This is a genomic window from Dyadobacter sp. CY323 (assembly GCF_021390245.1).
Classification (GTDB): Bacteria; Bacteroidota; Bacteroidia; order Cytophagales; family Spirosomataceae; genus Dyadobacter.
This window is the reverse complement of record NZ_JAJUXH010000019.1, coordinates 1-115343: the sequence shown is the minus strand read 5'-3', so window position 1 is coordinate 115343 and position 115343 is coordinate 1. Positions and strand designations below refer to the sequence as shown.

Annotated in this window: 102 protein-coding genes (1 of these 102 running past the window's edge); 55 read left to right on the top strand and 47 right to left on the bottom strand. The window is 46.4% G+C overall.

From position 1 onward, the window contains the following. Window positions 1-374, top strand: partial view of a SusC/RagA family TonB-linked outer membrane protein gene (locus LZG72_RS22885; protein ID WP_233877456.1) — the 3' portion only. Its footprint begins 2734 nt before the window's first position; 374 of the gene's 3108 nt are visible here — the last part of the coding sequence; the start codon falls outside the window, past its left edge; it ends in the stop codon at window positions 372-374. A gap of 33 nt (window positions 375-407) precedes the next feature. Further along, window positions 408-2318, top strand: a complete 1911-nt coding sequence (locus LZG72_RS22880) for a SusD/RagB family nutrient-binding outer membrane lipoprotein (protein WP_233877455.1) — start codon at window positions 408-410, stop codon at window positions 2316-2318. 101 nt (window positions 2319-2419) lie between these two features. On the opposite strand, the gene LZG72_RS22875 is transcribed toward LZG72_RS22880, so the two are convergent. From LZG72_RS22875 to LZG72_RS22865, 3 genes are all read right to left on the bottom strand, one after another. Next, window positions 2420-2740: a 2Fe-2S iron-sulfur cluster-binding protein gene (locus LZG72_RS22875; protein ID WP_233877454.1), complete on the bottom strand. Its 321-nt coding sequence runs from the start codon at window positions 2738-2740 to the stop codon at window positions 2420-2422. A 1-nt stretch (window position 2741) separates the two neighbouring features. Beyond that, window positions 2742-3746, bottom strand: a complete 1005-nt coding sequence (locus LZG72_RS22870; protein ID WP_233877453.1) for an NAD(P)/FAD-dependent oxidoreductase — start codon at window positions 3744-3746, stop codon at window positions 2742-2744. A 90-nt stretch (window positions 3747-3836) separates the two neighbouring features. Continuing rightward, window positions 3837-4745, bottom strand: a complete 909-nt coding sequence (locus LZG72_RS22865) for a LysR family transcriptional regulator (protein ID WP_233877452.1) — start codon at window positions 4743-4745, stop codon at window positions 3837-3839. A 164-nt stretch (window positions 4746-4909) separates the two neighbouring features. On the opposite strand from LZG72_RS22865, the gene LZG72_RS22860 reads away from it, so the two are divergent. Beyond that, window positions 4910-6169 carry an Hsp70 family protein gene (locus LZG72_RS22860; protein ID WP_233877451.1) on the top strand — a complete coding sequence of 420 codons (1260 nt, stop codon included), beginning with the start codon at window positions 4910-4912 and terminating at the stop codon, window positions 6167-6169. A 76-nt stretch (window positions 6170-6245) separates the two neighbouring features. Here LZG72_RS22860 and LZG72_RS22855 read toward each other — a convergent pair whose 3' ends face one another. The 3 genes from LZG72_RS22855 to LZG72_RS22845 all read right to left on the bottom strand — a co-directional run bounded on the left by LZG72_RS22855 (window position 6246) and on the right by LZG72_RS22845 (window position 10787). After that, on the bottom strand, window positions 6246-6824 hold the full coding sequence (locus LZG72_RS22855; protein ID WP_233877450.1) for a YdeI family protein: 579 nt from the start codon (window positions 6822-6824) through the stop codon (window positions 6246-6248). 219 nt (window positions 6825-7043) lie between these two features. Beyond that, window positions 7044-8180: a hypothetical protein gene (locus LZG72_RS22850; RefSeq protein WP_233877449.1), complete on the bottom strand. Its 1137-nt coding sequence runs from the start codon at window positions 8178-8180 to the stop codon at window positions 7044-7046. Between the two features lie 240 nt (window positions 8181-8420). Then, window positions 8421-10787: a glycosyl hydrolase family 95 catalytic domain-containing protein gene (locus tag LZG72_RS22845; protein WP_233877448.1), complete on the bottom strand. Its 2367-nt coding sequence runs from the start codon at window positions 10785-10787 to the stop codon at window positions 8421-8423. Window positions 10788-10897: 110 nt separating this feature from the next. Here LZG72_RS22845 and LZG72_RS22840 point away from each other — a divergent pair, with 110 nt between their 5' ends. Beyond that, window positions 10898-11239, top strand: coding sequence for a hypothetical protein (locus tag LZG72_RS22840; protein ID WP_233877447.1), 342 nt, complete (start codon window positions 10898-10900; stop codon window positions 11237-11239). 9 nt (window positions 11240-11248) lie between these two features. Here the strand turns inward: LZG72_RS22840 and LZG72_RS22835 are convergent, their stop codons facing one another. After that, window positions 11249-11992, bottom strand: a complete 744-nt coding sequence (locus tag LZG72_RS22835) for a LytTR family DNA-binding domain-containing protein (RefSeq protein ID WP_233877446.1) — start codon at window positions 11990-11992, stop codon at window positions 11249-11251. Further along, window positions 11992-13608, bottom strand: a complete 1617-nt coding sequence (locus LZG72_RS22830; RefSeq protein WP_233877445.1) for a sensor histidine kinase — start codon at window positions 13606-13608, stop codon at window positions 11992-11994. The genes LZG72_RS22835 and LZG72_RS22830 overlap by 1 nt, the downstream gene beginning before the upstream one ends. Window positions 13609-13756: 148 nt before the next feature. Between LZG72_RS22830 and LZG72_RS22825 the strand changes: the two genes are divergently transcribed. Continuing rightward, window positions 13757-14188, top strand: a complete 432-nt coding sequence (locus tag LZG72_RS22825) for a PH domain-containing protein (RefSeq protein ID WP_233877444.1) — start codon at window positions 13757-13759, stop codon at window positions 14186-14188. Between the two features lie 7 nt (window positions 14189-14195). On the opposite strand, the gene LZG72_RS22820 is transcribed toward LZG72_RS22825, so the two are convergent. From LZG72_RS22820 to LZG72_RS22805, 4 genes are all read right to left on the bottom strand, one after another. Then, a complete protein-coding gene (locus LZG72_RS22820; RefSeq protein ID WP_233877443.1) occupies window positions 14196-16484 on the bottom strand; it encodes an NADP-dependent malic enzyme in 2289 nt (762 codons plus the stop codon). A gap of 39 nt (window positions 16485-16523) precedes the next feature. Next, window positions 16524-17852, bottom strand: a complete 1329-nt coding sequence (locus LZG72_RS22815) for a GntP family permease (RefSeq protein WP_233877442.1) — start codon at window positions 17850-17852, stop codon at window positions 16524-16526. A 111-nt stretch (window positions 17853-17963) separates the two neighbouring features. Continuing rightward, window positions 17964-18431, bottom strand: a complete 468-nt coding sequence (locus LZG72_RS22810) for a hypothetical protein (RefSeq protein ID WP_233877441.1) — start codon at window positions 18429-18431, stop codon at window positions 17964-17966. A 173-nt stretch (window positions 18432-18604) separates the two neighbouring features. After that, a complete protein-coding gene (locus tag LZG72_RS22805) occupies window positions 18605-19297 on the bottom strand; it encodes a hypothetical protein (RefSeq protein ID WP_233877440.1) in 693 nt (230 codons plus the stop codon). 204 nt (window positions 19298-19501) lie between these two features. Here LZG72_RS22805 and LZG72_RS22800 point away from each other — a divergent pair, with 204 nt between their 5' ends. The 4 genes from LZG72_RS22800 (at window position 19502) to LZG72_RS22785 (ending at window position 26269) form a co-directional block, all read left to right on the top strand. Then, window positions 19502-20101 carry an RNA polymerase sigma factor gene (locus tag LZG72_RS22800; RefSeq protein ID WP_233877439.1) on the top strand — a complete coding sequence of 200 codons (600 nt, stop codon included), beginning with the start codon at window positions 19502-19504 and terminating at the stop codon, window positions 20099-20101. An 89-nt stretch (window positions 20102-20190) separates the two neighbouring features. Further along, window positions 20191-21300, top strand: coding sequence for a FecR family protein (locus tag LZG72_RS22795; RefSeq protein WP_233877438.1), 1110 nt, complete (start codon window positions 20191-20193; stop codon window positions 21298-21300). Between the two features lie 38 nt (window positions 21301-21338). Next, window positions 21339-24722, top strand: a complete 3384-nt coding sequence (locus LZG72_RS22790) for a TonB-dependent receptor (RefSeq protein ID WP_233877437.1) — start codon at window positions 21339-21341, stop codon at window positions 24720-24722. A 29-nt stretch (window positions 24723-24751) separates the two neighbouring features. Further along, window positions 24752-26269, top strand: coding sequence for a RagB/SusD family nutrient uptake outer membrane protein (locus tag LZG72_RS22785; protein WP_233877436.1), 1518 nt, complete (start codon window positions 24752-24754; stop codon window positions 26267-26269). A gap of 57 nt (window positions 26270-26326) precedes the next feature. Here LZG72_RS22785 and LZG72_RS22780 read toward each other — a convergent pair whose 3' ends face one another. Next, window positions 26327-27043, bottom strand: coding sequence for a DUF3891 family protein (locus LZG72_RS22780; RefSeq protein WP_233877435.1), 717 nt, complete (start codon window positions 27041-27043; stop codon window positions 26327-26329). A gap of 597 nt (window positions 27044-27640) precedes the next feature. Here LZG72_RS22780 and LZG72_RS22775 point away from each other — a divergent pair. The 5 genes from LZG72_RS22775 (at window position 27641) to LZG72_RS22755 (ending at window position 37009) form a co-directional block, all read left to right on the top strand. Continuing rightward, window positions 27641-29386, top strand: coding sequence for an ABC transporter ATP-binding protein (locus LZG72_RS22775; protein ID WP_233877434.1), 1746 nt, complete (start codon window positions 27641-27643; stop codon window positions 29384-29386). Window positions 29387-29494: 108 nt separating this feature from the next. Then, on the top strand, window positions 29495-31684 hold the full coding sequence (locus tag LZG72_RS22770) for an SIR2 family protein (RefSeq protein WP_233877433.1): 2190 nt from the start codon (window positions 29495-29497) through the stop codon (window positions 31682-31684). Window positions 31685-32148: 464 nt separating this feature from the next. Next, window positions 32149-34506 carry an ABC transporter permease gene (locus LZG72_RS22765; RefSeq protein WP_233877432.1) on the top strand — a complete coding sequence of 786 codons (2358 nt, stop codon included), beginning with the start codon at window positions 32149-32151 and terminating at the stop codon, window positions 34504-34506. Between the two features lie 75 nt (window positions 34507-34581). Further along, window positions 34582-36612 carry an ATP-binding protein gene (locus LZG72_RS22760; protein ID WP_233877431.1) on the top strand — a complete coding sequence of 677 codons (2031 nt, stop codon included), beginning with the start codon at window positions 34582-34584 and terminating at the stop codon, window positions 36610-36612. Between the two features lie 13 nt (window positions 36613-36625). Continuing rightward, the gene (locus LZG72_RS22755; RefSeq protein ID WP_233877430.1) at window positions 36626-37009 is read left to right on the top strand and encodes a response regulator; all 384 of its coding nucleotides are present in this window, start codon (window positions 36626-36628) and stop codon (window positions 37007-37009) included. 61 nt (window positions 37010-37070) lie between these two features. Here the strand turns inward: LZG72_RS22755 and LZG72_RS22750 are convergent, their stop codons facing one another. Beyond that, entirely contained in the window at window positions 37071-37262 is a 192-nt protein-coding gene (locus tag LZG72_RS22750; RefSeq protein ID WP_233877429.1) for a cold-shock protein, read from the bottom strand. Between the two features lie 203 nt (window positions 37263-37465). On the opposite strand from LZG72_RS22750, the gene LZG72_RS22745 reads away from it, so the two are divergent. The 5 genes from LZG72_RS22745 (at window position 37466) to LZG72_RS22725 (ending at window position 39689) form a co-directional block, all read left to right on the top strand. After that, window positions 37466-37936 carry a hypothetical protein gene (locus LZG72_RS22745; protein WP_233877428.1) on the top strand — a complete coding sequence of 157 codons (471 nt, stop codon included), beginning with the start codon at window positions 37466-37468 and terminating at the stop codon, window positions 37934-37936. 8 nt (window positions 37937-37944) lie between these two features. Next, window positions 37945-38364: a hypothetical protein gene (locus tag LZG72_RS22740; protein WP_233877427.1), complete on the top strand. Its 420-nt coding sequence runs from the start codon at window positions 37945-37947 to the stop codon at window positions 38362-38364. Then, window positions 38361-38717 carry a hypothetical protein gene (locus LZG72_RS22735; RefSeq protein ID WP_233877426.1) on the top strand — a complete coding sequence of 119 codons (357 nt, stop codon included), beginning with the start codon at window positions 38361-38363 and terminating at the stop codon, window positions 38715-38717. The genes LZG72_RS22740 and LZG72_RS22735 overlap by 4 nt, the downstream gene beginning before the upstream one ends. Before the next feature lie 113 nt (window positions 38718-38830). Beyond that, the gene (locus LZG72_RS22730) at window positions 38831-39265 is read left to right on the top strand and encodes a hypothetical protein (RefSeq protein WP_233877425.1); all 435 of its coding nucleotides are present in this window, start codon (window positions 38831-38833) and stop codon (window positions 39263-39265) included. A gap of 28 nt (window positions 39266-39293) precedes the next feature. Then, window positions 39294-39689, top strand: a complete 396-nt coding sequence (locus LZG72_RS22725; RefSeq protein ID WP_233877424.1) for a hypothetical protein — start codon at window positions 39294-39296, stop codon at window positions 39687-39689. A gap of 53 nt (window positions 39690-39742) precedes the next feature. Here the strand turns inward: LZG72_RS22725 and LZG72_RS22720 are convergent, their stop codons facing one another. Further along, a complete protein-coding gene (locus LZG72_RS22720; protein WP_233877423.1) occupies window positions 39743-40177 on the bottom strand; it encodes a hypothetical protein in 435 nt (144 codons plus the stop codon). On the opposite strand from LZG72_RS22720, the gene LZG72_RS22715 reads away from it, so the two are divergent. Both LZG72_RS22715 and LZG72_RS22710 read left to right on the top strand, forming a co-directional pair. Continuing rightward, window positions 40165-40713, top strand: a complete 549-nt coding sequence (locus tag LZG72_RS22715; RefSeq protein ID WP_233877422.1) for a hypothetical protein — start codon at window positions 40165-40167, stop codon at window positions 40711-40713. The genes LZG72_RS22720 and LZG72_RS22715 overlap by 13 nt on opposite strands. 617 nt (window positions 40714-41330) lie before the next feature. Further along, window positions 41331-42398 (top strand): sterol desaturase family protein, encoded by a 1068-nt coding sequence (locus LZG72_RS22710; RefSeq protein WP_233877421.1) that lies wholly within the window; start codon window positions 41331-41333, stop codon window positions 42396-42398. Window positions 42399-42417: 19 nt separating this feature from the next. Here LZG72_RS22710 and LZG72_RS22705 read toward each other — a convergent pair whose 3' ends face one another. The 5 genes from LZG72_RS22705 to LZG72_RS22685 all read right to left on the bottom strand — a co-directional run bounded on the left by LZG72_RS22705 (window position 42418) and on the right by LZG72_RS22685 (window position 48739). Next, window positions 42418-43053, bottom strand: a complete 636-nt coding sequence (locus LZG72_RS22705) for a response regulator transcription factor (RefSeq protein ID WP_233877420.1) — start codon at window positions 43051-43053, stop codon at window positions 42418-42420. A 2-nt stretch (window positions 43054-43055) separates the two neighbouring features. Then, window positions 43056-44912 (bottom strand): 7TM diverse intracellular signaling domain-containing protein, encoded by a 1857-nt coding sequence (locus LZG72_RS22700; protein WP_233877419.1) that lies wholly within the window; start codon window positions 44910-44912, stop codon window positions 43056-43058. A 33-nt stretch (window positions 44913-44945) separates the two neighbouring features. Then, window positions 44946-46265, bottom strand: coding sequence for a glycosyltransferase (locus LZG72_RS22695; RefSeq protein ID WP_233877418.1), 1320 nt, complete (start codon window positions 46263-46265; stop codon window positions 44946-44948). A gap of 39 nt (window positions 46266-46304) precedes the next feature. After that, a complete protein-coding gene (locus LZG72_RS22690; RefSeq protein WP_233877417.1) occupies window positions 46305-47546 on the bottom strand; it encodes a hypothetical protein in 1242 nt (413 codons plus the stop codon). A gap of 155 nt (window positions 47547-47701) precedes the next feature. After that, complete coding sequence (locus LZG72_RS22685) at window positions 47702-48739, bottom strand: LLM class flavin-dependent oxidoreductase (protein ID WP_233877416.1); 1038 nt, start codon at window positions 48737-48739, stop codon at window positions 47702-47704. A gap of 225 nt (window positions 48740-48964) precedes the next feature. Here LZG72_RS22685 and LZG72_RS22680 point away from each other — a divergent pair, with 225 nt between their 5' ends. The 6 genes from LZG72_RS22680 to LZG72_RS22655 all read left to right on the top strand — a co-directional run bounded on the left by LZG72_RS22680 (window position 48965) and on the right by LZG72_RS22655 (window position 54051). Then, window positions 48965-49474 (top strand): hypothetical protein, encoded by a 510-nt coding sequence (locus LZG72_RS22680; RefSeq protein ID WP_233877415.1) that lies wholly within the window; start codon window positions 48965-48967, stop codon window positions 49472-49474. Next, the gene (locus LZG72_RS22675; protein ID WP_233877414.1) at window positions 49471-49944 is read left to right on the top strand and encodes a hypothetical protein; all 474 of its coding nucleotides are present in this window, start codon (window positions 49471-49473) and stop codon (window positions 49942-49944) included. Before LZG72_RS22680 ends, LZG72_RS22675 begins: the two co-directional genes overlap by 4 nt. Then, a complete protein-coding gene (locus LZG72_RS22670; RefSeq protein ID WP_233877413.1) occupies window positions 49945-51033 on the top strand; it encodes a sensor histidine kinase in 1089 nt (362 codons plus the stop codon). Continuing rightward, complete coding sequence (locus LZG72_RS22665; protein ID WP_233877412.1) at window positions 51030-51761, top strand: LytTR family DNA-binding domain-containing protein; 732 nt, start codon at window positions 51030-51032, stop codon at window positions 51759-51761. The genes LZG72_RS22670 and LZG72_RS22665 overlap by 4 nt, the downstream gene beginning before the upstream one ends. Window positions 51762-51884: 123 nt before the next feature. Beyond that, window positions 51885-52667 carry a hypothetical protein gene (locus LZG72_RS22660; protein WP_233877411.1) on the top strand — a complete coding sequence of 261 codons (783 nt, stop codon included), beginning with the start codon at window positions 51885-51887 and terminating at the stop codon, window positions 52665-52667. Window positions 52668-52767: 100 nt separating this feature from the next. Further along, a complete protein-coding gene (locus tag LZG72_RS22655) occupies window positions 52768-54051 on the top strand; it encodes a Gfo/Idh/MocA family protein (protein ID WP_233877410.1) in 1284 nt (427 codons plus the stop codon). A 12-nt stretch (window positions 54052-54063) separates the two neighbouring features. Here the strand turns inward: LZG72_RS22655 and LZG72_RS22650 are convergent, their stop codons facing one another. Further along, window positions 54064-55518, bottom strand: a complete 1455-nt coding sequence (locus LZG72_RS22650; protein ID WP_233877409.1) for a TlpA disulfide reductase family protein — start codon at window positions 55516-55518, stop codon at window positions 54064-54066. 190 nt (window positions 55519-55708) lie between these two features. Here LZG72_RS22650 and LZG72_RS22645 point away from each other — a divergent pair, with 190 nt between their 5' ends. The 3 genes from LZG72_RS22645 (at window position 55709) to LZG72_RS22635 (ending at window position 59321) form a co-directional block, all read left to right on the top strand. After that, window positions 55709-57319 (top strand): MutS-related protein, encoded by a 1611-nt coding sequence (locus tag LZG72_RS22645; protein ID WP_233877408.1) that lies wholly within the window; start codon window positions 55709-55711, stop codon window positions 57317-57319. Window positions 57320-57384: 65 nt separating this feature from the next. Beyond that, the gene (locus LZG72_RS22640; RefSeq protein WP_233877407.1) at window positions 57385-58719 is read left to right on the top strand and encodes a WG repeat-containing protein; all 1335 of its coding nucleotides are present in this window, start codon (window positions 57385-57387) and stop codon (window positions 58717-58719) included. Window positions 58720-58823: 104 nt separating this feature from the next. Further along, window positions 58824-59321 carry a VOC family protein gene (locus LZG72_RS22635; protein ID WP_233877406.1) on the top strand — a complete coding sequence of 166 codons (498 nt, stop codon included), beginning with the start codon at window positions 58824-58826 and terminating at the stop codon, window positions 59319-59321. 7 nt (window positions 59322-59328) lie between these two features. On the opposite strand, the gene LZG72_RS22630 is transcribed toward LZG72_RS22635, so the two are convergent. The 5 genes from LZG72_RS22630 to LZG72_RS22610 all read right to left on the bottom strand — a co-directional run bounded on the left by LZG72_RS22630 (window position 59329) and on the right by LZG72_RS22610 (window position 64097). Further along, window positions 59329-60564, bottom strand: coding sequence for an RNA polymerase sigma factor (locus LZG72_RS22630; protein WP_233877405.1), 1236 nt, complete (start codon window positions 60562-60564; stop codon window positions 59329-59331). Window positions 60565-60579: 15 nt separating this feature from the next. Continuing rightward, window positions 60580-60933 carry a YciI family protein gene (locus LZG72_RS22625; protein WP_233877404.1) on the bottom strand — a complete coding sequence of 118 codons (354 nt, stop codon included), beginning with the start codon at window positions 60931-60933 and terminating at the stop codon, window positions 60580-60582. Window positions 60934-61001: 68 nt separating this feature from the next. Next, window positions 61002-61634, bottom strand: a complete 633-nt coding sequence (locus LZG72_RS22620) for a metallophosphoesterase (protein ID WP_233877403.1) — start codon at window positions 61632-61634, stop codon at window positions 61002-61004. A gap of 57 nt (window positions 61635-61691) precedes the next feature. After that, a complete protein-coding gene (locus tag LZG72_RS22615; RefSeq protein WP_233877402.1) occupies window positions 61692-62261 on the bottom strand; it encodes a dihydrofolate reductase family protein in 570 nt (189 codons plus the stop codon). A 99-nt stretch (window positions 62262-62360) separates the two neighbouring features. After that, the gene (locus LZG72_RS22610; RefSeq protein WP_233877401.1) at window positions 62361-64097 is read right to left on the bottom strand and encodes a gliding motility-associated C-terminal domain-containing protein; all 1737 of its coding nucleotides are present in this window, start codon (window positions 64095-64097) and stop codon (window positions 62361-62363) included. 273 nt (window positions 64098-64370) lie between these two features. Between LZG72_RS22610 and LZG72_RS22605 the strand changes: the two genes are divergently transcribed. Then, window positions 64371-64922 (top strand): HPP family protein, encoded by a 552-nt coding sequence (locus LZG72_RS22605; RefSeq protein WP_233877509.1) that lies wholly within the window; start codon window positions 64371-64373, stop codon window positions 64920-64922. Here the strand turns inward: LZG72_RS22605 and LZG72_RS22600 are convergent. After that, the gene (locus LZG72_RS22600) at window positions 64919-65683 is read right to left on the bottom strand and encodes an OmpA family protein (protein WP_233877400.1); all 765 of its coding nucleotides are present in this window, start codon (window positions 65681-65683) and stop codon (window positions 64919-64921) included. The genes LZG72_RS22605 and LZG72_RS22600 overlap by 4 nt on opposite strands. Window positions 65684-65818: 135 nt before the next feature. Beyond that, entirely contained in the window at window positions 65819-66211 is a 393-nt protein-coding gene (locus LZG72_RS22595; protein ID WP_233877399.1) for a hypothetical protein, read from the bottom strand. 653 nt (window positions 66212-66864) lie between these two features. Between LZG72_RS22595 and LZG72_RS22590 the strand changes: the two genes are divergently transcribed. Further along, a complete protein-coding gene (locus LZG72_RS22590) occupies window positions 66865-67125 on the top strand; it encodes a hypothetical protein (RefSeq protein WP_233877398.1) in 261 nt (86 codons plus the stop codon). A 17-nt stretch (window positions 67126-67142) separates the two neighbouring features. Here the strand turns inward: LZG72_RS22590 and LZG72_RS22585 are convergent, their stop codons facing one another. Next, window positions 67143-68717: a VCBS repeat-containing protein gene (locus LZG72_RS22585; RefSeq protein ID WP_233877397.1), complete on the bottom strand. Its 1575-nt coding sequence runs from the start codon at window positions 68715-68717 to the stop codon at window positions 67143-67145. Window positions 68718-69084: 367 nt separating this feature from the next. Between LZG72_RS22585 and LZG72_RS22580 the strand changes: the two genes are divergently transcribed. Together LZG72_RS22580 and LZG72_RS22575 are read left to right on the top strand one after the other, a co-directional pair. Beyond that, window positions 69085-69366, top strand: a complete 282-nt coding sequence (locus LZG72_RS22580; protein WP_233877396.1) for a hypothetical protein — start codon at window positions 69085-69087, stop codon at window positions 69364-69366. A 1-nt stretch (window position 69367) separates the two neighbouring features. Then, window positions 69368-69721 (top strand): hypothetical protein, encoded by a 354-nt coding sequence (locus LZG72_RS22575; protein WP_233877395.1) that lies wholly within the window; start codon window positions 69368-69370, stop codon window positions 69719-69721. Here the strand turns inward: LZG72_RS22575 and LZG72_RS22570 are convergent. Further along, window positions 69688-69975: a hypothetical protein gene (locus LZG72_RS22570; RefSeq protein WP_233877394.1), complete on the bottom strand. Its 288-nt coding sequence runs from the start codon at window positions 69973-69975 to the stop codon at window positions 69688-69690. The two genes, LZG72_RS22575 and LZG72_RS22570, sit on opposite strands and share 34 nt — an antisense overlap. A 180-nt stretch (window positions 69976-70155) precedes the next feature. On the opposite strand from LZG72_RS22570, the gene LZG72_RS22565 reads away from it, so the two are divergent. Further along, entirely contained in the window at window positions 70156-70485 is a 330-nt protein-coding gene (locus tag LZG72_RS22565) for an XRE family transcriptional regulator (protein WP_233877393.1), read from the top strand. A gap of 423 nt (window positions 70486-70908) precedes the next feature. Here the strand turns inward: LZG72_RS22565 and LZG72_RS22560 are convergent, their stop codons facing one another. Further along, window positions 70909-71382, bottom strand: coding sequence for a hypothetical protein (locus tag LZG72_RS22560; protein WP_233877392.1), 474 nt, complete (start codon window positions 71380-71382; stop codon window positions 70909-70911). Between the two features lie 167 nt (window positions 71383-71549). Here LZG72_RS22560 and LZG72_RS22555 point away from each other — a divergent pair, with 167 nt between their 5' ends. After that, window positions 71550-72137 carry a hypothetical protein gene (locus tag LZG72_RS22555; protein ID WP_233877391.1) on the top strand — a complete coding sequence of 196 codons (588 nt, stop codon included), beginning with the start codon at window positions 71550-71552 and terminating at the stop codon, window positions 72135-72137. A 68-nt stretch (window positions 72138-72205) separates the two neighbouring features. On the opposite strand, the gene dgoD is transcribed toward LZG72_RS22555, so the two are convergent. After that, on the bottom strand, window positions 72206-73354 hold the full coding sequence (dgoD, locus tag LZG72_RS22550; protein ID WP_233877390.1) for a galactonate dehydratase: 1149 nt from the start codon (window positions 73352-73354) through the stop codon (window positions 72206-72208). Between the two features lie 70 nt (window positions 73355-73424). Next, window positions 73425-74711: a YihY/virulence factor BrkB family protein gene (locus LZG72_RS22545; RefSeq protein ID WP_233877389.1), complete on the bottom strand. Its 1287-nt coding sequence runs from the start codon at window positions 74709-74711 to the stop codon at window positions 73425-73427. Window positions 74712-74846: 135 nt separating this feature from the next. On the opposite strand from LZG72_RS22545, the gene LZG72_RS22540 reads away from it, so the two are divergent. Continuing rightward, window positions 74847-75233: a response regulator gene (locus tag LZG72_RS22540; protein WP_233877388.1), complete on the top strand. Its 387-nt coding sequence runs from the start codon at window positions 74847-74849 to the stop codon at window positions 75231-75233. Between the two features lie 2 nt (window positions 75234-75235). On the opposite strand, the gene LZG72_RS22535 is transcribed toward LZG72_RS22540, so the two are convergent. Continuing rightward, window positions 75236-75403 (bottom strand): hypothetical protein, encoded by a 168-nt coding sequence (locus LZG72_RS22535; RefSeq protein WP_233877387.1) that lies wholly within the window; start codon window positions 75401-75403, stop codon window positions 75236-75238. 14 nt (window positions 75404-75417) lie between these two features. On the opposite strand from LZG72_RS22535, the gene LZG72_RS22530 reads away from it, so the two are divergent. From LZG72_RS22530 to LZG72_RS22520, 3 genes are all read left to right on the top strand, one after another. Further along, window positions 75418-77853 carry a PAS domain S-box protein gene (locus LZG72_RS22530; RefSeq protein ID WP_233877386.1) on the top strand — a complete coding sequence of 812 codons (2436 nt, stop codon included), beginning with the start codon at window positions 75418-75420 and terminating at the stop codon, window positions 77851-77853. Between the two features lie 153 nt (window positions 77854-78006). After that, window positions 78007-78498: an RNA polymerase sigma factor gene (locus LZG72_RS22525; RefSeq protein WP_233877385.1), complete on the top strand. Its 492-nt coding sequence runs from the start codon at window positions 78007-78009 to the stop codon at window positions 78496-78498. Window positions 78499-78508: 10 nt separating this feature from the next. Beyond that, entirely contained in the window at window positions 78509-79129 is a 621-nt protein-coding gene (locus LZG72_RS22520) for a hypothetical protein (protein ID WP_233877384.1), read from the top strand. 72 nt (window positions 79130-79201) lie between these two features. Here the strand turns inward: LZG72_RS22520 and LZG72_RS22515 are convergent, their stop codons facing one another. Together LZG72_RS22515 and LZG72_RS22510 are read right to left on the bottom strand one after the other, a co-directional pair. Then, on the bottom strand, window positions 79202-80338 hold the full coding sequence (locus LZG72_RS22515) for a DUF4932 domain-containing protein (RefSeq protein ID WP_233877382.1): 1137 nt from the start codon (window positions 80336-80338) through the stop codon (window positions 79202-79204). 145 nt (window positions 80339-80483) lie between these two features. Beyond that, window positions 80484-81572, bottom strand: coding sequence for an AraC family transcriptional regulator (locus LZG72_RS22510; protein WP_233877380.1), 1089 nt, complete (start codon window positions 81570-81572; stop codon window positions 80484-80486). A gap of 154 nt (window positions 81573-81726) precedes the next feature. Between LZG72_RS22510 and LZG72_RS22505 the strand changes: the two genes are divergently transcribed. Then, complete coding sequence (locus tag LZG72_RS22505; RefSeq protein WP_233877378.1) at window positions 81727-83970, top strand: excinuclease ABC subunit UvrA; 2244 nt, start codon at window positions 81727-81729, stop codon at window positions 83968-83970. Between the two features lie 115 nt (window positions 83971-84085). On the opposite strand, the gene LZG72_RS22500 is transcribed toward LZG72_RS22505, so the two are convergent. The 7 genes from LZG72_RS22500 to LZG72_RS22470 form a co-directional block, all read right to left on the bottom strand. Then, window positions 84086-84778 (bottom strand): hypothetical protein, encoded by a 693-nt coding sequence (locus LZG72_RS22500; protein WP_233877376.1) that lies wholly within the window; start codon window positions 84776-84778, stop codon window positions 84086-84088. Window positions 84779-84788: 10 nt separating this feature from the next. Next, complete coding sequence (locus LZG72_RS22495; RefSeq protein ID WP_233877374.1) at window positions 84789-86654, bottom strand: glycoside hydrolase family 2 protein; 1866 nt, start codon at window positions 86652-86654, stop codon at window positions 84789-84791. Between the two features lie 190 nt (window positions 86655-86844). Further along, entirely contained in the window at window positions 86845-87576 is a 732-nt protein-coding gene (locus tag LZG72_RS22490) for an energy transducer TonB (RefSeq protein WP_233877372.1), read from the bottom strand. A gap of 108 nt (window positions 87577-87684) precedes the next feature. After that, window positions 87685-88368 (bottom strand): LytTR family DNA-binding domain-containing protein, encoded by a 684-nt coding sequence (locus tag LZG72_RS22485; protein ID WP_233877370.1) that lies wholly within the window; start codon window positions 88366-88368, stop codon window positions 87685-87687. After that, the gene (locus LZG72_RS22480) at window positions 88365-89396 is read right to left on the bottom strand and encodes a sensor histidine kinase (RefSeq protein ID WP_233877368.1); all 1032 of its coding nucleotides are present in this window, start codon (window positions 89394-89396) and stop codon (window positions 88365-88367) included. Before LZG72_RS22480 ends, LZG72_RS22485 begins: the two co-directional genes overlap by 4 nt. A gap of 59 nt (window positions 89397-89455) precedes the next feature. Beyond that, entirely contained in the window at window positions 89456-90226 is a 771-nt protein-coding gene (locus tag LZG72_RS22475; protein ID WP_233877366.1) for an ABC transporter permease, read from the bottom strand. Continuing rightward, entirely contained in the window at window positions 90223-90942 is a 720-nt protein-coding gene (locus tag LZG72_RS22470) for an ABC transporter ATP-binding protein (protein ID WP_233877365.1), read from the bottom strand. Before LZG72_RS22470 ends, LZG72_RS22475 begins: the two co-directional genes overlap by 4 nt. A 218-nt stretch (window positions 90943-91160) precedes the next feature. Between LZG72_RS22470 and LZG72_RS22465 the strand changes: the two genes are divergently transcribed. Genes LZG72_RS22465 through LZG72_RS22455 form a run of 3 tightly spaced genes read left to right on the top strand, consistent with a single transcriptional unit; the run spans window position 91161 to window position 95341 of the window. After that, on the top strand, window positions 91161-92633 hold the full coding sequence (locus tag LZG72_RS22465; RefSeq protein ID WP_233877363.1) for an ankyrin repeat domain-containing protein: 1473 nt from the start codon (window positions 91161-91163) through the stop codon (window positions 92631-92633). Between the two features lie 5 nt (window positions 92634-92638). After that, window positions 92639-93127: a DUF2271 domain-containing protein gene (locus LZG72_RS22460; protein ID WP_233877361.1), complete on the top strand. Its 489-nt coding sequence runs from the start codon at window positions 92639-92641 to the stop codon at window positions 93125-93127. 18 nt (window positions 93128-93145) lie between these two features. Further along, entirely contained in the window at window positions 93146-95341 is a 2196-nt protein-coding gene (locus tag LZG72_RS22455; protein ID WP_233877359.1) for a PepSY domain-containing protein, read from the top strand. Here the strand turns inward: LZG72_RS22455 and LZG72_RS22450 are convergent. Beyond that, entirely contained in the window at window positions 95335-96324 is a 990-nt protein-coding gene (locus LZG72_RS22450) for an FAD:protein FMN transferase (RefSeq protein ID WP_233877357.1), read from the bottom strand. The two genes, LZG72_RS22455 and LZG72_RS22450, sit on opposite strands and share 7 nt — an antisense overlap. A 103-nt stretch (window positions 96325-96427) precedes the next feature. On the opposite strand from LZG72_RS22450, the gene LZG72_RS22445 reads away from it, so the two are divergent. Together LZG72_RS22445 and LZG72_RS22440 are read left to right on the top strand one after the other, a co-directional pair. Next, window positions 96428-98200, top strand: a complete 1773-nt coding sequence (locus LZG72_RS22445) for a 7TM diverse intracellular signaling domain-containing protein (RefSeq protein WP_233877355.1) — start codon at window positions 96428-96430, stop codon at window positions 98198-98200. A gap of 139 nt (window positions 98201-98339) precedes the next feature. Next, window positions 98340-98672: a hypothetical protein gene (locus LZG72_RS22440; RefSeq protein WP_233877353.1), complete on the top strand. Its 333-nt coding sequence runs from the start codon at window positions 98340-98342 to the stop codon at window positions 98670-98672. A gap of 9 nt (window positions 98673-98681) precedes the next feature. Here LZG72_RS22440 and LZG72_RS22435 read toward each other — a convergent pair whose 3' ends face one another. Continuing rightward, window positions 98682-99599, bottom strand: coding sequence for an AraC family transcriptional regulator (locus tag LZG72_RS22435; protein ID WP_233877351.1), 918 nt, complete (start codon window positions 99597-99599; stop codon window positions 98682-98684). Window positions 99600-100188: 589 nt separating this feature from the next. Between LZG72_RS22435 and LZG72_RS22430 the strand changes: the two genes are divergently transcribed. From LZG72_RS22430 to LZG72_RS22420, 3 genes are read left to right on the top strand one after another with little or no spacing between them, the layout of a single operon-like run. Further along, window positions 100189-101271, top strand: coding sequence for an efflux RND transporter periplasmic adaptor subunit (locus tag LZG72_RS22430; RefSeq protein WP_233877350.1), 1083 nt, complete (start codon window positions 100189-100191; stop codon window positions 101269-101271). Window positions 101272-101296: 25 nt separating this feature from the next. After that, window positions 101297-104503, top strand: coding sequence for an efflux RND transporter permease subunit (locus LZG72_RS22425; protein WP_233877348.1), 3207 nt, complete (start codon window positions 101297-101299; stop codon window positions 104501-104503). Beyond that, entirely contained in the window at window positions 104493-105932 is a 1440-nt protein-coding gene (locus LZG72_RS22420) for a TolC family protein (RefSeq protein WP_233877508.1), read from the top strand. The genes LZG72_RS22425 and LZG72_RS22420 overlap by 11 nt, the downstream gene beginning before the upstream one ends. Window positions 105933-105997: 65 nt before the next feature. Here the strand turns inward: LZG72_RS22420 and LZG72_RS22415 are convergent, their stop codons facing one another. Together LZG72_RS22415 and LZG72_RS22410 are read right to left on the bottom strand one after the other, a co-directional pair. Further along, window positions 105998-106189: a type II toxin-antitoxin system HicA family toxin gene (locus LZG72_RS22415; RefSeq protein ID WP_233877346.1), complete on the bottom strand. Its 192-nt coding sequence runs from the start codon at window positions 106187-106189 to the stop codon at window positions 105998-106000. Next, the gene (locus LZG72_RS22410; protein ID WP_233877344.1) at window positions 106189-106392 is read right to left on the bottom strand and encodes a type II toxin-antitoxin system HicB family antitoxin; all 204 of its coding nucleotides are present in this window, start codon (window positions 106390-106392) and stop codon (window positions 106189-106191) included. The genes LZG72_RS22415 and LZG72_RS22410 overlap by 1 nt, the downstream gene beginning before the upstream one ends. A 183-nt stretch (window positions 106393-106575) precedes the next feature. Here LZG72_RS22410 and LZG72_RS22405 point away from each other — a divergent pair, with 183 nt between their 5' ends. From LZG72_RS22405 to ccoG, 6 genes are all read left to right on the top strand, one after another. After that, window positions 106576-107592 carry a hypothetical protein gene (locus LZG72_RS22405; RefSeq protein ID WP_233877342.1) on the top strand — a complete coding sequence of 339 codons (1017 nt, stop codon included), beginning with the start codon at window positions 106576-106578 and terminating at the stop codon, window positions 107590-107592. A 183-nt stretch (window positions 107593-107775) separates the two neighbouring features. After that, window positions 107776-110238 carry a heavy metal translocating P-type ATPase metal-binding domain-containing protein gene (locus tag LZG72_RS22400; RefSeq protein WP_233877340.1) on the top strand — a complete coding sequence of 821 codons (2463 nt, stop codon included), beginning with the start codon at window positions 107776-107778 and terminating at the stop codon, window positions 110236-110238. Between the two features lie 79 nt (window positions 110239-110317). Further along, window positions 110318-110515: a cbb3-type cytochrome oxidase assembly protein CcoS gene (gene ccoS, locus LZG72_RS22395; RefSeq protein ID WP_310590569.1), complete on the top strand. Its 198-nt coding sequence runs from the start codon at window positions 110318-110320 to the stop codon at window positions 110513-110515. Window positions 110516-110529: 14 nt separating this feature from the next. Beyond that, the gene (gene ccoN / locus LZG72_RS22390; protein WP_233877337.1) at window positions 110530-112674 is read left to right on the top strand and encodes a cytochrome-c oxidase, cbb3-type subunit I; all 2145 of its coding nucleotides are present in this window, start codon (window positions 110530-110532) and stop codon (window positions 112672-112674) included. A gap of 32 nt (window positions 112675-112706) precedes the next feature. Then, complete coding sequence (locus tag LZG72_RS22385; protein WP_233877335.1) at window positions 112707-113735, top strand: cbb3-type cytochrome c oxidase N-terminal domain-containing protein; 1029 nt, start codon at window positions 112707-112709, stop codon at window positions 113733-113735. Next, window positions 113732-115135, top strand: coding sequence for a cytochrome c oxidase accessory protein CcoG (gene ccoG, locus LZG72_RS22380; RefSeq protein ID WP_233877333.1), 1404 nt, complete (start codon window positions 113732-113734; stop codon window positions 115133-115135). The genes LZG72_RS22385 and ccoG overlap by 4 nt, the downstream gene beginning before the upstream one ends. Window positions 115136-115343 lie beyond the last annotated feature (208 nt).

Sequence of the window (115343 nt, the reverse complement as noted above, 5' to 3'; positions counted from 1 at the left end):
TTGTGGATGGCGTTGTGTTAGGAGAAGGCGGTGCACCTGCACCAAATACCGAACCTGTTACCCAGCAGCAATACTGGAGCACGGTATCTACCCTGAACAACCTGGGTGTGGGGGAAGCGTATATTTTTGATGCTACCAACGTTCGTCTGAGAAATGTCATGGTGAGCTACAGTCTTCCAAAAAAACTTTTAGGCAAAACATTCCAGAAAGCTAAAATCAGCGCATCGGCCAACAATGTATGGATGATCAAAAGTCACCTGAATGGCATTGACCCGGAATCTGTTTTCGCAACCGGTACCAATGCCGTTGGTTTCGAAAACGGGGCATTCCCGACCATGCGCTCATTCCTTTTCTCACTTACCCTGGGATTCTAAATCATCAATCAGGTTAAAAAGACATTTAATACTATGAAAGCATTTTTAAAAAGGGCACTTATGCCCGCCGCGGCGCTGATGTTGTTCACAACAGCCTGCAACGATTTTGACGAGATAAACGCGGACCCCTACCTCGCTACCGAATCTCAGGTACAGGTGGAGTACTTCATCAACGGCTCCATTATCGGGAACCAAATGGACCCTCACATCGCCGAACGGATATTTGTATTATACTGGAAAACAGCGGGTCGCCAGCAAGCCGGCGGCGGGATCTCTACCGGCGGCTATAACGACGGCTGGTCCAGCGATTACTACGGAAGCGGTTACATAGGTGGGTGGCTGAACAGCATTTATGCAGCCGTTCAGGTGGCTGAAAAACAGATTGCTGCCGGTAACATCAAGCCATATACCGCCAACTTGCTACAGGTGGCGCGTATCTGGAGAGTGTATCTTCTGAGCGAACTGACCGACAACTTCGGCCCTATTCCCATTAATGGATTTGAGGGAACCAATCCGGAGTTTTCGGATGAGAAAACGGTGTATTATTACCTGCTCGATGAATTGAAGGATGCTTCCTCAAAACTAAACCTGGGAGTGACCAGTTCTGAGATATCAAAGTATGACCAGGCCTATGGTTTTAATTACGCGAAATGGCAGAAATACGCCAACTCGATGCGTCTGAGACTTGCTATGCGCCTTTCAGAAGTGGATCCGGCAAAAGCAAAAGCGGAGTTCGAAGCAGCCGCAAAACTTCCGTTACTTACTCTTGCGGATGAGACATTTCAGGTGGCAGAAAAAGAAGGGTGGGATGCATTGACTGGCGTCATGAGCCGCGAATGGAACTACTTCCCGATCTCGGCCACGATCAACAACCTGTATCTTGGACTGGGCGGCATCAAATCGGCTGATCAGGTGAAAGCAGCACTTCTTCCTTCTGTCAAACCACAGGATTATATGGGGCTTAAATTCGAAAACCATTTCACCACGATGACGAATGATCCGTCGGCAGGTTACTGGTTTGATGGTCTGCCAAATACGATAGACCCCCGCGCCTACAAAACTTACATTATTCCGGGTGAAGTGGACAACTCCGATTTCAACGCATATCCTTCCTGGGATAACACCGCGAAAACGACCGAACGCACATTGGTTGATGCCGCAGGTGCTACTGTTAAAACGCTTAATGCCAAGTATACCTGGAATGCTCCGGCCAATGGTGACTGGGGACCAAAAGGTGCTAAGAACAATATCTATAACTTCAATGGCGCCATTCCACGTCACGGCCAGCAGTTCCGTAACAGTAAAAGCAAGCGTATTTACTTCGCTCCATGGGAAACGTACTTCCTTTTAGCCGAAGGAGCTGTGAGAGGCTGGACAGTACCAATGAGCGGACAAGCTGCTTATGAAGCGGGTATCGACGCAAATTTTGCATACTGGGGCGTGAGCAGTTTCGCTACTCAGTACAAAGCCTCCACTGCCTACAACCGGGTTGGTACATCGGTTAGCTGGGCTCATGTCGCCGAACCACCTGCTACCTATGTCATGAAATACAAAGATGGCTATACAAATGTGGATGGTACCGTGACCAAAACGTATCCGGTAAACAACCTGTATAAGGCGGGTGCTGTGAAAAATGATTTGCTTACAAAAATCATCACACAGAAATTCATCGCACAAACACCGTGGTTGCCGTTGGAAGCGTGGAGCGATCACCGGAGATTGGGTCTGCCATTCTTTGAAAACCCGGCAGTCGAAAATCCGTTGGTAAACATGCCTGCACTTAACAGCAGCAATTACCTGACGTCCAATATCAAGTTCTTCCCGCAACGTCTGAAATACCCTTCAAGCCTGCCTGCGAGCAATGCAAGAGGTTATGACCAGGCGGTAGGCTTCCTTGGAAGTGCGGACGGTACGCTTACGCCGCTGTGGTGGGCGAAGCATTGATTTGAATAAAACCTTTGTTTAACAAAAATGCCGGGCACTAAAAATGTCCGGCATTTTACTTTCTGTACTTATCATTCCGTTTTTCAACAGACTTTTTAAACTCAATTTGCGTAGTTGGTCAACTGCAGCAGGACGCCATCGAGTTTGTAGTTCATTTTTAATTGGCAGGCCAAACGGCTGTTGTTCTGCGCGTCGGGTCTGGTTTCCAATGTCATTAATTCTTCATCCTGGGGATCACTGAGCTGGTCCTGGCCTTTGAGGATCAGGCAATGGCAGTCGGCGCAAAGTGCCAAACCGCCGCACGTGGCACGCATATCGTAATCGAAACCTTTCAGCGTTTCCATCAGGTTTTCATTCTCCGCTTCCGCCACTTCCAACTCCTTCTCGTGACCTTCCCGGTCGATTACAGTCAGTTGTATCATCTTAAAAAGCATTTACGCCATTTACAGTGGTGTATTTAAAACTAAGTTTCTGTTGCGGGTACACATATTTGAATGCGCTCTGGGCCATCAACGCAGCTTCATGAAACCCCGAAAGGATCAGTTTGAGCTTGCCCGTGTACGTGTTAATGTCCCCGATCGCATAAATGCCTGGTACCGAGGTCGCATAATCGTCTACATTCACCTCGATCGCCGATTTATCCAGCGCCAGGCCCCAGTTGGCGATAGGCCCAAGCTTGGGAGTGAGCCCGAATAATGGAATGAGATGGTCTGCCTCGAGCAGGAGATTACCCTGGTTTTTGGTAGAAACAGAAAGCGATTGCAAATGCCCATTCCCAGCCACATCGGTGATCTGCGATTCGAGCAAAAGCCGGATTTTCCCCTGGTGCGCCAGCTCAACCACCTTTTCAGCCGAGTCGGGTGCGCCCCTGAACGTTTCTCCGCGGTGCACGAGTGTCAGTTCCGAGGCTACCGGCGCGAGGAAAATAGCCCAGTCCAGGGCAGAGTCGCCCCCACCAGACAATACGACCCTGCGGTTACGAAATGCTTCCGGATTTTTCACAAAATAAGATACTCCCTTTCCTTCAAATGCTTCCAGGCCATTGATTGCCGGTTTGCGCGGCTCGAAACAACCGAGTCCGCCGGCAATGACAATTACTTTGGCCTGAATGCTCGTTTGTTCATGCGTTTGGACAATAAAATCACCATTTTCCATACGGTCAATATGCTCCACGCGCTCGCCGAGTGTGAAGCCTGGTTTGAATGGCGCGATCTGTTCCATCAGGTTATCAACCAGTTGCTGGGCCTGAATGGAAGGAAACCCCGGAATGTCGTATATCGGTTTTTGAGGATAAATTTCTGAGAGCTGGCCGCCTACCTGTGGCAATGCATCCACCAGATGGCAGCGCATTTTCAGTAGTCCGGCTTCAAAAACGGCAAAGAGCCCAACGGGCCCCGCCCCAATAATGCATATGTCTGTGTTAATCATGTCAGATGGCTAAATATGTCCTTTGTTTTCAAGTACAAAAGTGCAATATCCAGCGATCTTTCACCAATCATAAATAGTTATCTCATATAACTATATGTTATAATGATTTTTACAGAAACGCATGAAAAGCTCGCTGAGCGAAGTGCTTTTTCCATGAAGATGGATGAACTGGAAATCGCGGTATATTTCAAGACCTTTTACGTCAATAATGGTCAGCTCATTGTATTTCAATTCATTAACCACTGACTGCACGGATAAAAAAGCAGCGGTTTCCGAATGGAGAAGATACTCCTTGATCGCGATGCTGCTTTCCAGTTCTATCTCAACAGTCAGATCGCTGAAAGCCAGCCCTGCTTTTGAAATTGCCTTTCTGAGCACATCAAGCGTTCCTGAACCTGCCTCCCGCAAAACCAATGGAATCGTACTGAGCTGTTTCAGGCTGATCTCCTCCCATTTCGCATACATACCCCTCGACCGTGTCACCAGCACAAGTTCGTCTCTGGTAAAAGGTGCATAACTGATCTGCGGATCGTGTCCCGCCCCCTCCACGATCGCAATGTCGACCGTCTCGTCAAGTATATGTTTGGTTATAAGGTCGGTATTTCCCTGAACGAATGTAAATGACAGGTTCGGGTAGCTTTTTTTGAAAAGAGCCAGCAGTTTCGGAAGGATCGTCTGAGCGACGGTGGTACTCGCGCCGATGCGGATCGTACCGCCGTGAATGTGGTTCACCTGGGTAATTTCGGACTCCATTTCCCGCGAGAGCTGGATGATCTTCGCTGCATACTGCATAAACAAAGTCCCCTGGGCAGTCAGGCCGATCGAGTTTCCTTTTCTGCTGAAAAGCCGGCAGTCGAGCTGCTGTTCCATTTCTCGCACATGCTTGGTAACGGCCGGCTGCGTGATATTCAGTTCGAGCGCAGCTTTTGTAAAGCTTAGCTTCCTGGCGACCGTGTAGACGACAAACAGCCTGAAATCAATCGTTTTTAATGCATTCATAAGTAGATTTTAAGCAGCTGGTCCGCAGCGTAAATTGCCTGTCCCAGCGGGCTAAACTAAGAAAAAGTCAGGTAAGTTTGGGCAGGACCGGATCCGGGATATTCGCACATGCATTTGCAATGCCCGGCAAATAATCAGAAATTGCGCGCCCAATTTTCCAATGAATGAACAATCCAGTTTTTTGCGGCATCGATTTCGGCACATCCAATTCCAGTCTGGCCGTAGCGAATCAAGACAATGTGTTTTTAGTTCCGGTCGAAAACAATCATACGACTATTCCCAGCGCGATGTTTTTTGCCCGGAAAGACAACCATGCATTTTTTGGCCGCGAAGCGACGGAGCGTTTCCTGGCCAGACAACCGGGAAGATTAATGCGAAGCCTGAAACGCGTACTGGGAACTCCGGTGATGCGTCAGGGCACGATGGTCAATGGTGAATTCATGAAATTCGATCAGATCATTGCCGCTTTTCTGGATCAGATGAAACGCAAGGCGGAAGCCGACTGCGGGACGGAGCTGCGGCATGTGGTCATGGGAAGGCCGGTCCATTTTGTGGATAACGACCCGGCGGCCGATCAGCGGGCAGAGCATGAACTGATGCTGGTCGCTAAGAAACTGGGTTTTGAGCATGTCGGTTTTCAATTTGAGCCCATTGCCGCCGCATTCGCCCATGAGGCGAGGGTAACGGGAGAGAAACTGGCGATTGTAGTAGATCTCGGCGGAGGAACTTCTGACTTCACGATTATCCGGCTGTCCGGTGAGAATGCAAAAAAACAAGACCGGACCAGCGATATCCTCGCCAATACCGGTGTCCGCCTCGGTGGGAATGACTTCGATAAAGATCTGAGCCTTGCGGAGATGATGCCGGAACTGGGTTTTCGTTCCAGATATGGGGCCAAAAATCTCGAGGTACCCTCCTACCACTATTTTGATCTTTCCGAATGGAGCAAAGTGAACTTTCTTTACACCAATAAGATCCTGTTTCAAGCCAAACAATTGCTTCGTGAAACGCACGATCCATTAAAATATGGAAGATTAATCAGCGTCCTCGAACAAGAAAGAGGTCACGCGGTACTCGCCGAAACGGAAAAGATCAAGATCGGACTGGCGAGCAGCGACAACTACGCGGCCGCGCTCGATTTCATCGACGAAGACCTGGTGATCGATGTGGCACGTGAGGATTTTAATGCGGCGATTAATACGAAAACAGAACGCATCGTACATGCGGCGCGTGAATGTCTGCAGGCGGCAGGTATTGGCTCTGATGCAATCAGTCTGGTGATTATGACGGGCGGCTCGACCGAAATCCCGCTCATTCAGGAGCAGTTCAGGCGATTGTTTCCAGCCGCAGAATGGTCGGAAGAAAACAAGCTTTCGAGCGTCGGGCTGGGCCTGGCATTCGATGCCCGCAACCGGTTTTCCTGACACTAATATAAAGTGCTGCACGACTCATCAGGTCGAAACGGTTTTCTGATGCGTGCAACCAAAGCGCCTGCCACGGTTAAGGCCGATTGACTTCCGGCTTTTTATGATCGGGAAGTGCTAGGATTTCGGCAATGCGTTTCTGTCGGGTCTCCGGCCGTTTGGCGAATACAAGCTGTTGTAAATGAAGCCGTTTCATTGACCTGCTCAGACCTAAGAAATGACTTTTGGCTTCGGGATTTTTGTCAAATGCTTTTTCAAGATCGCCGGGTATGATCAACTCTTCTACCTCGTCAAGTATCGTCCATGAGCCATTTTGTTTTGCAGTTTCAATGCTATCGAGACCGGCTTGCCTCATCAATCCCTCGTCGATCAGCCTCTGGACTTTTTCTTTGTTAATGCGCGACCAGGCACTTTTGGGTTTTCTCCTGCCGAAAAACTGAAGATACCTGTCTTCATCCAGTGGCCTGGCGAGGCTGTCGATCCATCCGAAACAAAGCGCTTCATCGACGGAATCACTCCATGTCAGCCTGTCGGCATTCGCCTTTTTTTTGTAGTAAATCAGCCAGACGGACTGTTCCTTGTCATGGTTTTTTTCCAACCATTCTCGCCACTCCTGCTTATTAGCCGGACAAAACGTTTTTATCTCTTTTTCCATCTTATTTGCCTGTGAAACTTCTCTAAAAATAGCACATAACTGCAAAGCCGCCGCACTTTGCGAAATCAGATACCTGATTTTCAACGTATCTAGAATGCAGCCATTTCCAAAATAACAACAAAGAAAGCGGGCATCGTGACAACGGTATGTCACTAGAGATTGGGAGGTGATTGAAAATTCGCCATGCACCATTGCCATAGCTACTAGCGCAATGACTAATTAAAGCCAGCCCTTTTCCTGAACGTACTCTGCCAGGGCCGCGCCTATTTTGGCGTGGCCACGGGCATTGATGTGGTCATCGATGGTGAAGTAATCCTGCCGGCTTAACAATGGGTGCACATTGACGAAATGGAGCCCGTCGGCGGGATGCAGGGCTTGATAAGCCTGAAATTCCTTAACAATCGGGTGATTGTAAATGCCCAGGTCGAAAACGACAATCGGCCCTTTGTATTTCTTGCGGATCCGGCTGAGATAGGGAAAGAAAGCCTCGGCATGTTCCGGCTTGAACACCGCAGGGGCTGTAACCTGCCTGGCGGAAGCATTCGGAATTGGCTGAAAGGCACTTGTCACTCCCGAGGTGATTAGCCAGCGAACGCCTAGAAAAATACCTTTAAATGGAAAATACGTGGTGTTGATGGTATTTTGTTTCGCCGCAATCTCAAAGCCAAATGCATCAGTAGATGACTTTTGAGGCACTGGCAAATTGGTCTTGTTTTCTTCCAGATCGTTTTCACAATACTGGATAATGAGCAATTTACAGGAATCCAGATCGATTTGGTCGAGCAATTTCGTTTCACGATGCGTGCCATACGAGGTAATGGCCGTGTTCAGGACATTAACATGGAGCCGTTGTTCTACCGACTCTGAAAACCGCTCGTCTTTTTCCACACCCCACCCCATTCCGTGGGAATCGCCTAAAACAACAATGTGCGGATCTTTCAGGCTGGCTTCATCATCGCGTACACCAAGTGAATTTGTTTTCACTTCTACATCGAACTCAGGATTATCAAACCTGCCCGTAATATTCGGCCGAAAGCGATAGGTAAGTGAGGAATCGTAACGCGACAGGTCCTCATTAAAGTTGGTCGTGTTTTTGAAGTAGCCATACTGCCCCAGCACCCAGTAATAGTAATTTTCAGGCAGCGGCTTATAACGCTGATAACTAGCCATATACGCCACACTACCCACTAACCCCACCTCGATCACAATACAAATAATCAGTAGCACAGCAAAGCGGATCATGCGCTTATTGGAAACTGACCAGAGCAAGATAGTCAGGCCGATCGGGAACAGGCAAAAATAAAGCGGGAAAATGGTGGGGTGCCTCACAAAAAAATCCTGACGGAAAATAGGCATACATAGCAATAGTACTCCAGATAAAAAGGCAATCACATTCATAGTGGCGGTATTTTTAGCTTTGTAGCAGATCGTTCGTATTTACGGAACGATATTGCCGGTGACTTACTAAAAGTTCAGGACACAAAGAATGTAACTATCCGTTGCACTCATTGAATAAAAAAGTGATTATTCGGTTACATGATTGATTTGTCGGGCATGGCGGCAAGTATGCAGAACTGTTATCGCGCCAGACGCTCGTTAAAAATTACCTGGGAGAATCGTTTTCCGGACGTTGGCGGTCAGGCTGATCTCAGTAGTCTTGCCGCCGTATTTCAACGTCCTTTTCTGCGCCTGCGGAGAAATGAGTGAAACCGACTTCAGCATTCCATTTTCCCAGATTTCATCCACGGTGACGTTTCCTCTGGCTTTCAATCCTTTCACTTCGCCGGCCGGCCAGGCGTCGGGTAATGCAGGCAGCAATTCGATTACTCCGGTTTGAGACTGTAGCAGCATTTCGGCAACGCCCGCGGTGGAACCCATATTACCATCGAGCTGAAAAGGAGGATGGGCGCATAGCAGGTTGGCATAAGAGCCTCCCCCATCCGACATATTTGTACCCTGACTAGCCACGGGCCTCAAAACACTTTTAAATAGTTTGTGCGCACGGTTACCGTCTTGCAAACGTGCCCAAAAGTTGACCTTCCAGGCCAGCGACCATCCTGTCCCGTCATCGCCGCGCGCATTCAAGCTGATTTTTGCAGCTTCTGCCTCAGCCGGTGTTTTAGTAATGGAGATTTGCTTTCCCGGATGCAGTGCAAAAAGATGCGATACGTGCCGGTGGTGATTCGTAGAGTCGTCCACATCTTCCCGCCACTCCTGCAGCTGTTTCCACCTGCCGATCTGCAAAGGCAGGATCTTGTCGCGTGTTTTCGCAGCTTTTTGCGCAAAATCACGGTCTATACCCAGTACAGTCGCCGCTTCGGCAGTATTGTTCAGGATATCCCAGGCAATTTCGTGATCCATGGTCGCGCCGGTGGAAATGCCTCCGTGCTCGGGTGAGAACGACGGCGACGATACCAGATGCCCCGAGCCGTCGTCCGTGAGGTAATCCATCCAGAAAATGGCGGCTTCCTTCATGACGGGATACCCCGTGTTTTTTAGGAAAGTTTTATCATTGGTAAATGCATAATGCTCCCACAAATGCTGGGAGAGCCAGGCCGCACCGCCCGGAAAGAATCCCCAGGGCAAATCCCAGCCCGGCGAAGTGTAACCGTAGGCATTCAGCATCGTATTTACAACCCAGCCTTTTGCATTAAAAAATTCCTTTGCCGCCAGCTTGCCCGGCTCGACGACGGATTTGGTAAAATCCATTAACGGCAAATGGCATTCCGCCAGGTTGGTCACCTCGGCAGGCCAGTATAGCATTTGGATATTGATGTTGGTGTGATAATCGTTGGTCCATGGCGGGTTGGTACTGTCGTTCCATTTTCCTTGCAAGCTCATGGGCATCGTACCCGGGCGGGTCGAAGAGATCATCAGATAGCGGCCATATTGGAAATACAATTCTTCCAGTCCGGCGTCAGGCTGACCTTGTGAATACCGTTTTTGTCTTTCGTTCGTCGGCAGGTTCTTGACCGTTTCTTTACCCAGCCGGAGAGATACGCGGTCGAAAAGTGCGTGGTAATCCTTTTGCTGCTCGGCATAAAGTGCATCAAAACGCTTTCCAGCCACTTTCAGCATGGTCGCACGATTGGCCTTTTTGTAATCATTTCCTTTATATGTCGGGAATTGCATGACGTAGTCGGTAGCAATGGTATGAATGAGCACCACCGACCGTGCATTTGATATGGTCAGAATACCATCTTTAAATGTGGTTTTACCATCTGTATCAACGCGATACACCGTTTCAAATTCCTGGTGATTGTCTTTCAGGCTTCCCCCGAAGGTGTACTGGTTTTTCTCAAACTGCTCATAATCCTTTTTATGCGGAGATGTGAATCTCACCGAATAGGTTTCCGGAGTAGAGGATTTGAATTGATAGACCATGACTTTGGACGGATAATTGCCAAAGAACGTCCGCTCAAAATGACTGCCGCCTGCATCGTAGCTCACTTTTCCTACGGCATCGGAAATATTCAGCTCCCTTCTGTAATTCTGAATGGCACCGTTGTGCGATACGCGCACATACAGATCACCGGCTGGCTGCTGCGCCCCGAAATCACTGGAAGGTTCATGCTCTTTCTTTTCGTGAATGGCACCGGTCATTTCTTTTTTGGCGAGCTCAAATGCTTCATTCGTCTTGCCCGCAGCCAGCAGTTCCCGAACTTTTACAAGATGCCGCCCTGCACCTTTCTTCAATCCAAAATCATACGATGCATTTGCATTCTTGCCGCCGGCCCAAAGACTGCCTTCCGAGAATTGAAGCCGCTCTTCATCCACGCCGCCAAAAAACATGGTACCCACATGCCCGTTCCCAATCGGCAGGGCCTGGGTCATCCATTCCGTGGCTGGACTGTCGTACCATAAAACCAGTGGAGAAGAACCGTTTCCCGACTGCGCCAGGGTAGCGGCGGCAGGAAAAATCAGGAAGAAGCAGGAACACAAAGGGGCCAAAAGAGACTTCATACATGCATTTTTTGAAATAATGCTAAAAGTAGAGTCGAGTTCCGAATAAAAAAAGAAGCTTCCAACCTTATCTCGCAAAACAGGGTCAATGAAGTTTAAACCACCTTTTCATGCGTTATTTACTTTTAATAACCCTGATACTGTTCCTCGAAAGCTGCCGGGAGGACAAGATGGATCCCGTTGTTTCTACCTGTTATTCCTATGCCAATGTTCGCCGGGCGGAGACGGTAGTTGACGCACCTGTAACAGTACGACTTTCAGGAGGTCTCATTACCGGCAGTCAGCTCATGGCTTCCGGCACGATGGCCTGGGGCAGTTGCAATCTGGCAAGAGAATTTATGCAAGACAGTCTCGCTATTTATGTGACCGGTTACTTTTTGACCTCCCCGCAGCTGGAAGTAATGAATATTACTCCGGTACCCTTTGTCGTTACTTCAGCCAGGATCAGGTGATTGAGAAACCTACATGATCTTTTTCTTCAACTCATCCCTTTTACTTCTGGATATTGGCACTTCCGATCCATTTGTCAATAAAAGAAAGTCGCCGAATTCTTTTTTCCAGCTTTTGATAAACATTTTATTTACCAGATGAGATTGATGGCACCGCACAAAACCATAAGGTTCGAGCAACTCGTTATAGAAAAATATGGGTTTACAAATGATCAACACCTCCCCGTTCGTCAGGTAAAATGTCGTGTAATTGTTCGAAGATTCACACCTGACAATGTCTCCGATTTTAACAAAATGTGTTTCTTTCGCCGCCGGTAATGCAATTCGCTGCTCATCTCTTGCGGGACTTTCTTTTAAGGTTTGTATCAGATTCTGAAGCAGTTCATTCTGTTGTTTTAAAAGTCGCTGGCGATGCGCCCGCTCAACAGCGGCTTGTAATTCTCCGATGGCGACCGGCTTCAACAGGTAATCCACCGCCGAAAACCGCAGCGCCTGTATCGCATACTGATCGTACGCCGTCACAAAGATCACCTCAAAATGGCAGGCCGGCAGGCTGCGCAACCAGTCAAATCCATTTTGCTCAGGCATTTGAATATCTAAAAAGACCAGATCGGGTTGCAGGCTGTAAAGCAAACTTGTAGCAGCCACGGTATTCCGGGCCGTACCAACGATATCGACGAGCGGACAATAGGTTTCCAACAGGATCCGAAGGTTGTCCAGGTTGGGTTGCTCGTCGTCTATCAGCAGCGTTTTCATTAAAACCATTGATTAAAAGTGAGGGTAATCCGCGCCCCCGCTGGAATAACATCACTTATTTCCAGAGTGATCCGCCATTCCTGATGGAGTTGGTTCAGCAAGGCAATGCGATCGCGGGTTAGCTTCAATCCTAATCCCTGACTTGGTTTTTGTTCCCCAAAACCTTTGCCATTATCAGTTAAAATCACCACCATCGCATCCCCGGACCGACTGAATTCCAGGCCGATCCTACCCATTTCGCCCAGTGATCCGACACCGTGTTTCACAGCATTCTCAACCAACGGCTGTAAAAGCAATGCAGGTATGGCGGTCTCAAAGATGTTCATTTCAGGATCGACGGCAATGGTATATTCAAACCCGAACCGCAGTTTTTCAAGCCTTAAATAGGTGTCTAATGTCTGAATTTCTTCCTGCAAAGCAATTTCATTTTTCTGGCTGTGAAGAAGCGAATTCCTGGTCAGCCGTGCAAAATCCGACAAGTAATTATTAGCTCCCTGAATATCCTGTTTATTGATCAACGCCTGGATCGAGCTAAGCGCATTGAAGATAAAATGAGGGTTTAACTGGGCATAAACAACCTGCAGTTCGAGTTGAATGCGGGTTTTATCAATTTGTTCCTGCCGGGCTTTTCGACGTTGCCGGATCAATAACAGTGATAATCCCAGCAACATAGCCACCAGTATCCCCGCTGAAATGCGGAACAAACTGGTCTGGTACCAAAGGGGTTCGACATTAAACCGATATTCCGTTACATGGTGTGGCTGAGCGGAATATCGAATTTTAATGACATAATCACCTGGCGGGCAATCTTTGATCCATACGAAACTGTTGTCGTAATCATTATTTCGCCAGGCCGTGTAAACCCGTTCGTTTCGAATGAGCTCATACTGTATTTGTTTTTTATCAAATTGCCCATCTTCGAGTTTGAATACCAGGTTTGTGTTGCTTGACGGCACCGTGAAATCGGAGGAGAAACTTCCGGTGGATTGTTTGTCGGGCATCCACGTGGATTGCAGATTCCGAAAAAACGCATCCAAAGTAGCTGAGGTGTAAATACTGGTAATCACAGGCTTGACCGGCTCCCAGCCAACCATGGAAGTAGCAACAATCCGTTTGCTATCTGCTTTTCTGACATCCATGATCAGCGTGTAACCCAGCTTTGTTCGGTATCCGCCCAGATAGGCCATTAGTGGCATTCCGGATTGCTGGATCACCGTCGAATCGGTAAATGCATGAATCTCTCCCCAGGGTACCACGATCCGGTTGCCGGGATATTCAGTCACGTGAAACTGATATTCGCGGGCGTTTCGCTCATTTACACCATGCAGAAAAAAGTGGGCTTGCGCAGTATCGAACGTGACCCTTGCTACCATTTCAGACGGCCGCGACTTTCGGAAATCCGGATCTTTTGTCAGCGACACAAAATGCTCAATATCATTCTTTAACTTCCAAAATGCATTATTCTCTTTGCGAATGGCCAGAATCAGTCCGACAGCCGACGGCGACTCCTGGATTTCACCGGGAAAACTCTGAGAATAGTCACCCCAATTGATTTGGCCACTTGCCGAAGAAAAAGTTAATGCAAATGCCAGCATTAACAAGACTGGATTTTTCATGTTGTCTGAGTTTTAACAACAAAAAAACAGTATTTTAGAAATTCGAATGAGCAGCAATGTGAATCCCGCCAGGCTGACTGTGAATGCAGTCCCTTTCGACCTGTTAATGAAATACTGGCTGCACATGCGGGAAAACTAACATAATACCATGACCATTTATAAATCTAAGATCGGACGGGGATTACTCATTCCATTAGCCGTGCTGCTGATTGGCATCGGGAGTTTTATGGCATACAAAGGGGTTTGGGCCGGGACAGGCATCATTATCCTTCTCTGCATTTTTATCGGACACATGTTCCTGACCACTTATTACCAGATTGAAGGAAGTACTTTGAGAATTAAATCCGGCTTTCTCTTCAACATGACCCTGCCAATCGAAACCATCAGAAAAATCTCCGAAACCCAAAATCCCATAAGCTCTCCCGCACTTTCTCTTGACCGTATCGAACTCATTTACAATCGGTTCGATTCTGTCATTATCTCACCCAATAACAAAATGAGCTTTATAAAAGCACTTCTGGAAGTCAATCCCGACATTGAAGTCCGTTTAAAGAACAAGGAACATCAGGTGACTTTCTAGCTGTCAATCAATCCAGATCATCAAGCTGTTCTTTGCTGTCCACCACGGCTACCGCCACCATATTAAAGATCTCCCTGACCGTACTTCCCAGCTGCAATACGTGAATCGGTTTTTTCAACCCCATCAGTACCGGACCAATTTTTTCGATCTGCGCGATTTCTTTCAGCAGGTTATAAGCGATATTAGAAGCCGATAAGTTCGGGAAGATCAGCGTATTCGCTCCCGTTTTTCCGAGTGGTGAAAATGGGTAGGATTCTTTCAGCAAATTCAGATTGAATGGTAAATGCGCCTGCATTTCACCATCGACGATCAGGTCCGGCCGCTTTTCGCGGAGGATCTTTACAGCCTTCTGCATTTTGAGCGCGTCCTCTCCTTCCGCACTTCCAAATGTGGAGTAAGACAGAAATGCAATCTTCGGCTCCACATTCAGTTTCCTCACTTCCATCGCCGTCATCTCCGCAATCTCGACCAGTTCCTCGGCAGTCGGACTAAAATTGACGGTCGTATCGGCGAGGAAAATCGGACCAAAACGGCTCATCAGAATGTACATCCCCATGATCTTGTTAATCCCTTCCCGCCTGCCGATCACCTGTAATGCGGGGCGCAAAGTTTGGGGATAGTTGCGGGTCAGTCCCGAGATCAGTACATCTGCTTTTCCGAGTTCAACCATTACAGCGCCGTAATAATTGCGGTGCAGGATCAACCCTTTTGCATCAGAAAAGGTCAGCCCTTTCCGTTTACGTTTCTCATATAAAACTCCGGCATAGTCTTCCACATTTTTAGCCTGCTTGCTGGAACGAGGATCGATGATCGTTACCTTATCAATGGTAAGCTTGTGTTCCTTAATGATGCGGTTGATCTTAATTGCATTACCCAACAAAATAGGCACCGCGATTTTTTGTTCGAGCACTTCCTGAACAGCACGTAACACTGTTAGATTTTCTCCGTCCGTGAAAACAACGCGTTTCGGCTTATGCTTGGCCTGGTTGATAATCCCCCGGATCAATGAGTTATCCAGTCCGATGCGGCTCGTCAGCTTCAAATCGTATTCTTCCCAATTGGTAATGGAAGCTTTGGCTACACCACTATCCATCGCTGCTCTCGCAACGGCTGGCGCTACGGTTGTCAGTAAACGCGGGTCGGTGGGTTTTGGCAAAATGTATTTTCGCCCAAAAGCCAGATTTGTTTCCCCATAAGTCATATTAACAATTTCAGGGACTGTTTTCTTTGCTAACCCGGCCAGTGCTTTTACGGCTGCCAGCTTCATTGCCTCGTTGATGGTGGTGGCCCGCACGTCCAGTGCTCCACGGAAAATGTAAGGAAACCCCAACACATTATTCACCTGGTTCGGATAGTCAGACCGGCCGGTTGCCATAATGATATCCGGACGTACTTCCACGGCGTCCTCGTAGGTAATCTCGGGATTCGGATTGGCCATTGCGAATACAATGCAGTCGGCGGCCATCGACTTAACCATTTCCTTACTCACTACATTTCCGACCGACAAACCTAAAAACACATCCGCCCCGACGAGTGCATCAGCAAGCGTCCAATCCAGGGGAAGATCACCCTTTACATATTTATATTGGTTTGAAACCAAATTAACCCGTCCCGGATGCAGCAAGCCATCTTTGTCAAAAACGGTAATGTGATCTTTGCTAACCCCGAGCGCCACATAGAGGTCTATGCAGGCGATCGCAGCCGCGCCGGCCCCGTTCACAACGAGTTTTATCTTTTCAATATCCTTACCCGAAATGTCCAGTGCATTCAGCAAAGCCGCTGCGCTGGTAATGGCAGTACCATGCTGATCGTCGTGCATGACGGGAATCGATAACTCTTTCCGCAGCCTTTCCTCAATTTCAAAACAGGCAGGCGCAGCAATATCTTCCAGATTAACGGCCCCAAAAGTCGGTTGGAGAATTCGCACCGTCTGTACAAACTGGTCAATGTCTTTGGTATCGAGCTCAATGTCGAATGCGTCGATATCCGCGTAGATCTTGAATAACAGACACTTACCTTCCATGACCGGCTTCGAGGCCGAGGGTCCGATATCGCCCAAACCTAAAACGGCTGTCCCGTTTGTGATCACGGCAACCAGATTACCTTTCGTGGTATAATCGTATACTTTCTCGGGGTGTAAACCAATTTCCAGGCAAGGCTCGGCGACACCCGGAGAGTATGCGAGTGACAGATCGCGTTGATTCAATGTCTCTTTCGTGGGCTTTACTTCTATCTTGCCCGGACGTCCTTTTGCATGATAATGGAGCGCGTCTTCTTTTAATTTTTGCGTATTCATATCGGTAATTTGTTGATGGAGAGTTGTTTGAAAATATCGTTACATTAGGATTTTTGTCAAAATGTATACGACCAGAAATGACGTGGAACCCATTAAAACCGTGGAAATGGAATAAACACGCAACATGGTGTTCATATCCAATCCGGAGAACTTGGCGATCACCCAGAAGTACGCGTCATTGGCGTGAGAGATCATCATCGAACCGGCCCCCATCGACAAAATACAAAGCAATGGGCCGCTCCCGGTAGCCAGTCCGAGCGCTGGCAACAGCGGCTGAACAATGGACGAAGCAGTAATGATCGCCACCGTGGATGACCCCTGGGCCGTTTTTAAAACGGAGGTCAGTAAGAAAGGAAAAAAGATTCCCAGACTTCCGAGTGCCAGCGATGCGCTCAAATGGTCGCCGATCTTCGTTGCCGCCAGAACGGCCCCAAAAGCGCCGCCCGCGCCGATGATCACGAGAATGCCTCCCGCTTTTTCAGCGGCATCCTGCAACAAGGTACTCACTGCTTCACGCGTCCAGACTTTCCTGCCATTGAATGCGAGTAACACGCCGATCGACAAAGCGATCACGGGATCACCGACCGAAAGTATCATGCCCAGCCACCCCTCCGAAGGCGCATTTTCAACCAGTAAAAAGGATTTCAGGCCGATAAGAAGAATAGGAACGATAACGGGTAAAAACGATTTCAAAACCGACGGCTGATCCGCAATCTCGTTTTCTTCCACATGTTCCTCAATAATCACCGGATTTTTCTTCCCGGCATAGTTCGCCCACAGATAACCTACAATGGCCGCGGGAATTGCAACTACGATCCCAATGAGTATTAATTTACCAAAATCCACCCCGATAATGCCCGCCGCTGCTGCCGCGCCGGGATGCGGGGGAATGAGGCAATGCACCGAATACAAACCCGTAGCAAGTGAAACCGCCATTACCGCCACCGAAATACCTGTTCGCCGCGCCAGAGACTGGTTCAGCCCGCTCAAAACAATGTATCCCGAATCGCAAAAAATAGGCAAACCAATAATGAAACCGGTCACGCTCATGGCAATCGGCGCGCGTTTCTCGCCTACCTGTTTCAGAATGTAATTCGCCATTACCCGGGTACTGCCGGTATATTCCAGGATCACGCCCAATGTGGTACCAAGCACGATAAGCAGTCCCAACGATTTCATGATGTTCCCGAATCCGTCTTTCGTCGCCGTAATCACCTCATTAATGGGTAATTGCACGCCGAGACCCACAATAAAACAGGAAATGATCAGCGCAAAAAAGGCGTGGACTTTGTACCGGGCAGTCAGTAAAACGATGGCAGCTATGCCGATCAACAGACAAATGAGGAGGTAAAGAAATGAATGTTGCATGTATTAAATAAGCTAAATCCTGTTTAGGCAAGTTGTGAAGTAACAAAAAAAGAGGCTAACCTGATGTCGCCTCTCTTTGTTATTTATGTAAAAATGATTCGCCCGAATTCGTCAGAAGTCGACTGCACATTCGTTGATGGTCGCTTTTTTAGAACCTCCCCCGGTTTGGACCAGTTTAATGTTCGTCATCACAATTTTATTACCTGTCACGCTGACCACGTATTTGCCATCGGGATCAAATGTCAGACCGTCTACGCCTACTTCGACTTCACCTGCACTAACATTCAGTGAGGAGTCCCCTACCTTGAAACTACCGCCTTTTTCCGCTTCGGCTTTGCTATGAAAAGTCACCTGAAGCAATTTGAAAGGCTCATCCTGCTGGCAAATAATCGAGTAATTCCCATTTACGAATGTCTGAATCTCGGTTTTACCTTTGGAAGCCACGCCGTCTACTTTAAAAGTCCCTGCCTTTTCAGTCTCATCCGGGTTTACATCCGTACTATCTTTCGAACATGCGGACGACAGTGTGACCAACAAACTTAATGCGATAATGAACCTGACCGTGGTGATTGCTAACATGATTTCAAGTTTTGAAGTAAGTGATTGTTTTCAGTTTGATTCGCTCCCCGACTCAGAGGAACGAATCAAAAGTAGGACGGCAGGGATTGCACGGCAGAAAATAATCGATGAAAGGCACCTGAAAATCGATTAACGCAAAAAAGGCCATGAACCGGCCTTTTTACTTTTAATCCCTACTCTTCATCCGTGTCCGCATCGGCCGCATCGGCTGTCGCTTCGGCCTGATATGTATCTGCATATTTGATCTCATCCAGCCAGTAAGCTGAACTCACAATATCGAACGTTACCGAATTGCCTTCGGACGAAACTTTGTCCATTTTCCAAAGTATGTCTTTTGCTTCCTTGAATGGCGCCCCTTCCAGCTGACCGGAAAAAAGACGATTGATCAGGCTGCGATCCGACATACCGGCGGCCAGGATCCGCACAAGTGCTGACTCAGGGTTTTGATCAAAAACAGAAATGTCGCCGGTGATCTCAACCTGGAAATGGACTGCCTCGCCGCGGGGGAATTTCCCGTTATATGCTTGGTAAAGCAATTGCGTAGCGCGGAAGAAATCGGGGTGCAATGACAATTCCGGGTATTCTTCCCATAATTTTTCGGTGGTGATCTCATGCGAAAGATTCTCGATCTGGCCCTCGGTCAGCCGGCCATCGATCACATAGTCCAGAACAATGCGCGCAGATTCGTCCGGCTCATAGTCGGTCAGGGACATCATGCACATTTCTTTCAGTTCGGCATCCTTTATTTCTCCGGGGTTATCATAATCCATTGCATTCAGCAGGTTTACGTAATCCACATTGGTCCAGGATCCGGGTAATTCCTGAATATGTTCAAATGACAAAATCTTTATTTCAAACTGGCTCATGCTGATGGTTTAATGCGCGGGTATGCCCCGCATAGTTGATTAAAACTTGTTACGCAGTAAAAGCATGCCACAATGTTAATACCGTTTCCGGCAAATCTTCCTGAATTTTTCCATTTAAAACGAATGGAACAATTCAGGGTACTTTTTGTACGTTTGCTGTCTTTGGATAGTTAGCCTCCGGCTGAACGTGAAATGGGAACCCTGATGAGATATTCTACCGTTGACTTGCAGGAAAGTGAGATTAAGCAGCTTTGGCACCTGGCGCTGAATGGCGACCGCGACTCTTTTCAAAGACTTCTGGAAAAGACCTACGACCTCATGTTTCAATATGGCCATAAGTTTTCAAAGGATACCGAGTTGATCAAAGACAGCATTCAGGATGTTTTTCTTGAAATACTTGAAAAGAGAAATACACTTAACAAAGACATTCCCCCGAAACCTTATTTACTGGCATCGCTACGGCGCAGGCTGCACCGGCTTGGTCAGCGGCAGAAATGGTTCCTGCCCGAAGATCCATTCACAAACGCCGCCACCTTCGCCTTTGAGTTCAGTGCGGAGTATCATCTGATCCAGTCGGAAAGTACGCGCAGTGTCGCCGACCAAATGGCGTCTCTGATAAACGAGTTGCCAAAAAGGCAAAAAGAAGTACTGTACCTCCGGTTTTTCCAGGACCTCGACCGCGACGAGATCGCATTCATGATGAAGATCCAGCCGCAATCAGTTTCCAATCTTTTGCAGGAAGCTTTTAAATGGCTGAAAACACAATGGAAACCGGTTATTTCCCTGCTACCATTCTTTTTTTAGGCCTAATATTTTTTTGATAAAAAAAGTCAGAAAAATGCAGTATCCGTTGCCACCCCGTGTCTAATGGTGTTTGAAAGGTGCATTAAGACATGAAAAGTTATCATCATTTCTCGGTAGAAGATTTTTTCTGGGACGACGCATTCCGCAACTGGGTACTCCGGCCGACGCGGGAAGATCACCTGGTTTGGGAGCAATGGCTCGAAGAAAATCCTGAAAAGGCAAACCTGATCCTGCAGGCGCGTGAGCTCGTCGGTGCACTCGGACCGGCCGGGGTCGATCTGCCCGTTCCGGAAAAAAACGAGGCAATCGGTAAGATCATGGGACGATTTGATGCTTATGCCGTGAATGATGAGAGCCGGACGCACAAGCTGTTTTCATTAAGGTCGCGCTGGATGGCGGCGGCGTCCCTTGTTCTGCTCTTTGGGGCAGCCTGGCTTTTTATCAATTACAATGCACGCAAAACGATCAACTACGACCGGCTGATTTCCATGGCCACGGTGCAGCTTCACGAAGTACGCAATACAGGTAACAAACCCATGACTGTTTCATTGAGTGACGGAAGTTCGGTCACACTTGATCCCGGCAGCAAGATGAGTTACCCAACCCGGTTTTTGGATTCAAAAAGAGAAGTTTACTTGTCGGGCAGCGCGTTTTTTGACATTACAAAAAACCCTGAACGTCCCTTTTATGTGTACGCAGATGAGGTGGTGACCAAGGTACTAGGTACCCGTTTTCAGGTGCGTTCTTTCACCCATGAGCAGGAGGTTTCGGTAGCCGTAAAAACCGGCCGGGTATCCGTATTTACGAGAGAGGCGGAGCAGCCGGAGGAACTAGCTTCCGGGACTGAACTTTCGGGTATGCTGATCGAGCCGAACCAGCAGATCACCGTGGCGCGGAGAACCGCGAAGATGACCAAAACACTGGTACCGAATCCAGAACCCATTATCGCGGGAACTACGGGTCAAAACCTCGATTTCGACGATTTCCCCATTTCAGAAATTTTAAAAACCCTACAAAAAGCCTATGGTATAGAGATCATTTTCGATGAAAACAGTATGAAAGATTGTCCCGTCACCGCCCGGTTGTCAGATCTGTCGCTCTATGAAAAACTGGACCTGGTATGCAATGCCGTGGGTGCCAGCTATCAGGTCATAGATGGTCGGATCGTAGTGACCGGCAAGGGCTGCGCGGCCATGTAAACAACATTCCAAAAACTTACCTTAATTAATTTCCAACAATGAAAAAAACGGTTTATAACCGGCATCATTTGCTGCTCGTCATGCGAATGTGTCTAGTACAAATTGCGCTAACATTCTGTTTTGCAGGCGGTTCCCCGGTATACGCGTCGAGCGCCCAGGAACTCTTAAGCAGAAAAGTCACCGTGCACGTAAACGGCGTTGAGATCCGGCAGGTTCTGCAAAAAATAGAGCAGCAGGCAGACGTCCGTTTCGTATTCAGCTCGAAGCTGATCCAGGCGGGACGGAAAGTTTCATACACAGCCGAGGACATGCCGCTCGCGGAAGTTCTAAATGGCGTATTGACGCCACAAGGACTTATATATGAGGTGAAAGGAAAAAATATCGTGGTTAAACCAATGGAGAAACCGCGCGAAACCGGCCAGGTGTCTGAACCGGAACAGTTAGGCCAGGCTTCTACTGCGGAGATCAGTATCCGGGGAAAAATCATTGATGCGCAAACATCGGAGCCTCTTCCCGGGGTAAATGTGCTCCTAAAAGGAACTCAGGTAGGAACTTCGTCGGACGTCGATGGTAACTATTCGATCCAGGTGCCCGATGCGAATGCGACGCTGGTTTTCAGTTTCGTAGGTTATGTTTCTTTTGAAACGGTTGTTGGTAATCAAACCACGCTCAATGTAAATCTGAAAACCGACAACAAGTCGCTTGAAGAAGTGGTCGTGGTAGGTTACGGATCTGTGAAGAAAAGCGATGTTACCGGTTCGGTATCTTCCATTAAGGCCGAAGAAATTACGGCTTATCCTGCATTAGGTACGGTTCAGGCTTTGCAGGGACGTGCTGCCGGTGTCCAGATCCAGGCGAACAATGGTGAGCCGGGCTCAACTTTCAAAGTGAGGATCAGAGGTGCAAGTTCGATCAATGCGAGCAGTGATCCCATTTACGTAGTGGATGGTTTTGTCGGTGGCGCAATGCCCCCGCCGGAGGATATTGCTTCCATTGAAATTCTGAAAGATGCGTCTGCAACAGCCATTTACGGTTCACGTGGAGCAAATGGGGTGATTATGGTCACTACCAAAAAAGGTGTTTCAGGGAAACCAAGAATCGAATTCAACAGCTCCTTTTCTTCTCAGGAAGAGATTAACCGGCTCGATCTGCTGAATGCTGATCAGTTTCTGGACTACGTGCAGGAAGCGCGGCCAAACATCGTTTCAGCCGGCGGGAATACTGACTGGCAGGACCAGATTTTCAGAAAAGGCGGCATTCAAAATTATCAGCTGTCTTTGGCAGGAGGTAATGACGCGGTGAAATACTACGTTTCCGGCGCACTTTATGATCATAAGGGCATCATCATCAATTCGGGTTATAACCGGTTTTCGGTGACCAGTAATATCGACATTCAGGCTTCCAAAAACCTCAAATTCGGTCTGAATCTTTTTGCGCAGCGCGTATCGAGGGATCAGTCCAAAACGCAGGAAGGTTCGTCAGGACTGACACCGGGAGTTGTAGCTTCGGCATTCAAATTTGAACCGGACCAGCCAATCAGGGACGCAAATGGGCGATTTACGGTAGCCCGACTGAACGACCCGCTCGACAACCCCTATGCGATTGCGACACAACTCGAAAACCAGTCACTTACGGATCGCATTCAGGGTAACCTTTTTGCAGAATACAGTTTTTGGGACGATCTGAAATTGCGGGTTACATTAGGTGCAACCACAAACAGCGGCCGTGCCGGAACCTACCTGCCGAGTACATTAAACGACGGACGTAACATTGGCGGCCGGGCTTCGGTGATAGGTACAAAAAGTACATTGCTGCTGAATGAGAACTATTTGATATACAATAAAAAGATCGGCACAAACAGCGACCTGTCCGTTATGGCGGGATATTCTTACCAGACTTCGTCGAGTGAGAGATGGGGCGGAACGGGCCAGAACTTTATCACTGACGCGGTTTCGTTCTGGAACCTGGGCGGATCATCTGTGTGGCAGGCACCGGAGTCGGGCCTCACTGAATGGCAGCTTGCTTCGGTTTACGGCCGGGTGACTTATTCGCTGGCGGACCGTTACTTGTTTACTGCGAACATCCGTCGCGACGGTTCGTCCAATTTCAGCAAAAACCATAAGTGGGCAACATTCCCATCCGGTGCATTTGCGTGGAAAATGTCGAGCGAGCCATTTATGCAGAATATGCATGCGATCAGCCAGTGGAAATGGCGCGCAAGCTACGGGTTGACAGGAAACCAGGCAATCGGACCGTATCAGACCATGGCACGTTTCTCTAATGTGTACACCGTCATCAACGGACTGGCAGTGAATGCGGTACGCCCGACTACGGTAGCCAACGAAGACCTTACCTGGGAAACCACCAAGCAATTTGACATCGGAATGGACGTAAGCCTTTTCAACAACCGCCTGAACCTGGTTTTGGATTACTACAGAAGGGTGACCAACGATCTGCTTTTCAGTGTGCCGCTTCCTCAATATTCGGGGTATACCGACCAGCTGCAAAATATCGGATCGGTTGAAAACAAAGGCTTTGAAATCACATTGAACACGAGGAACCTGACGGGGGAGTTTAAATGGAGCACCGACCTGAATTTCTCCATTAACCGGAACAAGGTGTTGGAACTGCCGAATGGTACCGACATTTTCTACAACTCGGCTCCGGGGCATATGGTAGGTTTGGGACAAACGCAGGTACTTCGTGAAGGTCAACCCGTGGGAAGCTTTTACGGCTGGCTTTATGACGGTGTGTATCAGCAAAACGACAATTTCATTCCGGGCGGCGGATTTGAGGTTACCGCAGGTGGCGAAAAATACAGGGATATCAATGGTAAAAAAGACGCCAGCGGAAAGCTCACCGGCGAACCTGACGGCATGCTCAACAGCGACGACCGTACGATTATCGGCAACCCGCACCCGAAATTCACCTGGGGACTTAACAATGATTTCAGTTACAAAGGGTTTGATCTCAATGCATTTTTCCAGGCTTCTCAGGGTAATGATCTGCTGAGCTACACCTTAATGGAGCTGAACCTGCTGTCGGGAATCAACAACGCAACTACCGAGGCGCTGAACCGCTGGACACCGGAAAACACAAATACCAATGTGCCGAAAGCGGCTGTGGGACGCACGCGCCGGGTTTCCACGCGCTGGATCTACGACGGAAGTTTCATTCGTCTGAAAAATCTTGCATTGGGATACAACCTGCCCCGCCCTGCCCTGGAAAAACTGCATTTGAACAAGCTTCGCATCTATGTGAGCGCGCAGAACATCCTGACATTCACGAAGTATAAAGGATATGATCCGGAGGTGAATTATTCGTCGGAGGGTGACACAGAAGGCAACCGTAACCTTGGTCTGGACTATGCCAGCTACCCGAATGCAAAATCCTACACAGTAGGCCTCAACATTGGTTTCTAATATTCACAATTGCATTAAAAAAGAAGACAATGAATATACATATTAAAAGATGCTTTATTTTTCTGCTTCCCGCATTGCTGCTAAGCTGCGCGGACCTGACAGAAAAACCGGTGGGTTTGCTGGCGCCGGAAGCCATGTTCAAATCGGCAAAAGATGTTGAAACCGCCATTTTTGGAGCGTATGGCTGGATCGCCTCGGAACGGTTATATGGCCGGCAATTTGTTTCTGCGCTCATGCTTCGCGACGATATGTCCGACATCGGTGACCGTGGTACTCCCGCGGAACGGCAACAGATGAACGATTTCAATATGGACGATAATAACAATATGGTCAATCAGTTCTGGCCATACTGGTATCAGGTGATCAGCGCGACCAATGCGGCTATCGCAGGCGCCAATCAGCTGGGATTACCTGAGGCTGAGATCAATCCGCTGATTGCAGAAGCCAGGTTTGTGAGGGCATTTGCTTACTTCCATCTGGTACGGGTTTTCGGTGATGTGCCTTATATCGACTTTTTCATAACCAATCCTGAGTCTGTAAAACAGCTCGGCCGCACCCCGGCGGCAACCGTTTACGCAGCTGTGATCGCGGATCTTGAATTTGCAAAACAATGGTTGCCGGACAAGCAGCCCGCTGATGTAAGAAGCCGCCCGACGAAGGGTACTGCGGCTTCTTATTTGTCGGTCGCTCATCTTACGTTGCAGGATTACGCCAAAGCGTATGCCGAAGCGAAATATGTGATTGATAATAAAGACAAGTTTGGCTACGGGCTGGAAGCTGACTTTCAGACTTTGTTCCGCGCACCTCAGGCCAACAATCTGAAAGAACATATTTTCGCGATCGACTTCCTTGGACTTCAATCCGGCGCAGGCGGTGCCAATGACGACATTATGGCTCCCATGACGGGTGTCCGTGGCGGCGATGCACCTAGAAGCGGCTGGAGTGTGGTTGTTCCGTCTCAAAAAGTGTACGATACCTGGGATGCACGCGACTACAGAAAAGTGGTAAGTATGGATACGGCGATCCTGATCGGCGGCAAACTAACCCGCTACAATCAGTTCCCGAATACGCCGAGACCTCACATTGCGAAGTATGCGCGTTTTGCGGGAAGTTCAAATGCAGAGGGACGTTATTCCGATCACAACTATGCAGCAATGCGTTATGCGGAGATCCTGCTGGTGGCGGCCGAAGCATCCGCCGAAGTAAATGGACCAACCGCTGAGGCAATCGGTTATGTAAACGAAGTGCGTGCAAGAGCAAGGAATTGGGCAGGAACTGTCACCACTTTCCCTGCAAATGTGCCAACTGGTTTAACGAAACAGGCATTTATCGATCTGATCCTGGAAGAAAGGAGGCTCGAACTTGCATTTGAATACAAACGCTGGTACGACATTCAGCGCAGAAAATTGGGGGATATCGTTTTCAAAGGACCGAATTCGCTGGAACCACACCCGACTTTCAATGCAGCCCGCGACTACCTGATGCCGATCCCGAGAACGGAATTGCAGATCAATCCAAACCTGGCGCCTCAGAACCCGGGTTATTAATATTGGTTAAATAAAAAAAGAAAGAGACTGTCCGCTTCAAACCGGGCAGTCTCTTTTCTATTTACGGGATATCTGTCGGGACAGGAGCTGCACGTCGGCCGATTTCAGCAACTTAGTGAATTCTGCATTACTTTTAAATGAGAGTTGGCTGAGGTTCCGTGTTTCGTAATTAATGGTAAACGAATCTACTTCAAATGGCCACGGAGAAACGATGAGTCTTTGATCTTCACCTTCCCGGAGTTCGTAATGCGTACCATCGGGACCCGTACTGATCTCCATTCTACGATGCTCGGGCTGCACCATATTCTGGCAAATGAGTAACGACATCGCATCACAAAATTCAAGCAACTCATAACTTGCCGATACCTGCTCCGGACTCGTTTCCGCCTGTTTGATCCATTGTTTTTCCTTTTGCTTCAATGTCATACAATATGCATCTGCCCGGGGTTCCTGCTGGTAAAGAAACTGGATATGCCGGGAGATTAATAATGCGACATACATCCCTTTTTCGGTAGCCTTTGCCAGTAAATTGTCGCAATCAGTCGCATTAAACTGAGCGGTTTTAAAATTCTTTGGGCCGCCGTTCTCATTCAGCAGATCTGTACCTTCCAGCTCGTTACTCACATCATCATGCTCCGTAGTTGCAATCAAGGTTTCGACCCACCGGACCGGCTGATCACTTTTTTTCCAATGTCCGCAAATCTGCCCCGCAAGCAATCCATGAGAACGCTGCAAAACAATAGACCAGCCTTCTTCTTTGTAATTGACAATCATGTGGAGGTGGTGGTTTGGTTTGAAGTATGTTGAAATCAGGTTTCGGTGGGCTGAAAAAATTGTACCATTTGGCCAAGTACCCCCGACCCTTAAAGGGAGACGTCTGTTTTTCAAGGGCCCCCGACTCATGAAGGGGAGACGTTTGTTTTTCAAGGCCCCCGACCCTTAAAGGGGAGACGTTTGTTTTCAAAGGGCCCCCGCCTCTTGAAGGGGAGACGTCTGTTTTCAAAGGGCCCCCGACCCCTAAAGGGGAGACGTTTTTACATAAGAAACGCAAAAGTCCCCTTGAGGGGATTTAGGGGAGACCTCTGTTTTTCAAGGCCCCCCGACCCCTAAGGGGGAGACGTCTGTTTTAGAAGGCCCCCCCGACTCATGAAGGGGAGACGTTTTTACATAAGAAAACGCAAAAGTCCCCTTGAGGGGATTTAGGGGAGACGTCTGTTTTAAAAGGCCCCCCTACCCTTAAAGGAGAGACGTTTTATATAAGAAAATGTAAAAGTCCCCTTCAGGGGATTTAGGGGGAGAACCGCGAACAGATTTAGGGGAGAAACTTGGTACAATTTTATTCACAAGAAGCATTTCCCTACCCATGCCGATATGCAACTACTTTTGAAGTATCTCAAACCCCATTACAAACTTGTTTTTCTCGCATTACTATTAGCCGGGGCCGCCCAACTTCTGACGCTGATCGACCCGGTTATTTTTGGCAAGATCATCGATCAATATGGCACGAACAAGCAACAACTTCCTGAAAATGAACTGATAAGAGGTGTTACCAAATGGCTTTTGCTTGCACTGGGAATTGCGGCAGTGGCGAGGCTGTGCAAAGCAGGACAGGATTATATTACACGAAAAGCAGTGGCCCGTTTTGGAATGAATATCTTTAATGACGGCCTGAAACAAACCCTGAGGCTTTCGTTCCAGGAATTTGAGGAAAGCCGCAGCGGCACCACACTTTCTGTTTTGCAAAAAGTAAAAACAGACGCCGAGCGGTTTATAAACTCTTTTATCAATGTACTTTTCACTTCGCTCGTCGGGGTTGGATTTCTGATCTGGTACAGTGTCAACCGCAACTGGCTTCTGGTACCTGTTTTTTTCATCGGCGTACTTCTTCTTGGTGCATTGACCGGACTGGTTTCGAAACGGATCAAAGGCATTCAGAAATCCATTAACCGGCAAACGGACCGGCAGGCTGGCGTCATCACGGAAAGTCTGCGCAATATTGAGCTTGTCAAAAGTCTGGGACTCACATTCGCGGAGATCCGGAGGCTTAATACGCTAACATTGAGCATCTTCGAGCTGGAAATGCAAAAAGCCCGAAAAGTAAGTGTGCTGGCTTTTTTGCAGGGTAATATGCTCAACCTGCTCAAACAGTCGATCCTTTTTATTTTGCTCTGGCTGATATTCCGGAAAGTGCTGAGTACCGGCGAGCTCATCGCAATGCAGTTCATTTCCACGGCTATCTTCACCCCATTGCAGGAATTGGGTAATATGATCATTCTGTACCGGGAGGCCGACGCATCGCTAAAAACCTTCGATCTGTTAATGCAAAAACCGGTGGAAAAACGTCCTGAAAACTCCATCGAACTGGGGAAACTCGAAAACCTCCGTTTCCAAAACGTCGTTTTCCGGCACAAAACAGCAGGTTATAATGCGATTGACGCGATTTCCTTCGAAGTAAAACTTGGCCAGACGATTGCATTTGTAGGACCGTCGGGTTCGGGAAAATCTACTTTAGTGAAATTGCTGGTCGGACTTTACACACCGGTCAGCGGAGAAATTTATTTCAATGAAATTGCGTCCACAACCATCCGATACAATCCATTGAGAAGGCAAATCGGCTTTGTAACCCAGGACACGCAGCTTTATGCAGGCAGTATTCGGGATAACCTTTTGCTTGTAAAACCCGCCGCGACCGACGAGGAGATGAATGAAGCTTTGCGAAAGGCGTCCGCCACAAAACTGGTCGCAAAAGCATCAAACGGTTTGAACACCATACTCGGAGAAAACGGGATGAAGTTGTCCGGCGGGGAAAAACAACGTTTATCCATTGCCCGTGCATTGTTGAGAGACCCCCAGCTTTTGATTTTCGATGAAGCAACCTCCGCCCTGGATTCACTCACAGAAGAAGAAATCACGGCAACCATCCGGTCCATATCCAGCGACAGAAGGCAAATGACAATCCTGATCGCACACCGGCTATCCACCGTCATGCACGCCGACGTCATATATGTATTGGAAAAAGGAAAAGTCTCAGAATCAGGCTCACACGATGAATTGATCGAGCAAAAAGGACTATACTATTCAATGTGGCGCCAGCAGGTTGGCGAGCGGCGGGGGTGATAATTGCGGAAAGAGTCTAATGTTACGCATAGCTTATGGTAAAAATCAACTTTTTTTATCTTATTGCTGCTAGAACACGTAACATCCCCATCCGCGAAATTTACTTTAATGACGTCCTCAGCATCAGATCCGCTTGCAAACTGTCAAAATATATCGCATTTAAACACGCTGGCAAGAGACCTCGCCTTTAATATGGTCGATATTGCAACGGAGGAAAATGAATTAAAAAGTGCAATAGATCTGCTACTTGATCCGTCCACGCTGCAGGGGACTAACGAATCACGGCGTGTTAGAAATATTCTTATAGTAGGAGCCGGTGCAACACGTAATGCAAATGAGAGTATACCCACCGCCTGGGGTGTTGTCGAATCGCTTTATGACCATCACGGCAAGGATAATCCTGCTTTCAAAATTAGTCTTCAAAAAATTGAGGACGATATTAAGAACAATTATCCCGGAGCAGTTACTGACAGTTTCGAAGCAAAATTAAGGGAACTTGAAAAAGTGATCGGCGGCCCGAGTCTTCGGGCGGAACTCCGTCAGCAGCTGGGTTATAAGCATGTTACCAGCCAATTCTATGAGATTGTCGGACATATGTTTAAACACCGGCTGATAGATGTTATCATTAATTTCAATTTCGATGAAATACTGGATAATGTCATCGATGACGAAATGGGTGCGGGGGAATATTATAAAATATTGCTGAATGGACATTGCCCCGATGACTTTAATGACTTGTACATGGAATATAAGCTGGCTCTGCCCATTTATATTAAGCCTCATGGAACGGTCAGTCACGCCGGAAGTCTAAAATTCACGTACAACCAATATAATGAAGGAAACATCTCGATCAAATCCCTTATTGCTGATTTATTGTCACGCAATCACGAACGAGGTACCGAAATTTCCAAGAATATCATTGCGGTTGGTTACTCTTTTAAGGATGTAGATCTGCACAGCATTCTCAAAAATGCCGCACTTGAAAACAAAGACAAATTCTCATACTATATTTTTGACAGTAAAGAAGAAACGGAATATCTGGACAATACCTTTTTTCAGCAAAACAGTTCGCTGATTAGCCCCGTCTATTTTCAGACAGATAAAACTCCACTCGGTGATTTATTTAAAAAACTCTGGGAATTAGCGACCAACTGTTTTAAATCAGAATTCAGGGATAAATATTTAAAAGGAATTGAGAGGCATGAGATCATTGCTTCCTTATTTCATAAAACAAACGCCACGCCCATTAAGTCACTATTAAAAAAAGAAGATCCCAATTATACCGATAATAAAAAAAGATTACTCGACTTCCTTGAAAAACGGATTTACGTAGAAATAGCAATTGTACTGGCTAAATCCAAAGGTCTCGTACACATCAATCAATTTAAGGAGAGCCGGCTAAAAAAATACATCAGCCTTTTTTATGAGCAATCAAAAGGACATCCCAGGGTACTCAGTTTGGCGGAATTCATAAATCACTTCGATGATGTTGAAACTTACATGGAAGTCATGAAAGACACGTACGTGCTGACCGAAAACATGAAACCATCCCTGGATAGCGAGGTTAACATCGAGGAATTAACAAAATCTCTTGCAAAAGCAACGCGGTTTTCAGTGAACACACCTTATTTCAGAGAGCTGTTTACCAAGGTTTCGCAAAACAAACTTTGCATTGTCAATTCCGACATAAGAGAGTATTATTTATCACCATTTACTCAATTATCCCGCCGAAACCTTCTCTATTCAGATACAAGGTGGCTCTGGAAATTCAGGAGTAAGTTTGTTGAAACGAACTGGAATATCGTCCTATCGATTTCGGAAAGTGGTGAGATATTAAATGATCCATTTTATTACGATCTTCTGGCAAAGCGCAAATCGGTTGTATGGACAATTCTTGCTGACTATCGGATAGATAGAAGTAAGGCTGATCCCGAGCAAAAGGGTGCCAAAAGTTATCCCGATGTGAATTGTAAAGTTGAGTACTTACCCTGGGAAACGCATAACAAACACATGTACATTTTTTTAAATGTAAATGACCGGGGAAAAATTAAATTAAGGTATGGGATTTACTATACAAGAAGGCTGCTATCAGACGTCGTGAATCCGATTTACCTTGATACCGAACCGAATCTCGAAATTCTATTCGATTATTTCTGCTCCTATTGGCTGAGGGCGAAATCTTACTCCGAAGAACAACCTGATCTGAAAAGAACAGCGGAAGATTTCAGGATAAATAAAGAAGCGATTAAGAAACAACTGGTTGAAGAAATTACATCTCTCCCGAAAAAGGGAGGTTGAGCAGCCAAGCCCGCATTTTATCGGATAACCCGTCTACGGTTTTCCATGCTGCCATTTTTTAGGTCCGGTAATGGCTTCATCGCTGGTTGCAAACACGGTATTTGTTGCCGGATTTGGATAGACGTGAAGATCAGATGCCGCCGCAATATTTCCGGCAAAAAAGGCAGATACATTTCCCCCATATTATAAATATTAAAAGCCCCCCACCTCACATCTCACCTCTCACCTCTCACCTCTCACCTCTCACATCTCACATCTCACCCCTCACATCTCACATTTTACATCTCACCTCTCACATCTCACATTCTACATTTACATCCCCCTGTTATCCCAAACCGAACATCCCCGTTCAAAATCGTACATTCACAATCCTGCAAATCGGCCTGAATGAGCCAAGATGCATCTTTTGTTTGCTGGTATAAAGTTTTAAATTTCAAAAACACAGTTTGGACAAACTCATTTCTATGTTACAAAACTACTTCAAGATCGCGATCAGGAATATCTGGAAACACCGGCTCTTTTCGTTGATCAATATTTTCGGTCTGGCTTCGGGATTAATGGTGTGTTTTCTGGCCATTGCGCATATCAAAGGAGCATTCGATTACGACAATTTTCATAAAAAGCGCGACCGCATCCACCGCATTCTGACTGATGTGGTTACAAAAAATCATGATAAGGCCGCATTCGCGACGTCACCATTGCCTCTGGCGGAAACATTGAAAAAAGATTATGGTTTTGTAGAAAATTCCGCACGAATCGTCCGTACCTATGGAGAGGTGTTGGGAAATACGAAACGGCTGAATTTTATGACCTTTGTCGTCGACCCATCGTTTTATGATCTGTTCGATTTTCCAGTTGTGTCGGGACAAAATGCCAATACGCCTGCCACAGCCGTGATTACGCAGAAAACGGCCGAAAAGCTGTTTGGCAAAATGAACCCGATTGGTCAGGTACTGGAACAGGATGGTATTGAACCTTCGGTCGTTACTGGCGTTATCGCCGACACCACGCTCCGCTCCCATTTGCGTTTCGACATCTTATTTACATTGCCGTCCGACAAAATGTCCCGGTTCGGCGCCGGTAAAAACTGGAGGGAATTTTCCACCGCCTATACGTATGTTCTTTTAAAGCCCGGGACCGCGGAGGTTCAGCTTGAAAAAGTGTTACCGGCGATTGCAAACCGCCAGACAGCAGGTTTGAAACTGGATGACATCAAAGAATATCAGTTTCGTTCACAGGGCCTTACAAAAATTTCCGCGTCTCTGGAAGAATTGGTGAACAGTACCTGGGAGCCCCAGATCAGCGGCTTACTGGCTGAAATGGGAGTCGGGTTGGTTACCTTATTAATGGCGGCTTTCAATTACATAAATCTTACACTGGCGCGTTCCATGAGCCGCGCCAGGGAGGTGGGTATCCGTAAAACGTCAGGCGCATTGCGCTGGCAACTATTGGGACAGTTCATGGCAGAGTCTGTGATACTTTCACTGCTCGCACTGGGACTTGGCTACATCATGCTCGAACTGGTAAAACCAATGGCATTTGTACAGCAATGGCTCATTGGCGGCGTTGTGTGGGACTGGAAGTTAGGAGTTGCTTTTGTCTCATTCAGTATCATTACCGGATTACTCGCCGGTTTGCTTCCAGCAAAAGTCCTCTCCGGATTTCAACCTGCGGAGGTGCTTAGAAGTCAAAATGGACTGAAAGTGATCCGTGGGATCTCATTACGGAAAACGCTGATCGTGTTACAATTCAGCATTTCCATGATCGCGATGATCGCATTGGTGACCATGATGCGCCAGCAAAATTACATGGCCACGGGCGATTACGGGTTTCGAAGCAAAAATGTACTGAACATTCCATTGAACAGCATTCCATACGAGCGACTCGCCAACGAAATCACCAAGCTGGCAGGGGTTGAACATGTTTCCGGGATATCGGAACCATTTGGCCATCACGGTGCTACGGAGCGGATCAAAGCTAAAAGAGACGATCCTAATCCCGTTATGTCTTTTACATTCGACATCGCTCCTGACTTCATTCCAACACTTGGTTTGTCACTGGTCGCCGGCAACGATTTACCCCATGGATCAGCCTCGGGAAACCTGGTATTAATCAATGAAGAGGCGGTAAGGAAATTCAATTTAGGCAATAGTCGGTCTGCGGTTGGGAAAGCCTTGTGGGTGAATGACAGTACCGAGGTTCAGATCGCCGGGGTTGTAAAGGATTTTCGGTTCACCAGTTTCAACTGGGAGATCATGCCGCTCGTTTTGCGGCAACAGACACCAGGATTACGTTATTTGCAGGTAGCTGTCGCGGCAGGTTCGGAAAACACGGTTTTAACCGAAATTAAAACGGCCTGGGCCAAATTGAAACCTTACGAACCTTTCGACGGAAAATGGTTTGACGACTTCCTGTACGAGCGCCACGCCCACATGGAAGACATCCGGTTTATGGGATTACTGCTCGCCATTTCCTTTTCAATAGCCTGCCTCGGCTTGCTCGGAATGGTGACCTATACCACTCAAACACGCATTAAAGAAGTGGGTATCCGCAAAGTGATGGGGGCCGAAGTGGCGCAGATCATTTGGCTTTTGTCACACGATTTCGTAAAGCTGCTGACGATTGCCGCCACTATCGCACTTCCGCTCGGATATATGGCCGGTTACGCATTTCTGTTCAGTTTTGCCTACCACGTGTCCATTGGTTTCGAAACGCTGGGATTATGTTTTGGGGTATTATTAATACTTGGGGGAGTGATCATTAGCACCAGAACTTATAAAGCTGCAACGGGCAATCCCGTGGATGCATTGGCAAATGAGTGAAAATGGCTTACGAATTAGTTCCTATTCTGTTATATTTCGGGAACATTCATCATTCAGTAAGCAGCTAACTCTTGCATGAGTTCCTCCTCGAAATACATTAATCCGGCATTAGCCAAACTCACAGCAGGTGGCGGCGAAATGGGCGAGATCATCCGGTCGTACAATTGGGCTACATCGCCGATTGGCCCCGTTGACAGCTGGCCACAAAGCCTGAAAACCTCGTTGAGCATCATTCTGCATTCCAAATTTCCCATGTTCCTTTTCTGGGGCAAGCGTTTGATCTGCTTTTACAATGATGCGTACCGACCGAGTTTGGGTAACGACGGAAAACACCCCTCTGCACTCGGCATGCCCGGCGAGGAAGTGTGGCCGGAGATCTGGCCGGACATTAAACCGATGATCGATCAGGTTTTAAGCGGAGGTGAAGCAACATGGAGCGAAGACCAGCTGCTACCCATCTACCGCAACGGGCAAATGGAAGACGTGTACTGGACGTTCAGTTACAGTCCGGTTATAGATGAGACGGGCAAGGCCTGCGCCGTATTTGTCACATGCAGCGAAACGACCGCCAAGGTACAGACACTGGAGGCTTTAAGTGAAAGCAAAGATCTGTTCGAATTTGCCATCGAAGCGACCGAATTGGGAGTTTGGGATTTCAATCCGCAGACCAACAAGTTTACCGGAAACGAAAGGTTAAAAGAATGGTTCGGCCTGCCCCCAAGTTCCGAAATTGACTTGTCGGATGCCATCGCTGTCATGGCAGAACGCGATCAGGAACGGGTGCAAAAAGCCATTCAGGATTCGTTGGTATATGGTTCCAGCGGCCGTTATGACATTGAATACAGCATTATAAACCCATTGACCGGTGTAGAACGCGTGGTTCGCGCGAAAGGGAAAGCATGGTTTGGGCCGGATGAGACGGCCTACCGTTTCAACGGTACGTTACAGGATGTAACCCAGCAGGTTGCATCAAAAAAAGAGTTGGAAACCGTCGCAGAACGGTTGCAGCTCGCCATTGATGCGGGCAATTTAGGCAGCTACGAATTTATATTGTCTACCGGTGAAATCGTCGCGACTCCTCAATGCAAATTGCAGCTTGGATTGAACGCGGACGATGAACTCTCTTTCAGCAAACTCATTTCACTGATCCCGGCGGAAGACCGAAGCATGAACGAAAGTTCGGTCAGGAATGCCATTCTGAACAACACGACGTACCACGCCGATTACCGCATAAAAGCAAACGACGGTTCGACCAGATGGGTCCGGACATCGGGTAACCCGGTGTATAATGAGCTGGGAGAGGCTTTCAAAATCGTGGGCATCACGCTTGATATCACCGAGCAAAAGGAGTTTTCCGACGAGCTCAGCCGACAGGTAGCCGGGCAGACCACCGAACTTCAAAGGTCCAACGAAGATCTTTTGCAATTCGCCCACGTTACCAGCCACGACCTCAAAGAACCGATCAGAAAGATCCGCATTTTCGCTAACAGGATCCAGGAAGAACTGGGAGACGATCTGCCCGAAAAAGGGATCCGCTATCTTGAGAAGATACAGAATGCTTCCTCGCGGGTTATGTCCATGATCGAAAGCGTGCTGGAGTACTCACAACTGAATGCCAGCCAGCCACACGTTGAAAGCATTGACCTGAACAAAATCATTCTGGACGTTGAATCTGATCTCGAAGTACTTATCCAGGAAAAGAAAGCTATCCTATATAAAGATCCTTTGCCATCGATCGAGGGTTACAGCGTGTTGATTTACCAGTTGTTTTACAACATTTTGAATAATGCACTGAAATTCTCCAAAGCTAGTGTGGTACCCGAAATCCGGATTACACATCAACTCATTGAACAGCCGGTACCGGGCATTGTGGTGACGATCGAAGACAATGGGATCGGGTTTGACAACGAGTACCAGTCCCGCATATTCACTACTTTTGCGCGGCTCAATTCGAAAGACGATTATCCCGGTACCGGACTCGGGCTGGCACTGTGTAAGAAAATCGTCGAGCGGCACCATGGATCTTTGTCCGCAACCGGAGAAGTGGACCGAGGGGCGATTTTTACCATCACGTTACCGATAAGACAGCAAAAAAGCATCATCTGAATGTCTGCAGGCTATGACAGTGAGAAAGGTTTTATTGGTTGATGACGATGTCGATGATATTGAATTGTTCCTGGAAGCACTTCTGGAACTGGATGCGGGCATTACCTGCACCCATGCGAAAAATGGGGTCGACGCACTTCAAACGCTTACAAAGACGAGTTTGCCGGACCTGATTTTCATGGACATTAATATGCCGAAAATGAATGGCTGGGATTGTCTGAAAGCCTTAAAAAATGATCCTCACCTGAAACACATTCCAATCGTCATGTATTCGACCTCCGCGCACGATACGGAAGTCGCCCGGGCACTTTCACTGGGGGCAAAATGCCTGTTCCGCAAACCGCACTCATTCAATGAGTTAAAAAACACATTGCAGAAAGTCATCGGACTGACTTAGCGGCCATAAAAAAAACCTCCCTTTTGGGGAGGTTTTTTGCGTAATGACTATATGAAAAAAATCAGATCAAGTTCACGTTGACTGCATTTAGTCCTTTCCGACCATTTTCCACTTCGTAAGTGACATTGTCGTTTTCCTGGATGTTAGTATTCAAACCAGATGAATGTACAAAAATGTCGTCTCCACCATTTGACGGAGAAATGAAACCAAAACCTTTAGTTTCATTGAAAAATTTAACTGTTCCTTCTTGCATTATTTTATATTAGATTAGATTCCAAAGGTAGAACAAAATTCTAAGGAATCCGCACAAATGTAAAAATTTCAGTATTTTATTCTAACCCGCTCGGGCACCATCCCCGTTAAATCAGTTACCGCACCGCCAAATCACTAGGCAAGCACCCGCAACTATTTTGAGAGTAGACTTGGGAGTATTTGTCACCTAATTTTTCTAAATCTATGAGAACAACTTTCAAATGCATTGGCTTTTTGATTGGATTGGGTTGCCTGTCTTCGTGCAACAAACCAGACATCTCGCAGGCCTCGGCTGCATCTGCCCAAGTTGTAAAAGACACTATCGAATTTCGAGGGGAAACCGTGGCAGTTTCGCGTGTTTTCCCGAAGAAATATTTTAATCAATCAACAGAAGATTTTGTGGAATACTATAACCAGCAAAATCAGCAGGCCAATCTCAGAACAAATACCGGGGAAGATTTTATTACAGGCGACGAAATGCTGGCCATTCTACAACCACTCGCTAAAAAGTATCCGGACCTGAGTTGGGAAAAGGAAATCTCAGAACCAGACCTACGACGGATTTATGCCGATTTCAAAACCATCACAACTCCTGAGGAAGTGCGAGAAAAGTCGGACGCTCTATACGGAGCCGGAACCGGCAACTTTCAACATTTGATGTATTACATTAATTAAGCAAAGCCATGAGACTAAGCCTATTATTAATTCTGTTGTTAACATCCTGCAAGCTCTCACCCGAATTCGGAGATTCTGAACCCGATCGTGTCAGCTTCAATATTTATAGTCAGGAGAATGACACTTTCAAGGAAATTCGCATTTATGGGAAAGAAGTGAAAAACGGTATTCTTGTCCCGTTTGACTCGACGATCTTCAATGCACGTAACAGGGATGGAACTGACGAGACATTTGATAAGAATGAACCGTTTGGCTTAGCTTTTTTTGCCGATAGCCTTTTAGAAATTCAAAATGGCTCATTTGAAGCTGTGGCTGTAACAAAAAGTGATTCGCTTATCAAAAAAAACTTCGGGCAAATCACGGCTGGAAAAGCAAAACCCGCTTTTAGGATCACGCTGACTCCTGCCGGCATTAAAGTTGATGAATGATGAAACAATTAAATCCAAATATACTTTTCTTTCTGGCACCGCTCTTACTCATGCTTTCATGCATTGAAATCGGCCCTGACTACCTGGATGAAGAGGCCAATCTTGTTGATTTCGTCATTGAGGCCCAAGTTGGAGATCTTTATAAGGAAATACGTATCTACTCAAAAGAACTAAAAGACGGTGTTCTTATAAATGCTGATTCCACCATATTTAATGCATTAAACAAGGATGGGAAGAACATCACTTTCCCCAAGGCGAAAGGTTTGTTTTGGGGATTGAGGCAGATAGCATTGGCCTCATTAATAGTGGTTCTTTTGAAGCCGTCGCTGTCAAAAAGGATAATGATCTCATGAGAACAGATTTCGGGCAAATTGTAAACGGCCTATCTAACTCACAATTCGAAGTTACTCTGACCTCCGCTGGAATTGTCGTAAAGTAATAATCAATTAAAACTAGGTCAAGCAACATGAAATTTGTAATCTGTTTGACACTCATATTAATCTTTAATTCCTGCGATTTTTTAGAATCAATGAAGGATTGGGATCCGCAGCCCAGCATGATTACTTTCAATGTCTACAGCCAGGACAATGACGCGTTTAGAGAGATCCGTATTTATGGAAAGGAATTGAAGAACGGAACCATAACGCCTTTTGACTCTACCATCTTCAACGCTATAAACTGGAATGGGACGGAAGAAACGTTTCCGAAAGGCAGAGGCTATGGGTTGGCCTTTTTTGCCGATAGTCTAATAGAAATTCAGAATGGCTCATTTGAAGCGGTTGCAGTTAGGAAAGACTTTTCGCTCGTCCGGACAGATTTCGGCCGGATTACAGCAGGAAAGACACATGAAGATTTTAGGATTGTCCTAACGACCAATGGGATTTTAGTAGAGGAAATATGACGCTTTTTTAAACGCAAACATCACCCTTATGATTCATGACATCTTGCCTCACTTTACAAACGACATCGTTGCTACAGAACCGGAATTGATTACTTTCAGCGTTTGTACGGAAGAAAATGACACCTTTCGGGAAATCAGAATTTATATAAGGGAATTGCAGAACGGAGTTTATGTGTGTTTCGATTCTCTGATTTTCAATACATGGAGCAGAAATGATGACGAGAAAACCTTCTTAGCCAACAAGCCATTTCAGCTGAGCTATTTCTTAGAAAATATTTTACATGTTGAAAATGGCTCTTTTGAGGCGATAGCCATTAAAAAAGATCATTCCGTAATTAGAAAGGAATTCGGTCAGATTGTTGACGGCGCCACAACAGCAAATTTTGAAATAATGCTGACAGCTGCCGACATTATTATCAGTTAAAAGCAAAGACCGGGGTGGAAACTTCCCCGGTCAAATACCAACCCACAAAACCTTTATCGCGTCGCGGTAAGCTTGAAATCAACTCCGGCTTCGTCGGTTCCATTGACGATGATCTTTTTGCCTTTGATCTGTGCGACTCTTTCTCCTTCGTAAACCAGGTCGATCGTACCCGATTCGTCCGAAATGTCGATATCGGTTACGTCATAGACCATAAAGTCGGCCCCGGAAGACTTCGAGGTAATGTCCAGCGAGACATCGATCGTATTCGCGGTATTTTTCTTGATCCGGATATCTCCTTCCAGGTCACTTTCGATCGCCGGGACGGTTTTACCCTGGAAGGAAAGCTCAGAGAAAACATACCTTCCCGAAACGCTTGTTGCCAGGTCGGCAGCCGGTGCGGGCGTTTCGTCATCCTCATGGCACGCGCTTGCTACAAGCAGCAGAATAAGTAATGTAAAAATGTGTTTGAAATTGAATGCATTTTTCATGGCTATGCTCTTTTAGATGGTTTGATAGCTCAAAAATATTAACCAGTCGCCACGACCGAAATCTCCCCGGTTACAGACTGCGTCTTTCGTTTCATCAACTGACAAGAACGGCGGGTGAATTGTGGGAAATCAACTCACATCCGCCGATTTTCCAGCCATTTCTGCCGTTTAAAAAGTTCAAAATGTTTGTTCCTGAATTTTGGGCATTTTTGAATTATCAATCACACAAAAAGAACAAAATGTTAAGCCACGAAAAATTCGCAACGTTCTCGATCTACCTGAAAGCAGTAATCGGATGGACAGCTCAAAAAAGATTTAATTGGACTCGTTTCTTTGTCATTGCAGCCATTACTCTCTCAGTCAAAGTCTTCTTAAACATTAAAATAACATACTCAATAGCCATGAAAAATCTCTTTTTATCATCCAACATTACTGCGATGGCCGCTGCTTTCGGCGCAATTATCCTTATCGCAATGACCACTTGGGGCATTTGGCTCTACCTTTCCCTGCATGGTCATTCGCAAGAGAAAGCCTAACACACACCTTTCCCGTTCGACAGAACGGTTTATATAAGCCTCCAATCACCCGGTTGGGGGCTTTCTTTTTTTCAAGCCAAAACTTCTTTTCCAAAAATTCCGAACTTCTTATTTGGTAATTACGGATCAATAAATTTACTTTGTCTATATAATTAATAGACTATGGCATTGAACCACCTGAATGCCGTATTTAAACAGAAATCATTCGCATATGAAGGCGATTATTTTACCCGATGCAAACCTGGAATCTCAACCAGGTCAGGTGGCAATTTCTATCCGGTCTTTCCCGCGGCGGCGTTGTCATAGCCGAATCTATTTTACCTGGTTTTATTTCGGACATCCGGAAATATCCTGGCTAGCAGCCATGCCGTTCACAAGCAGGTTTTCGGTGGTTGTTAATTTGTAGCCGGACGGCATGCTGCCCGGGATATTTCCGGATTATATCAATCAAATCCGCCGTCAACATGTCAACCGCTGATATAGTCTTACTGGTCAAAAAGATTGCCGTCGGGATTTTGCTGACGCTTGTCCCATTTCTGGTAATCGCCGGCGGGATCTGGCTTGCGTATACACTTCTGAGTTAGCCTGTTTTTCCATCGACTTTTATCATTGCTTCTATGCAAACCGACAAAGAAATCCCACAGAAACTAAAACGAGATGCTGCGATCAGCGTGCTTTTGTACCTGACACCGATTATCCTTATGTCCGTCGCATTCTATTTTACCGGTTTCAAACCGTGGCATGGCAGCAGCGACCTTCCGTTCAGAGTACCCCCGTTTCTTGAAACGGTATTTGAAAATCTCAATACCTGGGGCTTACCTGTGATCGTACTTGTAATTGGTGTGATCGAATTCGCTGTTGGTTTATATGAAAACAAATGGACGAAAAACGAAAGTCTGGTTGATATCGCCTCGTTCGTAGTTCCAAAAATCATCGTCAAGCCGGTTGTTACCTACTACAGTCTGCAACTTTTGCCGCAATTACTGCCTGCCGGAAAAGACATTTTTTCCTGGGTACCATTTTGGTGGGCATTCGCAATTATCGCCGTTGCCGACGATCTGACGCAATACTGGTACCACCGTTTGCATCATCAATTACCCTGGCTGTGGCGTTTTCACCGAACCCATCACAGTGCACCTTATATGGGAATGGCCATGGCAAGCCGCCAGAATATCATCTATATCATCTTTTTTTCCCAAACTTATCTGACGGCCGCATTGACTTATCTGGGGCTGGGTTACGCGGCGTTGTTCGTGAAGGTTATCAAATCGCTGATCACAACCGGCGCGCATTCAAGCATTAAATGGGACAAACCTTTTTATGAGATCAAATTTTTAAAACCAATTGGTTGGGTAATGGAAAGACTAATTTCTACGCCCGCAACGCATCATGCCCACCATGCAGATACTACGGACGACGGCGTAGGGTATTACAAGGGAAACTTTGGTAACATGTTCTTTATCTGGGACATTATCTTTGGTACAGGCATCATCACTCGGAAATACCCGACATCTTACGGCATCAAACATTACATGGAAGAAGAATGGTACGCGCAATTTTTGTGGCCGATCTTCAAATCCAAGAAAGAAGGCAGCGAATTATCCGCTGACGGCCCGATGGTCGGCGATGAAGTAAGAGAAGCTATCATTGAGCCATTGCCTCTGGAAACACGGGTTGCAAGCTAAAAATCAGCTCCGACTACATTCACCAATGGTCAAGCGCGAAACGTAATAAACTGTTTTTACCAGTCAGGTTCAGCTTTTTCGAAATATTCATACGGTGGTTAAAGACGGTCTTTTCACTGATAAAAAGTTCGTCTGCAATTTCCTTGCTCGTTTTATATTCCGCGATCAATTTCACGATCTGCGTTTCCGACGGAGTTAGCAGATCCTTCAAATCGCTTTTCGTGTGTTTATTTAAGGCAATGGACTTTTTGAGCAGGTATGACGAAATTTCCGGGCTCAGGTAGGAATCACCTCCTGCCACTTTATAAATGGCGTGAACGATATCAGAAACTGCGTTTTCTTTCAAAACATACCCCATTACCCCTATTTCCAGCGACTTCATGAATGGCGCTTTTTCCTTGTGCATGGTGAGGATAATGATCGGAAGGTCACTCCTGATTTTCAGCATTTTTTCAGCCGCTTCCAGGCCTGTCAAAAGTGGCATATCAATGTCCAGTACGACCAGATCCACATTTTGAAGCTGAAAGTTCAGCAATGCCTCCTGCCCGTTCTTAGCGCTGAACACTACTTTTAAGTCCGGATCTGTCTCAATCACCTCAGCAAGTCCTTTCAAAAATATCGGATGATCGTCTGCAATGAGAAGTTTGATCTGCATGGTTATAGCCTGATTTGAATGTTCATAATAGTACCGCGTGGCTCATTTTCAAGAATTTCGAGATTTCCGTTCAGGATATTCAGACGCTCGCGGATTCCGAGCAGCCCGAAACCCGTTTTGCCTTCTGTTTTTAATGTCATTCCCACTCCATTATCCGCAATACGGATAGCAATAAACGTTCCGTCGGTGCGGATGGTAATTTCGGCGCGGGTGGCGTGCGAATGTTTGATGATGTTGTTAAAACATTCCTGCACGATCCTGAAAACATTGATCTCGTTCGGTTTTGACAATAGATCGTCAATCAGTTGAATGTCGGTTTTCACCACTATCAACCCCGATTCTGCAATATCTTCCAGCAAGCTTCTGATGGATTGGGTAATGCCGAGCAGTTCCAGGTGCAACGGTCTGAGGTTGTATGAAATGTTACGGACTTCCTGGATCGTTTCGGTAACCAGTACTTCGAGGTCGTTGATCTGTTTTTCGCGGATCTGCGGCTTATCCACGTCCCTTTTGATCATTAACACCTTGTTTTTCACCATCCCCAGGCTTTGTCCCAAACTATCGTGTAACTCAGCCGCAACCCGTTTCCTTTCACCTTCCTGTGATCCGATCAGCTGCTGCGAAAACTGGGTTGCCTGTGCGAGCGCATGTGCCTGCGTGAGCTCTTTTTCTTTTTTGAATGTATTCAGCTTGTTGGCGAGCGCGAAGGAAAGAATGATCGCTTCCAGCCCGGAGCCGATCTGGTAGGCTCCGTCTGTGAACCAGTTTTCTTCGATCAGCGCGATGTCTTTAAACATGAAAATGATGATTCCCGCAACCAGAATACTGAATCCCATCAGGTAATATTTAGCCGGAACAAACCCTTTTGCCATCACGGTAAAGCCGATTACATTGGAATAAACGAGGAAGGAAAAAACCGTAATCCAGTTGACATAAAAACCCAGTAACAGTTCACCAGCCAAACTCACAATAAACGTGAATGCACAGGAGGCATAGATCAGCCAGCCCAATCTTCTCAGTTTGGGGCAATAATAACGGGTATTAAGGAAAGAATCCGTGAACAAAATGGCAAAAGTGAATGCAATTGCGCCGGAAAAATTGGAATGATTCGCCGCAGGAAAGTTCGGTACTATAAATTGCAGAAAATAGCCTTTGATGTACCCAATATTAAATGCGACAAAAAGAACATAAACGACATAATACAGATAAGTCCGTTCGCGGATCGAGATAAAAACAAACAGGTTATAGATGATGAGCGCGGCGATCAGACCGAAGTAAAAGCCGCTTACCACGTCAGCAACCTGGTTTTGCTCGTAAATATGCTGCATTGAAGCGATTTCCAGCGGTACTCTGATAATGGAATTACTTCTCACCCGCAGGTAACAGGCTGCGGTATCACCCGCATTCAAGCGCAGTGGGAAAATCAGCTGGTTCGTTTTGATATTTCGCTCGCTGAATGGCCGGGCGGAACTTTCAAATGCCTTTTTATAATGACCGGTTTTTGTCTGCTGAAAAAGTTCTGCTTCCTTCATAAATGGCGTTCCCACATGCAGGAACCATTCTCTGGAAGTGCGGTTTTCAACCCGGAAATAGATCCAGTAGGTGGAACGGGTCGGCCCGACATTGAGGATATCCTGGTCGACAGGTCGAAAACGCATTTTCCTTTCCAGAATCTCTGAAAAGGAAAGTGCATTGGTCTTATCTTCCAGGATCAACATTTTCCTCCCCACCAGAAATCCGGAACTTTCGGCATTCAAAACGATGGCCTGCGGCTCGGGCTCGGAACCTGTTGTCAAACCCGGTGTCAGCACAAGGGTAATGAGCAAAAGCCATTGAGCGGAATTTGGAAATCCTGGCATGTTAGGCGCTGATACAGAGAGGTGATTAATGATTTAAAGATATTCAAATTTTACTTCCATTCGCTCGTTCCCTATCTCCAGAACTTCATTGACATACTTCTCACAAAGACGAATTGTGTCGTATTCTTTGAGTTCCCGGCTAAGCTTTTTCACATTGGATTTGTATTCACTATCCGTCAAAATCGTCTCGATGTTTTTCAGGATCTGTCCGGGATTTGGGAATTCGGTTTTCAGATCTATACCAATTTTAAAATAGCCAACGCGCGCATTGATCTCGTTTTTACCCTCATGAATACCTGCTACCAGCATTGGAAGCTCGTTTTCAATGCCCAGCATCACCCCGCCATAACCTCCATTGGTAATGTACACATCGCTATGCGGCATGATGTCATTGAATGGAATAAAATCTTCGACGATGATATTTTTGTATGGAAACCGTTTCCGCAACTCTTCGGTCCGGGAGCCGCCCGTGGTTGCGATTACCATGTATTTACTGTCTTTGAAAGCTTCTAATGTGGGGATAATGATCTTTTCCGGATCTTTTTCCAAAGTCCCCTGCGTGACCAGAATTACCTTTTCATATCCTTTTAATTTATCGCCCGGCTCAAATGCTTTTTGAGTCCCTGACGAGAAGGGAAGCAATGCACCTACAAACCGGATATTTTCACTCAGGTCGCTGCGTTTGTATTCGAAACCGGGACTCCCGCTTTGCAACAGCAGATTCGATTTTTGTCCCAGAATGTCAAAAGGATTTCCATTCGCCGGCTTAATACCGTATTCCTGAAACATCTTCCGGAATAATACCGCCGACTCCCGAAAGATAACCTGATCGGCAACAAACCGCAGAATATCCTGCTTTCTTCTCCCCCAAAAAGTTTCAGATGGAAGCATGGCCAGGCCGGCAGGCGGCAGGTCCCTGGAATTTTCGGTCAATGGAAATACGCCGATCGAAATCACTTTTTTGTTGAGCAGTTCTTTCACAAAAGGAAGTCCGGTAAATGCTATATCACTGATCATCAAGTCAAAACACCACGATTCGTTAATTTCCCGAATGTCTTCATAAAATTCCGTAGACCTTAGTACAAAGGATGTTTTCAGATCATATTTCAACTTTTTGAGCTGACTTCCCAGCTTTACCCGTTCCGGAAAGATTTCATTTACATTGTGCTGATTGAAATCGAGCGCTTTTTTGAAGGGATAAAACGGTATGCCCAACTTTTCTGCTTTGGGCTGATAATAGCTTCCTGAATACCAGCGGACATCGTGTCCCAGCGATTTAAGGTGCATGGCGATACCGGTCAGCGGATTGAAATGGCCGTCGTACGGCATGTTTGCAAAAAGTATTTTTTTCATGGCTAATACTGAGAATGGATTTATTTGAAAGATTTGATTTTAGTTAACTCGTTTTACCCGAAAAACTCCTTTGACACTCGAAATGCCGAGCTCCGGGTTTCCTTTGCGGACATCGACATATCCCGCGGGAAGTACTGTAAACATCCCCGTCACCCAGGTTTTGTCTGTGTTATCGACCATCAGTGAACCTCCGCTTACAGACGCGGCGGTTCCATATATATGCTGGTAAATCAGTTTAGGTTTATTAAGATTGAATGTGACGTCAGTTCCTTTCGTCCAGTGAAATGTCCCGGTGGGTGCGCCTTTCCAGGTTACTGTGGCGAATTCCGCTCCATCTCTGCCCTGGATAATGTTCTGCGTTCCGTTAATGTTCGCACCGCCTGCATAGGTATGCCAGTCGCCATCATCGAGCTGTACCGAAAGTCCTTCCGGAGCCACAAACTGATTGGATACCAAACGAATATCATTAAACGTCGTGCCATTGTTGTTGACTGATATCTTAAGGAAGACACTTACTGCTGCCGGATTTGTCGCCGGGATCCAGTCAGGGGCGAGATAGTCGCCAATGGATTCCTCGTACGTCAGTACCCCTTCCCCATTCAATGCCCATTTGTCAATCTGTTTGTCAGGAACTCGCTCGGGGCCATAGATAGGTCCGGTCCAATCTCCTTCCCCAATTTTAATAACTTGTAAGGCTCGCAGTCTGACATTTTCACCAGGACTCAGAATAGAGCTGTTCGGGTAAATGCACATGGTTTGAAACAGCGCCCAGTCGCTGAAATGCGTGGTTTCCACTACAGCCTGGTGTGTTGCCGTATCAAGTGTTTTTAGCGGCTGTGATTGCCAGATCCCTTTTTCATCCTGATACGCAATTCGCATCAGTTCAGGCGCGGATCCGTTGATGTCTTCGCGATCATAATGGAATGTAATGGAAGCGGGTTTGGAAAATGTAATGTCATGAGGCATCAACCGAAAAGCCGCTCCTTTTCCCATGGGGCACTGATTTGTGAGGGATTGTATCGAAATCGTTTGTTCGGCTGATAGCGCACCGGCAGGAATCGAGACCCTGATCCGCTGGTCTGTTGAACTGATGATCCCTCCGGCGGGGCCAATTTTTGCGGTTACAGCTTCGCCATAGACGGCCCCAACCGGCGTAACGGCGCCGGATACGGTGCCGGGAATTTCCTGGGGATCCGGGATAATGGAATCCTTCGGCGGGTCACAGCTAAAAATATGGGCGGCGAGTGTCACGCCCATCACTACATGCATTGCTTTTTTCATGGCTACTTAGTTTTGTGGTTTTTCAAAAGACTTGGTCATCTTTTTTACACCACAAAACTAGTAGTCACTACTGCCCCGGAAAATGGATACTACTACCCATTTATATGGGTACTACTGCTCATATTCAACGGGATTTGTCAAGTTGTATGAGATAATTAGGAGTGATTCAGTGCTTTGCGAACTGCCGGGGCCACTTTATCACCTAAAAGCTCGATGGATTTCATGAGGTCGGCATGAGCAGGCCCGCCTACATCGGTATGTAAAAGGAAACGGGTCAGTCCGAACATTTCCTGGTTTTGCAGGATCTTCTCTGTCACCTGGTTGGGGTCGCCTACAAACAATGCACCGTCGATGGTGCGACCACCCTCGAACTGTTGTCTGCTATATGGCGCCCATCCCCTGCTGCGGCCTACCCGGTCCATTTGGGAGGCGTAGCTAGGGAAATAGGAGTCAGCGAGCGCAGCTCCGTTTTCTCCCACCAATCCATGTGAATGAGTGGCCAGCTGCATGGTTGCGGGGTCGTGGCCGGCTTTGATATACTCGGTTTTATATAGTTCAAAAAACGGCTGGAATTGTGCAGGTTGTCCGCCAATAATGGCGATAATCAGAGGGAAACCAAGTTTGGCTGCCCGGACAACGGACTGCGGCGTCCCTCCTACTGCGATCCAGATATCCAGCTTTCCATGGGCTGGTCTCGGTAATACTTCCTGGCTATCCAATGCCGCCCTGAATTTTCCTTTCCAACTGATGGTCTGGGTTTCGTTGATTTGTTTTAATAATTCCAGCTTCTCCGTAAAAAGTCCGTTATAATCGTCGAGATTATATCCGAACAATGGAAATGACTCGATGAAGCTGCCCCGGCCGACGGTAATTTCAGCGCGCCCGTTTGACAGTAAATCGATGGTTGAAAAATTCTGATAGACCCTCACCGGATCATTTGAACTTAACACAGTTACCGAGCTCGTCAATTTGATTCGTTTGGTAACCGAAGCGGCAGCCGCCAGAATGATCTCCGGAGCTGATACGGCATATTCCGACCGATGATGCTCACCAATTCCGAATACATCCAGCCCAACCTCGTCGGCGAGCTTTATTTCTTCCAGCATATCCTGTAACCGCCGCTGAGGGGACTGAAATGAACTGGTTGCCTTGTCAAACGACAAATCGCCGAACATACTGATTCCTATTTCCATGATTGCAATGATCCGATTTAAAACGCACGTGTAACTCTTTAAATAGAAAAGGTGTTCCGCGCGGAAGAAAGTTCAATTTCCATGCAGGATGCGGCTTAAAAAATCCGGTTAGCGAAAATTACAAATCGGGATTTTTTCGAGAGAGAAAATCTTGCAACTTTGAAAAAAAATGGATTGAAGATTATACAAATCGTATAATTTTGCGTACCTTCACATACTATATTTATGCACGTCACGAGAAACAGCGATGGCCAGTTTGTTGATTGCAGTATCATCCCGGCGTCAGGCCATATTTTGCCTTCATTTACCGATGGCTGGCGGTTTAATTTCCGAAAGCATTCTCAAAAACCACATTACCAAACATTCATACTTATTTGTGAGGACACGCCGGATGTGATAGAAGGCTGTTTGATATTTCAAGTCAAAGGTGCAGGCGAACCTTATATGGCCTACATTGAAATTGCTCCTCATAACAAAGGAGATAGTAAAGTTTTTGATCGCGTAGCCGGGTGTCTTATTGCTTATGCCTGTCGGCTGAGTTTTATTCACGGAAAAGACCATTTCAAAGGCTGGCTTGCATTTGATGTGATGGAAGCACATAAGGAGGATGAGATAAAATTGATGACGATTTATTGCATGAAGTATGGTGCATTAAGGTATGGAGAAACGACGATGGTCATTTCTCCGGAAAAAGGGGAAGCTCTGATTGATAAATATTTGAACCAACTGTTATGACAAAGAACAACGAAATTCAGCCTGAGGAAATCTGGAACGATGAAAAAAAGGCAGGCCTCAAAGACTTTGTCCTTTCACACTCCAAAAAGCAGTCCAAAGACCGGAAGCTGCGGAATGAGCTGCTGGCAATCCAATACCAGATTGAAGATTACATCGAAAATGAAAATTATGATGATAAACTGCGGATTCTGGACTTTGTTAAAATGTATTTGAACACCTTGAATATCAGCTTAAAAAAGCTTGCGGAGCTGTTTGAAATGAAGGATAGCAATCTGCATAAATATCTGACGGGCGAACGAAAACTGAATGCGAACATCGTTTTGAAACTGAGCTCTTTTTCACATATAAAACCGGAATACTGGTTGCGGATAGAAGTTAAAAACGAGTTGATCGAGGTTTACAAGGAGAAGGACAAAACCCAGGACTACCAGAAATACGACTATCGGAACCTGCTTGCTAACTCACATTAAATGCGGCGTTATAATTTTGGTCGGAAATGGCTGCTAGGTTTCGCTCTGGCGCTCATTTACATCCCATTACGGACTTACATAAACGTTGCGCCGGGCCATTTCGACTATATTTCGAACAGGCTCCCGCTTTTCGGGATAGAGATCGCGATCAGCACGGTTTTCTATACCAGCTGGATTTATCTGGTCGACTGGTGTTTACAAAAGGTTGCTGCGTTCACGGGGAGTAACAATTCGGTTGAATTCAAACTTTCCAACCAGCTGATTGCATTGGTACCAGCCATTTTACTGGCTATTTTGTTTAACTTTTTACTTGTAATGGCGTGGGGAGTGATGGACCATATCTGGAGCAGTATGCCGCGTCCATTTCTCCGCGACCCAAACTGGCAGGCTATCAGACCGATCCGGCAACGGGCCAATGAGGCGCTGACAATTCTGGCTTTGATCGCAGCCTATTATTTGTGTGTAAATAATCAGGTGCAGGAAAAGCTGAAGAAGCTGCTGGTGGATTCTGAAAAGCTCGAAAAAGAGAATATGAGTGCACGTTTCCTAGCATTAAAGAATCAGATCAGCCCGCATTTTTTGTTTAATAACCTGAGCGTGCTTTCGTCGCTGGTGGAGTCGAAACCGGAGAAGTCGAGCGAATTTATCCAGCAGCTGTCACTGGCCTACCGTTACATTCTGGAACAGGCTGAGTTGCATCAGATCAGTCTAGAAGAGGAGATCAAATTTCTTGAAACCTACATTTACCTGCTCCGCACCCGGTTCACCGACAAGGTCATTATGGACGTAAAACTGACCAGGGAAGATCTGGAACAGTATTCGGTCATTCCACTCACGTTACAGCTTTTGATTGAAAACGCTGTAAAACACAATACCATGTCCGTTACCAATCCATTAACGATCAGCATTTCTATTGACGAGAAAATGCTCGTCGTAAGCAATCCGTTACAGCTCCGCAAATTGGCCGAACCGACTACGGGGCTTGGACTGAAAAACATCGTCAACCGGTATAAATTGCTTTTGAACAAAGATGTTCTTATTGACAAAACGAAGGATCATTTTATCGTAAAAATTCCGCTGATTTCATGAATGTGCTGATCGTTGAAGATGAAGAACTGAGCGCGGAACGCCTGCAAAAACTGATACTGGCCATTGATCCTACCATTCGGGTACTAGGGATGTTTCCTTCGGCCTTTGAAACAATCGCATATCTGAATAACGCCGTAAACACGCAGCCAGACCTGATTTTCCTGGATCTTCACCTCGAAGACGACAACGGCTTCCGGATCGTTGAGAGCCTGGACCTGATGATCCCGATCATTTTCACGACTGCATTTGACGACTACATGCAGAAGGCCTTCAAAACGCATACTATTGATTACCTTTTGAAACCGGTTAACCCGCTCGAATTACAAGGTTCGCTTGCCAAATTCAAGAAAATCGTTGAAGCAGAATCGACCGCTCCCCGGTTACCGAAATACAAAGACCGTTTTCTGGTAACGGCGGGCTCGCGGATTTTCACATTTAAAACTTCTGAGATAGCCTATTTCACCATCGAAGAACGGGCTACTTTTCTGCGGTTGTTCGATGGGCGGCATTTTGCGGTGGAGTACAGTTTGGAAAAACTTTCTCAATTGCTCGATCCGGTGAATTTCTTTCGCATTAACCGCACGCTGCTTATTTCCGTCGAGGCGATTCGTGATATCCATTCCATTTCTGCCGGCAAGCTCAAAATCGACCTCCATCCGGTCTCATCCCAGGAAGTTTTTGTCAGCTCTGAGCGCATTACTGAATTTAAAAACTGGCTGGGCCGGTAATACTGATTTAGCTCTGCATGGTAAAATGGCGGCTTACACTGCGAAAAAAGGCATTTAGAGATTTTAAATTTCGATTGATCGTGTGATTTTTAAAATTGGGTTTGTAGAAATCCGGTTTGTGATATGTCAGTGATCAAGTTTAGCGCTCATAAAAAATTCCATTTACTTCAAATTAAAACACGCACCTGGGAAACCAGCCCCGATCAATTGCAGCATTACCGGATCATTTTCATCCTTTCCGGTCAGGGACAGTTTGTATTGGAAGGCGTGATCCATTCTTATACAAAGTCCGGCCTCATTTACCTGAAACCCGACCAGCATCCTGTATTCCAGGAAGACAATAACACGGAGATTTTGATCATGGCATTCGATACCTATCTGGCAGATGATTTTCAGAGTAAAAAGGCGTTCAGTCCGGATTTTGCAGACACTTATAAGCAAGCCGAAAATCTATGTAAAGACATTTTGCTACCTCAGGGTAAACCACTTGCAAACGAACGTGACAGCCAAACTGTCAACTATCTAATTAATCAGATTTCGTTTGAAATAACACAAAAACCGTCTTCTCACTTAAAGTTGATAAAAGGAAGCATTGAACTGATTGTGACTGTGTTAGCACGGAACAATTTTGCGGGCAAGAAGTCGGAGGAAAAAATTTCCCAGCAAGTTCTGACCGAGCACCTCGTGGAGTATGTGCGCCAGGAACTTCATCATAACCGGTCGATCCGCATTCCTGAACTGCTTTTGCGGTTCAATATATCCGAAGAAGTGGCCAATCTTCATGTGATGAACCGCACCGGCATGTCGCTGCGCAATTTTATTTTCAAATACAAAGCCGACCTTTTTAAAAGCCGGCTTCTGAAAGTAGATGTGATGGAGTTATCTCCATATCTGCGCCCGCGTTGAAATCCCGTTGTCAGGGAATTTTTCAGACGGTTCTCATCTGTCTTAGTAATTTTTGTGCTTAATTGGGTTTTAAATAGATATTCCTAAAAATCCTGACCTAATGAGCGTTCATACCAATCGCAGAGATTTTGTTAAAATGGCCGGCCTCGGCGCACTTGGCTTCTCAATATTACCATCGCTTTACGGCAAAGTAGCTGCCAGCGACCGTCTGCGGATAGCGCATATTGGTCTTGGCGGAATGGGCAACAACCACATGAAATGGTTCGCTGCCCTTCCCGAAGTTGAGATCGTAGCGCTTTGTGATGTGGACGAACTGCATTTGGGCCAAACAAAAGAAAAGCTTCTCACCATGCAGCCCAATGCAAAACCGGAACTGTACGGCGATTTCCGTAAGATACTCGAACGCAAAGACATAGATGCCATAACCGTCGCCACGCCGGACCACTGGCACGCGCAGATCGCAACTCTCGCATTCCAGGCTGGAAAAGATGTATATGGTGAAAAACCGCTTTCATATAGCTTGAAAGAAGGTCAGATGATGTTGAAACACATGGAAAAGCACGACCGCATTTTTCAAATGGGAAACCAGATCCATGCGGGCGATAACTTTCACCGGGTAGTCGAGATCATTAAATCCGGGGCGATCGGAAATGTACATACTGTTCGTTTATGGAAAACCGCTAATACAAAAGAACTCGGGTCGCCCACTGTGCAGGCTGTCCCCAAAACGCTGAACTGGGATATGTGGCTAGGGCCCGCCCCTTTTACCGAATACATTCCTGAAAAATGTCACTTTACGTACCGGTATTTCCTGGATTACTCGGGAGGTGAGTTTGCAGATTTCTGGTGTCACATTGCCGATGTCGTGTATTCTTCCATTTCACCAAAAGGATTGAAAAAGATCAATGCGCGGGGAGTGGGTTACACGGGAATCGCTGATGCACCGAAGACGCTCGATGTGGATTACGAATTCGACGGGTTGAAAATTCTTTGGACGATGGCGCCGCCAAATGTTCCCGGAGCTGCCGAAAAAGGAATCGGGGCACATTTTGAGGGAGATAAAGGCACATTAACCTGTGATTATAACACCAGATCGATCACGATCAATGGAGAAACCGTCAACGATATTCCAACCATCCCCATTACCAATCCAAGATCGCCAGGCCACCAGCAAAATTTCGTCGACTCCGTCAAATCGAGAAAACAACCGGAGTCAAACCTGCGGTATGCGCGCGAAATGACCATTCCAATGCATTTGGGATTGATCTCTTACCGTCTGAAAAGAGAGCTTACCTGGAATGCGGAGAAAGAAAAATTTGTCGGCGATAAAGAAGCAAACCGGCTGCTTTCCCGCAAGCCGCGAAAAGGTTGGGATTTGGTCTGAGTATGAACAAATTTAGATTTTAATTTTTTCGCGCAACAGCTTGCCTACTTCCCCGGACGACGGCCGCGGTGCGTGCGCCATGATCATTTTCCCTTCCTGATCGATCAGAATGTATCTTGGGATGCCCCAAAGGTGATAATTCTCCCAGATCGCGTCGGGTTGTCTGTCTTGTTTCTGGTGCATGTGAATGCCTTTCGGAATGCTTTTGTCGGGCAGTAATTTCTTCCATTCATCCCGGTCCGAGTCGGTCGATAAAAACAGGAAGGCGATTTTGTCATTTCCCTCAAATTCCTTCATAAGTTTTTTTGAATGTGGAAATTCCGCCCTGCATGGCCCGCACCACGTCGCCCAAACATCGACGTAAACCACTTTTCCCTTCAGACTGCTCAATGAAATGCTTTTGCCATCGGGAGTAGTACCTGTAAAATCCGGAGCAGGTTTGCCCGGTTCCAGAGATTCCCATTTTGCAAAACTTTTGTTTAATGCAGCCGTATATAAGGTTGTCTTCGCGTCTTTCAGAAAGTTCGTCCGAAGCATTTTAAGCTCAGGCGACAATCCATCCATTCTGACCGAATAGTCGATGTTCGCCGCGCGAAAATGCTCCTTAAGAGCCGGAGATATCGGGCGGCTTTCGATTTCTTTTTCTACAATGCCCGGGAGATCGCGATCTGAATACTTCGTTTTTGCGCTATTCAGTTTCTTCCATACATCTGCAAAAATCCGTGATTGAAGATAAAAAGTCAAAACGAGCCGGTATTCGTACATTTGAGTTTGCAAAGCGATCGAATCATCGGGCAATTCTCTTAAAAAATCGGCCATCACGGCCGGCATTTCCACATTTCCACTCTCTGCATCGAAATTCGATCTCGCATAATTCTGCTGATAAAAGTATAAGTTCATTTTATTCTTAACCGCAAGGATACTCAGCGCTTCTTTGCTCACGTCCCCATTTTTAGAGAGCGCGTCATAATACCGGGCATAACCCTTTTTCAATGAATCGAGCCGGACAAGGTAATCTTCCAGCTTTGCCTCTATTGACCAAACTCCGTCTACATTCTCGTATTTCTGCTGCAAATTGCTTGTGGCCTTCAAATACTTTTGTACGCTCGCACCATCGCCGGTATACCTGACGCCATCACCCGTTTTGCTCGTGTCCGGCTCCACTTTTAACTCATCTCCCGGAGTAAGGTAAAGCTGGTAATACTGATCGGCGCATTGAATTGTGGTAAAAATCGGCTTCTCGAGTGCGAACTCGATGATGCCGGAACCAGTACTATCAAGCGTAGACGTGGCAAGCAAAATGGAGTCGCCATTGAGCATATTATTGCTGACGATATCAATCCGGGCATTTTTCGCTTTGTTAAGCTGAACCGTCAATTTTACATGCTTCGGGTCCTTTTTTTCACAGGCTGATAGCGCTGAGAATATGAATAAAGTCAGGCAGATTTGTTTTAAATAACGAAGCATGAGGTTGAGTTTAGAGTAAGTAATGGACAGTTACTTTCACAGTACTGCAATTAAGGTTCTTTTGATGCATTTATCCTTGCGGCAACTATAATGAGGTTCAGGTTCTTTGGATGAATGGATTAACGATCAACGAATGCAGTAAAACCGCGGAAAATAACCATTTTCACAACGGATACTCTAATTCATCAACATGCCCGAATCCAAAAAGAAACAGCTTGCCAGGCTTAAAGAACATGCTCATAAAATAAAACAAGAAACGATCGACTTTTTTAATGTCGAACGTTTCTTCCATTTAACTGATAAAAAACGCTTTCACCAGGTAATTTCAGACCGGACGTTTCAGGATCTGGATATGGAAGAAGTGTTTATGTTCATCGATCGCACGGTTTCAAAAGTGGGACAACAGTTTCTTTATCATACACTGCGGACCATTCCTGATGATACTCTCCGCACAGAGCGGTTTGAGAAAAAGGTAAAAATTTTCAAGGATAAACCGGAATTAAAAGATGCGGTTCTGCTTGAACTCGGAACGCTGCAAAGCACAAATGCCTACTACATAGTGTCCTTGTTTTTGAGGGAGCACATACAAAAGCCGGGCTGGTTTTGGATTATCCCACTTTTGTCATTGGCTTCCGTGAGTTCCGTATTGCTTTTGTTTGTTTTCCCGCAAGCGTTTATTGCGCTGGTTGTGTTACTGGCGGTCAATTTCGGTTTTCATTATTGGAACAAAAATAATCTGTACCAATACGCGAACTCTATTCCGCAACTGTCGAGGATGACCTGGGCAGCTAAGAAAATCTCGGAGCTTGAAGGCATGGGGGACGATCACCCTGAAATCCGGAAATCCATTGCAGCCATTGAAAGCCTGGGCGTTCCGATGTCTATTTTCAGATTGGAAGCGAAGCTGCAAAGTGAAATCGGACTTTTGGTCGAACATATTCTGGAATTGATAAAAGCCCTTTTCCTGATCGAACCACTGGCACTTTATCATGTTCTGAATCAACTCGATAAGAAAAGGACCGAGATCCAGGAAATTTACACCTACATCGGAGAGACCGACGTAGCCATGTCGATCAGTTTTCTGCGCGACGAATTGCCATCTTTCTGCATTCCGTCGATTGATAAAAACAAAAAAAGACTGACTGCGGTCGATATTTATCATCCTCTCATCTATCAATCCGTCGCCAATTCCATTGACATTACTGGTAAATCGGCTTTGCTGACCGGCTCTAATATGTCCGGCAAAACGACATTCATCCGGACCATTGGCATTAATGCGATCCTTGCCCAGACTATCAACACTTGCTTTGCCCGGGAATTCCGGATCCCCATGCTGAAAGTGAATTCTGCGATACGGATTTCCGATGATTTGTTGAATGAAAAAAGTTACTATTTCGAAGAAGTGCTGGCCGTGAAAGCGTTGCTGGAAGAAAGTCGATCCGGCTTTCAAAATCTCTTTTTACTGGATGAAATGTTCAAAGGTACCAATACTGTTGAGCGTGTAGCCTCCGGAAAAGCGGTACTGGAGTATCTGACCAAACATGACAACCTCGTCTTCGCAGCTACCCACGATCTTCAACTGGCCGATCTATTGACAGACACTTTCAAGACTTTCCATTTTACAGAAACCGTTGAGAGCGACCAGCTTATATTCGACTACAAGATTAAGACCGGTGTACTCACGGACACAAATGCAATCCGCATTCTGGAATTAAACCTTTATCCCAGCGAAGTTACCGACGAAGCCAAGCAGCTGGCAACCCGGATGTTTAATAATAAAGTAACCAGGAATCAACTTTGAAAGGCCCGGTTTTTTATATTAGCCATTCTTTTCATAATCAGATCTGATCAAATAACACGTCCTGGATGTTTCTTTCGGCTTTTCGTTTATTCCTATTCCTGCTAACCCTGCTTCAAACCCAGTATCTGTTTGCCCAGTCCGGTACCTCTGCGGGGAAGGCGTGGATCAAAGAGTACAATGAATATCGCGAGTATAATGGCGTATATGTAGCAAAAAAAGTAGCAATTCCTTGCCGGTCGTACGAAACCTTTCTTCTCGACGCGGATGGAAAAAGAATAAGTCCCGCATTTCGGGATATTGGTGAATTTTCGGAAGGCCTGGCCGAATTTGTTCCGATGACACCGGATTCGAATGGCGTGTTCCAACATGGTTTTATTAATAAACAAGGCAAGGTGGTGATAGAACCAGCTTACATTTCTACTGACAAATTTCGCGACGGAAAAACCTGGGTTATTTACCCGGAAGGAAAACAGTACGGCTTGTCTTACATTGATAATGAGGGAAATACCATTTATAAGATTCCCATTCACTACTTTAAAAACGACTTTCTGATTTCGAAGGCCGAAGTAGAATTCTTATGCAGCCACGATTGCAAAGAAGATGTGATCTGGTGGAAAAAGAAGGATCTTTTTATCCTGAACTGGAATTTCAGCCCATTCATCGAAAAAGAGATTAAAGAATCGAAATACATTTACCACTTCCTTTATAATGGTAAATACGGCATCATCGATAAAAATATGATCCTGAAAGTGCCGGTTTCGCTCGACGATATTGACCCGACCTACGAATTTTCCGGTCAGGGTATGGAACGTGTGCAGTACGGTAACAAGTTTGGGTATATCAATGTCTTCACCGGCGACATCATCGTTCCGTTTTTGTATACCGATACGCGGAAACCTACTGCAGGTTTGTTTTGGGTAAAAAAAGATAACAAATGGGGCTGCATTGACAAAACCGGCAAAACACGGATCGACTTTTTGTACGACGAGGCCACGGGCTTCACCGAAGAAGACCGTTCGGCAGTCGCTATCAATGGAAAATTTGGACATATCGACAAAAAGGGAAAGATCAGAACCCCACTAAAATATGATTTCGCCTCCTACTATAATCACGGCATTTCGATGGTCCGGATGAATGGTAAATACGGCTATATGGATACTACCGGCCGTTTTATAACCGAAATCGTTTACGACGAAGCCATGCCATTTGACAAGGTAACGACGAGCGCCGAACGCTCGTGGCTCCGTTTCGAACTTACGCTGGACGGAAAGGAAAAATTTGTCGGGTTTTCTTATAAGCTCAATGCGGTTTTGATCCTCATTGGACTTTTCATCTTCATTCGCGTCAACAGTTATTTCTTCGATCGTTTCCGCAAAGCCAGAGCAGCCAAAGGAAAGTAAACGCTGGCGTGATTGCCCCTCTTTTTTGTCGGTTTTACACAGTAGCCAGGATGTAGGCTGACGTTAATTTTGTTCAACAAATTCATCAGAAAACATTCAAAGACATGGCATTACAAAAAATCACACCAAATCTCTGGTTCGCGGACCAGGCCGAGGAAGCTGCGAAGTTTTACACTTCCATTTTCAAAAATTCGAAAATAACGAAGACAACCTATTACAGTAGTGTAGGCCAGGAAATCCATGGCCAGGAAGCCGGACAGGTGATGACCGTCGAATTCGAGCTTGACGGTCAGACATTTGTAAACCTGAATGGCGGCCCGGTATTCACATTCAATGAGGCGATCTCGTTCATTGTCGATTGTAAAACCCAGGAAGAAATCGATTATTACTGGGAAAAGCTCGGCGAAGGCGGCGATCCTAATGCGCAGCAATGCGGCTGGCTGAAAGACAAATATGGCGTTTCATGGCAGGTGGTTCCGACAATGTTGGAAGAAATGGGTTCAAATCCGGACGACCCGGGCTATCAGCGCGCCTTTGCAGCCATGATGGAAATGAAAAAGATGGATCTTGCTGCTTTGGAGAAGGCGTATCGGGGAGCGTAGCAGACGGTTAGTGCAAATGGGAAATCGTCGCGATCTTTTTCCGGATCGCTTGAGTTTCGGTTTCTGTTTTCGCCAATGCGAATGCTTTTTCCAGGTTTTCCAAAGCCTGTTTTGGATCAATTTCTTTATACAATTCCCCCAGCAACAGATAGTAAAAATGGTTTTCCGTGAGGCCAAGCCTTTCCGCCTCACGGATCGCCGTTTCATTTCCATATACTTTGGACAATGCATACGTGCGGTTCAATGCCGCGACGGGCGAATACCTGATTTGAAGGAGCAGATCATAATTCTGCAAAATGCCTTTCCATTTTTCCGCTGAATCTGCCTTTTGAGTGTGCCAGTAAGCAATTCCAGCTTCAAGATGATACCTTGAAAGCGTATTTCCACTGGCCGAGCGCTGCAAAAAGTAGCCGCCTTTACTGATCAGATCGACGTTCCATAAGGCGGTATCCTGCTCTTCATAAATCACCAGCTCATCCTGCTCGTTCATTCGCGCGTCAAACCGGGACGCATGAAAACACATCAACGAAAGCAATGCATTCACCTGTGGCTTGTTGGTCGGCTCGTTTTCTATCAGCATCGTGCAAAGCCTCATTGCCTCCAAACAAAGCTCTTTTCGCAGGTTTTTATTTTTACTAATTGAATAATATCCCTCGTTAAACAGCAAATAGATGGTAGTCAAAACTGGCTCCAGCCTGGCTTCGATTTCCGTGGTAGCGGGCAGCTCAATGGCAATTTTTTTTGCACGGAGCTTCTCCTTCGCGCGCAGAAGCCGTTTATTGATCGTATCCTTGTTAGTCTGGAATGCGTCCGCGATTTCTTCAATCCCAAACCCGCAGAGAATGCGGAGAGCAAGACCTATCTGAGACTCCGTAGAAACAGCCGGGTGACAAACCGCAAACATCATTTGCAGCTGACTATCACTAATATTTTGCGGCGACAGATCAATTTCATTTTCGTCCGAATGCATTTCAGATTTAATTTCCGGAAGGATTTTTTCTTCCAAAATGGCATGTCGGTGCAGGTGATTTTTAGCCTTATTTTTGGCAACCTGGTACAGCCAGCCAGCCGGGTTCGGCGGAGTTCCTTCGATCCCCCACGATTGTACAGCCGTAAGAAACGTGTCACTGGCAATGTCTTCCGTAACCTCAATTTTCTGAAATCCGAACCGGCGGCATAGTACCGAGACGATCTTCCGATATTCTGTCCTGAACAGGTGCGGAATAAGCTCTGCTGAATGCATGAACCAGCCAAAAAGTTAGTTGGGATGAACCTGAGAGATCTTCCTGACCTCGACACTATTTCCCGGACCTTTCAGAATCGGACAAGCGCTGGCGAGCTCCGTTGCTTCTTCCAGACTTTCGGCTTTTATTATAATAAAACCCGCAATGGATTCTTTCAGCTCGACAAATGGTCCATCCGTCACCACATCGCCATAAGTCACCACTTTACCTTCTGTCGACAATCCTTTCCCTCCCGCGAACTTATTCAGCGCCGCAATCCCTCCTACCCAATCCTGGTACTGTTTCATATAGACCTGCATCTGCTCAGGCGAAGGCTGCGCATCTTTGGTAATGAGGTCCAGGCGCATGAAAACGATGTATTCTTCCATATTATGGTTCAAATGGGATGTTAGAGTTATAGATAATGATGCACCGGATCAGTTATTATCTGATAAGGTTAACTCGTGAATTCGTTATGGTGTGATTCTAAAAACGCCGGCTTCTTCTGGCAAATACTGTAAGCCTCCTGCAAAGAAATTGGCGTATACCTCTGTTTCAACTTATAAATATTGTCAATTCCTACATCTAACGATTTACCTACGTTCTCGTACGAACCATGTACGTGTCCGTAAAACAAGGGTACATCATGATGTGATTGATGCCAGATCGCCATGGGATAATGGGCGCACACAAATTTCAATGACTCAACCTGAAAAAAACCGATCTGGTGAAAAGCGAGAAAGTCATGGGTGAATTCCAGGAATTCCGGGGACACATGATGATCGTGATTTCCCTGAATTAAGATCACATTGTCGCAAACGATCCTTTCCCGGAAAATCGAAATATTTTCCTTACCTCCAAATGACCAGTCGCCGCAATGGATTAACAAATCCGTCTTTCGTACCACTGCGTTAATCCCATTCACAATCGCATCGTTCATTTCTGGTATACTACTGAAAATCCGGCAGTTAGCTGCATTCTCTGCTTCCCAGGATGTAGTAGCCGAACAAATATTCTTGTGCCCATAATGGGTATCCGACGTCAAGTAAACCTGGTTGATCTTGAATGGTAATTTTGTAAATGGTATCATATTGCCTTTACATAACAAGTGTAAAATCTCACATCGGTATCTTCACTGGGTCAGTCTTCACAAACTTCTCTCCAAAGGGATGTAATTAACCAGGATAACGCCACTATTAAAAGTCTGCGTATCGACCAATTTCAGATCCAGCTTGGTTTTCATGCCTGAAAACAATGCAGTTCCTTCGCCGATCGCGACGGGATCGATCATTATGGCATAGTGATCGATGAGTCCGGCATCTGCCAGCTGCGCTACCAGACTTCCGCTTCCCAGGATCGTCAATTGCACATTGGGATCGGCTTTCAGCTTTTTGATTTCCTCGATCAAATTGCCTCTGATCAGTGTGGTGTTCTCCCAATCGGCAGATTCCATTGTGGTGGAAAAAACAATTTTGGACGATTCGTTCATGCCTTTTGCCACGTCAGGCATCGTTTCCAGGGCCGCCGGAGTAGGCCACCAGCTCGACATACTCTCATATGTAACGCGTCCAAAAACCAGAATTGATTTTCTCCCTTCCATTTGTTCAGAAGCAAAACTACTTTCGTCACCGCCGTGGCGGTGCCAGCTGATATCCTCATCAACGCCTTTGTAGAATCCGTTTAATGTCAGAAAATTGAATGTGCTTAACGTTCCCATTTTTGTCTCTTTTTTAGTGATCAAGTATCTTTTCAACCTCACTACAAATGAGAATGACGCAATAAGACATGAACCTGAAAAAAAACGAAAAAATCGTACTTAACGCAAAAGGTGCACCGAACCATCCTGATCGATCACCGATCCATCGTTCAGCTCAACTTTTACTTTATAGGGATAAATGCCCGCCTCGGTGAGCTGACCATGATAAGTACCATCCCAGCCCGAGGCCGGATCAGATGCCGGGAAATTAGCTTTTTGAAAAACAACTTGTCCCCAGCGGTTGAATATGGCCATTTCCCGAATCATTTTAACGCATCTATTCCCATACACAAAGAACACCTCATTCATTTCATCGTGATTCGGTGAAAATGCCTCCGGCGCATAAACGCCGCACGGTTTTACATATACCTGAACCCGGGCCGTTTTGTTACAAACCTCATCCGGGTCTGTCACCTGCAATTTGAAAAGTGTCGAAACCTGTGGCGAAACCCACGGATCGGGGCAATCGGAACAAGACAAACCCGGCTGATCCCAGCGATACCGGTATTCGCCCGTCGGCGTGGCGAGTGCCTCCACCTGAATGCTGTCACCCTGCGTGATGGATAATGTAGGAGATACCGAAAGGTCAATGCTAATTACTTCCAGAATGGTGGTGACAATGCTGTCGCAACCCGTGACCTGCGGGATATTTTTAAAATATGTGCCGGCCGTTGTGTAGCTGGTATCCCCTACTGTCAGCTTTTCACCTTCGCAAATGCGGATGTTCTGCGTGTAGTGACTCACCGGATTGACTTTCAAATTCAACGTGACGGTACTGTCGCAAACATTGCTTTTACTCACATTCCTGACATAAATGCCGCTGGTCCGCAACACGGTATCGCCGAGCGCAACAGATTCTCCCTCACAAATCGTTTCCGAGACCGTCGCCTCGCTTTTTTTAAATGTAAGTGTATAATCCAGGCTTAATGCGCAGGATTCGTCCAGGCTTCCCAATGGGCTAAGTTTAACGGAGTATTTATCACCCAAATTTGCTTTAACCTGCACATTTTGAGTGGTTGCACCATTGCTCCACTGATATTTACCAAAACCCTGCGGGGCCATTAAGGTTAAAAAACCGTTTTCATCCGGACAATTTGATGCCACTTTAATTTCCGATTTCAAACATTCTGCGTCAATGTATGCATAGCCAAAATGCCTCTGTCTTGTACAGCCGTGGGCGGTAACGACGATCGTGATGGTTTTTCCAATGACACTGCGGAGGTCAATCGCGCCGGTGGTCCAGTTGCGGTATTGAATGTCTCCGTAAGACTGGAAACCATCGACCGTGTTAACTCCCTGTAATTGAATGTTGTAGCTGCTGCATGGCAATTCCTCGCCATTGCTGTCAAAAATAAGAATGTTAAAACCGGGCTTCTGATAGGGTTCGTGGTTCGCACGCCCATCGGCACCGGTATTCTGCAATACGACAGCAAATTTGTATTGAAATAAGGTATTTTCGGCGGTGACGGTATATTCGGAGTGGATTCTTGCAAAATGGCTTCCTTCAACCACATTCCCGATTCGGATCGAATGCGTACTGCCTGGCGCGACCATTGGAATGGAAGATATTTTGGGATCATTTCCATCGCTAACGCTGGTCACATAATGCTGGTTATTTTGAGTGCCATTCGTTTCGTTCAGAAAGACCGTTTTCTGATTCTGTTCACCTACATTCCCGTAAGTCAGGACCCACCCATTTGCGTTCCCTTGCTCAAACCCCACATTATTACAGTCGACTTGTGCGAATGCAGAATTTGATAGAAGGCATAAAAGTAAAAGGCGTAAAGTTTCTCTCATAGATCAGCGGGTTTGCAGAATTAATTACGCATTGGGGGATACGCCTGTTGCAACTCAATTTAGGTAAAAAGAAGATTCACACCATTCACTGAATAAGGCTTTTGTAAATGTTTTATATTTTACTCAAAGTGCGGGTTACTGTTTTCATTAAATTTGCCAAGAACAATGTCATTTAACCTCCAATACCTCTCGATCCCGACACCGACAACAGTTTTCGCGAAGTAGAAAAAGCATTCATTTACATTGAGAAAAAGATTTAGAAAACACATGCGCATGGCCCGCTATGTGATTTATAAAGAAACATTAGTTGATTTCAAGGACCATTTCTGGACATTTCTCGGATCGTTTGCGGGCATTGCATTAATCGGTTTTTTGAATAACAACCAGTTTTCCGAAACGGACAGTGTTTTTCTGATCGGTTCATTCGGCGCATCTTCGGTATTGATTTATGGCATTGTAAACAGTCCGCTCGCCCAGCCCAGAAATCTGATCGGCGGCCATTTAATCTGCGCGATTGTTGGGGTAACAGTTCATAAAATTTTTCCAGGTGAAATCTGGCTGGCATCCGCATTTGCGGTTTCATTGTCGATTGTATTTATGCAGATTACCAAAACCCTGCATCCACCAGGCGGGGCCACAGCGCTGATTGCCAACATCGGTTCTGAAAAAATCACCAGTCTGGGTTACCTATATGTGATTTCTCCCGTGCTGACCGGCGTACTCATTTTGCTTGTTGTGGCGCTCGTAGTTAATAATATGTCGAAAAACCGGCATTATCCTAAAAATAAGAACTGGTACAAAGTCTGGGCGCGCAGATACCGTTAAAGCGTGGGCACGAGCCGCATTTCCACCCGCCGGTTAAGCTTTCTATTTTGTTCACAATCGTTGGGCGCGGCAGGTACTTTGCTGCCATAAGCCTTGCTTTTGATCCTGGCCGTGGAAACTTCATTTGCAACCAGAAACTGCCTTACCATCTCCGCCCGCTCGCCGGAAAGCCGGAAGTTCTTAGCCGGATCACCCTTACTGTCGGTGTGCCCAGCCAGTTCGACCTGATAGGTTTGATGGTATTTCAAAAAGTCGAGTATGCGTTCCAGTTCCTGTTTGGACTTCGTTACCATTACAGTTTTACTTTGGTTAAAATAAACCACCGAAGTAATTTCCTCTTTAAAAACTGGCTTGACTTCGGATGCATTAACTCCCGGATTCACTTCTGAGCGGGTATTATCAATTGATTTTTTAGTAAGATAAAAAACTTCTGTCGGCCTCAATTCATTCGCAGAAATAGACTCGTTCAACGTTTCGTACCCGTCCGCATAAATCGTGATGTTACTCGTATCATTTGCCGGGATCCGGAATTTATAGACCTTATCCTCGAATTTCGGAACAATTTGTCTGCCCGGCCGTTGATCAACTACAATGATGTTCGCGTAAACCGGCTGCAGCGTATGTTTGTCGAGCACCCGCACCGTCACCCTGGATCTCGAAACCGGTGGAAGCTTTGTGGTAACCGCATTTGCCAGATCCTGCCCCCGAACAGCAAAACCCATCTCCAAGAGGACAAATACGATTCCTAACCATCTCTTCATGATAATCTCACAAGTTTTATCCGGTTTATTACAATATCGTAAAATTCTGAATCTTATGAAATAGGGAGACTTACTAAAAACAAAACGCCTCCCGCCCGATATGAGCAGAAGGCGTTTTGTTTGTTTGAATCGCGGTTATCCCAAAGAAACGACACGTTGCGTTTCAGCGGTCTGCGTATTCAACTCGATGTCTTTTACTTCTTTGTGACGGCCGTCGTTCAGGATCACTTTGTAAGATCCGTCGGGAAGCTGGCTCAGATCAAATCTTGTGCGGGTGGCGGATGCATCTTTATCGATGGTTTTCGACGCCAGCGTGTGTCCCAGCTGATCGACAACACTTAGCGAAACCTCTTTGTCTGACTTAATGACATTTACGTCGATCTTCCCATTGATGGAAGTAACAACCCAGAATTTGGTTTCGACACCTTCCGAAACGGAGGTTGAATTTCCATTGTCGGCTTTCGCAAATCCTGTTGAAGAGAGAGCAAGTGAACATGTCAAAAATACGGATGCAATGATCGTTTTCATGGTAGCTTTATGTTTAAAAGTGATTGGTTAAAATTCGCGAAGAGCACCATTGCTCCCGACTTCTGATACAATGTTAACCGCCCTTTTCCGCCCCACAAAGCAAACTCGACAGAGAGGCACAGAACAACGACCAACCAGCTGAATGTCGTCACAAATGGCTAAAAATGAGGTATTTGTAAATGTAAATGCGGATTAATAGATCAGAAAGAGGAATTCGTGGAGTAGCTTAATGGTTTCATTGAGTTTGGCAGGATTTGGTTACAAAAATGAGCTGGGAGATGCCAGAATATTTCGTATTTTCGACCATAAATTTCAACACACGCTTTAATACGATGGTAAAAACACTTGTTGATCCAAAGACCAAGACTGCAATGGAATATAGCGAGATAGAATATAGAGGCGAGCGGTACATTCTGAAATTCCCAGAGTCATTTGTAGTATCCCAAGAAGGTAACGGTACTCTTTTACAGAACGAACAACTTGATCTTTATGCCTCCGGAAAAACAATTCGGGAAGCAACCGAAGATTTATTTTTCCAGTTTTCCCACTCCTATCACCGATTCGTAGATATAGATGACTCGAAACTATCCAAGCGGTTATTAGCAGTTAAGAAGTATTATCAGTTTTTGGTTAAATCAGTCGAAATAATTTAAATGGCGTCAATTAAAACGGCAAAAGTTGAAAAGAGTTTATTAAAAAAAGGCTTTGTTCAATCTGACACACACCATCATTATTTTGAATTTCATCATGAGGGCGTATTGATGTCCCGAACGTACACCAGTCATAGCGGCAAGGACATTGATGATTATCTCATTACACAAATGGCAAAGCAATGCTTAATGAAGCGTCCCTTTTTTATTGAGTTTGTGGAGTGCACTAAATCCAAGGAAGATTATCTGACCACTTTACAGTAAGTTTTACCGAACAACAACTACCGTACCGTATTCTCTAAAACAATAACCGAAGGCCCGTCCGACAACCACTTTTTCCCAAGTCCTGTGGTATCACCTTGCGGTAGAAAATAAACGAAAGATCCCAAAACAAGATCGATATCTCCATCGGCATCCATATCACCGGCATCCATCACCACCCAGCGGCCCTTTGTCGCTTCGCGGAAGGAGTAATCTTCAAACTTCATTTTCCCTTTATTTTCCAGATAAATAAAACTCTCCTCAGGATAACGCTGATAATCCGGGAAGAAGGAGATGGCAGCAATATCAAGGTCACCATCCAAATCATAATCGCGCACCATGGCTTTGTATGCGCCATTCAAATGATAGAAATACGATTGTTTAAAATTGGATTTTCCGTCATTAAGGAAAATGTAAACCCCATGGTACTCTTTTAAAACCGGCGTTTTATCTGCATTGTCGCCACATACATAGATGATGTCATCAAATCCGTCTTTGTTAAAATCTGCCAGTTCAATGTATTGCGAACCATTAAGTGGCAAAAAAGACAGCAGCCGCTTTTCCAGAAATTTACCCGACCCCTGGTTTTCATATAAAAAAACACCTTCATCCGCCTGCGCCATCAGCACATAAACATCCGGTAAACCATCTTGATTGGCATCTTTGATAATCGCCGTGATCGCTCCGGGTTTATCACGCAAAACCTGTTTCTCGTACCCACCTTTTCCATTGTTTTGGTACCAGACCAATTGACCGGTTTCATTGCCAAATTCACAGGCAACCGCATCTTCAAACCCATCTTTATTCAAATCTCTGAATGCCATTGAAACCGGCCGGCGCAAATTTGAAATAGGGATATCTGCCGGTTTGTATGCCGGCTCCGATCCATTCTTTACAAATCGTTGCATTGCCCCATCAGGCGCATCCGTCGGGAAAACACCTTTTCCAATCGTTGTTAGTAGTAATTCATTTGCATTTTCATAAAAATGAATGGGCGTTGCTGCTAATGGAATGCTGTAATTTTCTTTCAGGTCCGGAGTCAGGAATGTCAATACATTTCGTCTGTTTTTTGAGTCACTAAATGCGATCCCGCGTTTATCCGGTAGGATTTTAACCATGCTCGTAAATGCAGGCCTGTGATTAAATGAAGATTCTTTGTATTTGAAATGCTTCAGTCCCATCCGGATTTTGCTTTTCCGAACGGGGTCAGGAATGGTATCCGGCGCATTATCCAGATAATGCTTCACGATTTTGACCCAATCCTCTTTTGCCAGAACCGGCGTTTCCGGGAAGATACCTGCATTACGCACAATTTCCCCGCTCACACCGGCATCAAACAAACTATCCGGCCTGAACCCACCACTATATACGCCCATTCGATGCCCCATTGCCGGAAGAACATCTTTCCAAACGCTTTTAGTCAATAATTCCGGTTTCACAAATCCGTGGCAGCGGCTGCAATGGGCGATTGAGAGTTCCTTTCCGGAAATTCCCGATGCAGTAGGTTCTTTGAATTCAGTTTTTCCGGATTGCTTTTTGGAGGTGCAGGAGATAATGAGGGTTAGTAAAATGTAAAATGTGAAAAGTGTTCTCATATACAAAGAAACCAAAATTAACTTTTTCGCTGCAGTCTATTGATAATTTCATCTGGCATCGTCATTTCACCAGTGCTTCTTCCCATCATCTACCTTTAAATACTCCATCCACTCCGAACAATAATTCCCTGTATCTCCTATACTTTTTACTTAAGTAAATTCCGTGGCGTTCAACTTCTCACCAAAACAAAAACGTTAATTACCTGTAAGTTTCATCACAAACTAAATTCAATTTAACCCTTCTATGAACAATAATTATCTCAGAAGACATGAGGAGAGCCTTAAATCTTCAGAGTTACTCATCTCCAATCATGCGCATTACAGCAACAGCATCCATTGCTCTTATTACGCTGTATTTCAGTACTTAATGCATTTTCATAAAGTCAGAGGCTCGCGAATAGCCAGGGATAGAGATAAATTGGCAGGCACTGGATCTCATGAATTGATCATTAGTGCTACCTTTGACATTCTGTTTACAATAGATCGTCAGAAAGCGGGTTATTTCTATAAAGAAATGGTCAGATTGAAAGCAGAGCGAGTGATTGCAGATTACAAGGAGCAGCACATCGATTACGCAAGGAGCAGCGTGGCATACGAAATGGCGAAAAAGCTCACTACGGTTCTTTCAGAAATTATAAACACCAAATAACATGAAAAAGGAAAACAAACTAATTATCAAACTTCTGAATGCGCTTGCTGCAAAGCACAACAACATGTCCTTTTTATATGGTTTTGACGTATGTGCAAATCAGCATGTGATAGAAGTAGCGCCAACTGAAAGTTATGAAGATGAACGATATCAAATGGACGAGGTTGATGCCGTTGCAGAGTTTTTGTCCAATTTCCCTTATCAGAGTATATTGTTTCTAAGTAATGACCCATATCTAAAAGTCGAGAACCCAATTTATGACACTGCGGCAACTATCCGTAAAGTGAAGCCAACCAGGCGGTCGGCTTCCTCTTCAATTTTTCAGCGGAATTCCATCAAAGGTTTAGTCAAATAGCCAACCCGAATCCCGTCCTCCTCAATACATTGTCCCAAAAACTCCTTTGCCGACCTTTCCGAGTAATCATCTACAAAAAGTCGGGCAGTTCCGGCATCCCTAAATTCAGCCACCCTTTCTACCATTAACTCAACCCCGGATGAGTTGATCACAAATGCTGATATCCGGACAATTTCTTTGCCATTTTCGCTACAATCACGATGGAGGCATACTTCGGTTTGTGTTTCTGACAGGGTAATGATTTTGAAGTTCATAATGTGTTTTGGATTAATGTGAGATGTGAAATGTGAGAAGTGAAATGTCTATCACGGTAGTTTGTTATATTTACCGATATGACACGAACACGTAGTTATCTTCAAATATAGTTAACTTTTGGTAATTTTTATAAGTAATAGTTAATTATTTTTAATTTTAGTTAATAGTTTGTTGGTTTGATGACTGATAGAATAATTGCTGTCTTTAAAGCAAAAAATCTAAATCAAAAGGCGGCTAGTCAGCTCCTAAAAGTTTCCGGTGCGAAAATGAGCAAGGTAATGTCCGGTGAACAAACATTATCCGGCGAAGCGTTTGGCACCCTTATTAATGAATTCGACATTCACCCGAACTGGCTTTTTGGATATATCGGAACTGCAGATGAGGTTATCTATATGAAGGAATTAGTCCCCAAAAGCGAACTGGAAAAGCGCGATCAGCTGATTCAGGAATTGAAAAATGAATTGGGGGAAGTTTACAAGCAACTGGCAGAGGAACGCCGGAATAAATAAAAATAAACCAACGAGCTCATTGATTTGAGCTCGTTGGCGTGAAATTCAATTTTCCGTTTGTAACTGAGAGCTCGAACAAATCATTGTTTTCAATGGCTTCATCGGTTTCATCAAAGATTATTTTTTGGAAAGGCTTATTTAATGAGGTTTTCCCCTGTGGTCCCGTTTTCGGATAGATGTAACTGAGATAAATCTTGTTATCCATTACATATGCATAGAAGTAAGCACGAAATCCGCCTCTGTCGCCGAGTCTCTTCTTAATTATGTTGAAACGGTTGCTGCCAGAAATTGTAGAGCCATGGCGAATTTGTTCATCTGAACAATTGAAGAAGTTGTCGATAACTTCCCGCTCGAGTAGTTTATACGAATTATACTTGATCAGCTTTTTAAATACTGACTTGAAACGTTCGGTGCAATAAACGATCATTGCAACCCCAATAATTTGTTTACGGATGCCATAAAGTCTTTGTCTTTTCGAAGATCAAAAAAAATACTTTCGGCATCATCAACGACTTCGGTCAGGTCATCGAGCTTGTACAAAAACAAATCGTAATACTCTCTGGAAATACTGCTTTTAAGTTCGGACCCCCTGGTCTTTACGCTTTCAATGACGTTACGAAGAGACGAAATAATGCTGTTGACTTTGGGAAGCTCTTCGTCGTTAACCTGAAATGCAGTAAGCTTTTCAACTGCATACGTGAGCACATCCACAGCGTCCATCAAATGCTCTGCGATATCGACCGGTTTATATTCCGGAGGTGTTGTTTCCGAAGGATCGCCGTGAAAAATGCTGCGGATGTTGTAACTTATTTCATCCAGGTACTTTCTGGTCCCGTCCAGATCGGTCGTGGCCAGTTCCTCTTGTGCTGTTAACATGCTCATTGGTTTGATTTTCATAAGGTTGCAAATTTCATCCAATGGAACGTGAGGTATTGAGACACAATTTAGGTAAAAGCATCGCGAAATTCAACCAGTCACCTTTTTTGAGTTTGTTTAAACTTCTTATTGTATCATTGTAAAAACCATTTCTCAATCCAAAATCCCATTATCTAATCCCGACACCTATGCTCTTCACAATGAAGCATTTAAATGATATAAAATCCGGTAAGATCTCTCTCGCATTTCGCAAATGGAAAAAGCCGGGTGCCAAAAGTGGCAGCCGCATTCAGACAGGTATCGGACTGGTGGAAATTACTTCGTTTGCTGAATGTGGCCGGGAAACAATAACTGAGCAGGATGCTGTTCAGGCTGGTTTTAGGGATTTGAAATCGCTTTTGGCGGTACTTGATAAGGTGGCGGAAGGTACCATATATAAGATCGGCGTGAAGTATTTCAGCGAAGATCCGAGAATTGATTTACGACAAAAAATGGAGATAACGGACGAAGAATTTGAGGCATTAAAAGAAAAGCTGGACCATCTCGACAAAGGTAGCAAGCTGGGTAGCTGGACGATTAAAACCTTGAAAGCGATCCAGGAAAATCCGATGTTGCGTGCGGCCGATCTGGCAGTAAAGGCCCGAAAGGAAAAAGAATGGCTGAAACTGAATATCCGCAAACTCAAAAACCTCGGCCTGACCGTTAGCCACGAACCGGGCTATACGCTTTCGCCACTGGGTGAATCTGTTCTGGAAAGATTAACTCAATCAAAATAAATTCGTGCATCATTCGTGCATCCGTGGCAAAAACAGTTAATGCCACGGATGCACGAATGAAACACGAATTACCATTCGGCGGCGCTGCCGTCCTCGTGCTGCCAAAGCGGATTTTTCCAATTGTGGCCTACTTCCGACATTTTGCGCACCTGCGCCTCATCTACCTGAATGCCCAATCCCGGCCCGGATGGAATCTTCACAAATCCATTCTCGTAGCTGAAAACCGATTTATCTTCCAGGTAATCCATCAGATCATTTCCCTGATTATAATGGATTCCCAAACTTTGCTCCTGAATAAATGCATTGTGGCAAGTCGCGTCAACTTGCAAACATGCTGCCAACGCAATCGGTCCGAGCGGGCAATGCGGGGCTGCCGCCACGTCGAACGCTTCGGCCATGGAAAGGATCTTTTTGCATTCGGTAATGCCTCCTGCATGTGATAAATCCGGCTGGATAATATCTGCATATCCATCCGTTAACAGGTTTTTAAACTGCCAGCGGCTGAACATTCGTTCGCCGGTCGCAATAGGAATGCAGGTATGGTTCGCGATTTCACGCAGCGCCTCATTATTTTCAGGCAAAACCGGCTCTTCAATAAACATCGGGCGGAACGGTTCCAATTCTTTCGCAAGTACTTTCGCCATAGGCTTATGCAACCGCCCATGAAAATCCACGCCAATATCCAGTCCATAACCCACTGCCTCACGGATCGAAGCTACTCGTAACAGTACCAGATCAATCTTCTCATACGAATCGATGTACTGCATTTCATCGGTCGCATTCATTTTAATGGCTTTAAAACCACTGTCCATAGATAGTTTCGCTGCATTCGCGACATCGGCCGGACGATCACCGCCGATCCAGGAATATACTTTTATTTTATCCCTGCATTTACCACCAAGAAGCTGATAAACAGGCGCATTATAAAATTTTCCTTTTATGTCCCACAAGGCTTGATCGATCCCGGCGATCGCGCTCATCAGGATCGGCCCGCCGCGGTAAAAACCGCCCCGGTACATCGTATTCCAGTGGCCTTCAATGTCCATCGGATCTTTGCCGATCAAAGTTTCCATGAGTTCGATGACCGCCGCTTTTACAGTCGCAGCCTTACCTTCAATGACCGGTTCGCCCCAGCCGATGATGCCTTCGTCTGTTTCAATTTTTAAAAATAACCACCTCGGAGGTACCTGGAACAGTTCGTAACTTCTGATTTTCATTTTGCTGTTTTGGGTTTATAATGCCAATCGGCTTGAAAATTACGAAGTTTATGTCTGGTATCATCGCCCGTTATTCCTTGTTGAACCGCATCAAAATATTTTTCAGCGTCCGCTGCAGATTCTCGCGGTAAAAAAGAGTTAATGCGAGGATGATCAGCGTTGTTCCGATCAGGATCACGTAGCCCAGATAATAACTGTCGAGCGCACGGTTGAGCAATTGCCCCAAAATGAGCACGATCGTGATCGCGATACAAAATGCGATCAGGGCAACAATCCCATAATACGTGGCCGGGGATGCGAATTTTGCGACAAATGCATTGAATTCCGCCCGGATCTGATCCAGTTTATCATCGATAAATTGTGTTACATGGGAAAATATTCCGTTTTTAACCTCGCTTGTTACCTTTTCGGTCGCAGCATCTGCGCCCGCGACAGCTGCTGCTGCGGCGGCTGGTGTCGTTTCCAATTCTCTCCTTGATATCAATACTGCATGCTCATTCGGGGAAATGGCTATACCGTCCGACCGCGCGTAAACCTTGGTAAATTCCGCCCCGAAATAGAGTATGATGGAGGAATAATAGATCCAGGTAAGCAGGATCACGATCGATGCGGAAGTCCCGTAAGCCGCGCCAAGATCCGACTGCCCCAGGTAAAAACTGATCGCAAACTTTCCGATCGCAAACATAATGGACGTAAATGAAGCCCCGACCAGGCATTCTTTCCAGCGCACATGACCGTCGGGTAACACTTTGAAGATCACAGTAAAAAGCGCCGCGATGATTACCAGCACCAGCCCGACATTTAATACAGAAAAAATAACCACCGAAACCTCGGAAAAGTATCTTTCCAATCTGTTGCTCAGTACGTCAACCAATGCATTTACCCCCAGTGACACAATAAGAAGAAAGCCTAATGTGATGATGATCGAGAAAGATAAAAGACGGTTTTTGAGATATTGCAGCCAGCTATGCTGAGGTTTGGACTTAATGGACCAGATGTAATTGATCGAATCCTGAATTTCCGCGAACACCCCGGTTGCACCGATGAGAAGCGTTACGCCTCCGATCGCCGCGGCCATGTTTGACTTGTTGGTGATCGCCGCGTTTTTAATCAGCTCCTGAACCTGCGCAGCAGCCTGTTTCCCGACAAGTCCGCTGATCTGTGCAAACAATTCCCCCTGAAACGCCTCTTTACCATAAAAAATGCTGACGATCGAAATGATCAGCAGCAGCATGGGGGCGATAGAAAAAATGGTATAGTACGAGAGTGCCGCAGAAAGTTTGAGCACGTTATCGTCTGAAAACTCGGAAAAACTCTCTTTAAGCAGCGAGATAATGAATTTGACACGTCGCATCATGGATTAAGGAGTTATCATGAAAATGCCATTCTCACTAAAAAACTTTGCCAGCGAAACATCAAACCGATTATTATCTTTGCAGCCAGTAAAACAGTTATGTAAAGCAGATATCTGCTTTGGAATTCACCCCCCTTGATGAGTAGTTACAAAACGATATACCTCGCAGACGATGATCCGGACGATCGCTTTCTGATTATGGAAGCGATCAGAGAAACAAATAAGAAGGTTAATGTGGTGGAGGTGACGAACGGGCTGGAACTTTTAAATACGATCCAGCAACTCACGGACCCTTCTCAGGCGTTGATCCTGCTGGACATGAATATGCCGCTCATGAATGGACTGGAAGCCATTGTGGCGATCAGGACCAACCCCATTTTTTCCGACATCCATGCCACCATGATGTCTACCTCCTCGGATCCCTCGCTCGCCGAACGGGCGTTTAAAGCGGGTGTCAACAGCTATTTTACCAAACCTGATACTTTTGAAGGGTTCGTTTCCATGGCTCAACAACTGGTGGTTTAACATCATTTATCTTCATTTCTTTCCCGAAGCGGATGCATCTGCTTGGTCATTAGTAAGTTTTCCCGGAGTCCGGGAACAACTTTTGCTTTGGTCACATCAAGCGTAGTAACCGCAGTATAATTATCCCAATGCGGAAAGTTGTACTCATTACGGACCGCTATCACACGCAAAAGACCTTTAATTAATGACTGAAAGTGACTATTCCTATCCAGATCAACCCCTCAATGGGCGGGTTGATATAAATCTTGCTTTGAAAGCGGCCGGCCTGGGGGTCTGGCAGCTTGATATTAAAACAAATACCATCAGTTGGGACGATCAGTGCCGACAGCTCTTTGGTCTGGCGGAAGGTAATAGCCTGCCTTACGAAAAGGCGATCAGCTATATCCATTCAGACGACATTGCCGGAGTAGAAGATGCATTGGGCCAGGCATTGAATGCGACCGGTAACGGTTACTACGACCATACCTTTCGCACAACAGGCGCGGACGATGGAATACTGAGATGGGTACGGTTTCGGGGCCAGATCTATTTCGACGATCATGGCGCACCGCACCTTTGTGCGGGACTGGCACAGGATGTCACCAGCGAAGTGGTTGCCAGGAAGAAATCGGAGAAAAGTCAGGCACAACTTGCAGCAGTGGTTGAAAGCGCGCCGGCAGCCATCGGCTTGTTTGTGGGGCGCGACCTGATCGTGGAAATGCCTAATCAGGCGTTTATAGATATTGTGGGAAAAGGCCCGGATATCGTCGGAAAACCACTCCGTGAAGTCATGCCCGAACTGGAAAATCAGACTTTTCTTCAGATACTGGATGATGTTTATACTACCGGTATCATGTACCAAAGCTTTGGGATCCAGGTGGATATCGTGCAGCACGGTGTGATGACCCACAATTTTTACAACATTACATACACCCCTTTACGCGATGCGCAGGGAGAGGTATACGCCATTCTTGATATCGCAATTGACGTAACCGAAAAGATACAGGAGCAAAAAAAGATTGAAGAGAGCCGCATGGCCCTCCTCTCCCTTTTCGAGCAGTCACCCATAGCCATTGCGATGATCCGCAAAGAAGATCTCGCTTTTACCATGGCTAATCCATTTTATGGACAGCTGGTGGGTCGCAGTCCGGAAGAATTGGTGGGAAAAACGCTTTTGGAAGCAATGCCGGAGCTCGCCGGCCAGGGATTCGACACCCTTCTAAGAAATGTTACCGACACGGGCATTCCGTTCATTTCGCATGAGCAACCCGTTGATATCATGCGTAACGGTCAGATAGAGACCATTTATGTGGATCTCACCTATCAGTCACAAAAAGAGTTGGACGGTACCACAAGCGGCATTCTGGTAATCGCCACAGATGTGACCCAGCAGGTGAAGACACGCAAGTCGATCGAAGAGGCGGAGGCTGTTTTGCGCGGTGCAGTCGACCTGGCGGACCTGGGTACCTGGGAGATAGACCTCAAAACCGGCGCGTTGAATTTCTCCAACAGATTAAGAACGTGGTTTGGCTTTGAACCTCACGAGATGATTACGGAGAAAAGGACCTTTGAATGCATTCGCGCCGAAGATCATGCACAGATCAGAGAGTCGATCACACACGCAATTAAACCTGGGACAGACGGGTTATATAATGCCGAATATACGATCGAGGTACCCAGGACCGGGAAGCAGCGGATCATCAAAGCGCAGGGAAAGGCAATGTTCAATGATCAGGGCGAAGCATATAAGGTGATCGGTAGCGCCCATGATGTAACCCAGATCCGGAAAACCCAGCTTGCACTTGAAGAAAAAGTACAGGAACGGACGGAGGAACTGGCGGCCGCAAATGAGGAACTGGCCGCGATAAATGAGGAATATTATGCGATTAATGAAGAGTTATCGGAGTCAAACAGTCTGTTGGTCAAATCAAATGAAAACCTTCAGAAATTTGCTTATATCGCTTCCCATGACTTGCAGGAGCCACTGAGAAAGATCCAGGCATTTTCAGATCTGGTGATCCGGCGCCATGCCGATGCACTCGGCGACGGTGCCAGTCACCTGCTGCGGATACAGGCCGCTGGCAAAAGAATGTCAAACCTCATCAAAGACTTGCTTTCGTTTTCACGCATTTCCCTGCATCAGGAAGAAGCCGTCCCGGTTTCGCTTTCATGGGTTGTAAACACCGTTATATCAGACCTCGAAATTGCAATCCAGGAAGCTGGTGCGACCATTACTGTGGATTCGTTGCCGATCATCCGTGGTGACGAATCACAACTTGGGCAATTATTCCAGAACCTGATCAGTAATTCGCTCAAATTCAGAAGGCCAGACCAGAAATGCGAAATCCACATAACCTCTAAAATCACCCCATCGGTGGATTTACCGGCGACGGTCATCCCTACGCGCGGGTCATCAAATTACTACTGCGTGGAAGTGGGTGACAATGGTGTCGGGTTTAGTGAGCAATATGCCCACCGTATTTTTGAAGTATTTCAAAGGCTCCATACCAAAGAAGAATACGAAGGTACGGGCATCGGACTGGCGATTTGCGAGCGTGTGGTCGCCAATCATGGCGGAGCGATCGCAGCGAACAGCCAACCCGGAGAAGGAGCTGTTTTCAGCATCTATTTTCCGTGTTAATGCACCCAAAACTGTTTCAGATAAAGATATAAACAGTAAGTACACCCTCACCAAAACTGGCAACGTCACCCAGAATCACTGCGGGTTTTAAAGAAACATGTAATTTTTCCCCTCCTCCTGCGACTAATGTATTAAACTGTACTTTAGTCCCACATGGAAAAACAATTCGTAGTCCTTCTCAATCAACACCGCGGGATTGTTTTCAAGATCTGCAAAATGTATTGTCACGACGCAGAAGATCGCCGCGATCTGTTTCAGGAGATCGTATTTCAGCTTTGGAGAGCATTCCCCACGTTCCGGCAGGAATCCAATGTAAGTACCTGGATTTACCGCATTGGGATGAATACCGCTATTTCCAATTTTCGAAAAGAAACACGCAGGCAATCCCCTATCGCATTTTCAAAAATGGAATTCCATATCCCCGATTTATTCGAAGAAGACGACGGTTCCCCGGAAACTGCATTGCTTTATCAGGCCATCGAACAGCTTGGCATCGTCGAAAAAGCCATCGTGCTGCTCTATCTCGATGACAAAAGTTATGAAGAAATGGCCTCGATACTGGGAATAAGCAAATCCAACGTAGGTGTAAAACTCAGCCGCATTAAATCAAAACTTGAAAACCTGGTAAAATCTCTAACTCTTTAAACTAGAAAACATGAACCTTGACAATTTAAAAACAAGTTGGAATGCACTCGAGGAAAAAATCCAAGCTTCAACCGCATTGAGCGAACAAGTAGTATTGACGATGATCCGTAATCAATCACAAAGCACCATTTCCAGATCACAACGTAAGTTCAAAAACCTCGCATTTTTCTTCTCGGGATTGTTGCTGCTTTTCGTCGCGATCGTATCCGGCAATCCGTTCGACTATGTACGCTGGTATGAATTCGTACCGGCCGTGTTATATGCGATAGTGATTGGAATTGCATTAAAAATCATCATTTCCGAAAACCTGGAAATAAGCCGCATTACATTGACCAAAAGTAACTTACGGGAAAGCCTGCATAAAGTGATCTTCATTCAGGAACGGTGTCAGGTGGCGATGTTGCGCATTTGGAAAGTGAGTATGGTTGCTGGTTTCCTGCTGGGGATTTCGTTGCTGGTTCGTCATTTCGAAGCGTATGGTTTAATGAAATCGGTTCTGATCATCGCCGCAAATGCATTAACTATCATTACGATGTACCTGCTTGCGAAAAACTTTTTCAAACAACTGCCTGATGTAAATCTTACAAACTTGAAGATGTATTTGAAAGAACTTGACGATCTCGGAGCCTGACCGGTATGATTTCCCCGGCCGGCTACTTCCAAACGAATACGATGGATTTCAAAAATTTTCCCTTTTGGGAGATTAATCGCGCGAATTCTCCCTCAATCGTTTCATTGCACTTTCAACGGCTTGTTTGTACGTACTTTTTTGAATGGACTGATAGGCTTCGAGTTCGGGAAGTATGAGCGGCAGATAGATGAATTTCCGGTCATGTTCGTAATGCTCGCGCAATCGCCGGGCATCTGCGGCATGACCGAGGCTTTGGGCTATGACGATCTCGCCGGCCCGCACGAAGTGTTCATATAAACATGCCTTCCAGGCTACATATCCCTGATTTGACATCACATCTTTAACCGGATCAAAAAGCCTCTGCGTTTCGGCAATCCATTCAGCTGGCAACTGGTCAATTACCTGATTCACAAATGAATGACCGAATTCGTGCGTGCTGAGTTCAAGCAAATGCTTTTTATCATTAAAACCCATATCCAGATTTGAGGCATCATTAAAACTAGGAATTGCAAAGGATCCGAACACATGAAAAGCGTTTGTTTTTTGATCCGAACCATACTTCACCCCAAAACCCATTCCGGGCGGAATGGTAAGACTCGGCACCAGATTATAGGTATCCAGTCGTCCCTGATAGAACTTTTCCATCGCCGGGATGAACGAACCGTCAGGCAGCCCGCCTTTCACCTGCATCAGCGCATTCTCGTATTTGTTCCGGTTTTGACTGAGGTAGGTATCAAAATCAACTTCGCGATAAAGTCGGTTCATTGCTTCTAAAAACGCCGAAGCATTTTTGCGGGCCTCAGCCTCGTCTCTTTTCGGGGAGAACCTCAGATAATATCGGCTTTCCATTTTCTCATTCAGCTTTGCATTTGGAAAATCTTCCAGCTGGATTAGTAAATTAATAAAATAGTCCAGCCAGATATCTTGCGCAAAGCCGACGGCGACAGCCAGATTTTCACTATTCTCGTGCCTTTTATATTGCTCGTACAAGTCCAGGCCATATGCGTACCGGGCTTTGGTTTTAACCGAATAATCGGCCGTTTTAGATTGCACACCCTCATAGCCCAAGAAATAGACGAACCCCAGCAGCTCCACATTTTTATTGATCTGAACCACGAACCGGCGATCATCGGGATCCGCACTAACCTGGTTACCAAAAGAAAAAGTTGCCCAGACCAGGGCGGTGAAAAGCAGTAGTCGAACGTACATGGTTGCTTGTGGAAATGGTTTGATTGAATGTCAAAACAAGCCATTGAACCAATAACCCGCGCTCACTATCGCCATTCAGGACGTCCGGGATCATGTTTCAGGACATATGAAGGAGGTATTCCCGGACCTTTGACCCGAGAAACCGCTACTTCTGAACCAGCAGATACTGGGAAGGCGATTTGCCGGTATGCTGCCTGAAAACCTGATTAAATGTGGATTTGGAATTAAAACCCGCCTCAAATGCCAGTGCCAAGACCGTCTTATGTCGTTCTTTCGGATCGCCCAGTTTGCGTATTACTTCTTCAACCCGGAAGCCATTTACGAAACTGTTGAAATTGGATGCGCAATGCGTATTTATCAGATATGACACATAGCGGGAAGGCAAACGCAACTTTGCAGCCACATCCTCGAGAGTAAGTTTGGATTGCGTATGCAGAGCATCCTGGTGAAATGCAGCGTGCAGGCGTTTCAGTTCAACCAGATCGTCGTATTGCGCGAACTCCGGTTTTTCCGCATTTTTTGGTTTGGTTAAAACAGGTAACGTGAAAAAATCAGGATCCAGATAACCGATGTAGCCCAATGCAAAAAGCCACAACGTCAACAAAACCTCGACTCCCCCAAAAACAGGCCATTCCAACACGACACCGGCGGCCCATAAGACAGTGAGGATCAGCGAAAAACCAAACAAACCGTACAATCTGAGATATTTTCTGATACCCAGTCGCGGAGACTGTTTTTCCCACGCGAACTGAAACCTGAACAGCTTCCCGGCATATACCCACAAGACATAAGACATTCCGATAATCGGCAGCAACTCGGTAAGAAAAAACCAGATCGGATTTTCTAATAAAGATGGTAAATCCTGGTTAAAATGGCGCCGGTAGTACTGCCAGCCACTTCGGATCATCACTTCGGCGACGATAGGCAAATAGAAAAGCCAGTATCGTTTTTTGAAAGTATAGTCAGGAGTTGTGGTAAATCGGGCGAAAAACCAGAGAGATAGGGGAAGCAGCAAGTAACTCTGAAAATTCCAGAAAGGAATGGCGTCCGGCGATTGGTGATACCGCACCTGCATCCCCCACGCATTCAATAACTCCTGAGCCAGAACATACAGGATCAACCCTAAAAATAAACTGGCTCTTTGTCCATTAAAACCTCTCACTACCAGCGACATGCAAAGAATAATCCCCTGGCCGGACGCTAAAAGAAATGCAACTTCTTTCCAGTTTTCCATATATCTGTGAAAAGGCAGTTTGGGATTTGGAGACGGTTCAATAGAAAAGTTACAAGTAAGGAAAGACTTTTGAACGGTTTTCCATATCCTGAAATATTTTTTCAACTTGCGTCTTACGAATCGGAATGCTACCAGAATAACTTCGAAAAAACCTATGGCGCAGGAATACATAGAAATCCGCGGGGCACGCGAAAACAATCTCAAAAATGTGTCGCTGAGAATCCCAAAACGCAAGATCACCATTTTCACCGGAGTGTCGGGTTCCGGAAAATCTTCCATTGTTTTCGACACGATTGCGACCGAAGCCCAGCGGCAGCTCAATGAAAATTTCAGCATGTTTATCCGGAATTTCCTGCCCAAATATGCCCAGCCCCACGCCGACGCCATCGAAAACCTGAGCATGGCCATCGTCGTCGACCAGCGACGACTGGGCGGAAACTCGCATTCTACCCTGGGTACGATCACCGACATTTCACCGGTTTTGCGCCTGTTGTTTTCACGGATCGGCGAACCGCATATCGGGAATTCAAATGCATTCTCATTCAACGACCCGGCCGGGATGTGTCCCGAATGCAATGGAATGGGTAAAAAAATGGGCGTTGTGGCCGACTCTTTCCTGGACATGAACAAGTCATTGAATGAAGGCGCGGTTCAAGTCCCGGTTTTCGCGAGCTGGGAGAAAAGCAGTTACGCGGCATCGGGCTTTTTTGATAATGATAAAAAGCTTTCCGATTTCACGCCAGAAGAAATGGACCTGCTGCTTTACGGTAAAAACCTGAAATTCAAATTGGCGATCGGTGGCGGAAGTATGAATGCGACCTACCTGGGTATCATCGAGAAATTTGAGAAAGCATACATTAAAAGAGACCTTAAAACCTTGTCGGAACGTACCCAGAAATCGGTCGCTCCATACATTGCGCTCCGCCCGTGCCCATCTTGCAAAGGTGCGCGGCTGAGCCAGGCTGCATTAAGCTGTAAAATCAATGGCAAAAACATTGCCGAAATGGCCGCAATGGAAGTTTCCGAGCTGCTTTCGCTGGTAAAAGAACTCAAAGATCCGGTGGCTGGCTCCATGATCTCGACGCTTTCAGAGCGGTTGCAGCATTTGGTGGATATCGGTCTCGAGTACCTGAGCCTCGACCGTGAAACCAGTACGTTATCCGGTGGTGAATCCCAGCGGGTGAAAATGGTTAAACATCTCAGCAGCAGCCTGATCGACGTCATGTATATTTTCGACGAACCCAGCGTGGGACTGCATCCGAGGGACGTACACCGACTGAACGAGCTACTCGGCAAACTTCGCGACAAAGGAAATACCGTCATCGTCGTCGAGCACGATCCGGACGTTATTAAAGTGGCCGATCACATTGTGGATGTCGGCCCGAACGCCGGAAGCAAAGGTGGGAAGATTGTGTTCGAAGGCAGTTTTGCGGAGCTCGCAAAAGCTGATACACTGACCGGCCGACATATTAAAACTTCCTTGCCCATTAAAGAAAAATCCCGCAAACCGTCCGGAAAACTTTCAGTACTCAAAGCCAATATCAATAACCTGCACAATGTGAATGTCGACATTCCAATGGGCGTTCTGACCGTCGTTACCGGTGTTGCAGGATCCGGAAAAAGCTCGCTGATCAATCAGGCTTTTCTGTCGCAACATCCCAAAGCGATCGTGATAGACCAGTCCGCCGTGGGTACGTCCACCCGCTCGAACCCGGCCACCTATACCGGCGTGATGGATGATGTACGCAAGGCTTTTGCAAAACAAAATGGTGTGAGCGCCTCGTTATTTAGTTTTAATTCCCAGGGTGCCTGTGAAAATTGCCAGGGGCTCGGCGTCATTTATACCGATCTGGCGTTTCTCGACGGGATTAAAACACCTTGTGAAATTTGCGAAGGAAAACGGTTCAAGGAAGAAGTACTCGCCTATCAGATGGATGGCAAATCCATTTCAGATGTATTGGAACTGACGGTACTACAATCATTGGATTATTTTAAACAAAACGATATTCTGCACAAGCTGCAGGCCATGAGTGATGTGGGATTGGATTATCTCACACTTGGTCAGCCACTTAGCACGCTTTCCGGAGGAGAATGTCAGCGCATTAAACTGGCGAGCGAGTTGCACAAAAAAGGAAGCGTGTATGTTCTCGACGAACCGACTACCGGTTTGCACATGTCGGACATCGGCCACCTGCTTTCCATTATGAACCGGCTCGTTGACGCAGGAAATACGATGATCGTGATCGAGCATAATCTGGACGTGGTCAAAAACGCGGACTGGATCATCGACATGGGACCCGATGGGGGTACCAAAGGCGGGAAAGTGATATTTGAAGGAACTCCCGTGCAGCTGTTGAATGCGAAAGAATCCATTACAAGCCGGTATTTACGAGGATAGTGCGTATGCTCGATGTAAGCGTCGGGCGACGGTCCCCGGGGTGGTCGGGTGGATAAAAATTGAAAAGACCTACCAGATTTTGAAAACCTGGCAGGTCTTTTAAAAAAAACGCGAATTAAATTCTTGGATTATGAATGATGTCGTTCAGGGCATTATCCCGTTCCGCTATTGTTTTGTTTAGCTCCACATCCTCGTCGTCTGCATTGGTGACGATATTTTTTTCTGTGAAAGCCTGATGATCCGGCCCGGTGGAGTTGATAGGTGTTCTGTCGAAATTAAACTGCTCCTGGCGAAGGCGGTAGTTTTTCTCAACCGAGCGGGCAACTATACGGCTTCTCAGACGCTCGGCCCGAAGTTCCGATTCTGCCCTGCCTTCTTCATCGATCACCGGTTGCTCGTCTAAGTCAAGCCTGTCCGTTCTTGGCGAGTCAGAGTAAGATTGCTCCGAAGTATAATTCCGGAAGTTTTCGTTTACATCTACTGCACCGTGATTATCCAGGATCTTCGAGGCAAGTTCAGCCTGGTCCGGATCGATGGAATGCACCGTGACGATCGTTCCCCGCCGCCCGGCTTCCGAATAACGTTCCGCTTCTTCCTCGTCGCCACCGAACAGATCTTTAAAAAAATTTCCGATGCGCTCAAATACACCGTCATCCGAATGGTCTACGGGCAACTCACCGTCTTCTGACTTATATTTAGCCGTTTTAATATCTACATCTTCGTCACTAAATCCACTTTCCAGCAAATATTGCTGCGCATCCCGCGCATCGCCTTCATTTTCGAAAATCCCAACTACTGTGTTTGACATGATGTTTTCGTTATAGGTTTTTGACTTGTTGACTACCGTTGGTCACATCAATATTCGTGCCAGAAGCGAGAAGCCCGGGGGGTACATTCAGCACCCCGGTTTCCGGATCGATCAACCCGTTTCGCTCGTCTTCAATGTTGGTAGCCTGCGTGTACACATCCCCCGAAACCGCCCTTTTTCTCAATTCAGCTTTAAACAGTGCGATCTGATTGGCACGTGCAGCATCATCGACCGGTCCGCCATAATTTTCGAAACCAAAACCACCCCACTCACTCACGATCAGCGGAACTTGTTTCCTGAAAAAGAACGGATCGCCTACGACGAGCGGGAAAGCCGCAACCGTTTCCATATTTCCGCCCGTCAGCTCATCCAGCATTTTCTTCCATTGATCCAGGTTTGGAGTGTATAAATGCGCCGTCAGCAGATCCGATTTCAACTTTCCTTCAAACGAAATGTGCTGCCAGCCGTCGTTGTCAACGACCAGAAATTCGGGATGAGCAAGGTGCATATAATGGTACATATCGATCACATACTGCCGGGTTTCCTGGTTGACTGCAATATCCTGCACACCCCAGTCTTCATTATATAAACTCCATATCACTACCGAGGGATGTGTCCCGATCAGCGCCAGCATGCGCATTAACTCGGCGCGGTGGTTTTCACGGCTTTTCATGGTCGACTGGTGGGGACTTGGTACTTCCACCCATAACAACATCCCGATCTTGTCCGCCAGCTTGTAAATGCGCGGGTCTACCCCGGCAATGTGGATCCGCACCAAATTGCAGCCCAGCTCTTTCATAGCCAGCAAATGCTTCTGGATCTGGCGATACGACGCATTACCAGGCTGGTAAAGAATTCCATCCAGGTAAATGGGTTTGTTATTGAGATACAAATGGCTGCCCCTGGCCTCAAATTTCCGCAGCCCCAATTTGGTCTCAATCTCTGATACCGACCCTTTTTCATCAATAAGCCGGGCAACCAGCCGGTATTGGTTCGGGGCATGCGTCGACCAGAGCTGGGCATGCGGAACGTCGAGTACCAGCCGCTGCGATTTCTGACCTGCATTGAGCATCAATGGAAATTCATCCTCCGCCACCAGTTCGTCGTACTGGCCTGAACCAGGCGCATATACCAATAATTTAATTTTATACAATCCCGGATCGTGAATGCGGGTGGTGAGACTGAACCGGACCAGATCATCCTCGATCACACTCACCACGCCCACTCGTGAACGCAGCCTGTTTCTTTCAACGGTTTCGAGCCATACACTCCGCACCGCACCGGTAAACGTCTGGTACCAGATCCCGCCCCGCTTATACACATGAGACTCTTGTTTGCCCCGCGGAATGTCCGCATCCATGCTGCTCGCTACACGCACGGTGAGGCGGTTAACCGGCAGCAAGGTTTCCAGCTCGTACGAAAACGAAGTATACTCGCCGGTATGGACTTCCTCGCCCTCAATGGTCGAAAGTAAGTGCCCGTTCAGCCAGACTTGCGTTTCATATCCGCATGCCCCGAAAGTAAGCTGCACGATGGTATCACTTTCCAGTTCGGGAGTTGCGTGCGGGGGGCAGTCGAAATTTCGCTCGTACCAGACTACGATCTTATCCTTCCAGGACGGATTATCGTGCTGCGTTGCGGCCAGATGTGCCTCTATGCTGCCCGGCCAGTGGGCTGTGCCGGTAAAGGGGTGGTCGATGTACCAGCTTTCGAGGATCCCCTTATCGTCAGGATCTACGGCAAAGTTCCATTCACCATCGAGTAAAACATAATCATTTGGCCTGAGTACCGCCCGCGGAAGATCATCCTTAAAAGACTCCGTTTCGAGCGCCTCCTCACGGCTTTTGGAAGATCCGTAGTTTGTCTGGTTTTGCATTTCAAATCAATTTGGCTGCGATTCGAAACAGCCCGGATCGTTCTGTCCACAGAATCGTTCGTCGACCAGAACCAAACTGTTCCGAAGAAAAGAGTAATCCCGATAACAACTGTGCCAGGATGTAGCCGCCAGGGCACGTACTTTCCATTTCACAGGCAGCAGGCGGATGACCGGCTCATCCCAAGTTTCATCAGTCCAGGGCAAATGCAATGGGGAGGTTGTATTTTACGGCAACGAGCTTTTCGTCCCTCGATCCGGGTTTCCACTTCGGCATAGACTTTACTACCCGCAAAGCTTCCTGGGAAAGCAGCTCATGCGGCGAGCCGAATATGGTAACGTGGCGCAACGAACCGTCGGTGTGAACCACGAAACTCACAAAAACCTTTCCCTCAATGCCCCGCTTTCTGAGCGATTTCGGATATTTTATATTTCGGGACAAATAGTCATACATGGCCGCTTTGCCGCTCGGGAATTCTGCATTATGAAAGATACTCGGCGAACTATCTTCTTTATATAATCTTTCTTCGAGGGTGCGTCCGGCATTATCATACTTTCTGTAGGTATCCAGCTGCCCGTTTTCATAATACTCAAACTCTTCGTCTCTCACTCTGTTGCTCGCAAAAGAAGTCTGTCTTTTCAACTGGCCGCTTGGATAAAACCACTCGAAGCGGCCTTGCATGGTCTTCATTTCCTTCTCGAGATATAGTCCGGTCATTTGAACCTGCCCGGTTTTGTAATAATCCGTTACCTGCCAGTATCCATTGTCATTCTCGTAAGCCGACCTTTTGTACTCCGCTTTCGAGCCATCGGAGATCACATTCCACTCGGCGTCGTAAAAAATATGCAGCGAGTCCGTTTGAGAAAGTGCATTGAAGGAAATAAAAATCAGACAGAATACGCCTCGCAGGAAAAACAGATTCATAAAACAGTCGCAGGGAAAAAAATTCTGACTAAAATAGCGATAATGCTGTTTTACCAATCGGCCTCCCACAAATTAAAATAACATATAGGGTTGCTTTCGATAGTGGCTTCACACTTTCAGCAAACTCAGAAATGCCTGTCTGTATGTAGCGGAGATGGGGATGTAGGTTCCGTTGATCTTGATTTCGTCTTTTTCGATGGTTTCTATTTTGTTAATGGAAATCATGAAAGACTTGTGAACGCGGCAGATGAGGTGCGGAGGAAGTTCTTTTTCGAAATCGGAGAAGGTATGCAAGGTCATGATTTTCTTTCGAGCAGTATGGATTCTGCGGTAGTCCCGCATTCCTTCGATATACAGTATTTCGTCCAGCGCGACCCTTTCCAGATTATACCCGGTTTTCACAAAAATGCTTTTTTTCTCTTCCTGGATGCTTTTGGTCAGGTTCGTTTCCACTTTATTCACCGCCATTAAAAACCGTTCGAATGTGTATGGTTTAAGCAAATAATCCGTAACGCTCAATTCGTAACCTTTAACCGCATATTCATGATAAGCCGTAGTAATGATCACCTGACTGTTTATCCGGGTGGATTCCAGCAGATCAATGCCTGAAAGTGCGCCCAGGTTAATGTCCAGGAAAATCAGGTCGACCGGGTTGATTTTTAAAAAAGTAAAAGCGTCGACTGCATTCCCGAAAGCTCCGGCCAGATCGAGCAATGGCAAACGCTTCACAAAATCCTTTGCGCGTTCCATAGCCAGCGGTTCATCCTCCACGACAATGCAGCTGATCTTCATTCCTGAATAGTTAGTTTGACGCGATAAATCTGATGATCACATTCGGTTGTTAACTGATATTTTCCAGGATATAACAATGTCAATCTCCGTTCGATCAACTCCTTACCCATACCTCCTGTTGTTTTTTCCAGCTGCATAACCGGCCTGATCCGGTTTTCACATTCAAATGCAATCCGGTCCGTTGCGACTTTCAGGGCTATCCTTACTGAAAAATCTTCCATCAAATTCGCATGTTTAAATGCATTTTCAATAAATGGGATAAACAACATAGGAGCAATCTGTTTGGAAGCGTAATCACCTGTGAGTGAGAATTGAACCGCATTTGCGTTCGAAGTCCGGATCCTTTGAAGATCGATGTATTTTGCAATGTAAGTAAGCTCTTTGGACAAAGGAATTCGTTCGCCTTTTGTTTCATATAACATAAAACGCATGATATCCGACAGCTTATTCAGGTATGCGGACGCTTTCACACTTTCTTTTTCGATCAGAATGTCAATGTTGTTGATGGTATTGAAAAGAAAATGCGGGTCGATCTGGGATTTGATCAGTGCGAGTTCCATCTCAAAGTTGCGTTGGTTCAATTCCTCCCGGTACCTGACTTCCTCAAACCAGGAAACAAAGCCTTTAATCACAAAACCAATCGAGCCATTAACAAAAGCGATGAATGCAACCGGTAACCCCACCGAAACAGCTCCCATGATCCCGTCATTTGTCAAAAACTGTGAACTCACAAAGACACTCAGAACAACAATGCCCACCATCGCCGCGACGACGGGAACGACGGCGGAAAACAAAATTAACCTGAACCAGTTTTTCGTCCGTCGGTAATATGGAAACACGAATGCATAGAAAACATAGAACGCCATTGCTCCCGGGATTACTGCGAAACCTGCCATGATCCGGCACCAGGTTACCCAGCTCATCGGAGGTTTTTGAAAGAAAGTCAGCACGAAAAATATAACCGTCAAAAGCATCGCATACAAGATCCAATAGCCGATTTGCAACAATGCTTTCATCGATTTTTGCATTTGACAACTAAGTTTAACGAGGTTAACAGGATCTAAAAGACAAAACAATTTCCATTACCCTAACCTCTGCTTTTTTTATTTATAAAAAGGAAATAATTGAGCGCAGTAAACAGGATAAAGTATCCGGCCGACCAATAATAAATATTTACGTCCGGATCGATCCGGTTATCGTTGATTAAAAATTGTTTCGAACAGTAAGTATAGGGAAGAAAATAACCGTATTTCCAGGAAACGGCGATCAAGGAGGCCACCACGAGTGCAAAACCGATGCCGATCGGGACCATGAAATTCCGGATGTGAATGCTAAGCAGGTATTGCAGCGAAAGGATGGGCAAGGCATAGAGAAAGAACTTCGCGTTGCCGGTTAAAAATCCCAGAAAAGGAAAATCCTGTTGCGGAAATGGAACGTCCCGGAACAGTAATGCAGGTAGAATACCCGTCAGGATTATACCTGCATTGAAGATCAGAAAAAACTGAAATAACATGGTAATCGCCACTGCGAATTTGGCCAAAAAAAGTGTTGTGTGGCTCTGTGGCGTCGTGTGTACCTGCTTCCAGGCATTGTTACCAAATTCGATCTGAGCCAAAAGACTGGCTGTCAGGATAATGCCCATCGGCAGCAAAAACACCGACATATACTGCCAGCATTGGCCATAAACCTGGTTCCAGATCTTACCGGACGAATTACTTTGGCTCAATGTCCCGTAATCCGAAATTCTTTTGGTCAAAACAATCGCCGGAATAAAAAGGGCGCCGATCAGCGTGAGCCACGAAGCAGCACTGTGCCTTCTTTTGAGCCATTCACTTTGAAAACTGTTTACGATCATCATAGCTTTTTAGTGATAAGATCTATGAAAATGGTTTCCAGGCTTTGTTCCTGATCGTGCATCAACTCTCCAAGCGTCCCCTGAAAAACCAGACGTCCGTGATTGATGATCCCGATATGAGTGACCAGCTTTTCAATTTCCGAAAGCAAATGGCTGGAAACCAGGATCGAAATGCCTTGCTCCCGGTTGATCTTTTTGAGCAGTTCCCTGATCTCGATCATCCCATTTGGATCGAGTCCGTTTGTAGGTTCGTCGAGGATCAGCAATGCGGGATTATGTAACATCGCGACTGCGATCCCCAGTCTCTGCTTCATACCCAGAGAAAAACGTCTGGCTTTTTTGTTGCCGGTTTGCGATAAGCCAACCAGCTCCAGTACCTCATAAATTCGGTTTTTAGGGCACTGATACACTTTTTGAAACACTGTTAGATTTTCAGCAGCAGTAAGATGTCCATAAAACGAGGGACTGTCGATCAGCGAGCCGACTTGCCGGAGGATCGCTACCCGGTCCTGATCCAAAGGTTTCCCGAACAGGTGAATGTCGCCGGATTGCCGTTTGATCAACCCTAAAATAAGGCGCAAGGTAGTCGTTTTCCCGGCACCGTTCGGACCCAGAAAACCATAGATACTACTTTCCGGGACCACCAGGTCAAGTCCATTCAGAACCGGACCGGTCCGACCGAATTGATGCGTTAAACGATTTGTCTGCAGTACGTACACGGGTTCATCTGTTAGTATGATTGTAAATTTACCCGCGGCCGACTTACACGAAAGTTAAATTCTGCCAAATGCATGAAACAGTCTGCAAACCAGCTCCTTGTCCTGAATTGCAGGAAAAAATCGATCAAAATGCAGATTTGATATTATTTAGACTGGTTATCAATTAACTTTGCGCACCTCATCGGGTAAAACCAACGAATTCAAATATCCTCGTTCATATGAAAAAATTTCTGATTGCCATTTGTGCATCCATTGCCATTTCTGCTCAGGCACAGCAAAACGTGCTTCTGGACCAGGCGTTCTGGAAAACCTCCCCGGATGTTGCCGCGGTAAAAGCCGAAATCGAAAAAGGCAGCAACCCTTCTCAGTTTAACAACAACATGTTTGATCCGGTCGTACTGGCGATTAATGCCGGTGCACCCAATGCAACGATTGAATATCTTTTAACCCAACCTGGTAACACGGTCGATAAAGCGACGCATGACGGCCGCATTTACCTGCACTGGGCGGCAATGAGGGGCAATGTGGAGCTGATGGAGTCGCTGGTTGCAAAAGGAGCAAAAGGAAATTATGTGGATGGTCACGGGGCAACCCCGATCAATTTTGCTGCGGGTGGCGGTCAGCAGAATACCAAAGTGTACGATATATGCCTGGCTCACGGCGCCGACCTTAAAAAAGACCTCAACAACGATGGTGCAAATGCATTATTGATCGGGATTGCGAATGATAAGGATCTGGCATTGACCAATTATTTTATCTCAAAAGGCCTCGACCTGAAAAGCACGGATGCCGCCGGAAACAATGCGTTCAGCTATGCGGCGCGGGCGGGGAAGATCGATGTACTGAAAACGCTGCTGGCAAAAGGAGTTCCTGCGAATTCAAATGCGATATTAATGGCAGCGCAAGGATCGCGCGGCGGGGCTAATCCCATTGAAGTGTATCAATATCTGGAAAGTGTAAACCTGAAACCGACCGTAATCGGTAAAAACGGCGAAAACGCATTGCATTCCATTGTCCGTAAACCAAAACAGGAAGAGATCATTAAGTATTTTCTGAGCAAAGGCGTCGATGTAAACAAGGCCGATGAAGATGGAAATACGGTATTCATGAATGCAGCTGCCAGCAACCGGGAAACGGCGACACTGGACCTTTTGCTTCCGAAAGTGAAAGATATCAATCAGGGTAACTCGAAGGGTGTGAGCGCATTGGCGATGGCGGTTCGTGGAAATTCACCCGAAGTGATCGGATATCTGGTCGACAAGGGCGCCAACATCAACACAACCGACAAAAATGGCGATAATCTGGCTTTCTATCTGGCACAATCCTACAATCCGAGAACGGCAAACGAATTTGATCCAAAAGTGAAAGTGTTGCAGGAAAAAGGTTTCAAAATAGATGCACCTGCAAAAAATGGCAACACATTATATCATGTGGCAGTCGCGAAAAACGACCTGGCACTGGTGAAACGTCTGGAAGCATACAAAATCGATGTGAATGCAAAAAACAGCGAAGGCATTACTGCTTTACACAAAGCTGCGATGGTCTCCAAAGACGATGCAATGCTGAAATACCTGCTTTCAATCGGCGCGAAAAAAGAGATTGAGACCAACTTTAATGAGACTGCGTTTGACCTGGCCGGTGAAAATGAGACGCTTTCGAAGAATAATGTAACTGTTAATTTCCTGAAATAGATTTCATGTCCAATATATTCAAATCCGCACTCCTGTTACTCGCATTGACGTTTTTTCGTCCGGCTACCACATCTGCACAAAGTACTTCAAAATACAAATGCATGATCCAGATGACAAATTACATGGGTGAAGGCGCGTACGTGGTGATCTCGCTCATTAATGCAAAGGGTGCGTACGAAAAGACCTTATACGTGCTCGGTCCGGATAAAAAGTGGTATAACAGCATGAAAGAATGGCATAAGTTTCAATCCAGGCAAAAAGCCAACATCAGCGCGATCACCGGGGCATCGGTAACGGGTGGCGATCGCAGTGTGAACGTGCTGGAAATCGACAATGCCAAGATCAATGCGGGCTATAAGATCCGGTTTGAAAGTGCAGTGGAGGATAAAGCATACCATGTAAAAGATCTGGAAATCCCATTGACGACTGAGGGGCTTTCCGCGAAAAGCGAGGGTACCGGGTACATCCGCTACGTCCGGTTCAGCCCTAATTAATGCACTGAGTAGCTCATTATGACCATTTCAATATGGAGATACAGCCATCTCGCGCTGGCTGTATCTTCTTTTCTTTTACTGACCCTCGCCTCTGTAACCGGTATCATCCTGGCGTTTCAGCCATTATCCGAAAAAGTCCAACCCTACCGTTCTGAGAATTTTAATAAAACAACACTTGCACAATCACTCCCGGTTTTAAGAAAGCTCTATCCCGAAATCAGCGAGCTTACGGTTGACAAAAACCAGTTTGTTCAGATTAAAGGCGCCGACGCCGAGGGCAAAAAACTGGATGCTTACATGGATCCCCGAACAGGAAGAATCCTGGGCTATCCAGCACCTAAAAATGACTTTTTTGAATGGGTAACCGCCTTACACCGCTCGCTTTTTATTCATGAAACCGGTCGTTTTTTAATCGGCCTGACCGCTTTTCTATTACTGCTGATCACTGTTTCCGGCACCATGCTGATCATTCAGCGCCAGCGCGGCCTGAAACGGTTTTTCACACGCATTGTGAGGGATAACTTTTCGCAGTATTACCACGTGGTTTTGGGAAGGTTGTCGCTGATCCCCATTTTCATTATCGCATTGAGCGGGACGTATTTATCACTCGCGCGTTTTGGTTTAATAGAATCTCCGAAAGTATCCGCCGAAGTTGATTTTGATGCGATCAAATCGGGACCAGTCAGAAATCCCGCTGATTTTGATATTTTCAAAAAGATAGAATTATCCCAGGTCCAAACCGTCGAATTTCCTTTTTCGGAAGATCCGGAAGATTACTACACACTGAAATTGAACGACCGGGAAGTAACGGTCAACCAGATTACCGGGGATGTTTTAACGGAAGTAAAGTATCCTACTGCCGCATTGCTCACGGAACTGAACCTGGATTTACACACCGGCCGGACGAATGCGATATGGGCCATTATCCTCACAATCGCATCCGGAAACATCCTTTTCTTCATTTATTCCGGTTTTGCGATGACGTTCAAACGCAGGGCTAACCGGGTGAAAAACAAGTATACGGCCAATGAAAGCGAATTTATCATTCTCGTAGGTTCTGAAAACGGCAGTACGTTCGGTTTTGCCAATGCGATTCACAAGCAACTGATCGCGGGCGGAAAATCGGCTTTTGTTACTGAACTGAACAATTATACGGTTTTTCCGAAAGCATCGGACATCATTGTGATGGCCGCCACTTATGGGTTGGGAAATCCACCGACCAATGCGGCTCATTTTGCCAAAAATTTAGAAAAACATAAACAACCTAATCCTGTCCGTTTCTCGGTAGTAGGCTTCGGTTCACATGGTTATCCCGACTTTTGCAAATTCGCTTTCGAGGTTGACAATCTGTTTGCCAGACAGGATTGGGCCATTCCTACCCTTGAAATACACACGATTAATGACAAATCTCCGGATGAATTCAGTCAATGGGCGGCAAGCTGGTCTCAGCAGGCGGGTGTGGAACTGGCGGTTTCATCCAGCCCGCTGACTACCCGGCCAGAAGTTCTGCAGGAGCTCATTGTGGTACATAAAACGGCTGTTGCGACTTCGGGCGAGTCGTTTCTGATCCATTTAAGACCGAAACGGCAAACGGCTTTCACTTCCGGCGATCTGCTGGCGATCTATCCCGCGAACGATCATCGGGAGCGGCTTTACTCCATTGGGAGGATTGGAAATGACATTCAGCTGAGCGTGAAGTTGCACGAGCGCGGGCTCGGTTCGGATTTTCTTTATCGGCTGAATCCAGGAAACGGCATCAGCGCGCGCATTGTCGGCAACGAGCATTTTCATTTTCCTAAAAAAGCAACTTCCGTGATCATGATCTCGAACGGGACAGGCATTGCGCCGTTTTTAGGGATGATCGATCAGCAAAGTTCACATGCAAAATGCCGGTTATACTGCGGTTTTCGTGATCAGACTTCCTTTTCGCTTTATAAAACAGCGATTGAGAAAAATCTTTCGGACAAGAAATTGAGCAGCCTGCATGTTGCGTATTCCCGCGAAGGTGAAAAGCAATATGTGAGGGACTTATTGGCGCGCGATGAAGTTTTGGTAGCCGATACACTGGCAAATAATGGCGTGATCATGCTTTGCGGGTCACTTTCCATGCAAAATCATGTGGTAGCATTATTGGAAGACATTTGCCAGAAGCATCTCGGCAAAAGCGTCAGCTTTTATCAGTCGCACAGCCAGGTGTTAATGGATTGTTACTGAGGTTTGAAGTCCGAAATGTTGAGGTTATTTGAAGTAAAAATCTTACCATCGTCGGTAATCATCATGCAGCTGAATTCGGGAAAACCGTTGATCAGTTTGAGTCCGGCCTGCTTTCCCATTACCATCAATGATGTACTGAAACCATTGGCTTTTTCCGCGCTGGGGCCAAAAACGGTTACGCTGGTAAGTCCGGTGGCGGGATAGCCGGTGGCAGGATTGATGATGTGCGAATAGCGTTTTCCGTTAAAAACCACAAATTTTTCATAACTCCCCGAAGTAACCACGGCACCCTGGCGGAGCGGCACTACTGCAAACAACTCTCCCTGCCGCTTCGGATCGGTAATGCCGATCACCCATTCGCTGCCGTCGGGCTGCTTTCCCCAGGCACTCATATCCCCGGACCCATTCACAATGCCGGCTTTTATCCCTTTTTTTAACATCATATCACGGCATTTATCAGTCGCATAACCTTCTCCCAAAGCCCCAAAACCGATTTTCATTCCTTTCACTTTGAGAAAAATGGTAAAATGCTTCTTATCGAGAATAATGTTCTGATAACCAACCTTTTCAACCGATTTCCGAATGGCCCCGGCAGTCGGCATTTTAGTCATCGACCCATCGAATTTCCAGATCCGGTCCATGGCTGCGAAACTGATATCAAAAGCTCCATTGGTCAGTTTCGATAATGCAACCGCCCTTTCTGCGAGTTCAAACACTTCCGGGTCCACCCGCACCGGCCGAATCCCTGCATTTGCATTCACCTCCGAAACCTGTGAGCTGGGCTTCCAGTCAGAAATCAGATTTTCGATCCGGGTGATTTCAGTAATGACCGCATCGATGTTCATTTCCGCCGCCGCCGAATCCTGCGCAACGATCGTAATGTCAAACCTCCCGCCCATGAGCATGGTAGTCCTTTTTCGCAAGACCTGCGACTGTGCGACAAAACCGGAGACGATAAGCAGACTCAAAAGGCAGTATTTCATTTTTTTACATCCATTCGCTTATTCAATAATTTATTCATTCAGTAATACATTCATTTGCTAAGTTATATTTGCATTCCAGACATACCACTCATCAAATCCTCCCTTGACCCGGTTACTTTACCTCCTTGTCGGCATCCTGTTGCCGGTTGTCCTTTCGGGCCAGCCTGTGTTTACGTTGAGCGACAGTGCAACGTTTAACATTGATCAATATGAACTTCTGCCGGACAACGGGTACACGTTCAATCAGTTACTCGCAAATCCTCAACTACCGTTTAGAGAGAATGACTTGATCCGGCCCGGAAAAGCGCCGGCTTACTGGGTGAAAATCACTATCGACAATCCCTCCCGATATCCCCGGGCCTACGATGTCCGGGTACAGCCCAATCTCGACAACATCCTGTATTATATCGACCGTGATACTGGCAAATGGGTTTCCCGGCGGGCGGGCATTCTTACAAAATCCAGGTATGACCGGCGATTGCAGGGCATAATGCCGTGCGTGCTGGAAGCAAAAAAGAAAAGTACCATTTACATTAAGGTGGACATTTCGTCATCCAACGACATGGACTCCGCCTTTAAACCTACGCTTTTTCTCAAAAAAAAGGAATATGCGCAGGAATTGGAACAAAATATCTGGCTGGCATGGACGGTTGCGACTACGGTGCTGTTTCTGTTCTTCCTGAATAATTTATACATCTATTTCAGCTTTCGGGACAAGACGATCCTATATTATCTGATCGCCCAGCTGGGCGGAATGATCTACATTGCTTCGTACCGGCATTTCCTTTCTGTTTTCTTCCATTGTCCGCTCTTCTCATTCCTGATCACTCCAGACGGGTTAACAGCTTATTATGACCTGAACTATCTGCTGATGCATTTCGGCATTCTGTGCATTATGTTTGGTTTTGCGCAGTTCACCCGATCGTTTTTCGATACCGCCAAGACGCTTCCGAAGCTGGATCTCACCCTGAAATACGGGCTGATCTTTTACTTGTCGGCGACCATCTGCATTATGGTTACCAGCAGTCTGTTTTTCTGTCTTGAGTATTACACGTCGTTTTATGAAAACATTTCTGCGCTTTTCATCTTCGTGACCATGTCCTGTACCTGCATTGTCGCGTACCGTCAGAAACTCCGCGCAGCGAGTCCTTTTTTGTTTGCAAACATGCTTCCGTTGATTTTCATGGTCGCTACTCCCATTTTCCATGTGCTGGCGCGCGTGCATGAAACAAACAATGCGTTTTTACCGTATCTGGCTGGTGTGGCCCAATCCCTCGGATTTTCAATTGCGCTTGTAGCACGTACCCGACTGATCCAGACCGGATTGAAAGCAAAAGAAATGGAAGCCCGGCAGCTTGAATTCGACCTGCGCGAATTATCACTGACCCAAAAACTGACTGAACTCGAAAATCAGAAGATCAATGCGGAGATCCGGCACGAAAAAACAGTAAACGAAATCCTGCAGCAGCGACTGGACACAAACCAACGCGAGTTGGCATCGACTACGATGTACATTGTACAGAAAAACAAATTGTTGTCCGGCTTAAAGGGACAAATACAGGAGTTACACGAGTTGTATCCGGAAAACCAGCACGGCAATTTGAAAAACATTGAGTCGATCCTGAAAAGCGACCTTTACCTGGACGCCGACTGGGAGAAGTTCAAGCTGCATTTTGAACAAGTCCATCCCCGCTTTTTTGAAGAGCTGCGGGTGAAACATCCGAACCTTACCAAAAATGAAATACGCATTTATGCCTATTTCCATATCAATCTTTCTACCAAAGAAATTGCCTCGCTGCTCAACATCGATCCTGCCAGTGTGAGGCGCGCGAAAACCCGGCTTTACAAGAAAATGTCCCTTTCAGAAGAAGCATAGGGCTTTCGAATCGCATTTTAATCGGTTTGTCTACACTTTGTCTATGCCTGTTTTTTTGGTTTAGGTTAAATAAAGTGGTGTTTTGAAAAGTGGGCCACCGGCATCGGCCCGCGATTTAAACGAGTGAAAACTTAACACCATGACAAATCTTTTTGACCCGAACGAGGAGTACGAAAATCTCCTGAACCGTCATCTGGCCGAACGAAGAAAACTCATAGAGAGCAATTCAGATCTGTTGAGCCAGCTTTTTTCAGACCATAAAACCAGGCTTGAAAAGCTAAGAAATGAACGGTCGTCGGTGGTGACTTTTGCCCGGCAGCGTGCTCAGGAAGAGTTTATGGAAATAGAGCGGCAGCACAGATTGCTCAGTTCCCTGATCATCAACCAAATCGAAGAGATCTCCGAATTCATGAGTATTGTCTCCGTTTCCTACCCTGGATGCTCGGTGCTTGAACTGGATGAAGTAGTCTAATCTGCCGGATCAATTAAACGATTGCCTGAATTCCAGCGGCGAGAGATGTGTTTTTGTCTTGAATAACTTGCTGAAAGACTGCGGATGCTCGAAACCCAGTTCGTAAGCTATTTCACTGACAGACAGATCGGTAACGGAAAGCCGCTCTTTGGCCCGTTCAATCAGCTTTTCGTGAATGTGTTGCTGCGTGGTAAGTCCGGTCAACGTTTTGAGCATTCCGCCCAGGTAATTGGGCGAAATATTCAATGCATTGGCGACGTATTGCACCGTTGGCAATCCCGTTTTCATCAGATCATCGCTGTTGAGATACTCCGAAATGACCGATTCGAGCCGGTCGAGAACTTTATGATTGGCTATTTTCCGGGTGATAAACTGGCGCTGATAAAACCGCTCCGAATACTTTAATAGCAATTCAAGCTGGGCGATCATCAGATCCTGGCTGTACTTATCGATGTTTGCCTGGTACTCCTGCTGAATGCTCTGCATAATGCCCGAAATCGTCGTCTCTTCCCTTTCTGACAGAAACAAGGCCTCGTTGACAGCATAGTCGAAGTATTCGTATTGCCTGATGGTTTTCGCCAGAGGCGTGTTCCATAAAAAGTCGGGATGGACCAGTAACATCCACCCCGAGTGACGCAGTTCCGTATCGGTTTCGACTTCAAGCCTGAGAAGCTGGCCCGGCGCCATAAAAAACATGACACCATCGTTGTAATCCAAATCCTGCTGGCCGTATTTCATTTTCACATTGAAATTCCGTTTCAATGCAATGGAATAAAAATCCTTGACAAAACTCACTTCATTGGCAGGCAAGCGTTTGATCTCTTGGAGATTGAGCACGCTGATCAGCGGATTTTCCGGTCCGGGATATCCCCTGAACTGATGAAACTCGCTGATCGTCTTAAATCGGTGAACCTGCATATTTGCCATGATACAATTTAGTTATTTCCGTTTAAAACGCAGCGGCAAATTCTTTGGCAAACTCTTCCAGTTTTACCTTACCCATTACCGGCTTATGACGTTGATAACTTTCCGCGAGTACTCCCGTGTGCAGGCTATCGTACATTTCAACCAAACCGGCCACGATTTTCGGAATGTCCTTTTTCCACTAATTCTTTTGTCAGTGGCTTACTGATGTGGCCCAATGAGCCTGTTAATACGATTTTCATTTGTCTGTTTTTGTTTCTGCAAAGTTGGGCAGAGGACAAAAAGCGGACGTAGCCAAATCTATGATTGTTGTAGCCAAAGTAACTGAAAATTCATAGAATGCATTTTTGGCCTAAAATGGATTTTAATGGCTTTTTAACATGCTTTTAACATCCTATTAAGGATAAAGTGCGGTTTTTGTACCCGTGTAGGAAGAGGTGACTTCCAGGAAAAATCTAATTTGATACATTTCAGTTTAAGACCCGGCCCCATACAACTTCCCACCGCTGCTCTGCATTCCGGGAAAAAGGAATTCGAAATACGCACGAACATGAATTTAAGAAAATCATATTGTACTAACTAGCAAATAATAATGAAGCGAATTCTCATGGCCATGAGCTTGTGTGCACTACTCTTCCACACAAGCTGTGAATCCAAAAAAGAAGAAAAAGAAGAAGAAGTCAAATTCCTGGTTACCAGCCCTCTGCAAAAAGACACGTTGATCACCAAAGACTATGTAAGCCAGATCCGCGCGATCAGTCACATTGAGCTGCGTGCACTGGAAAGAGGTTACCTCCAGAACATTTATGTCGACGAAGGCCAGTTTGTTAAAAAGGGGCAGCTCATGTTCAAGATCATGCCGATGCTTTACCAGGCAGAGCAGCAAAAAGCGCAGGCCGAGGCCAATTTCGCTGAAATCGAATATAAAAACACCAAGTCGCTTGCGGATAGCAATGTAGTTTCAAAAAATGAGCTGGCACTTGCAAAGGCAAAGCTGGACAAGGCGAAAGCGGAACTGGGACTGGCTACGACACACCTTGGGTTCACCGAGATCAGGGCTCCGTTTGACGGGATCATGGACCATTTCCAGGTGCGGTTAGGGAGCCTTTTAGACGAAGGTGATTTGCTTACTACCCTTTCCGACAACAGCGAGATGTGGGTGTATTTCAATGTACCGGAAGCGGAGTATCTCGATTACAAAGCGAACGACGCAACAGCCGGTATGCTGAATGTGGACCTGCGGATGGCCAACCAGAAGCTGTTCCCACATCCCGGCGTCGTGAAGACGATCGAGGCGGATTTCAATAACGAAACCGGTAACATCGCATTCAGGGCAACGTTCCCCAATCCGAAAAGACTTCTCAGACACGGCGAAACAGGTAACATACTGGTCACCGTACCGCTAAAAAATGCCCTGCTTATCCCCCAGAAAGCCACATTTGAGGTGCTGGAAAAGAAATATGTGTATGTGCTGGACAAAGACAATGTGATCAAGTCGAGGGAAATAACGATCGAAGCTGAGCTTCCACACATTTTTGCCGTCAAATCAGGTTTGCAGCTGAATGACAAGATCCTTCTGGAAGGCTTACGTCAGGTCCACGAGAACGAAAAGATCCATTCCACATTCGTGCAGCCTGATTCTGTTATCTCTCATTTAAGCCTGTATGCCGAATAGCCGGGCATTTTAAAAAGCACAAAACATGTTCAATCAATTCATACGAAGACCTGTATTTGCAATCGTGATCTCGATCATGATCGTATTTATAGGCATCCTGGCGATTGAGAAGTTACCTATTTCTCAATTCCCGGACATCGCCCCGACCACTGTAAACATATTTATCGCCTACCCGGGCGCCAGTGCCGACGTGCTTGTAAAGTCCACGCTGATCACACTGGAACAAGCCATTAACGGGGTTCAGGATATGCGGTACATCGCCACCGACGCCACCAGCGCGGGGGAAGCTACTCTCAGGATCATCTTCGAGCCCGGGACCGACCCCAACGTCGCTGTAATACGGGTTAAGACAAGAGTGGATCAGGTCATGCCGCTTTTGCCCGAACTTGTTCAGCGCGAAGGGGTTATTATTTCGCCGGTTCAGCCCAGTATGTTGATGTACGTTAACCTCTATTCAAAGAGCGAGCGGATCGACGAGAAATTCCTTTTTAACTACGCTACCGTTAAAATGATCCCCGAAATCCAGCGGACGAAAGGGATTGCGAGGGCACAAATATTAGGTAGCAGAAGATATGCGATGCGTCTTTGGCTAAATCCTGAGCGTATGCGTGCCTACAATATTTCCACAGAAGAAGTAATGAAGGCGGTTGGCGAACAAAGTATCGTGGGCCGGCCCGGACGTATCGGGCAAAGCTCCGGTATTGCGGCACAGTCGCTGGAATATGTGCTTACTTATAAAGGACGCTATGACAAACCCGAAGAATATGAAAATATCATCGTCCGCGCCAATGCGCAGGGTGAAAGCGTTCATTTAAGAGATATCGCCAAAGTAGAGCTCGGAAGCGAATTCTTCGATATTTATTCCAATCTCGACGGTCACCCTTCCGCCGCCATCGTATTGCGCCAAAACTACGGCAGTAATGCGAGTGACGTCATCGAAGAAGTGAAAAAGAAGCTGGATGTCATGAAAGAATCCTTTCCTCCGGGCGTGGATTACAAAATCAGCTATGACGTTTCCCAGTTTTTGGATGCGTCTATCGAGCAGGTTATTGACACCTTACGTGACGCATTTATCCTGGTTGCCCTGGTGGTTTTCATATTCCTTGGCGACTGGCGTTCCACGTTGATCCCGATCCTGGCGGTGCCTGTTTCGTTGATCGGGGCATTCTTCGTCATTCAGGCTTTTGGGCTTTCCATTAACCTGATCACGCTTTTTGCACTTGTACTTGCGATTGGTATTGTGGTCGATGATGCCATTGTCGTCGTCGAGGCGGTCCATGCCAAGTTTGAGGAAGAACCTGGTATATCGCCTTATAATGCCGTCAAAAAAGTGCTTTCTGAAATCAGCGGGGCCATTATCGCGATCACAGCTGTTATGGTGTCGGTATTCCTTCCGATCTCATTTATGTCCGGTCCGGTCGGTACATTCTACCGGCAGTTCTCGATTACGATGGCGAGCTCTATCGTCATCTCAGCCCTCATCGCGTTGACACTTACTCCGGTATTGTGCGCCATGTTGCTACAAAATCACCATGGACATCAGCGGAAGAAAAACATTCTTACCAAAGCGCTGGACAGTTTCAACCGGGGTTTCGATAAAGTTACCGGTAGATATGTAGGCTTGTTAAAACGCATTGTTAGCCGGAGAGTAGTTACATGGGGCGTGTTACTGGCATTCTGCGCGGGAATCGTATATGTGAACAAGGTACTGCCCGCAGGATTTATTCCAAACGAAGATCAGAGCACGATTTATGCGATTATCCAGACACCTCCTGGGTCTACTTTGGAAAAAACCAATGAGGTATCCAGACGTCTTCAGAAAATCTGCGAAGAAGTGGAAGGCATTGAGTCCGTTTCGTCCCTGGCAGGTTATGAGATCATGACCGAAGGACGCGGATCTAACGCAGGTACCTGTCTGATCAATTTAAAACCATGGCATGACCGCGATCACAACGTGAAAGAAATCATGGAAGAACTGGAAGCTGAAACAAGAGGTCTCGGCGCCGTGGTTGAATTCTTCGAGCCACCTGCCATTCCCGGTTTCGGTACTTCCGGTGGTTTCTCCATGCGTTTACTGGATAAAACAACCGATACGGATTACGCGGAATTTGACAAGATCAACAAGAAATTTATGGAGGATCTGGGCAAACGTCCCGAGCTTACCGGCTTGTTTACCTTCTTCGCTGCAAACTATCCGCAATACGAATTGCAGATAGACAATCAGCTGGCGATGCAAAAAGGCGTATCGATCGGGAAAGCAATGGACAACCTGAACATTATGATCGGCAGTACGTACGAACAGGGTTTTACACGGTTCAACCAGTTCTTTAAAGTATATGTGCAGTCCGATCCAAGTTTCAGAAGACTTCCCACCGATCTTTTAAAGCTTTTTGTTAAAAATGATGCAGGTGAAATGGTGCCTTACTCATCCTTTATGACACTTAAAAAAGGTCAGGGCCCGAACGAGATCACCCGTTTCAATTTGTACAATTCGGCAGCGATCCAGGGACTTCCTGCCAAAGGCTATACTACTGCAGATGCGATCCAGGCGATTCGGGAAGTTTCCGCGAAAACGTTGCCGCAAGGTTACGATATCGCTTTTGAAGGTCTTTCTTATGATGAATCGATCCGTGGAAATGAGTCGCTGGTTGTATTCGCAATCGTTCTGGCGTTCGTGTACTTTGTACTGGCCGCTCAATATGAAAGTTTCATTATTCCGTTCGCGGTGGTGCTTTCACTGCCGGTCGGGGTGTTTGGTTCTTTCCTTTTACTGAAATTGATGGGGTTGGAAAACAACATCTACGCCCAGATCGGTTTGATCATGCTCGTTGGTTTGTTGGGTAAAAATGCCGTACTGATCGTCGAGTTTGCAGTGCAGAAGCGGCACCAGGGAGAAACGATCATCAATGCGGCCATTGAAGGGGCGAGAGTACGTTTCCGTCCGATCTTGATGACTTCTTTCGCTTTCGTCGCAGGTCTTATTCCGCTGATCATCGCAACCGGAGCAGGTGCAATTGGTAACCGTACCATCGGTGCATCTGCCATGGGCGGGATGTTATTCGGGACCATTTTCGGTGTCATCATCATCCCCGGATTGTACGTCATATTCGGCACATTGGCTGACGGTCGAAAAATGATTAAAGATGAAGAGGACGGCTCGTTAACGGAGCAGTTTGTTCACGCAGTCGACGCTTTCCCTCAAACACAAGAAACTCAAAATGATGCACAATAAAAGAATATTGAACTGGGTCGGGGTGGCATTTGTCGCCCTGGCTTACAGTGGCTGTAATGCACCGTCGCTGGTTCAGAGATCACCCAATAAAAACTTGTCTGCAACCTACACCGCCGCGCAGACCGCCGACTCGACCAACACCGGGAAACTAAGCTGGAAAGAATATTTCACTGATCCTCAGCTGAATGCGCTCATCGATACCGCATTTAAAAATAACCAGGAGCTGAATATCACCTTGCAGGAAATTGAAATATCACGCAATGAGATCAAAGCCAGAAAAGGGGAATACCTGCCGTTTGTAGGATTGAGAGGCGGCGCGGGAATCGAAAAAGCCGGACGTTACACACAAATCGGTTCGAGTGAAGCCACGACGGAGATCAAGCCGGGAAGAGAAACCCCCGAGCCGCTGCCGGATTTTGTGGTAGCTGCCTACGCACGCTGGGAAGTGGATATCTGGCATAAGCTGCGAAATGCGAAAAAAGCGGCTGTAAACCGGTATTTATCTTCGATCGAGGGTAAAAATTTCATGATGACCAACCTGGTTTCCGAGATCGCAAATTCCTATTACGAGCTGCTGGCACTTGATACCCAGCTCAATATCGTTAGTCAAAATATTGAGATCCAGACGAATGCATTGAGGATTGTAAAAATGCAGAAGGAAGCTACCCGGGTGACCGAGCTGGCTGTTAAGCGGTTTGAAGCACAGGTGCTGAATACTCAAAACCGTCAGTTTGCGATCCGTCAGCGGATTGTGGAAACGGAAAACCGGATTAACTTCTTGCTTGGGCGTTACCCTCAGCCGGTTGCAAGAAACAGTCAGAACTTCGAAAATTTGTTGCCTAGTGTGATCCAGGCTGGTATTCCATCTCAATTGTTGCAGAATCGTCCGGATGTTCGTCAGGCTGAACAAGATCTGGAAGCTGCCAAATTGGACGTGCAGGTAGCAAGAGCCAATTTCTATCCGTCACTGGGATTGAACGCGTCGGTCGGCTTGAATGCATTCAATCCAATATACCTGGGTAATGTGCCAAAATCGCTGATGTCGACGCTTATTGCTGACCTGGCGGGGCCATTGATCAACAAAAATGCGATCCAGGCAACCTATTACAGCGCGAATGCGAGGCAGGTACAGGCCATTTACAGCTATGAACGCACAGTATTGAATGCCTATATCGAGGTGGTGAACCAGCTTTCAAACATCAACAACCTTCAACAAAGCTACACTACCAAAGCCAGTGAGGTAGCGGCACTGAACGAATCCACAAACATCGCCAACCGCCTTTTTACCTCCGCACGGGCCGATTACATGGAAGTGCTGCTAACCCAGCGCGAGACATTGGAATCTAAATTCGACCTGATCGAAACCAAAATGCAGCAGATGAATGCGACGGTGAATATATACCGCGCACTGGGTGGTGGCTGGAATTGATGGGATGTTATTGTTATATATGGAAATGCCGTCTCGGATTGAGGCGGCATTTTTTATTGCCCTATTTACAATTTTTCAATTTCCAGCTGCTTGCAAATCACATCGCATAAAAACGGATCTAATTGCGGGTGCCGCGGAACGGTGGTTTTTTTACCCGTCAGCTCATTCTTGAAAATGTCATGCTTGGAACCATTTCTATGTAGATAGCACGAATTCTGTTCCAGGTGTTTGATCAACTTGCTCCTTTTTACAGACATCAGGCAAACACAAGTTCTTCTACACCAACAACGTTACCAAAGTCTTCCTCTGCCCGCATATCTTCTAAGTACAGTTGAAGTGCATCCTGAATATTTTTCAACACTTCCTGACGGGATGTCCCCTGGGTCACGACCGCAGGTATCTCTTTGATGGTGCCTATCAGATAGTCAGCTCCCTGAATAATCAAAATTGTTAGTTTCATACTTAATAGGAATAAAGAAACATTTAATCTTATAACGTAAAAGTAGGGTAAAAGGTAACATTACCAAAGATACTTTCCACCTCCACACTTCCCATTTCTCCCCACCACCCTTCCAACCAATGCCTTATCAAATTTGTCAACGATTTTACATTAAGTCACCTGAATATACTTAACCTCTCTACCATGAAGAAATGGCTTTTGATTGCGGCTGCGATTGCGTTTAATGGTTGCTCATCGGAGACACCGACCGATGATGACCAGTTTAAAAATGGAGAATTTTTGTCCGAGGTTGTTCCGCTCACCGATTTCAACTCGGAGTATGACGACTACAATATGAACCTGCCTTCAAACAGGTTCGCGCAGAGCCATTTGATTTTTTCTTCGAAAAGGGAAAGAAAAGACGTCCTGAACCTGGTTTATTTCCCCGTGGTGTTCACTTACAAAAAACATCTTGAACTTGAAAAGTCCGTCGGCTCCAATGCGGTGAACCATGATTATGCGAATACATTTTTTGCTTCCAGCGCGCTAGCCGAAAAAGCGAATGGTAATTTCAATGTATTCGGGCCAAAAGTGTTGTCTTTTCAATACGATGTGATTTCGGATAACAACACGAAGGATCTGGTGCTTTTTTATGCCGATGATTCAGAAGGAAATATGGAGATCAAGTATTTGATCCACAACAACATGGGGATCACAGGCCCGATTAAGTTCGACATCCTCAACTCCCCGAAAGACGACGGCTATCCCAGCTTTTCGAGATTTGGGGATAAAATTTATTTCAGCTCCAACCGGGACGGAAATTTCGACATTTATGAACTATCTATTCCCCACACCAAAGGCGAACCGGTTTCCGTACAAAGTCTCGTGAACCCCGAGAAGTTCCAGCTGAGAAAAGTGGAAGAACTTTCCAGCACGAGTGACGACAAAACACCTTATTTTCAAGACAATATGATGGTTTTCGTTTCCGACCGGCCAGGCGGAAAAGGAGGCACGGACATTTACTATTCCAGGCTTGAAGACGGAAAATGGTCTGCGCCAGTCAATGCAGGCGACCGCATTAATACGACGAGTAACGAGTACCGGCCGATCATTCCCGCTTTAAACAACTTCTCATATCGCCTGGTGCTTTTCTCTTCCGACCGGCCCGGCGGAAAAGGAGGTTACGACTTGTATATGACCGGATTGACGGAACAATGGTGATTTTCTGAAATCCCGGTTTCAATGCACGATTGCAAAATGACTTTTATCAGCTGAACCAAACCTGATCAAAGTCATTTTCTTTATTAACCCAGGTCAGCTTTCCGCGGAGCTTTCTTCTTCAATTTTGAAAACTCAGTTCAAATCCTTGTCGAACTGCATTTCATTAAACAAAGAAAACGCACCATGGAGCAAGATGTGACTGTCATCGAATCTGAAAACAAATCTCAGAGTGCCGCCACGCATCTTTGCTACCACTGCGGCGAGGAATGCAAAAGCGAGATCATTTTGAGCGACCAGCACGAATTTTGCTGCGACGGCTGCGTTCATGTGTATGACCTGCTCAAAGAATCCGACCTCTGTGACTATTATGCGATCGACGGCGCGGCGGGAATATCACCCGACAAATCGTGGTTCAAAGGTAAATTCGACTACCTCGACCTGCCGGAAGTACATTCCCGGATGATCGAGTTCACCGACGGAAATTTATCGCGGATCAACTGGTACATCCCGAAAATGCATTGCAGTTCCTGCATTTGGCTGCTCGAACAACTGTATAAATTCAATCCGGCGATCAGGAGCTCGGTGGTTAACTTTCCAGAGAAAACAGTCCGGATCACATTTGATGCCCAGAAAGTCAAACTGAGCGAACTGGCGACGTTGGTTTCCAGCATTGGGTACGAGCCTTATATCAGTCTCGACGATGTGGAGGGCAAAAAAATAAAGAAATGGGACCGGACGCGACTTTACAAAATCGGTATTGCCGGATTTTGTTTCGGGAACATCATGATGCTGAGCTTCCCGGAATATTTCCACCTCGGTATGGATGCATCCGACGAAAAGCTGCGCATTACGTTCGGGTTATTAAACCTTGCATTGAGCCTGCCGGTGCTCATTTATTGTGCCAATGATTTTTTCAAATCGGCCTGGTCGGCGTTGAAAGGAAAATACCTGAACATCGATGCGCCGATCGTGATCGCATTGCTTTCCATTTTTGGATTAAGCCTCTATCAGATCATTTCCGGGACCGGCCCGGGTTACTTCGACTCCCTCACCGGCGCGGTCTTTTTCATGTTGCTTGGACGGTTTTTTCAGGATAAAACCTATGCAGGAATTTCCTTCGACCGTGATTACAAATCCTATTTCCCCGTCGCTGTTTCTGTTTTAAAAGGTAAAGAAGAAGCCAGAACACCCATTACAGACCTGGTTTCCGGCGATGTGATCCTGGTACGTAATGCGGAGCTGATCCCCGCAGATGCCGTTTTGTTAAGTCCGGAAGCTTTGATCGATTACAGTTTTGTGTCGGGCGAGGCGGAGCCGTTGAAGCGAAAAAGGGGCGATACCATTTATGCGGGAGGAAAGCAGGCGGGCACGTCCATTGAGCTGGAAATACTCCGGGACGTTTCTCAAAGTTACCTAACCCAGCTTTGGAATAACGATACGTTCTCCAAACAAAAGGACGATCAAAGCAAAACCCTCGCCTACCGCATTAACCGCTATTTTTCAGTGATCGTTTTGATGATCGCCAGTCTGACGTTTCTGACCTGGTTTTTTATTTACAAAAACCCTGAAACCGCATTCCGCGCATTTACTACCTGCTTACTCGTAGCCTGCCCCTGCGGACTGTTTCTTTCATCGACATTCACGAACGGGAACATTCTGAGTTTGTTCGGCAAAAACCGTTGTTACCCGAAAAATGCCGATGCCATTGAACGGCTTTCACACATCGACACCATTGTTTTTGACAAAACCGGCACCATTACCCATTCTGATGAAGCGGAAGTCGCATTTGTCGGAAATGCATTATCCGGCGAGGAAACACAGATCATCAAAACAGTCGCCGCCCAATCTTCGCATCCTTTGAGCCGGATGATCGTGAAAAAGCTGGGATCTGTGAGAACGTCGGAAAGTCAATTGAAACATTATGTCGAAACCACGGGCTCGGGCGTGCAGGCATTCTGGCGCGGGCAGCAGGTCAAACTCGGTTCAGCTGCGTGGGTAGGTGCAGCGTTAGATAATGCGGTGGAAGAGCTTTCTTCAAGGGTTTATGTTTCAATTGACGAGGTTGTTCGTGGGTATTTTTCAGTCAAAACAAGGTACCGGAAAAATCTTCCCGAGACGATTTTAAAACTGAATAAAAGTGGTTTCCACACGTACCTGCTATCCGGCGACAAGCCTACGGACGAGGCATTTCTTCATGCTGTTTTTGGAAATGAGGCAAATCTTTATTTTAAACAAAAACCGGAAGACAAACTTCAATTCATCGCAAACCTCCAAAACAAACTCGACAAACATGTGCTGATGGTCGGTGACGGCCTGAATGATGCCGGCGCATTGCGGCAAAGTAATGTGGGTGTCGCCGTTTCCGACGACATCAACAATTTCACGCCATCCTGCGACCTCATCATCGAAGGAGATCAGTTGTCCCGGCTACCTGCATTCATCAGGCTGGCCAAACAGGGTCAGAAGATCATTAAAGCCAGTTTTGCTATTTCATTGATTTACAATTTACTCGGGCTTTTCTTCGCAATCGGCGGAAAATTGTCCCCGGTGTTCGCAGCGGTACTGATGCCGGTCAGCCTCATTAGCATTGTCGGTTTTACAACCCTGGCAAGCAACCGGGCCGCGAAAAAGCTCTTACAAAACTGATCAAAGTCAGTTTTCGCAGTAACCGGAGTCATCTTTCCCAAAACACTGATCCGGTAGTTTTGACAAAACAAAAGCAACAATGACCCTTTTCACCATGAGCGCAATCTATGTCATGATCATTGCCAGCCTTCTGATCGCCGGATCTTTCCTCGCCGCATTCCTCTGGTCGGTCCGAAAGGGCCATTATGACGACGACTATACACCATCCATCCGCATTTTGCTGGACGAGCCAACTGCCGGCAAACCGACAAAAAACGATACAAAAGCCATTCACTAAATTTTACCTGAATTATGTCAAACGTTCCCCATCCCGGCCTTGCAACGGTTGAACTGGATGAGTTCCAATACGATAACCGAATTGTCCGGGACTTCGCGATCGCGACCATCCTGTTTGGTCTGATCGGAATGCTGGTCGGCTTACTGGCCGCTTTCCAACTCGTATTTCCGGACCTGAATATGAATGTGCCTTTTCTGACTTTCAGCCGGATCAGGCCGCTGCATACCAATGCCGTCATTTTTGCATTCGTCGGAAATGGCTTTTTTACCGGTCTTTATTATTCTGTTCCGCGTGTTTTGCGAACACCGATGTGGAGCCCCATGCTGGGCCGTGTGCATTTCTGGGCGTGGCAGTTTATCATTCTGGCAGCCGCCATTACCCTTCCGATGGGGATCACCACTTCCAAAGAATATGCCGAACTCGAATGGCCGCTCGACATTGCGATCGCCGTTGTGTGGGTTGCCGCTCTCGTGAACGTAATCATGACTACGATCAACCGCCGAACCGAGCATATCTATGCCGCGGTGTGGTTTTACATTGCATCGTTCGTGACCGTTGCGATGCTGCACGTAGTCAATAGCATTGCGCTGCCTATTTCACTTTTCAAAAGTTATTCGGTGTATGCAGGCGTTCAGGATGCGCTGGTGCAATGGTGGTACGGACATAATGCCGTGGCTTTCTTTCTCACCACGCCGTATCTGGGCTTAATGTATTATTTTTTACCAAAAGCTGCCAACCGGCCGATTTATTCCTACCGTTTATCCATCGTCCATTTCTGGGCGCTGATCTTTCTTTATATCTGGGCGGGGCCTCACCATTTGCTTTATACGTCACTGCCGGAATGGGCGCAGACGCTCGGTACGGTATTCTCCGTGATGCTGCTCGCACCTTCGTGGGGCGGGATGATCAATGGATTAATGACATTGCGCGGCGCCTGGGATAAGGTCCGGGAAGATGTGGTGTTGAAATTCATGGTCGTTGCGATCACAGCTTACGGTATGGCCACGTTCGAAGGCCCGATGCTTTCATTTAAAAACGTAAACGCCATCGCGCATTACACCGACTGGATCGTAGCGCACGTTCATGTGGGCGCACTCGGCTGGAATGGCTTCCTGACATTCGGTATCCTGTACTGGTTATTTCCCCGCCTATATGGACGACCGTTATATTCTCAAAAAGCTGCCAACTTCCATTTCTGGATCGGCACGTTAGGAATTTTGTTTTACACCATTCCCATGTACTGGGCAGGCTGGGTTCAAAGCTCGATGTGGAAGGAATTCACGCAGGAAGGCCTATTAAAATACCCTAACTTCCTGGAAACCGTTACCCAACTGAAACCCTTGTATTTCCTGAGAACGGTCGGAGGATCGCTGTATATCGTCGGCTTTATTGTGATGATCTACAACCTCTGGATGACCGCGATAAAAGGAAAATTGATCGCCAGCGAAACCGCACGCGCCATGCCATTGAATGCAATCTGGCACGCCGAAAAAAGCGAATACTGGCACCGCAGGGTTTTCGAACGCAAACCATTGGCACTGACCATTTTTGCATTGATCGCCGTAGCCATCGGCGGGATGATCGAGATGATACCGACTTTTATGATCAAGTCAAATGTACCTACCATCGCGGCAGTACAACCCTATACTCCGCTGGAATTGCAGGGACGCGACATTTACATCCGGGAAGGCTGCTATGTATGTCATACTCAGATGATCCGTCCATTCCGGTCTGAAATTGAACGCTACGGGGATTACTCCAAATCAGGCGAATTCGTCTATGATTACCCGCACCAGTGGGGTTCAAAACGTACCGGCCCGGACCTGCACCGCATCGGCGGCAAGTACCCTGACTCCTGGCATTACAACCACATGGATGATCCGGAAAGTATGTCGCCCGGCTCCATTATGCCTAAATATGGCTGGCTCCTCGACGACGATCTCGATACCACCACTACCGCCGCGAAGATCCGCGCCATGCAAACGCTGGGTGTACCCTACGAAAAAGGTTACGACCGGATCGCCAACACGGAGCTGCTCAAACAGGCCAGAGAAATACAATCGCGGTTGAAGCAAAGCGGCATTAAAGCAAACGAAAACAAAGAAATCATCGCTCTTATCGCGTATTTACAGCGAATGGGAACGGATGTTAAAAAGTGAAACTTGATCCTCAATCATTCAACCTTGTATAAATGAAATTCCGAACATACCTGGAAACCATTGCGGGAGTGGGTATTTATCCCCTGGTTTCGCTGATCATATTTTTTGCCTTTTTTGTTTGTCTGCTTCTTTTTGTTTTTCGAATTGATAAAAAAGACCTGCAAAATATGGAGAGCATCCCTCTGAAAGATGGTGTCGTTCAGAAAAGCCTGTTATCCCTACTATTCCTGATCCTGCTGTCATCATCCGCATTTGCCGCGGATGATGCCGAACCGATTCGCGCCATTACCGGGACTGAACTCATTCTTTACATGTTTCTTGGCGTACTCTTTTTCATCGCCGTACTTGTCGTAATTCTTCTTGCAAATGCAGTCAGTCTTCTGAAACAGGTATCCCAAAATAATGCGGCCTCCGTCACGACGGAACCGAAAGTGAGCTGGTGGAAGAAATTTGCGGGAATGAGCGTGATGCCTGGCGACGACAAACAATTGCTGATCGAGGGGCACGACTATGACGGCATCCAGGAGCTCGACAACCGAATGCCACCCTGGCTGCAATCTCTTTTCCTGGCCACGATCGTCATCGGTTTGGCATATGCAGCTTTTTATTTTAGCGGAATGGGCGATTTGCAGCTGGCGGAACTGGATAAAGAGGTAGCACAGGCCGAAATTGATAAGAAAGCATATATGGCCAAAGTCGGTGCGAGCATGGATGAAAACACGGTTACACTCGTCACAGACGCCGGTACGGTTGACCAGGGAAAGACGATTTTTGTCGAAAAATGTGCGGCGTGCCATGCACCGGACGGAGGTGGAAGCGTCGGCCCAAACCTGACGGACGGTTACTGGCTGCACGGTGCGGGGATCAATAACATTTTTAAAGTGATCAAATACGGCGTGCCTGAAAAAGGCATGATTTCCTGGGAAAAACAGCTCTCGCCGACAGATATCCAGAAAGTGGCGAGCTATGTGATTTCATTAAAAGGCTCTAAACCAGCCACGCCGAAAGAACCGCAGGGAGATTTGGTGCAAGAAAACGGTTTGGCGCAAACTGATAAATGAAAACCGCTATCACCATACCAGACGATTCCTTTCGCGACCATTTCAATGAGGTGAGCGAGAGAGGCAAGCGTAATTGGTTTTATCCTCAAAAACCGAAAGGAAACTGGCATACCCGCAGGGTTTTGTTTACAATCTTAATCCTCACGCTGCTTTTTGCGGTCCCATTTGTGCGTTTCCACGATCAGCCTATCCTGCTTTTCAATGTACTGGAAAGGAAATTCATCATTTTCGGGATGTTTATCGGGCCGCAGGATTACTGGCTTTTCGGACTTACGATGCTCTCGTTTATGGTATTCATTGTACTGTTCACGACGATATTCGGGCGGTTATGGTGTGGCTGGGCTTGTCCGCAAACCGTTTTTATGGAAATGGTCTTTCGTAAGATCGAATACGCGATTGAAGGGGATGCTACTAAACAAAAACTACTGAACAAAGCCCCCTGGACGAATGAAAAGATCATGAAAAAAGGGACAAAATACGCCTTGTTCCTGCTGATTTCTTTTGTAATCGCCAATCTGCTTTTGTCATACGTGCTCGGTGTGGATGAATTGTCGAAAATCATTCACGAACCGATCGCCGACCATCTTCCGCTTTTTCTGGGAATTCTGGCATTTACAGCAGTCTTTTATTTCAATTTCGCCTGGCTCCGGGATCAGGCATGCACGGTAGTTTGTCCCTACGGAAGGTTGCAAAGCGTGTTTATCGACCGTCATACCATTACTGTCGCTTACGATCACGAACGCGGTGAGCCCCGTGGGAAAATCCATAAAAACCAGGAACGGCCAGAAGGTGACTGCGTCAATTGCTACCAATGCGTGGCCGTATGTCCGACAGGGATTGATATCCGGAATGGCCTGCAAATGGAATGCGTGAATTGCACGGCCTGCATCGACGCCTGTGATTCGATCATGGATAAGGTAGGTTTCGCGCCAGGGCTGATCCGCTATACCTCCGAAAATGCCATTGTAACAAAAACCAACAAGCTGATCACGCCGCGGGTGATCGGTTATGTGGCAGTACTGCTGCTTCTATGGTCGGCGCTCGGATTTGTGATCGCTTCCCGCACGGACACGGAAACAAGTTTACTTCGCGCACCGGGCAGCCAATACATTGAAAATAAGGATGGTACAATCAGCAACCTGTACACATTCAAAATATTTAATAAAACAAATAAGGCGTTAATGCCGACGATCAAACTGGAAAATGTGGAAGGTAAAATGATTTTTGCGGGTAAGCCAGACCTCCAACTGACCGCAACAGGGATGGTAGAAGGGACACTGTTCATCACCATTCCGAAATCGGAATTAAGGGAGAGGAAAACAAAACTTACGCTGGCGACATACCGGGGAAGCGAGAAATTGGAAAGTTTTAAAACGACGTTTCTGGCTCCGGAGGAGTGATCTAGATGGGGAGATTTACACCTACGCTCGTGGCTTTGGGCTCCAATCCCCCGGCCCCTGAAGGGGAGACGTTTTACATTAACTCAATCTAAAAAAAGTCCCCTTCAGGGGATTTGGGGGAGAAAACGAAACCGCCAATCCCCCGGCCCCTGAAGGGGAGACGTTTTACATTAACTCAATCTAAAAAAGTCCCCTTCAGGGGATTTAG

Bases quoted from the DNA above. Each gene is read 5' to 3' on its own strand.
- LZG72_RS22880 (WP_233877455.1), top strand. From the start codon at position 408: ATGAAAGCATTTTTAAAAAGGGCACTTATGCCCGCCGCGGCGCTGATG.
- LZG72_RS22875 (WP_233877454.1), bottom strand. From the start codon at position 2,740: ATGATACAACTGACTGTAATCGACCGGGAAGGTCACGAGAAGGAGTTG.
- LZG72_RS22870 (WP_233877453.1), bottom strand. From the start codon at position 3,746: ATGATTAACACAGACATATGCATTATTGGGGCGGGGCCCGTTGGGCTC.
- LZG72_RS22865 (WP_233877452.1), bottom strand. From the start codon at position 4,745: ATGAATGCATTAAAAACGATTGATTTCAGGCTGTTTGTCGTCTACACG.
- LZG72_RS22860 (WP_233877451.1), top strand. From the start codon at position 4,910: ATGAACAATCCAGTTTTTTGCGGCATCGATTTCGGCACATCCAATTCC.
- LZG72_RS22855 (WP_233877450.1), bottom strand. From the start codon at position 6,824: ATGGAAAAAGAGATAAAAACGTTTTGTCCGGCTAATAAGCAGGAGTGG.
- LZG72_RS22850 (WP_233877449.1), bottom strand. From the start codon at position 8,180: ATGCCTATTTTCCGTCAGGATTTTTTTGTGAGGCACCCCACCATTTTC.
- LZG72_RS22845 (WP_233877448.1), bottom strand. From the start codon at position 10,787: ATGAAGTCTCTTTTGGCCCCTTTGTGTTCCTGCTTCTTCCTGATTTTT.
- LZG72_RS22840 (WP_233877447.1), top strand. From the start codon at position 10,898: ATGCGTTATTTACTTTTAATAACCCTGATACTGTTCCTCGAAAGCTGC.
- LZG72_RS22835 (WP_233877446.1), bottom strand. From the start codon at position 11,992: ATGAAAACGCTGCTGATAGACGACGAGCAACCCAACCTGGACAACCTT.
- LZG72_RS22830 (WP_233877445.1), bottom strand. From the start codon at position 13,608: ATGAAAAATCCAGTCTTGTTAATGCTGGCATTTGCATTAACTTTTTCT.
- LZG72_RS22825 (WP_233877444.1), top strand. From the start codon at position 13,757: ATGACCATTTATAAATCTAAGATCGGACGGGGATTACTCATTCCATTA.
- LZG72_RS22820 (WP_233877443.1), bottom strand. From the start codon at position 16,484: ATGAATACGCAAAAATTAAAAGAAGACGCGCTCCATTATCATGCAAAA.
- LZG72_RS22815 (WP_233877442.1), bottom strand. From the start codon at position 17,852: ATGCAACATTCATTTCTTTACCTCCTCATTTGTCTGTTGATCGGCATA.
- LZG72_RS22810 (WP_233877441.1), bottom strand. From the start codon at position 18,431: ATGTTAGCAATCACCACGGTCAGGTTCATTATCGCATTAAGTTTGTTG.
- LZG72_RS22805 (WP_233877440.1), bottom strand. From the start codon at position 19,297: ATGAGCCAGTTTGAAATAAAGATTTTGTCATTTGAACATATTCAGGAA.
- LZG72_RS22800 (WP_233877439.1), top strand. From the start codon at position 19,502: ATGAGATATTCTACCGTTGACTTGCAGGAAAGTGAGATTAAGCAGCTT.
- LZG72_RS22795 (WP_233877438.1), top strand. From the start codon at position 20,191: ATGAAAAGTTATCATCATTTCTCGGTAGAAGATTTTTTCTGGGACGAC.
- LZG72_RS22790 (WP_233877437.1), top strand. From the start codon at position 21,339: ATGAAAAAAACGGTTTATAACCGGCATCATTTGCTGCTCGTCATGCGA.
- LZG72_RS22785 (WP_233877436.1), top strand. From the start codon at position 24,752: ATGAATATACATATTAAAAGATGCTTTATTTTTCTGCTTCCCGCATTG.
- LZG72_RS22780 (WP_233877435.1), bottom strand. From the start codon at position 27,043: ATGATTGTCAATTACAAAGAAGAAGGCTGGTCTATTGTTTTGCAGCGT.
- LZG72_RS22775 (WP_233877434.1), top strand. From the start codon at position 27,641: ATGCAACTACTTTTGAAGTATCTCAAACCCCATTACAAACTTGTTTTT.
- LZG72_RS22770 (WP_233877433.1), top strand. From the start codon at position 29,495: ATGACGTCCTCAGCATCAGATCCGCTTGCAAACTGTCAAAATATATCG.
- LZG72_RS22765 (WP_233877432.1), top strand. From the start codon at position 32,149: ATGTTACAAAACTACTTCAAGATCGCGATCAGGAATATCTGGAAACAC.
- LZG72_RS22760 (WP_233877431.1), top strand. From the start codon at position 34,582: ATGAGTTCCTCCTCGAAATACATTAATCCGGCATTAGCCAAACTCACA.
- LZG72_RS22755 (WP_233877430.1), top strand. From the start codon at position 36,626: ATGACAGTGAGAAAGGTTTTATTGGTTGATGACGATGTCGATGATATT.
- LZG72_RS22750 (WP_233877429.1), bottom strand. From the start codon at position 37,262: ATGCAAGAAGGAACAGTTAAATTTTTCAATGAAACTAAAGGTTTTGGT.
- LZG72_RS22745 (WP_233877428.1), top strand. From the start codon at position 37,466: ATGAGAACAACTTTCAAATGCATTGGCTTTTTGATTGGATTGGGTTGC.
- LZG72_RS22740 (WP_233877427.1), top strand. From the start codon at position 37,945: ATGAGACTAAGCCTATTATTAATTCTGTTGTTAACATCCTGCAAGCTC.
- LZG72_RS22735 (WP_233877426.1), top strand. From the start codon at position 38,361: ATGATGAAACAATTAAATCCAAATATACTTTTCTTTCTGGCACCGCTC.
- LZG72_RS22730 (WP_233877425.1), top strand. From the start codon at position 38,831: ATGAAATTTGTAATCTGTTTGACACTCATATTAATCTTTAATTCCTGC.
- LZG72_RS22725 (WP_233877424.1), top strand. From the start codon at position 39,294: ATGATTCATGACATCTTGCCTCACTTTACAAACGACATCGTTGCTACA.
- LZG72_RS22715 (WP_233877422.1), top strand. From the start codon at position 40,165: ATGCATTTTTCATGGCTATGCTCTTTTAGATGGTTTGATAGCTCAAAA.
- LZG72_RS22720 (WP_233877423.1), bottom strand. From the start codon at position 40,177: ATGAAAAATGCATTCAATTTCAAACACATTTTTACATTACTTATTCTG.
- LZG72_RS22710 (WP_233877421.1), top strand. From the start codon at position 41,331: ATGCAAACCGACAAAGAAATCCCACAGAAACTAAAACGAGATGCTGCG.
- LZG72_RS22705 (WP_233877420.1), bottom strand. From the start codon at position 43,053: ATGCAGATCAAACTTCTCATTGCAGACGATCATCCGATATTTTTGAAA.
- LZG72_RS22700 (WP_233877419.1), bottom strand. From the start codon at position 44,912: ATGCCAGGATTTCCAAATTCCGCTCAATGGCTTTTGCTCATTACCCTT.
- LZG72_RS22695 (WP_233877418.1), bottom strand. From the start codon at position 46,265: ATGAAAAAAATACTTTTTGCAAACATGCCGTACGACGGCCATTTCAAT.
- LZG72_RS22690 (WP_233877417.1), bottom strand. From the start codon at position 47,546: ATGAAAAAAGCAATGCATGTAGTGATGGGCGTGACACTCGCCGCCCAT.
- LZG72_RS22685 (WP_233877416.1), bottom strand. From the start codon at position 48,739: ATGGAAATAGGAATCAGTATGTTCGGCGATTTGTCGTTTGACAAGGCA.
- LZG72_RS22680 (WP_233877415.1), top strand. From the start codon at position 48,965: ATGCACGTCACGAGAAACAGCGATGGCCAGTTTGTTGATTGCAGTATC.
- LZG72_RS22675 (WP_233877414.1), top strand. From the start codon at position 49,471: ATGACAAAGAACAACGAAATTCAGCCTGAGGAAATCTGGAACGATGAA.
- LZG72_RS22670 (WP_233877413.1), top strand. From the start codon at position 49,945: ATGCGGCGTTATAATTTTGGTCGGAAATGGCTGCTAGGTTTCGCTCTG.
- LZG72_RS22665 (WP_233877412.1), top strand. From the start codon at position 51,030: ATGAATGTGCTGATCGTTGAAGATGAAGAACTGAGCGCGGAACGCCTG.
- LZG72_RS22660 (WP_233877411.1), top strand. From the start codon at position 51,885: ATGTCAGTGATCAAGTTTAGCGCTCATAAAAAATTCCATTTACTTCAA.
- LZG72_RS22655 (WP_233877410.1), top strand. From the start codon at position 52,768: ATGAGCGTTCATACCAATCGCAGAGATTTTGTTAAAATGGCCGGCCTC.
- LZG72_RS22650 (WP_233877409.1), bottom strand. From the start codon at position 55,518: ATGCTTCGTTATTTAAAACAAATCTGCCTGACTTTATTCATATTCTCA.
- LZG72_RS22645 (WP_233877408.1), top strand. From the start codon at position 55,709: ATGCCCGAATCCAAAAAGAAACAGCTTGCCAGGCTTAAAGAACATGCT.
- LZG72_RS22640 (WP_233877407.1), top strand. From the start codon at position 57,385: ATGTTTCTTTCGGCTTTTCGTTTATTCCTATTCCTGCTAACCCTGCTT.
- LZG72_RS22635 (WP_233877406.1), top strand. From the start codon at position 58,824: ATGGCATTACAAAAAATCACACCAAATCTCTGGTTCGCGGACCAGGCC.
- LZG72_RS22630 (WP_233877405.1), bottom strand. From the start codon at position 60,564: ATGCATTCAGCAGAGCTTATTCCGCACCTGTTCAGGACAGAATATCGG.
- LZG72_RS22625 (WP_233877404.1), bottom strand. From the start codon at position 60,933: ATGGAAGAATACATCGTTTTCATGCGCCTGGACCTCATTACCAAAGAT.
- LZG72_RS22620 (WP_233877403.1), bottom strand. From the start codon at position 61,634: ATGATACCATTTACAAAATTACCATTCAAGATCAACCAGGTTTACTTG.
- LZG72_RS22615 (WP_233877402.1), bottom strand. From the start codon at position 62,261: ATGGGAACGTTAAGCACATTCAATTTTCTGACATTAAACGGATTCTAC.
- LZG72_RS22610 (WP_233877401.1), bottom strand. From the start codon at position 64,097: ATGAGAGAAACTTTACGCCTTTTACTTTTATGCCTTCTATCAAATTCT.
- LZG72_RS22605 (WP_233877509.1), top strand. From the start codon at position 64,371: ATGGCCCGCTATGTGATTTATAAAGAAACATTAGTTGATTTCAAGGAC.
- LZG72_RS22600 (WP_233877400.1), bottom strand. From the start codon at position 65,683: ATGAAGAGATGGTTAGGAATCGTATTTGTCCTCTTGGAGATGGGTTTT.
- LZG72_RS22595 (WP_233877399.1), bottom strand. From the start codon at position 66,211: ATGAAAACGATCATTGCATCCGTATTTTTGACATGTTCACTTGCTCTC.
- LZG72_RS22590 (WP_233877398.1), top strand. From the start codon at position 66,865: ATGGCGTCAATTAAAACGGCAAAAGTTGAAAAGAGTTTATTAAAAAAA.
- LZG72_RS22585 (WP_233877397.1), bottom strand. From the start codon at position 68,717: ATGAGAACACTTTTCACATTTTACATTTTACTAACCCTCATTATCTCC.
- LZG72_RS22580 (WP_233877396.1), top strand. From the start codon at position 69,085: ATGCATTTTCATAAAGTCAGAGGCTCGCGAATAGCCAGGGATAGAGAT.
- LZG72_RS22575 (WP_233877395.1), top strand. From the start codon at position 69,368: ATGAAAAAGGAAAACAAACTAATTATCAAACTTCTGAATGCGCTTGCT.
- LZG72_RS22570 (WP_233877394.1), bottom strand. From the start codon at position 69,975: ATGAACTTCAAAATCATTACCCTGTCAGAAACACAAACCGAAGTATGC.
- LZG72_RS22565 (WP_233877393.1), top strand. From the start codon at position 70,156: ATGACTGATAGAATAATTGCTGTCTTTAAAGCAAAAAATCTAAATCAA.
- LZG72_RS22560 (WP_233877392.1), bottom strand. From the start codon at position 71,382: ATGAAAATCAAACCAATGAGCATGTTAACAGCACAAGAGGAACTGGCC.
- LZG72_RS22555 (WP_233877391.1), top strand. From the start codon at position 71,550: ATGCTCTTCACAATGAAGCATTTAAATGATATAAAATCCGGTAAGATC.
- dgoD (WP_233877390.1), bottom strand. From the start codon at position 73,354: ATGAAAATCAGAAGTTACGAACTGTTCCAGGTACCTCCGAGGTGGTTA.
- LZG72_RS22545 (WP_233877389.1), bottom strand. From the start codon at position 74,711: ATGATGCGACGTGTCAAATTCATTATCTCGCTGCTTAAAGAGAGTTTT.
- LZG72_RS22540 (WP_233877388.1), top strand. From the start codon at position 74,847: ATGAGTAGTTACAAAACGATATACCTCGCAGACGATGATCCGGACGAT.
- LZG72_RS22530 (WP_233877386.1), top strand. From the start codon at position 75,418: ATGACTGAAAGTGACTATTCCTATCCAGATCAACCCCTCAATGGGCGG.
- LZG72_RS22525 (WP_233877385.1), top strand. From the start codon at position 78,007: ATGGAAAAACAATTCGTAGTCCTTCTCAATCAACACCGCGGGATTGTT.
- LZG72_RS22520 (WP_233877384.1), top strand. From the start codon at position 78,509: ATGAACCTTGACAATTTAAAAACAAGTTGGAATGCACTCGAGGAAAAA.
- LZG72_RS22515 (WP_233877382.1), bottom strand. From the start codon at position 80,338: ATGTACGTTCGACTACTGCTTTTCACCGCCCTGGTCTGGGCAACTTTT.
- LZG72_RS22510 (WP_233877380.1), bottom strand. From the start codon at position 81,572: ATGGAAAACTGGAAAGAAGTTGCATTTCTTTTAGCGTCCGGCCAGGGG.
- LZG72_RS22505 (WP_233877378.1), top strand. From the start codon at position 81,727: ATGGCGCAGGAATACATAGAAATCCGCGGGGCACGCGAAAACAATCTC.
- LZG72_RS22500 (WP_233877376.1), bottom strand. From the start codon at position 84,778: ATGTCAAACACAGTAGTTGGGATTTTCGAAAATGAAGGCGATGCGCGG.
- LZG72_RS22495 (WP_233877374.1), bottom strand. From the start codon at position 86,654: ATGCAAAACCAGACAAACTACGGATCTTCCAAAAGCCGTGAGGAGGCG.
- LZG72_RS22490 (WP_233877372.1), bottom strand. From the start codon at position 87,576: ATGAATCTGTTTTTCCTGCGAGGCGTATTCTGTCTGATTTTTATTTCC.
- LZG72_RS22485 (WP_233877370.1), bottom strand. From the start codon at position 88,368: ATGAAGATCAGCTGCATTGTCGTGGAGGATGAACCGCTGGCTATGGAA.
- LZG72_RS22480 (WP_233877368.1), bottom strand. From the start codon at position 89,396: ATGCAAAAATCGATGAAAGCATTGTTGCAAATCGGCTATTGGATCTTG.
- LZG72_RS22475 (WP_233877366.1), bottom strand. From the start codon at position 90,226: ATGATGATCGTAAACAGTTTTCAAAGTGAATGGCTCAAAAGAAGGCAC.
- LZG72_RS22465 (WP_233877363.1), top strand. From the start codon at position 91,161: ATGAAAAAATTTCTGATTGCCATTTGTGCATCCATTGCCATTTCTGCT.
- LZG72_RS22460 (WP_233877361.1), top strand. From the start codon at position 92,639: ATGTCCAATATATTCAAATCCGCACTCCTGTTACTCGCATTGACGTTT.
- LZG72_RS22455 (WP_233877359.1), top strand. From the start codon at position 93,146: ATGACCATTTCAATATGGAGATACAGCCATCTCGCGCTGGCTGTATCT.
- LZG72_RS22450 (WP_233877357.1), bottom strand. From the start codon at position 96,324: ATGAAATACTGCCTTTTGAGTCTGCTTATCGTCTCCGGTTTTGTCGCA.
- LZG72_RS22440 (WP_233877353.1), top strand. From the start codon at position 98,340: ATGACAAATCTTTTTGACCCGAACGAGGAGTACGAAAATCTCCTGAAC.
- LZG72_RS22435 (WP_233877351.1), bottom strand. From the start codon at position 99,599: ATGGCAAATATGCAGGTTCACCGATTTAAGACGATCAGCGAGTTTCAT.
- LZG72_RS22430 (WP_233877350.1), top strand. From the start codon at position 100,189: ATGAAGCGAATTCTCATGGCCATGAGCTTGTGTGCACTACTCTTCCAC.
- LZG72_RS22425 (WP_233877348.1), top strand. From the start codon at position 101,297: ATGTTCAATCAATTCATACGAAGACCTGTATTTGCAATCGTGATCTCG.
- LZG72_RS22420 (WP_233877508.1), top strand. From the start codon at position 104,493: ATGCACAATAAAAGAATATTGAACTGGGTCGGGGTGGCATTTGTCGCC.
- LZG72_RS22415 (WP_233877346.1), bottom strand. From the start codon at position 106,189: ATGTCTGTAAAAAGGAGCAAGTTGATCAAACACCTGGAACAGAATTCG.
- LZG72_RS22410 (WP_233877344.1), bottom strand. From the start codon at position 106,392: ATGAAACTAACAATTTTGATTATTCAGGGAGCTGACTATCTGATAGGC.
- LZG72_RS22405 (WP_233877342.1), top strand. From the start codon at position 106,576: ATGAAGAAATGGCTTTTGATTGCGGCTGCGATTGCGTTTAATGGTTGC.
- LZG72_RS22400 (WP_233877340.1), top strand. From the start codon at position 107,776: ATGGAGCAAGATGTGACTGTCATCGAATCTGAAAACAAATCTCAGAGT.
- ccoS (WP_310590569.1), top strand. From the start codon at position 110,318: ATGACCCTTTTCACCATGAGCGCAATCTATGTCATGATCATTGCCAGC.
- ccoN (WP_233877337.1), top strand. From the start codon at position 110,530: ATGTCAAACGTTCCCCATCCCGGCCTTGCAACGGTTGAACTGGATGAG.
- LZG72_RS22385 (WP_233877335.1), top strand. From the start codon at position 112,707: ATGAAATTCCGAACATACCTGGAAACCATTGCGGGAGTGGGTATTTAT.
- ccoG (WP_233877333.1), top strand. From the start codon at position 113,732: ATGAAAACCGCTATCACCATACCAGACGATTCCTTTCGCGACCATTTC.